Annotated in this window: 77 protein-coding genes and 1 riboswitch (1 of these 78 running past the window's edge); of the genes, 41 read left to right on the top strand and 36 right to left on the bottom strand. The window is 67.9% G+C overall.

The annotated features are described in order from the left end of the window. Window positions 1–212 precede the first annotated feature (212 nt). Both D0C15_RS09010 and D0C15_RS09005 read left to right on the top strand, forming a co-directional pair. Window positions 213–755: a polymorphic toxin type 44 domain-containing protein gene (locus tag D0C15_RS09010; RefSeq protein ID WP_211323127.1), complete on the top strand. Its 543-nt coding sequence runs from the start codon at window positions 213–215 to the stop codon at window positions 753–755. 10 nt (window positions 756–765) lie between these two features. After that, window positions 766–1425: a hypothetical protein gene (locus D0C15_RS09005; protein ID WP_116042744.1), complete on the top strand. Its 660-nt coding sequence runs from the start codon at window positions 766–768 to the stop codon at window positions 1423–1425. 369 nt (window positions 1426–1794) lie between these two features. On the opposite strand, the gene D0C15_RS09000 is transcribed toward D0C15_RS09005, so the two are convergent. Then, window positions 1795–2451 carry a hypothetical protein gene (locus tag D0C15_RS09000; RefSeq protein WP_116042742.1) on the bottom strand — a complete coding sequence of 219 codons (657 nt, stop codon included), beginning with the start codon at window positions 2449–2451 and terminating at the stop codon, window positions 1795–1797. A 59-nt stretch (window positions 2452–2510) separates the two neighbouring features. On the opposite strand from D0C15_RS09000, the gene D0C15_RS08995 reads away from it, so the two are divergent. After that, window positions 2511–3209 (top strand): hypothetical protein, encoded by a 699-nt coding sequence (locus D0C15_RS08995; protein ID WP_116042739.1) that lies wholly within the window; start codon window positions 2511–2513, stop codon window positions 3207–3209. A gap of 635 nt (window positions 3210–3844) precedes the next feature. Continuing rightward, window positions 3845–4114: a DUF6959 family protein gene (locus D0C15_RS35660; protein ID WP_425455370.1), complete on the top strand. Its 270-nt coding sequence runs from the start codon at window positions 3845–3847 to the stop codon at window positions 4112–4114. A gap of 402 nt (window positions 4115–4516) precedes the next feature. On the opposite strand, the gene D0C15_RS08990 is transcribed toward D0C15_RS35660, so the two are convergent. From D0C15_RS08990 to D0C15_RS08965, 6 genes are all read right to left on the bottom strand, one after another. After that, window positions 4517–6370: a PhoX family protein gene (locus tag D0C15_RS08990; RefSeq protein WP_116042737.1), complete on the bottom strand. Its 1854-nt coding sequence runs from the start codon at window positions 6368–6370 to the stop codon at window positions 4517–4519. A gap of 243 nt (window positions 6371–6613) precedes the next feature. After that, entirely contained in the window at window positions 6614–7627 is a 1014-nt protein-coding gene (locus D0C15_RS08985; RefSeq protein WP_116042735.1) for an ABC transporter substrate-binding protein, read from the bottom strand. Window positions 7628–7635: 8 nt separating this feature from the next. Beyond that, a complete protein-coding gene (locus D0C15_RS08980; RefSeq protein WP_116042733.1) occupies window positions 7636–8424 on the bottom strand; it encodes an ABC transporter ATP-binding protein in 789 nt (262 codons plus the stop codon). Beyond that, window positions 8424–9515: a FecCD family ABC transporter permease gene (locus D0C15_RS08975; protein ID WP_116042731.1), complete on the bottom strand. Its 1092-nt coding sequence runs from the start codon at window positions 9513–9515 to the stop codon at window positions 8424–8426. Before D0C15_RS08975 ends, D0C15_RS08980 begins: the two co-directional genes overlap by 1 nt. 109 nt (window positions 9516–9624) lie before the next feature. Next, a riboswitch (cobalamin riboswitch) is annotated at window positions 9625–9739 on the bottom strand. A 58-nt stretch (window positions 9740–9797) separates the two neighbouring features. Continuing rightward, the gene (locus D0C15_RS08970) at window positions 9798–11294 is read right to left on the bottom strand and encodes an FGGY-family carbohydrate kinase (protein ID WP_116042728.1); all 1497 of its coding nucleotides are present in this window, start codon (window positions 11292–11294) and stop codon (window positions 9798–9800) included. Window positions 11295–11733: 439 nt separating this feature from the next. After that, entirely contained in the window at window positions 11734–12510 is a 777-nt protein-coding gene (locus tag D0C15_RS08965; protein WP_116042726.1) for a TetR/AcrR family transcriptional regulator, read from the bottom strand. Window positions 12511–12624: 114 nt separating this feature from the next. Between D0C15_RS08965 and D0C15_RS08960 the strand changes: the two genes are divergently transcribed. Together D0C15_RS08960 and D0C15_RS08955 are read left to right on the top strand one after the other, a co-directional pair. Next, on the top strand, window positions 12625–13461 hold the full coding sequence (locus D0C15_RS08960; RefSeq protein WP_116042722.1) for an NAD(P)H-binding protein: 837 nt from the start codon (window positions 12625–12627) through the stop codon (window positions 13459–13461). A 78-nt stretch (window positions 13462–13539) separates the two neighbouring features. Then, window positions 13540–14517, top strand: a complete 978-nt coding sequence (locus D0C15_RS08955; protein WP_162829965.1) for a glycoside hydrolase family 43 protein — start codon at window positions 13540–13542, stop codon at window positions 14515–14517. Between the two features lie 210 nt (window positions 14518–14727). Here the strand turns inward: D0C15_RS08955 and D0C15_RS08950 are convergent, their stop codons facing one another. After that, a complete protein-coding gene (locus tag D0C15_RS08950) occupies window positions 14728–16320 on the bottom strand; it encodes an alanine/glycine:cation symporter family protein (RefSeq protein ID WP_116042717.1) in 1593 nt (530 codons plus the stop codon). A 316-nt stretch (window positions 16321–16636) separates the two neighbouring features. Continuing rightward, on the bottom strand, window positions 16637–17830 hold the full coding sequence (locus D0C15_RS08945) for a hypothetical protein (protein ID WP_116042715.1): 1194 nt from the start codon (window positions 17828–17830) through the stop codon (window positions 16637–16639). A 230-nt stretch (window positions 17831–18060) separates the two neighbouring features. On the opposite strand from D0C15_RS08945, the gene D0C15_RS08940 reads away from it, so the two are divergent. Further along, window positions 18061–19653, top strand: coding sequence for a cellulose binding domain-containing protein (locus D0C15_RS08940; RefSeq protein WP_116042712.1), 1593 nt, complete (start codon window positions 18061–18063; stop codon window positions 19651–19653). 47 nt (window positions 19654–19700) lie between these two features. Here the strand turns inward: D0C15_RS08940 and D0C15_RS08935 are convergent, their stop codons facing one another. Beyond that, window positions 19701–19883 (bottom strand): hypothetical protein, encoded by a 183-nt coding sequence (locus tag D0C15_RS08935; RefSeq protein WP_116042710.1) that lies wholly within the window; start codon window positions 19881–19883, stop codon window positions 19701–19703. 49 nt (window positions 19884–19932) lie between these two features. Further along, entirely contained in the window at window positions 19933–20304 is a 372-nt protein-coding gene (locus D0C15_RS08930; protein WP_116042708.1) for a VOC family protein, read from the bottom strand. A gap of 209 nt (window positions 20305–20513) precedes the next feature. Here D0C15_RS08930 and D0C15_RS08925 point away from each other — a divergent pair, with 209 nt between their 5' ends. From D0C15_RS08925 to D0C15_RS08915, 3 genes are all read left to right on the top strand, one after another. After that, complete coding sequence (locus tag D0C15_RS08925; RefSeq protein WP_245975658.1) at window positions 20514–21341, top strand: arginase family protein; 828 nt, start codon at window positions 20514–20516, stop codon at window positions 21339–21341. Between the two features lie 474 nt (window positions 21342–21815). Next, window positions 21816–22172, top strand: coding sequence for a MerR family transcriptional regulator (locus tag D0C15_RS08920; RefSeq protein WP_116042704.1), 357 nt, complete (start codon window positions 21816–21818; stop codon window positions 22170–22172). A gap of 52 nt (window positions 22173–22224) precedes the next feature. Beyond that, a complete protein-coding gene (locus D0C15_RS08915) occupies window positions 22225–22866 on the top strand; it encodes a dienelactone hydrolase family protein (RefSeq protein WP_116042702.1) in 642 nt (213 codons plus the stop codon). Window positions 22867–22929: 63 nt separating this feature from the next. On the opposite strand, the gene D0C15_RS08910 is transcribed toward D0C15_RS08915, so the two are convergent. Further along, a complete protein-coding gene (locus D0C15_RS08910) occupies window positions 22930–23268 on the bottom strand; it encodes a DUF8129 domain-containing protein (protein WP_116042822.1) in 339 nt (112 codons plus the stop codon). Window positions 23269–23470: 202 nt separating this feature from the next. Between D0C15_RS08910 and D0C15_RS08905 the strand changes: the two genes are divergently transcribed. From D0C15_RS08905 to phoU, 8 genes are all read left to right on the top strand, one after another. Then, entirely contained in the window at window positions 23471–24232 is a 762-nt protein-coding gene (locus tag D0C15_RS08905) for an ANTAR domain-containing protein (protein ID WP_116042699.1), read from the top strand. Window positions 24233–24361: 129 nt separating this feature from the next. Next, window positions 24362–26218: a transketolase gene (locus tag D0C15_RS08900; protein WP_116042696.1), complete on the top strand. Its 1857-nt coding sequence runs from the start codon at window positions 24362–24364 to the stop codon at window positions 26216–26218. A 279-nt stretch (window positions 26219–26497) separates the two neighbouring features. Further along, complete coding sequence (locus D0C15_RS08895) at window positions 26498–26755, top strand: WhiB family transcriptional regulator (protein ID WP_116042693.1); 258 nt, start codon at window positions 26498–26500, stop codon at window positions 26753–26755. 333 nt (window positions 26756–27088) lie between these two features. Continuing rightward, window positions 27089–27403 carry a hypothetical protein gene (locus D0C15_RS08890; protein WP_116042690.1) on the top strand — a complete coding sequence of 105 codons (315 nt, stop codon included), beginning with the start codon at window positions 27089–27091 and terminating at the stop codon, window positions 27401–27403. Between the two features lie 220 nt (window positions 27404–27623). After that, the gene (locus D0C15_RS08885; RefSeq protein ID WP_162829964.1) at window positions 27624–28115 is read left to right on the top strand and encodes an STAS domain-containing protein; all 492 of its coding nucleotides are present in this window, start codon (window positions 27624–27626) and stop codon (window positions 28113–28115) included. A gap of 3 nt (window positions 28116–28118) precedes the next feature. Continuing rightward, window positions 28119–28544, top strand: a complete 426-nt coding sequence (locus D0C15_RS08880) for a DUF6292 family protein (protein WP_116042685.1) — start codon at window positions 28119–28121, stop codon at window positions 28542–28544. A 112-nt stretch (window positions 28545–28656) separates the two neighbouring features. Next, the gene (locus tag D0C15_RS34010) at window positions 28657–28818 is read left to right on the top strand and encodes a hypothetical protein (protein ID WP_162829963.1); all 162 of its coding nucleotides are present in this window, start codon (window positions 28657–28659) and stop codon (window positions 28816–28818) included. A gap of 174 nt (window positions 28819–28992) precedes the next feature. Continuing rightward, window positions 28993–29673 (top strand): phosphate signaling complex protein PhoU, encoded by a 681-nt coding sequence (gene phoU, locus D0C15_RS08875; RefSeq protein ID WP_116042683.1) that lies wholly within the window; start codon window positions 28993–28995, stop codon window positions 29671–29673. A gap of 9 nt (window positions 29674–29682) precedes the next feature. Here phoU and D0C15_RS08870 read toward each other — a convergent pair whose 3' ends face one another. Further along, the gene (locus D0C15_RS08870) at window positions 29683–30510 is read right to left on the bottom strand and encodes an SDR family oxidoreductase (RefSeq protein ID WP_116042680.1); all 828 of its coding nucleotides are present in this window, start codon (window positions 30508–30510) and stop codon (window positions 29683–29685) included. A gap of 75 nt (window positions 30511–30585) precedes the next feature. On the opposite strand from D0C15_RS08870, the gene D0C15_RS08865 reads away from it, so the two are divergent. Genes D0C15_RS08865 through D0C15_RS08855 form a run of 3 tightly spaced genes read left to right on the top strand, consistent with a single transcriptional unit; the run spans window position 30586 to window position 32185 of the window. Next, window positions 30586–31182, top strand: coding sequence for a nucleotidyltransferase (locus tag D0C15_RS08865; RefSeq protein WP_245975657.1), 597 nt, complete (start codon window positions 30586–30588; stop codon window positions 31180–31182). After that, window positions 31179–31466, top strand: coding sequence for a BON domain-containing protein (locus D0C15_RS08860; RefSeq protein ID WP_116042678.1), 288 nt, complete (start codon window positions 31179–31181; stop codon window positions 31464–31466). The genes D0C15_RS08865 and D0C15_RS08860 overlap by 4 nt, the downstream gene beginning before the upstream one ends. Continuing rightward, entirely contained in the window at window positions 31463–32185 is a 723-nt protein-coding gene (locus D0C15_RS08855) for a metallophosphoesterase family protein (protein ID WP_211323126.1), read from the top strand. Before D0C15_RS08860 ends, D0C15_RS08855 begins: the two co-directional genes overlap by 4 nt. A 47-nt stretch (window positions 32186–32232) precedes the next feature. Here D0C15_RS08855 and D0C15_RS08850 read toward each other — a convergent pair whose 3' ends face one another. Beyond that, window positions 32233–33795 carry an APC family permease gene (locus D0C15_RS08850; protein ID WP_116042675.1) on the bottom strand — a complete coding sequence of 521 codons (1563 nt, stop codon included), beginning with the start codon at window positions 33793–33795 and terminating at the stop codon, window positions 32233–32235. Window positions 33796–34119: 324 nt separating this feature from the next. Next, window positions 34120–35937, bottom strand: coding sequence for a sulfoacetaldehyde acetyltransferase (gene xsc, locus D0C15_RS08845; RefSeq protein WP_116042672.1), 1818 nt, complete (start codon window positions 35935–35937; stop codon window positions 34120–34122). 188 nt (window positions 35938–36125) lie between these two features. On the opposite strand from xsc, the gene D0C15_RS08840 reads away from it, so the two are divergent. The 5 genes from D0C15_RS08840 to D0C15_RS08820 all read left to right on the top strand — a co-directional run bounded on the left by D0C15_RS08840 (window position 36126) and on the right by D0C15_RS08820 (window position 40636). After that, entirely contained in the window at window positions 36126–36923 is a 798-nt protein-coding gene (locus D0C15_RS08840; protein WP_116042667.1) for an IclR family transcriptional regulator, read from the top strand. Then, a complete protein-coding gene (locus tag D0C15_RS08835) occupies window positions 36920–37888 on the top strand; it encodes an AAA family ATPase (RefSeq protein ID WP_116042664.1) in 969 nt (322 codons plus the stop codon). Before D0C15_RS08840 ends, D0C15_RS08835 begins: the two co-directional genes overlap by 4 nt. Continuing rightward, complete coding sequence (locus D0C15_RS08830) at window positions 37885–39588, top strand: cobaltochelatase CobT-related protein (protein WP_116042662.1); 1704 nt, start codon at window positions 37885–37887, stop codon at window positions 39586–39588. Before D0C15_RS08835 ends, D0C15_RS08830 begins: the two co-directional genes overlap by 4 nt. A 161-nt stretch (window positions 39589–39749) precedes the next feature. Next, window positions 39750–40325: a dihydrofolate reductase family protein gene (locus tag D0C15_RS08825; protein ID WP_116042659.1), complete on the top strand. Its 576-nt coding sequence runs from the start codon at window positions 39750–39752 to the stop codon at window positions 40323–40325. A 77-nt stretch (window positions 40326–40402) separates the two neighbouring features. Beyond that, window positions 40403–40636: a PspA/IM30 family protein gene (locus D0C15_RS08820; RefSeq protein ID WP_116042656.1), complete on the top strand. Its 234-nt coding sequence runs from the start codon at window positions 40403–40405 to the stop codon at window positions 40634–40636. A gap of 27 nt (window positions 40637–40663) precedes the next feature. Here the strand turns inward: D0C15_RS08820 and D0C15_RS08815 are convergent, their stop codons facing one another. Genes D0C15_RS08815 through D0C15_RS08805 form a run of 3 tightly spaced genes read right to left on the bottom strand, consistent with a single transcriptional unit; the run spans window position 40664 to window position 44243 of the window. Beyond that, window positions 40664–41698: a phosphotransacetylase gene (locus D0C15_RS08815; RefSeq protein ID WP_116042654.1), complete on the bottom strand. Its 1035-nt coding sequence runs from the start codon at window positions 41696–41698 to the stop codon at window positions 40664–40666. Between the two features lie 13 nt (window positions 41699–41711). Continuing rightward, on the bottom strand, window positions 41712–42827 hold the full coding sequence (ald, locus tag D0C15_RS08810; protein WP_116042651.1) for an alanine dehydrogenase: 1116 nt from the start codon (window positions 42825–42827) through the stop codon (window positions 41712–41714). A 45-nt stretch (window positions 42828–42872) separates the two neighbouring features. Then, window positions 42873–44243 (bottom strand): aspartate aminotransferase family protein, encoded by a 1371-nt coding sequence (locus tag D0C15_RS08805; RefSeq protein WP_116042648.1) that lies wholly within the window; start codon window positions 44241–44243, stop codon window positions 42873–42875. Between the two features lie 372 nt (window positions 44244–44615). Here D0C15_RS08805 and D0C15_RS08800 point away from each other — a divergent pair, with 372 nt between their 5' ends. Together D0C15_RS08800 and D0C15_RS08795 are read left to right on the top strand one after the other, a co-directional pair. After that, window positions 44616–46343, top strand: a complete 1728-nt coding sequence (locus tag D0C15_RS08800; protein ID WP_116042646.1) for an amidohydrolase — start codon at window positions 44616–44618, stop codon at window positions 46341–46343. After that, window positions 46340–47866: a sodium:solute symporter family protein gene (locus D0C15_RS08795; protein ID WP_116042643.1), complete on the top strand. Its 1527-nt coding sequence runs from the start codon at window positions 46340–46342 to the stop codon at window positions 47864–47866. The genes D0C15_RS08800 and D0C15_RS08795 overlap by 4 nt, the downstream gene beginning before the upstream one ends. 32 nt (window positions 47867–47898) lie before the next feature. Here D0C15_RS08795 and pdxR read toward each other — a convergent pair whose 3' ends face one another. Both pdxR and D0C15_RS08785 read right to left on the bottom strand, forming a co-directional pair. Continuing rightward, window positions 47899–49359, bottom strand: a complete 1461-nt coding sequence (pdxR, locus tag D0C15_RS08790) for a MocR-like pyridoxine biosynthesis transcription factor PdxR (protein WP_116042641.1) — start codon at window positions 49357–49359, stop codon at window positions 47899–47901. A gap of 79 nt (window positions 49360–49438) precedes the next feature. Further along, window positions 49439–50470: a YeiH family protein gene (locus D0C15_RS08785; RefSeq protein WP_116042638.1), complete on the bottom strand. Its 1032-nt coding sequence runs from the start codon at window positions 50468–50470 to the stop codon at window positions 49439–49441. A 71-nt stretch (window positions 50471–50541) separates the two neighbouring features. Here D0C15_RS08785 and D0C15_RS08780 point away from each other — a divergent pair, with 71 nt between their 5' ends. Beyond that, window positions 50542–51441, top strand: a complete 900-nt coding sequence (locus D0C15_RS08780) for a LysR family transcriptional regulator (RefSeq protein ID WP_116042635.1) — start codon at window positions 50542–50544, stop codon at window positions 51439–51441. Between the two features lie 16 nt (window positions 51442–51457). Here D0C15_RS08780 and D0C15_RS08775 read toward each other — a convergent pair whose 3' ends face one another. After that, window positions 51458–52297, bottom strand: a complete 840-nt coding sequence (locus D0C15_RS08775) for a helix-turn-helix domain-containing GNAT family N-acetyltransferase (RefSeq protein ID WP_116042632.1) — start codon at window positions 52295–52297, stop codon at window positions 51458–51460. Window positions 52298–52397: 100 nt separating this feature from the next. Between D0C15_RS08775 and D0C15_RS08770 the strand changes: the two genes are divergently transcribed. The 3 genes from D0C15_RS08770 to D0C15_RS08760 are packed head-to-tail and all read left to right on the top strand — an operon-like array spanning window position 52398 to window position 56043. Further along, window positions 52398–53762 (top strand): FAD-dependent oxidoreductase, encoded by a 1365-nt coding sequence (locus D0C15_RS08770; protein ID WP_116042630.1) that lies wholly within the window; start codon window positions 52398–52400, stop codon window positions 53760–53762. A 53-nt stretch (window positions 53763–53815) separates the two neighbouring features. Next, window positions 53816–54997: an MFS transporter gene (locus tag D0C15_RS08765; RefSeq protein ID WP_116042628.1), complete on the top strand. Its 1182-nt coding sequence runs from the start codon at window positions 53816–53818 to the stop codon at window positions 54995–54997. Next, the gene (locus D0C15_RS08760) at window positions 54979–56043 is read left to right on the top strand and encodes a flavin-containing monooxygenase (RefSeq protein WP_116042625.1); all 1065 of its coding nucleotides are present in this window, start codon (window positions 54979–54981) and stop codon (window positions 56041–56043) included. Before D0C15_RS08765 ends, D0C15_RS08760 begins: the two co-directional genes overlap by 19 nt. An 11-nt stretch (window positions 56044–56054) precedes the next feature. Here D0C15_RS08760 and D0C15_RS08755 read toward each other — a convergent pair whose 3' ends face one another. After that, entirely contained in the window at window positions 56055–57545 is a 1491-nt protein-coding gene (locus tag D0C15_RS08755; protein ID WP_116042816.1) for a SulP family inorganic anion transporter, read from the bottom strand. Between the two features lie 199 nt (window positions 57546–57744). On the opposite strand from D0C15_RS08755, the gene D0C15_RS08750 reads away from it, so the two are divergent. Both D0C15_RS08750 and D0C15_RS08745 read left to right on the top strand, forming a co-directional pair. Further along, a complete protein-coding gene (locus D0C15_RS08750; RefSeq protein WP_116042623.1) occupies window positions 57745–58077 on the top strand; it encodes a YnfA family protein in 333 nt (110 codons plus the stop codon). A gap of 33 nt (window positions 58078–58110) precedes the next feature. Continuing rightward, on the top strand, window positions 58111–58998 hold the full coding sequence (locus tag D0C15_RS08745) for an arginase family protein (protein ID WP_116042621.1): 888 nt from the start codon (window positions 58111–58113) through the stop codon (window positions 58996–58998). A 21-nt stretch (window positions 58999–59019) separates the two neighbouring features. Here the strand turns inward: D0C15_RS08745 and D0C15_RS08740 are convergent, their stop codons facing one another. The 3 genes from D0C15_RS08740 to D0C15_RS08730 form a co-directional block, all read right to left on the bottom strand. Beyond that, window positions 59020–60318, bottom strand: coding sequence for an HNH endonuclease signature motif containing protein (locus D0C15_RS08740; protein ID WP_245975655.1), 1299 nt, complete (start codon window positions 60316–60318; stop codon window positions 59020–59022). Window positions 60319–60468: 150 nt separating this feature from the next. Beyond that, complete coding sequence (locus D0C15_RS08735; RefSeq protein WP_116042619.1) at window positions 60469–62493, bottom strand: CocE/NonD family hydrolase; 2025 nt, start codon at window positions 62491–62493, stop codon at window positions 60469–60471. Then, on the bottom strand, window positions 62494–63780 hold the full coding sequence (locus tag D0C15_RS08730) for an ATP-grasp domain-containing protein (protein ID WP_425455369.1): 1287 nt from the start codon (window positions 63778–63780) through the stop codon (window positions 62494–62496). Window positions 63781–63886: 106 nt separating this feature from the next. On the opposite strand from D0C15_RS08730, the gene D0C15_RS08725 reads away from it, so the two are divergent. The 3 genes from D0C15_RS08725 to D0C15_RS08715 are packed head-to-tail and all read left to right on the top strand — an operon-like array spanning window position 63887 to window position 67646. After that, on the top strand, window positions 63887–65455 hold the full coding sequence (locus tag D0C15_RS08725) for an FAD-dependent oxidoreductase (protein WP_116042615.1): 1569 nt from the start codon (window positions 63887–63889) through the stop codon (window positions 65453–65455). Next, window positions 65452–66612 carry a carboxylate-amine ligase gene (locus D0C15_RS08720; protein WP_116042613.1) on the top strand — a complete coding sequence of 387 codons (1161 nt, stop codon included), beginning with the start codon at window positions 65452–65454 and terminating at the stop codon, window positions 66610–66612. The genes D0C15_RS08725 and D0C15_RS08720 overlap by 4 nt, the downstream gene beginning before the upstream one ends. Window positions 66613–66623: 11 nt before the next feature. Then, complete coding sequence (locus tag D0C15_RS08715; protein WP_116042611.1) at window positions 66624–67646, top strand: iron-containing redox enzyme family protein; 1023 nt, start codon at window positions 66624–66626, stop codon at window positions 67644–67646. Window positions 67647–67768: 122 nt separating this feature from the next. Here the strand turns inward: D0C15_RS08715 and D0C15_RS08705 are convergent, their stop codons facing one another. Together D0C15_RS08705 and D0C15_RS08700 are read right to left on the bottom strand one after the other, a co-directional pair. After that, on the bottom strand, window positions 67769–68029 hold the full coding sequence (locus D0C15_RS08705) for a CDGSH iron-sulfur domain-containing protein (protein ID WP_116042609.1): 261 nt from the start codon (window positions 68027–68029) through the stop codon (window positions 67769–67771). Next, on the bottom strand, window positions 68001–68666 hold the full coding sequence (locus D0C15_RS08700) for a HemK2/MTQ2 family protein methyltransferase (protein ID WP_116042607.1): 666 nt from the start codon (window positions 68664–68666) through the stop codon (window positions 68001–68003). The genes D0C15_RS08705 and D0C15_RS08700 overlap by 29 nt, the downstream gene beginning before the upstream one ends. 108 nt (window positions 68667–68774) lie before the next feature. Between D0C15_RS08700 and D0C15_RS08695 the strand changes: the two genes are divergently transcribed. Further along, window positions 68775–70112 carry a cytochrome P450 gene (locus tag D0C15_RS08695; protein ID WP_116042605.1) on the top strand — a complete coding sequence of 446 codons (1338 nt, stop codon included), beginning with the start codon at window positions 68775–68777 and terminating at the stop codon, window positions 70110–70112. Here D0C15_RS08695 and D0C15_RS08690 read toward each other — a convergent pair. After that, window positions 70099–70407 (bottom strand): DUF3040 domain-containing protein, encoded by a 309-nt coding sequence (locus tag D0C15_RS08690; RefSeq protein WP_116042602.1) that lies wholly within the window; start codon window positions 70405–70407, stop codon window positions 70099–70101. The genes D0C15_RS08695 and D0C15_RS08690 overlap by 14 nt on opposite strands. Before the next feature lie 252 nt (window positions 70408–70659). On the opposite strand from D0C15_RS08690, the gene D0C15_RS08685 reads away from it, so the two are divergent. Further along, entirely contained in the window at window positions 70660–72717 is a 2058-nt protein-coding gene (locus tag D0C15_RS08685; protein WP_116042810.1) for a DNA gyrase/topoisomerase IV subunit B, read from the top strand. Window positions 72718–72764: 47 nt separating this feature from the next. Further along, complete coding sequence (locus tag D0C15_RS08680) at window positions 72765–75251, top strand: DNA gyrase/topoisomerase IV subunit A (protein ID WP_116042600.1); 2487 nt, start codon at window positions 72765–72767, stop codon at window positions 75249–75251. 226 nt (window positions 75252–75477) lie between these two features. Here D0C15_RS08680 and D0C15_RS08675 read toward each other — a convergent pair whose 3' ends face one another. The 3 genes from D0C15_RS08675 to D0C15_RS08665 are packed head-to-tail and all read right to left on the bottom strand — an operon-like array spanning window position 75478 to window position 78842. Continuing rightward, a complete protein-coding gene (locus D0C15_RS08675) occupies window positions 75478–76329 on the bottom strand; it encodes an SAM-dependent methyltransferase (RefSeq protein WP_116042598.1) in 852 nt (283 codons plus the stop codon). A 52-nt stretch (window positions 76330–76381) separates the two neighbouring features. After that, window positions 76382–77326, bottom strand: a complete 945-nt coding sequence (locus D0C15_RS08670) for an RluA family pseudouridine synthase (protein ID WP_116042808.1) — start codon at window positions 77324–77326, stop codon at window positions 76382–76384. 4 nt (window positions 77327–77330) lie between these two features. Beyond that, entirely contained in the window at window positions 77331–78842 is a 1512-nt protein-coding gene (locus tag D0C15_RS08665; RefSeq protein ID WP_245975653.1) for a dihydrolipoyl dehydrogenase family protein, read from the bottom strand. A gap of 258 nt (window positions 78843–79100) precedes the next feature. Between D0C15_RS08665 and D0C15_RS08660 the strand changes: the two genes are divergently transcribed. Next, a complete protein-coding gene (locus D0C15_RS08660; RefSeq protein WP_116042596.1) occupies window positions 79101–79907 on the top strand; it encodes an SAM-dependent methyltransferase in 807 nt (268 codons plus the stop codon). A gap of 79 nt (window positions 79908–79986) precedes the next feature. Here D0C15_RS08660 and D0C15_RS08655 read toward each other — a convergent pair whose 3' ends face one another. The 5 genes from D0C15_RS08655 to D0C15_RS08635 form a co-directional block, all read right to left on the bottom strand. After that, window positions 79987–80916 (bottom strand): UbiA family prenyltransferase, encoded by a 930-nt coding sequence (locus tag D0C15_RS08655; protein WP_116042594.1) that lies wholly within the window; start codon window positions 80914–80916, stop codon window positions 79987–79989. After that, window positions 80904–82148, bottom strand: coding sequence for a cytochrome P450 (locus tag D0C15_RS08650; protein ID WP_211323129.1), 1245 nt, complete (start codon window positions 82146–82148; stop codon window positions 80904–80906). The genes D0C15_RS08655 and D0C15_RS08650 overlap by 13 nt, the downstream gene beginning before the upstream one ends. Next, on the bottom strand, window positions 82145–83806 hold the full coding sequence (locus D0C15_RS08645; protein WP_342768560.1) for a prenyltransferase/squalene oxidase repeat-containing protein: 1662 nt from the start codon (window positions 83804–83806) through the stop codon (window positions 82145–82147). The genes D0C15_RS08650 and D0C15_RS08645 overlap by 4 nt, the downstream gene beginning before the upstream one ends. 191 nt (window positions 83807–83997) lie before the next feature. Further along, on the bottom strand, window positions 83998–84831 hold the full coding sequence (locus tag D0C15_RS08640) for an alpha/beta fold hydrolase (RefSeq protein WP_116042799.1): 834 nt from the start codon (window positions 84829–84831) through the stop codon (window positions 83998–84000). A gap of 38 nt (window positions 84832–84869) precedes the next feature. Next, window positions 84870–84945, bottom strand: the 3' portion of a protein-coding gene (locus D0C15_RS08635; protein ID WP_116042795.1) for an SDR family oxidoreductase. 791 nt of this gene lie beyond the right edge of the window; the window shows 76 of its 867 coding nt (coding positions 792–867); its start codon lies beyond the right edge, outside the window — the gene reads right to left on this strand; the stop codon is at window positions 84870–84872.

The raw sequence follows: 84945 nt of genomic DNA, 5'->3' as shown, positions 1-84945 counted from the left end.
GCGGCACGATGGATGATGCGTTGGAAGCCAGTGATCAACGCGTTCTCCATCACCTTCGGTGACCGCTGGCCGGTGACCGAGACCTACTAATCGACACCGCCGGAAACACCGTTCGCGTTACGGACCCTACAGGCGGCTCTGCAGATGGTGGAAAAGCAACAGGTGACAGCACCGACTACGGGAAAGCGCTGGCTTACACCTACAGTGAGATGGTGACCAACGCGCAGAGCGACACCGTCGGCGCGATCGGCGCCATGGTCGAAACTTATCGCGGTTGTACAGAGGAGCCCAGCCTCATGGATTCTGTCCGTTGCGGCTTCGTCGGCGTCGACGATCTTGCGCGGAATGCGCTCACTACTTGGTTTTCCAAAGTTTGCGAAAACGTATGCGAGTGGGACCATAAGCCCAAGATCGAAGCGATGCTCGACCTGGAAATGAAGGGCGACTACTTCCTGCCGGTGAAGGGTAAGGAGGACAAGTACGAACTTTATTACGACATCTGGTCCAATATTCACTACGGTTATGTGGGTCGCGCGGCCGGATTCAGTGGGGGTACCTTGCAATCAGCTGCCGGGTCTGGTGTTCCAGGGGTTGGTGCGAATTATGTTGGTGACGAGGTAACCGTGCAAATCGGGATCGACCTGTACGCCCGATACAAGCCGAATGAGTTAACGGCGGAACGTCTTCAACAAGCTGTGTTGGCGGCTATTCCGAGGTTGAGACGAGCTGGCGCATCACAGTTGATTGTGAAGTAGGGTCGCGATAATGGACGTGGACAGCGTGGTGCGTGGGGCGAATCGATGGTCTAAGGGCAGGATTGTTCGGCTGGCTATCCTGGCTGTCGTTGCCGGCGTGCTGGGTGGATATGTGGTGTCGGTGGAGGTCCAGGGATATCCGGATGTGCGGTTGCCGGTTCTGCTCGCTCCGTGGCCGGAGCCGTTGGCGGCTGAGGGTAGGTGGACTGTGGATTCCGATATGGGTGAGCCGCGGATACGCATCGCGTGGTCGACGGGCAGCGTGGAGCGGGTGTGGTCGCGGGATCCGAGCATTGGTGACGCGAGAACCGGCACCGTGTTCAACTCCGATCCGCAGATCGCCCAGGCGGTGTATCGTTTTAGCAGTTCGCTGGTCGCCGATATACGGTATTGGTTGGCGCAGCCTTCCCATCGCACTGACTATCCGGCCTTCGCCTACCCGGACGAGGCGTATCAGAGCGCGGTGGCGGATAGAAGTCAAACCGTGTGCGCCACCGGATCTCTTGAGAAATGCCAAATATGGTTCTACTGGGCTCGGTACGGGCAGTTCATTGTCCAGCTCCATTATATAAACACCGACTGGGCGAGTACTGCAGAGTTTCGCCAGTATGTGGAGCATATTGATCAGTACGTCGGTGCGAGACTGGTCGCCCTGAGCGACAACACATGAGGTGAGTCGATGTAAGCCGACTGCAGGCCGTACCGATGAAAAATAGCAAGGGATGTTCTCGTCGCTTTGTAGGCTCAATTGTCAACGGACAGAGTTGGACTTGTGTGTGACAAGTATCCGGATCATGGATCCAGTGACCACGGAGTTAGCCTTGATCGTTCACGGGGTGCCAGGTTCGGCTCCCTGTTCTGGGATGTTGATCTTCGCCTTGTCTGTTGATTTGTTTGTCGAGGTGCGGGTCGTGCTCGGGGCCCGACTGTCGCGTCGGGTGGGCGCTGGGCTTGGGCAGGAGAGGGGGCTTCCTTCCGGTCGGGGCTACGGCTGCCGTGCAGCGTGGACATGCGGGCTGACGGGGACGGTGGGCTCTGGTCAGCCTGGCCAGGGTAGGGCGAAGATCGCCTGGTAGCAGGCGTGTAGCTGGGTGGCCCAGGGCCAGGTTTCGGGGGCGGCGGATCTTGCGTTTGCGTTGGCCGAGAACGATGCGGGCGGCGGTATGCAGCGCAGGGTGTTGGGTTCTGCCTTGGCTAGCGGCCCGTCCAGGCAGAGCAGCCGCAGCCAGCACAGCAGGTCGTCGGCGATGGTCGCGGTCAGGCACCACGCCCGGTTTGATGTCGGTCGAGGTCGAGGACAAGTGACCAAGACCGGTCTGCTTGCCCGTACGCACGGTGTCCTCGACACGGGCGTGCGGGCGGTGGCGGGCATCGAGGAACTGCACGGTGCTGCCCGGGGGGTGTTGGTGGCCACGAGCGGGTAGCGCCATCCGTCACGCTCTTCGAACAGTGACAGCTGGGCACCGGGGTGGGGCTTCTCCCGCCGGCAGATGATCCGCAGGTCGGGCGGCCAGCCCGACAGGTGGTCGCCGTCGGGGTGCTCACGTAGCACGGCGGTGAGCTCGACCACGCCGGCTTCCGTGGTGGGGCGAGGATGTCCCTCAGTGTCGAGGACGACGCCCCACGCACCCACGGGTACGTGGCCGATGGCGCGGCGTTCGCGTTCGCCCAGGTCCCAGCCGATGCTGTAGTGCACTCGATAGCCGGGCCGAGAGACCTACAACCCCCTAGATTGGACGACCTCGAAGATCGGGGATGGCGGAGGCCGAGACGACCGAGTTCGATTATCTCGGGTTGTCGGACAAGGTCATCACCGAGGAGATCGGCGGGCAGATCCAACGCTCCTACGCCTACTCCGCGTGGGGTCAGCAGTTGTCGCAGTTGAAGCACGATACGGATGGCGGCGGGCCGGAGGTGGGCGAGGATTCGTTCTACGGCTACAACCCGCACACCGATGTGGAGACGTTGACCAGCGAGTCCGGGGATACGAGGGCGACGTATGGTTACACCGCCTACGGCTCCAACGACACTGAGGCGTTCACCGGTATTGACAAGCCGGGCGCGCAGAATTCTGGGCAGGAGTCCTACAACCTGTACCGGTTCAACGGTAAGCGGTGGGACGCGGCGTCGGGCTCGTATGACATGGGTTCCGGGACTACGACCCCGCAAGACCTCGACGGCGCCAGCCTGGACATCGCGATCGGTGCCTTGCTGGCCGGCCGGATCCGAGGCGATGGCGATGGTGCCGTGCCGACGATCGCGGTGGATGGAAAGACCGTGGGCGCCACCTGCGATGGCACCGGTCAAGGTGGTGCGCACATGCTGTCCGCGATGACCCACTGCGTCGGCATTGTGCTGTACCATCAGCATGTTGACGGCAAGTCCAACGAGACCACCCAGTTCGCACCGTTGCTATCCACTGTGGGCCTCGCCCGGTGTCGTGATCAGTGTTGATGCCGGGCACATTCAACGCAAGCACGCCCACTACCTACTGTTTGTTTGGACGTCCTGCAATGATGTGGCCCGGGGGCTCGTCTCGGTAGATGGGGTCGGGCACATCCGCTGACGCTTGATCGAAATCCGCAGAACTCGATTTTCGATCACGACTGTCGAGATTATGAGGTTCACTTCAACAAGAAGCGTTAGGCTAATGAGAGTTGTCTGTACAAAGACACGGAACCCAACGAGCGGCCTGGAAGAGGATTCTAATCCATGGCTATCAGTTGGAAAAGAGTATGTAGTAATCGGTGTTCGTTGTGTTCCAGGCCAGCGTGTGTCGTTCCAAATCGTCGACGACAGCGGTTCCCAAGTCTTTGGCCTGCGGAAATGTTTCTAACCGTTGACCAGTGCATTCCGAGGAACTGGGAATCGCGAGTAACTGAGGGTGGTGTTTTTGAGGTTGGGCCGCACCCATGGACGCTTCCCGGTGTCTGGGAGTCGTACTACGATGGTGATCCGATCTCTTACGGAATCTTCAGACACGAACTACGTATTATCTTAGAAACCTAAAGACGGCGAAAGCGACCAGGTCGCTAAGTCCTGTTAGTGTTTGCCCGCGAGCTGCTATGTAAAGATCCTGGAGGAATAGATTGAGTGACATTGCTGCGGACGTACTCTCGGACGCGACGAACTGTGCTGTAGTCAGGTTGCAGAGTCGCAGGTTTCCCGGAATATTGTTGCAGGGAGACACCGTCAGCATGCTGGAAGGCATGTTGGGCGAGGTTGCTCAAGCTCCGAGTCTGGAGGCGGCGAAGGAGGTCATTCAAGAAGTGAAGGCCCTGGTAGCCGACTACCTTGATACATACGAAAGAACCCTTGGTGCCGCTCGGATCCCCTTGCCTTACGAACGCAATCGATAGCATGGCGGGACTCTCGGACGCGATGTGAAGTGTGCAGTCAGGCGCAAAACGGCGAGAGGCCGTCTTAGATGGTTCCGGACAGCGCCCGTGGGGAAGGACTCGAGTGGTGACTGAAGTCCATCCGGCGCACTTGACACAGCTGATCCGTGCGCTTGCGGTGCTCGCACTGCCCTTCGAGGATCAGTCGGTGTGGTTGTCCTCTCTGGGGCTTCCCGAGCCTCTCCGAATCGTCGACGAGCTGGCGCTCGAGTTCGACGATGTGGTCCGCCTGTCCGGCTCTGGGAGGTCGGCTCGCTGCGCGCCGCTGAAGAGTGGCTCCGTGTACGTGTTTTGGCTAGAACCGCCCTGTATTCGCTGTAGTTGCGGCCAGGGGCAGCCGTCAGCCGCCCCAGGGGTAGCCCGTCAGCCGCCGACCACTCCGCCGTCCTCCCTGGTGATGACGATCGTCGCCGAACGGGGGCGGCCGGTGGCGCTGTAGTCGGGCCAGTTCGAGCTCGCGCGGGGGTTGTCCGGGGTGCCGGAGTCGCCGGGGTGCTGGATGTTCACGAACAACGAGCGGCCGTCCGGGGTGGCGGTGATGCCGGTGATCTCGCAGCGCGGGGGACCGACCAGGAACCGGCGGATGTCGCCCCTGCGCGTGTCGGACACCAGCATCTGGTTGTTCTGCTCCGCGCCGTCGACCTTCGGCTGCGCGCCGTCGGTCTGGATCCACAGCCGCCCGTCCTTGTCGAACCACAGCCCGTCCGGCGAGCCGAATGCCTGGTCCGGCGGCACCGTCGCGCCACTGGCCTCGTCGCCCGCGAGCAGGAAGACATCCCAGTCGAACGTCTCCGCGCTGGGGTTGCCGCACTCGTCGATCTTCATGATGTGCCCGAACCGGTTCTCCAGCCTCGGGTTGGCCGCGTTCACCGACTCTGTCCGGGCCGTGTTGTTCGTGCAGGTGAAGAACACCGCCCCGGTGCGCGGTTGCACCGTGCACCATTCCGGCCGGTCCATCGGCGTCGCGCCCAGCGCGTCCGCCGCGAGGCGCGTGTGGATCAGCACCTCGGCCTGGTCGGCGAAGCCGTCCGCCTCGGTCAGGCCCGGCCCGCCGTGTACCAGCGGCAGCCACCTGCCGGAACCGTCCTCCTCGAACCTCGCGACGTACAGGGTGCCCGTGTCGAGCGGACTGCGCCCGCGCCTGAGCGCCTTGTTGATCGGCTCCGCGCCGACGAACTTGTAGAAGTAGTCGAACTGCGTGTCGTCGCCCATATAGACGACGGCCTCACCACGCCTGCCGCGCACCACGACCGCGTTCTCGTGCTCCATACGCCCCAGCGCCGTGCGCTTCTTCGGCGTCGACGCCGGGTCGAAGGGGTCGACCTCCACCACCCAGCCGAACCGGTTGTACTCGTTCGGTTCCACCCGCATGTCGAACCGGTCCTCCGTGGTGTACCACGGGTACGGGCTCTCCGAGCCGATCCCGTAGCGCTCCTCCACCGATCCGGCCTCCGGCGGCTGCTCGCCGAAGTAGAAGTACTTGTTGATCGTCTCTTCACACGTCAGGTACGTGTCCCACGGCGTCGGCCCGCTGGCGCAGTTGTTCAGGGTCCCCAGCACCCGCACGCCCTCGGGGTCCGCCCCCGTGCGCAGCAGCGGGTGTCCCGCGGCCGGGCCGGTGATCTCGGCCGGCGTCGTCATGGTGATGCGGCGGGCGAACCTCGACTCGGCCAGCTGCCACCGGCCCTTGCGGTCCTGCTCGACCTCGATGACCGACACCCCGTGCGCCGCCATCGACTTGGCCGTCTTCTCCGGCGACCAGCCGGCCCTGCCGTCGGTGTGCAGCAACTGCTCGGTCGTGGCCTCGTGGTTCACACAGAGCAGACCGGACCGGCTGCCCTTGAGCGGGAAGAACCACATGCCGTCATGGTGATCGCCCGCCTGCACTGCCTGTTCGGCCGCACTGTTGCTGGCGTTCTCGGCGAACTTCGGTCCAGAAGGGACGGTCGGGTGGCCCCACGGGAAGAGCACGTGGTACCGGTACCCGGGCGGCAGCACCACCTCGTCGGCGACGCTCGGTGTGATCGCCGGGAACCCGAGCAGCCGCCTGCCCCCGTTGCGGCTCACGTCCTTCGTCGTGCTCGCACCGACCGGCGCCGAGGCGCCGAAGAACGCGACGGTGGCGGTGGCCAGGCCACCGGCCAGTGCCGTCCTGCGGGACAGACGGCGCTCGGCGAGTTCGGAAATCGACGGTGAATCTGGCGTGTCTGCGTGCACGGGGAACTCCAAGCGTTGGACGCGGGCGCGCAGTTGGGCACGGCCGGGTGCAGGCAACGCTAGGTAGCCGAGGTGGCCGGGTCGCCACACGAACGTGAACGACTGCGGAAGTGTGCTCCCGCCTTCCCTCTCGCACTTTCCCGGGAAAGTGCGAGGGCCTGGCGATCTCCCGGCACCTGCGGTTCTCCGCGACGGCGGCAATGCCGCCGAGTCGGAGGCCGGCTTCGAGTAGCTGTGCGAGTTCTACCGTGCGGGTAGCGAGTTCAGGTAGTCGGCCATCGTGCGCACGGCGGCCGGGTTCCTGGGACCCTGCACGAGCGCCGCGTACGGCAGCACCAGGAACCGCTTGTGCCGCACCGCGGACACCTCGGCCAGCGGCGGGTAGCTCTCCAGGAACGCCCGCTTGTCCGCCGCACTCGGCGGGCTGTAGTCGTTGATGACGATGACGTCCGGGTCCGCCTCGATCACGGCCTCCCAGCCGACCGTCGTCCAGCTGTCGTTCAGCCCGCCCATGATGTGCTCGCCGCCGCCGCGCGTGATGATCTCGTGCGCGGCGGCACCGCGGCCCGCGGTGAACGGCTTGTCGGTACCGGAGTCGTAGAGGAACACCTTCGGCCGCTCCCGGTCGGCGGGCACGGATTCCTCTGCCGCGCGCACCGTTTCCCGGTACTCGGCGATCAGCTGCTCCGCGCGCTCGCTCACCCCGAAGATCCGGCCGAGGTTGCGTAGGTCGGTGTACAGCGCCTCCAGCGGCGGCATGATTCCGCGCGAGGATCCGGTGTGGCCGTTACGGCATGACTCCGTGAGTACATAGGACGAAATGCCGAGATCCTCGAGCTTGGCCGGTGTCAGTCCGGTGTCCTCGCGAAATCCGTAGTTCCAGCCTGCGTAGACGAAGTCCGCGCCCGCGTCGAGGATCAGCTCCTTGCTGATCGTGTCGGCGCCGAGCCGGTGTGCTCGCTCGAAGTCCGCCTGCCACGGCGAGGTCGCGATGTCTTCGTCCTGTCCGCTGGAGACCACATACCCGGCAAGACGATCACTCAGCCCGAGCGCGAACATCGTCTCCACGATGCCGCTGTCGTAGGCGACGACCCGCTCCGGCGCCGACTCGAACGTGAGGTCCTGGCCGCAGTTCCGCACGGTCACGGGGTAGCCGTCGGCGGTGCTGCCCTCGGCTGTGGGCCGCACCTGCGCCCCGCATGCGGTCAGCAGGATGGAGGCGGCGGCCAGCGCAAGCCAGCGGGAAGGTCGGGACATCTCTTCAGCTACTCCTTCAAGGGGTCCGCGGCGATCGCGTGGGCGTAAATCAGTTGTGGCGCGCCGGAATCGGGATGCGTGACCACATGCGCGTGCACCCCGAACACCTCGGCCACCAGCTCCGGGGTGAGCACCTCGGCCGGGCTGCCACTGGCCACGACGCGCCCCTCATCGAGTACGTAGATGCGGTCGCAGGTCGCCGCCGCGAGGTTGAGATCGTGCAGCGCGATCAGCGTGGTCACGCCGGTCTCCCGCACGAGTGCGAGAAGTTCCAGCTGGTAGCGGATGTCCAGATGGTTGGTCGGCTCGTCGAGCACGAGCACCTTCGGCTGCTGGGCCAGCGCCCGCGCGGCGAGTACTCGCTGTCGTTCCCCGCCGGAGAGGGTGAGGAAGCTGCGTTTCGCCAGGTGCGTCGCGCCGACCTGCCGCAGCGCGCCCGCGCAGATCTCCCGATCCGCCTCGGTGTCGCGGTCCAGCATGCTCTTGTGCGGAGACCTGCCCATCGCGACCACCTCGGCGGCGGTGAAGTCGAACTCGACGTGGTGATCCTGGGTCAGCGCGGCCAGACTGCGCGCACTGTCCTTCGCCGAGAGCCGCCAGAGGTCCTCGCCGCCGAGCAGCACCGAACCCACCGACGGCCGAAGCACCCGGTACACACACCGCAACGTCGTGGACTTGCCACTGCCGTTAGGGCCGACCAGACCCACCACCGTGCCCGCTGGCACCTCCACGCGCAGATCGGTGACCAGCCTGCGCCCTGCCGCCGTGACGGTCAGGTTCGCCACACGCACGTCCATCAGCTACCCCCGAACACGTAGCCGCGGCGACGCATCAGCCAGACGAACACCGGAACACCCACCGCCGCGGTGATCACGCCGAGTGGAAGCTCCTGTGGCGCCACGAGCGTTCTGGCGAGCAGATCGACCCACACCACCAGGACGCCCCCGGCCAGCGGGGCGATCGCGAGCACCCGGCGGTGGTCCGCTCCCACGAGCATGCGGACCAGGTGCGGCACCATCAGTCCGACGAACCCCACCGCACCGCTGACCGCGACAAGACAGCCCGTCACCGCCGCACTCACCACGAACAGCCTGCGCCGCAGCCGTGCCGGATCGATCCCGAGGGTGGACGCCGTCTCGTCGCCCATCGCCAGCCCGTTGAGCTGCCTTGCCGACAGCATCAGGTACGCGATCCCCAGTACAACGGCAACCGCCGCCACCGGCAGCGACTGCCAGGTGACTCCGCCGAGACTGCCGAGCAGCCAGAACAGCGCCGCACGCGCGGCGTCACCGCGCGGTGCGAGGAACACGAGAACCGTGGTGATCGCGGAGAACCCGTACGCCATCGCGGTGCCGGTCAGCACAAGGCGCAGGGGAGTGATGCCCAGCGGGGAGCGCGCCGCGAGGTAGACGATCACGGTGGCGGCCAGCGCTCCGGCGAAGGCGGCGATCGACAGTGCGTAGATCCCCAGTACCGCGAACCCGCCGAACACGATCACCGCCGTCGCGCCGACCGAAGCGCCGGACGACACTCCCAGCACGTACGGGTCGGCCAGTGCGTTACGGACCAGGGCCTGGCTCGCCACGCCGACGGTGCTCAGACCGGCGCCGACCACGACGGCCAGCAGCACCCTGGGCAGGCGGACCTCCCAGACGATCTGGTAGGTCGACAGCTCCGCCGAGTCGATCGAGCCGCCCGAGATTCCCGCCGCGATCAGCCGAATCGCGTCGCCGAGGCCGACCTGGGCCGCGCCGAGCGCGATCCCACCGACGACGGAGGCGAGCAGCACGACGCACAGCACCGCGATCAGTGGCGCGAGGGGCCGCCTGCGGTCGCCGCCCAGCGATGACGGTTGCGTCCGTGCTCTCGGTAGGGCGGGTGCGGCCATGTCGTTCGCCTTCGGTCACGGCCCACGACCCAAGCCAGGGTTACGGAGATGACTACCGCCACTCGCGGCATCCGTTCCGGGCTCCGGCCCGCAGACCTCGACGGGTACCAGGAGTGACTCGCGCTCGCCGGGTGTTCGGGCTCGCCGTCGCAGGGACGGCCTACCGTTGCGGGTCAGCGCCGGAGTTCGACCGGCTTCCCCCGAGTGGGCGCGGATGGAGTTGTGCTGCCCGGTGATCGTTGAGCACCGAGTGGGTGGGTGTCAAACCCGCGCACGTGCGACCTAGCCGGCAGCGGCGTCGCGTTGATGCCGGGCAAGCGCATGGGCGATGTCCAGGGTCGCGGGGTACAACCGCAGGTACAGCTCGTACAGCTGCGCGTAGAAGCCCGCGATTCCGGGATCCGGCGCGATGCGTTCCCGCACCGGGTTCCAGGTGGCGATCGACACGTCCGAGACGGCGGAGGCGGCGAGGAACGCCGCACCGTAACTCGCCCCGATGGTGACGCTCGGAACCTCCTGCTCCAGCCCTGTCACGTCGGAGACGATCCGAGTCCACAGCCCGCCCTTGGTGCCACCACCGACGGCGACGACCCGCCGGACGTCCCCACCTTCGGCCCGCATGGTGTCGAGGTTGTGCCGGACTCCCATCGCGGTCGCCTCGAGTGCGGCTCGGTAGAGGTCACCGCGGGTGTGCTCCAAGGTCAGTCCCGCGATCATTCCCCGTGCGTCCGGATCCGCGATAGGCGTCCGCTCGCCGGCGAAGTACGGGAGCATCAGCAGTCCCCGCGCGCCGGGTCCGGCGGCTTCGGCCTCGGCGAGTAAGGCCGGGTAGTCCGGCGAGCCGACCAGCGTGCGCAGCCACTGCGTGACGGCTCCCGACGTCGCCATTCCGCCCGCGAGGTTGCGGGTACCGGGCAGCGCTCCGATCGTGCTCCACAGCTGCGGCACCAGCATCCGCTCGGCCACCGTGTTGATCAGGAACATGGTGGTTCCGTACATCAGCATCAGGTCGCCGGTGTTCTGGGCGCCGACACTGACCGCCTCCGACCACGCGTCCACCGTCCCGGCGATGACCGGAACCCCGGCGCGCAGCCCGGTGGCCGCGGCCGCGGCGGACGTCACCCGGCCTGCGATGTCGCCCGGCCAGCGCAGTGGCGGCAGCTCGATCCCCGGCGCGACGTGCTCCGCCCACGGGGCGTACCAGTCCTGGGCGAGCGAGTCGTAGAGCGGCACGGCCTGGCTCGCCGTGTGCTGGTCGAGCACGTACTCGCCGGTGAGCCGATGGACCAGGAAGGAGCTTGCGGTGAACAGGTGTGTCGCCCGCGCCGCCACCTCGGGCTCGTGTTCGGCGACCCAGGCGATCTTCGGGCCGACGGCCTGGGTGGACAGCACACTCCCGCAACGGTGCAGGATCTCCTCGCGGCCAAGCTCCGTGTCGATCTTGGCGATCTGCGCGGTGGCGCGGGTGTCGACGCCGTAGAGGATCGCCGGGCGCAGCGGGGTGCCTGCTGCGTCGGCCAGCAGGACACACGGGCCCATGCCGCTGACCCCGACGGCGTCGACGCTGGCAGCCGTGCCGCCGGAGTCCGTCTTTTGGAGCAGCTCTCTGGTGATGGCGACGAACCGCGCCCACCAGATCTCGGCGTCCATCTCGACGTGGCCGGGCTCAGGCCGGTCCACCGTGTGATCACGCACCGCGGTGGCGAGCACCGCCCCGTCCTGGCCGACGAGCACGCCCTTGCTGCTCGACGTCCCGATGTCCACCCCGAGAACCGTCACCGGACTTCCTCCCACACCCCGGCGACCGTACACAGGTGTGGCGCGCGGCGCGGTCAGCGATCATGCAGCGGTGTCCGTGCGGAGGTGCCGACCATGCGACTTTCCAGCCACTGCATGATCAGCATCGTCCCCATCAGGATCACCGGAAGCATCAACGCGGCCCACATGATCTGGGTGTACCTCGCGCAGGCGGGGCACAAACCTGTTCTCTCAGGCGGAAACGCGGGCGAACGCGCGCGCCTGGATGGCGCCGGAGCCTGGCTCCGGTCGGGGAAGTTGGCCGAGGCCGGTCAGGCCAGGACTCCGGGAGGCCCCCGCCGGAGCGGCACGGTCGAACGGAAAGGAGGTGAACTGCAAACTCGGCCACGGAAACTGCCAACTCGGGCACTGAAACTGCAAACTCGGGCGTCGAAACTGCAAACTCGGGGTCGGGCGGGGGTCAGTGCTTGGCTGCGGCTGCTTCGATGCCGTCGAGTAGGCGGTTCAGGCCGAACTCGTAGGCCTCCGCTGCCTGGTCGACGGCGCTGGCCTCGAAGCCACCCCCGTTCCAGACCTCGACCATGGTGGGGTGACGTTCGGTGTCGAAGTAGTTCTCCCAGAACGACATCCGTTGTTGCCACCACGTGTCCTCTGTCTCGCCCGTGACGCGCACGAGGTACGCGTTGTCGGCCTCGATCGCGGCGTGTGCGTCGACGAAGGTGCCGATACTGCTCGCCGCGGCGGCGAGCTGTCGCGGGGGCAGCCCCAAACCGGACACAGTGGACAGTAAGTACTCGTCGCCGGCCATCACCCCGGGCCCCAGGGCGGGCCGGACGGTGGATACCTGCCGCAACCAGGGGTGGCGGCGGTACATCGCACGGGTCCGTTCGGAGTAGAGCTGCACCTGGGCCCGCCAGCTCGAGGGCCGAGGCTCGTTCGGTGCGGGGAACTGCCGCTCGCTGAGTACCGCGTCGACCATCAGGTCGAGCAACTCGTTCTTCGCGGGAACGTAGGTGTAGAGCGTCATCGTTCCGGCCCCGAGTTCCTTCGCGACGCGATGCATCGAGGCCGCCGTGAGTCCTTCGCTGTCGGCCACCGCGATGGCCGAGGCCACGATCCGGTCGACGGTCAGGGTCGGTCGCCGGCCGCGAACCGGTTCGGGCTGGGTACTCCGATCGCGCCAGAGCAGCGCGAGACTGCGATCCGGGTCGCCCCCGCCGCTGTGCTCGATCGTCATCGTCGCCTTCCGCCCTGCGCTTGGTCACTGTTCGTCACAAAACTGGATCCTACATTCCCGTATGCTGTACGATTTTAATCTCGTACGGCATACGACAAGGGGTGGGTGACAACTGTGCCGGTTCTGGTCACGGGAGCGACAGGAAACGTCGGCAGGCTGGTGGTCGACGAGTTGGTGGAACTGGGGACACCGGTACGCGCGCTGACCGTCAGTCCACGGAAGGCGGCCCTGCCAGAGGAGGCCGAGGTGGTGAAGGGGTATCTCGGCAGGCCGGAAACGCTGCCCGCGGCGCTCGCCGGCGTCGAAAGCGTCTACCTCGCGCCGTTGGCCGCGACCGTGCACGAGTTCACCGAACTCGCCAGGCAGGCCGGTGTGCGCAGGGTGGTGGTGCTCTCCGGCAGCAACGCCGACGAAGAACCGCGGCCGGGTTCCAGCGGGGTTGACTTCGCGATCGTGGAGCGTGCGGTCGAGGCAGCGGGCTTCGAGTGGACGCATCTGCGGCCCGGCGTGTTCATGAACAACACACTCGGCTGGGCGGAGGCCATTCGAACCGAGGGCGTCGTTCGTGCTGCCTACGGCGATGCCACCCAGACGCCGATCGATCTGAGCGATATCGCGGCGGTGGCGGCGCGCGTCCTCGTCGAGGACGGGCATGTCGGAGCCAAGTACACCTTGAGTGGCCCAGAGGCGATCACCCAGATCGAACAGGTTGAGGCCATCGGCGCGGCACTGGGCAGGCCGGTGCGGTTCCACGAGCTCAGCCGGGCGCAGGCAGTGCGGGAGTGGGTGTCCGCTGGTGTGCCCGCGGACATCGCCGATTGGCTGCACGACGGGTTCGCCGAGACGGCAGCCCATCCGCAGGTGCCCACCGGAGTCGTCGAGAAGCTGATCGGGCGGCCGGGGAAGACCTACGCGAAGTGGGCAAAGGACAACGTCGAGGCGTTTCGTTAGTCCAGGGGGATATCACCGGAGTGGGTGTTGATCCCGAAACGAAGTGTGCACGACGCGTAGCAGGGGTATCGCAGCGTGATGACGCAGAGACTGTATGCGGTGCTGGTTGGTGTCCTGCTGGCGCCGTTCCTGACGGTCCCGGGCGCACACGGGGCTGCGCTCGCACCGAAGCTGCTGTTGGAGAGGGACTTTCCCGACCCAGAGGTCAACCAGTTCGACGGTCGGTACTACGCCTACGCCACCGGTTCGCACGCCACCAGGGCGCCGATTGCCACCTCGTTGTCCGCGACGGGCGAATGGGCGTTCATCGGTGAGGCTCTGCCCGAGCGTCCAGCGTGGATGGACGAACGGGCCGGGGTATGGGCACCCGATGTCTTTCGCCGATCCGACGGGAAGTACCTGATGTACTTCACCGGACGGCGCGCTTCGGACAAGACGATGTGTATCGGAGCAGCCCTGGCGGACAACCCCATCGGCCCGTTCACCTCGGTGGGTAAGGAACCGTTGGTGTGCAAGCCGGAGGAGGGCGGCGACATCGACCCCGCGAGCTTCGTCGATGACGACGACCGGCGGTATCTGCTGTACAAGAGCAACGGGCCCGGTGACCAGCCATCCATCGTGTGGTTGCAGGAGGTCGCGGACGACGGCGTCACTCTCGTCGGTGAGCGCAAGGAACTTCTGCGAAGTGACCGGCCCGAGGAGAACGACGTGGTCGAAGCGCCGGTACTCATCCGGCGGCCCTCGCAGTACGTGCTGTTCTACTCGATCAAGAGCTACACCAATTCCGAGTACCAGACGACCTACGCCACCGCGTCCGCGCTGACCGGTCCATACAGCAAGAGTGGCGTGAAGTTGATCGCCCGCAAGACGTTCGACAAGCCCCTGGACGGGCCCGGGGGAGCCGACATGACCGCCGGAACCGATGGTGAGCACGCGTTCTTCCATGCCTGGCTCGGTCGCGCGCAAGCGTTGCGGGCGTTTTATGTGGTGGGACTGGACTGGAAGGACGATCTTCCGGTACTGGCTCCACCCGCTGGTCACACGCGGCTGGGCTGATCCCGGGCCGAGGTGCCATGGTTCCTCTGCCGGTGCCGGCCGGAGTGTTCCAGCCGGCACCGACGATCAGGTAGCTGGTTCGGGACCGATGCCGCGATGACCGGTCCCGAACCGCCAACTCGTCCCCCGGATCTGCAAACTCGCGCCCGGGATCTGCAAACTCGCGCCCGGGATCTGCAAAGTCGCGCCCGGGATGTGCGAAGTGGGGTGTTAGACCACTTCTTCGACTGGCTCGCGGGTGTCTTGCTCGTCGTCGGAACGCAGCGCCTTGCGGAACCGGGCGAGTTCCTTCTTGACCATGGGGGCAAGCAGGTACAGCCCGATGATGTTGATCAGCGCGAGCAGGAACAGCACGGCGTCGGTGAAGTCCAGCACGCTGCCGAACGTCAGGACCGAGCCGATCACGATGAAGGTGCAGAACATCAGCTGGTAAGAGCGCTCACTGAGCTTGCTCTTGCCGAACAGGTAGGTCCACGCCTTCTGCCCGTAGTACGCCCAGGTGATCATCGTCGAGATGGCGAAGAGCACCACGGCCAGAGTCAGTACGACCGGGAACCAGGGGAGTGCGGTCTCGAAGGCCGAAGAGGTGACGGTGACCCCGTCGATGGTCTCCCCGGTGGCGAAGTACTCGGCCTTCGCGTCGTTCCAGACCTGGCTGTTGGCGATGACGATGGTCAGCGCTGTCATGGTGCAGACGACGACCGTGTCGATGAACGGCTCGAGCAGGGCGACGTGCCCCTCACTGGCCGGATGCCGTGTCTTCACCGCGGAGTGGGCGATCGGAGCCGAGCCGAGGCCCGCCTCGTTGGAGAACGCGGCGCGGGTGAATCCGACGATCAGCGCACCGATCACGCCACCGACGACACCCTCACCGGTGAAGGCGCCTGCGAAGATCTCACCGAACGCTGCGGGAACCTCGGTGATGTTGAACAGGATGACGATCATGCACGCGGTGATGTAGACGAGCGCCATGGCCGGAACCAGCCTGCTGGTCACCTTGCCGATGGACTTGATGCCGCCGATGATCACGGCTCCGACGGCAACGGCGAGCACGATACCCAGGATCAGTGCCGATCCGTCGCCCGCGAGCGGTCCTTCGTCGCCACCGGTGACGTTGCGGATCTGCGACACCGTCTGGTTGGCCTGGAACATGTTGCCGCCGCCGATCCCGAAGAGCAGGATCATGACGGCCGCGAGTACGGCCAGTACCCGGCCGAAGAGCTTGCCGCCCGCCCCGGGAAGGCGCTCGGCGACACCCTTGCTGAGGTACTGCATCGGGCCACCGGAGACGGTCCCGTCCGGGTGGTGGTCCCGATAGCGCACCCCGAGCGTGCACTCGACGAATTTGGACGCCATGCCGAGGAGTCCACACAGGACCATCCAGAACGTGGCGCCCGCACCACCGATGGTGACAGCGACACCGACACCGGCGATGTTTCCGAGGCCCACTGTCCCCGAGACGGCTGAGCTCAGCGCCTGGAAGTGGGTGATCTCGCCGGGGTCGCTGTCCTTACTGTGCTTCCCACGGACGACCTCGAGGGCCAGCTTCATGCCGCGCACCTGGATGAAGCCCAGGTAGACCGTGAAGATCGCCCCCGCGAGCACCAGCCAGGCCACGATCCAGGGGAAGCTGGTCCCGAAGATCGAGACCTCCGCGAAAACGAAGTCACCGAGCCCGGTGGCGATCGGTTCGAATGCCGCGTTGATCTTGGCTTCGATCTGGCCGAGGATGCCTTCCTCGGCCGCTTGCGCTGCGAGTGTTTCGCTCCCGGGTAACGGCGGAATCGTTGCTGGCTGGTCCATCGCGCTCTCCTCTGTCCTCGCCGGCACCACAGTGACCTGTGACCTGACAAGGACCTGGTGATTCGTGTTCGGCACACCGTATGTGGCGCAGGACACGGACGTTTTGTGCGATTGGACAGAGAAGGCGCGGAAGTTGTGGCCGAACGGACCACAACCGTGCGTTCGTCACGAACCGACGTGAAGCCCGGGCAATGGTTCACCGGCGACTCGGGGACAGACTCGGGACATCGGAACGGGGCGGTCGAGGTGGTGCTACGAACGTGGTTCCAGCGAACCCGCCGGCTCTCGAAGCGCAGCGCACTGCGGTCGCTGCCCCTCAGTCGTTCGTTTCTCCGGGGTGACCGGATTCGGAGCGACCGTCGCGGCTCACCTCGCGCCAGCGTTCCTGCTCGCGGTAGCCGTAGGTGGCCCTGCGCACCGTCTGGTCATCCTCCAGTCCGGACCCCACCGCACCCGCGACCGTGCCGAGCACACTGGCCATCGTCGCCACCGCGAGATAGTCAGTCCAGTCCACCGGCGTGCCGAGGGTTTTGGCGAGGAAGTCCGGCGGGATGATCAGCGCGGCCGCCGCGCCTGCCAGAAGTACCAGGGACAGGAAGAACGCCACTGTCCCGATGGTCACGGTCAGCACGGTTCCGGCGTTGCGCAGGCCGGTGCCGGACGAGCGTCTGCCGGAGGCAAGGGCGCGACGTTCCCACAGGCTGTGCCCGGCGATGATCCAGGTGGTCAGCGCGGCGATGGCCACCAGGATGAGCCCGGTCATGCGGAGCGGATGTAGTGCGGTGGCGAGTTTCCAGATGCTGGAGTACAACAGGCCGAACGCGACGCCGGCCAGCGAACCGGCCAGCGCCGTGGACAGCCCGAGCAGCAGTTGCCATGGCCGGTTGGCCCGGACCATTCCCGCGAGCAGTTGGGGCAACCCGGTGTGGGCCTTCCTGACGATTTCGACGGTGACGTCACCGCTGTCCGGTTTGATCACTCTGGTGGAATTCGCCGTTCCGCGCAGTCCCCGGGGCAGGCGGGGCCGGTCCGGGGATGAGCCCCCGTCCGGCCGGGAAATCTCGCTGGAGAGGAAATCGACGATCGAGACCACGATCTCCTGGGTCCGTCGCCGCAACCCGAGGCCGCCGAGGGCGGGCAGGGAGATCATGGCGACGTCGTCGCTGGCACTCAGATCGGCTACGACGAAGCCGTTGTCACCGCGCACTGGTACGTCGGTGATGCACACCGCGAAGTTCCAGTTCGTCCTGCGCACCCGCTCCCGCGCCTTGTCGATCAGCCGGTCGAAGTCCGGCGCCATCGCCTCGAACGGGTCGGCGGTCAGTTCGACCTGCCAGCGCACCTGGTCACTTACGCGGTTCGAGAGAATGTCCGGAAGATCGTCCGCCAGCCTGCGCGCGATAGTCTCGGGCAGGTCGGGGTCGGCGACCAGGCCGATCACCACGCTTTTCCGCGACCGCTCGGACTGTGCGTCGTGGATCCCGCCGTCGGCTTCCTCTCCCGTCGTCACTCGGGCAGCGGTACCCGCTCGCGCTACTTCGCAAACGCCCTGTCGCGGTGGCCGGTTCCCGCATCGCCGCACCGAGCACTGAGCACTGTGGACGAAGGCATGGATGCTTCCGGTCGTCACGACACCCGGAAACGATGCTCCAGCCGAAAGGAGGGTGGACTCCAATCGGCAATTGGTCTAGACAATAGTCAGCGGCGTCCCCGGCTCGCCGCGGTCAGGAGGTCGTCCCCATGAAACACGCCCTCGCTCGCAGGCTGGCCCTGCTCGCGGCCGCCGTGCTGCTCCCGCTGGCCGCCGTGGCCGTGCCGGGGCGGATCGCGCACGCGGACGACGCGGTCGCCAGCTTCGCCAAAGTGTCGGACTGGGGGTCCGGCTGGGAAGGCAAGTACACCATCAGCAACGGCGGGCAAAGCACGATCACGAACTGGCGGGTGGAGTTCGGCCTCCCCGCGGGTAGCGAGATCGGCAGCCATTGGGACGCCCTGCGTGAGTCGGACGGCGATCACCACAGCTTCAGCAACCGCGAGTACAACGGCACCATCGCACCCGGTGCCTCGGTCACTTTCGGCTTCCTCGGCAGCGGCACGGGTAGCCCTGTGGGCTGCCGCTTCAACGGTGAGAGCTGTTCCGGCGGCGGCGATCCGGGAACGCCCGGTGCGCCGAGCGCGCCGCAGAGCCCGAAGGTCACCGGTACGACGTCGTCCACCATCGCCATTTCCTGGTCGGCTCCAGCCGGTTCGGTGACCGGCTACCGCGTCTACGAAGGCGACACCCTGCACACGACGGTCACCGGCACGTCGGCGACCGTGTCCGGGCTCGAGGCTTGCTCGACCCACACGTTCTCGGTGGCCGCCTACAACGATGCCGGGCAGTCGCCTCGTAGTGCCTCGGTCACCGCGTCCACACCCGGATGTCAGCAGGACAGCCTTCCACGGCACTTCCTCACCGGTTACTGGCACAACTTCGTCAATCCGGCCGTGGAACTGCGCCTGCGCGACGTGCCCGCCGAGTACGACCTCGTCGCGGCCGCCTTCGCCGAGGCGACCGGCACACCCGGCGCGGTCACGTTCGCCGTGGACCCTGGTCTGTCCACCGCGCTCGGTGGCTACACCGACGCCGACTTCCAAGCCGACGTGCGAACCCTCAAAGCCCGTGGCACCAAAGTGATCCTGTCGGTCGGCGGGGAGGCAGGGCGAGTCAGTGTCGGCGATTCCGCGTCCGCGGAGAACTTCGCCCGAAGCGTCCACGCGATCATGCGGGAGTTCGGTTTCGACGGCGTCGACATCGACCTGGAGAACGGGCTGAATCCGATCTACATGGCACAAGCCCTGCGGTCGTTGCGGTCCATGGCGGGTTCCGGCCTCATCATCACGATGGCGCCGCAGACCATCGACATGCAGTCGCCAGGGGCGTCCTACTTCCGGCTCGCGCTGGACATCAAGGACATCCTCACCGTCGTGCACACCCAGTTCTACAACTCGGGTTCGATGCTCGGCTGCGACCAGTCCCAGGCCTACGGTCAGGGCACGGTGAACTTCCTGACGGCGCTGACCTGTCTGCAGTTGGAGAACGGGCTCCGGCCGGATCAGGTGGCGCTGGGCCTGCCCGCCGGTCCTGGTGCGGCGGGTGGCGGAGTCGTCGCTCCGTCGGTGGTCACCGATGCCCTCGACTGCTTTGCCAAGGGCACTCGGTGTGGCAGCTTCCAGCCGCCGAGGACCTACCCGGACATCCGCGGCGCCATGACCTGGTCGATCAACTGGGACGTGAGCAACGGCAACGACTTCGCCCGGACCGTCGGGCCACACCTCGACACACTGCCGTAGGCAAGCAGAGCAGGCACCGCCAGGCCCGGGAGTCCGTCGGCGACCGCTCAGGCCTCGCCGATGTCCGGACCCTCCGGTCCCGGGTCGGGGTGCTGCTGCCTGAGTTCCTCGGCCTCGCTCACGCTGGGCCCGAAGCCCTCCGCGGGCTCAGGTGCGCCCCGACCGGGGTCGGCGGCGGCGATACGTTCCTCGCCGGGATCTGAGTTCGGTTCGAACGGTGCGGTAGTCATGCCCACCGCCTACCCGTTCGCCGGTCGATCCATGCCTCTGCCAGGGCCGCTACTGATCCTGCCGGGGAGCGCAGAGGCAGAAGGGGTGACCTGCGGGATCGAGCAGCACCCGCCAGTGACCGCCCGGCTGGAACTCCGGTTTGATCGCTCCGAGTGCCAAGCATCGAGCCTCGGCGGCTTCGAGGTCAGCGACGGAAAGGTCCAGGTGGAAACGTTTGGCCGACGCGTGGTCCGGCCAGGAGGGTGGTTGGTAGGCCTCGACTCGGCCGAAACCGATGGGCGCTCCCGGACCGCTGATCATGGCGTACTCGTCGGCGGCATGGGTGATCTCCCAGCCGAGAACCTGATGGTAGAACTCCGCGAGGGCGCGGGGGTCGGCACAGTCGAGGTTCATCATCGCCAAGGTGGCTGTCTTCGTCATCGGGTCGCATCGCCTTTCGTACGTAGCCGGGCCGGATCATCCGGCCGTGAATCCATCGTTACGGCAATACCTGACATCCCCGGTCAGTGTTCGGTACCCGCGATGAAACGAACTCCAGCGCGGTCCACGCCTTCTGATGCCGTGGGCACCGCGGCCGGTGCGCGAAAATGACTCCGTCGCAGGCCACCCCGGCACCTAGGCTTGGCTGGGTGACGGAACCCGTAACCAGGAATCAAGCCGTGCTGGTGTTTCGTGGGCGCGCCGGTGATCGCAACGAACTGGCCATGCGCGGCGCCGAACTGGTCGGCACCGAACTCGCGCTGCGTCTCGGTCTCGACCCGGTACGGCTCGGCCTGCCGGAGCCACCACTGCGGGCGGAGTGGGAGGCCGAGTTGTCGGCCGCACTGCCCGCACTCGGCGAAATGTCCGCTGCTTTCGAACAGGTGCTGGGCGAGGGTCTTGCGCCGGTGGCCGCACTGCCCCGTTGTGCGGGCGCGATCGCGACACTTCCCGTGCTCGCCCGATATCGCCCTGACGCCTGCGTCGTGTGGTTCGACGCGCACGCGGACTGCAACACACCGCAGACCTCACCCACCGGCTACCTGGGTGGGCTCGTGCTGACCGGGGCGTGCGGACTGTGGGACTCCGGTCTCGGCGGGGACCTCGACCCAGGCAATATCGTCCTCGGTGGCGTCCGCGACACCGACCCCGCGGAACAACGGCTGATCGACGAAGGGGTCGTGCGAGCCGTTCCCTGCGGCCCCGATCTCGCCGCACGTGTGCGGGAGGCCGTCGCGGGCAGGTCCGTCTACTTCCACCTCGACTGCGACGTACTCGAACCCGGCATCGTCCCGACGGAGTACCGCGTACCCGGCGGGCTGAGTCTGGCCGAGCTGCATGGGGTGGCCGCGGTGCTGGCCGAACACGAGGTGGTCGGACTCGAGATCGCGGAGTTTCAGAGTGCGTGGGCGGAAGGCGGGCCGCCCGCGTCGCCTGGTGACCTGCTGGACGCACTGCGCCCGCTGCTCGACCGATGACCCGGACTGGCTTCTGCCGGTCCCAGTCTGGTCCCCCGCCGGTACGGAGCCCGGCTGGAGCATCCGACTGGCGGGGGACTGTTGATGTTCGGTTCGAATTGAGAGATGACTTCGAGGCTGTTGGCGATCACCTGCCTTCCGTTCACCGTGCCTGTGTGTCGCAGCCGGTCAGTGGAGACTGGGAGGCGCCGGAGGCGAACGTTGCGTGGCCCGCGGCGGCGTGGTGACGCTGCCGTTGTCGAGACCGGTGACGGCAGCGAGATCCGGGACGGCAGAGGTGGGTCCAGCCCGGTGCGGAGGTTGCGCCGCCCCGCTGATCGGCAACCGCATCGCGATCACTCCCCGGCAGTTTCGCTTCGCATCAGGTCACTCACGCTGCAATTTTTTATAGTCGCGCCTGTAAATTGTGTCAAGCCGTGGTTATGGATAACGTCTGCCTTCGACTGTTGGCAGCTGGTGGCGAGGAGTGCCGCGATGACCGATCTGGGGAAACTGGACGACGCCGACTACCCGGCGTTCGCCACCGGGCAGGCCGCCGAGCTCCTTGGCGTGCAGCAGGCATTCCTACGCAGCCTGGATGCGGCCGGTGTCGTGTCCCCGGACCGATCCGGGGGAGGGCACCGGCGTTACTCCCGCCGCCAGCTCGAACTGGTGGTGCGGCTGCGAGCGGAACTGGACCAGGGGCACACCTTGGCCGCCGCTGCCCGCATCGTCGGCCTGCAGGACGAACTGGCCACGGCACACGAGGAGATAAGCGACCTGCGCGAGCGGCTCAATGCCGAGGACGAGGGGCTCATGACCGGTGGGTCGCAGGTGTCGGACTCGACCTGACCGGGTAGCCGGATCCGGCGAAGGTGAGCGGCGTTGAGCGGAGGCGAGGGCGATGACCGAATCGGTGGTCATCGACGGTCCGGCCGGCCGGTTGTGCGGGGACCTCGGTGTACCCGAGCGGCCGCAGGGCGTCGTCGTGTTCGCCCACGGATCGGGCAGTTCCCGCCACAGCCGCCGGAACCGAGGCGTGGCCAAAGCGCTACGCAGGAGCGGGTTCGCGACCCTGCTGATCGATCTGCTGACAGCGGACGAGGAACAGGTGGACATCCGTACTCGGCAGTTGCGGTTCGACATCGAGTTGCTCGCCGAACGTGTCGGCCAGGCCGTCGAAGGGATCAGGGAACGCGCCGACATCGGGAGTCTCGGAATGGGACTGTTCGGCGCGAGCACCGGTGCAGCGGCTGCGCTGGTCACCGCCGCACAGGATCGGTCCCTTCGCGCTGTCGTGTCTCGCGGCGGTCGCCCCGACCTCGCCGGGCAGGCGCTGGTGGAGGTCACCGCGCCGACCTTGCTGATCGTGGGTGGTCTCGACGAGGAGGTGCTGCACCTCAATCGCCAGGCGGCCACGCGGTTGTCCGCACCGCACCACCTCGAGGTCGTGGCAGGGGCGAGTCATCTGTTCGAGGAGTCCGGCGCACTGGACGAAGTGGCTCGGCTGGCCGCCAGTTGGTTTCAGCGATACCTGCCTGGCTGACCGGCCGGATCCCGGCCGGGTCAGCCAGCTCATGGGGTCGATCGGGTCGTAAGTGCCCGCCGGTCAGGGCCGCTGCCGGTTCGGTGACTCGTGGTACACGCCGTGCCGGGGCGGGGCGGACGGTGTCGCCGCCGAGTCCTGACTCACCTGAGAACCGCCCGCGGGCGGACCGGGGTTCTCCGGCTGAACGCTCTGTTCTCCGCCGGACGGCGTCGCTCCGTCAGCCAGCTCCGCGCGCCGCGCCTGGAGTATCTCGACCACGGCGACCCGGTTCGCGTGGGCCTCCTCGTACTCCAGCAACGCCTCCAGCTGGTCGTCGCTGAGCGATCGGATGCGGTGCATCAGGCTGGACTGTGGCAGATGGTCGTAGTCCGGCAGGGGCAGGTCGTCGTGTTCGAGCACGTCAGCCTCCTTTCGTCCGCCGGTCGGGTACCCGAGCCGCCGTTCGGTATTCGTGGCATCCGCTCCGGCCATTGTGGCTAGTGCGGTGGCTACTGGAATCGCGCTGGTCGCGGGCGCGGAGACCAGCGAAGGAAGATCAGCTCATCGTGGCCGGTTCGCGTACGCTGGTGACTCGACCGCGAATGCATCCGGGGGGAGCAGAATGACCGGTTACGATTTTGGTGATTCACGCCGGTGGCGTGGTCAGCTCGATGAGGTGACGACTGCCCTCGAATCGCTCGCCGTCGCGCTGGACAGTGAGGACGAACTCGATACCGTGCTGGACGCGGTGTGTCACCAGGTCACCCATGTGATCGGTGGTGCGGACATGGCGAGCATCACCGTGGTGCGTGACGGTGCCGCGGTGACCGTCGCCAGTACCGATCAGCGGGCGGTCGACCTCGACGCGGGGCAGTACCGCGCGGGGGAAGGGCCGTGCCTGCGAGCCGCGGCCACCGGCGAGACCGTCCGGGTACACGTGCAACAGGCAGCCGCCCTGTGGCCGGGCTTCACCGAGTCGGCGGTTCGCTTCGGGGTCGAGAGCTACCTCGCCGCTCCGCTCGCGGTCGACCAGGGTTCCAGGGGAGCACTGAATCTGTTCGGTTTCCAGCCGCACGGTTTCGACGAGGTCGAGGAGAAGCTGCTCGAGCTGTACGCCACTGCGGTGGAATCGGCCCTGCGCAGCAACGCTCGCTACCTGTTGTTCCGGAACTTGGCCGAGCAGCTGCAGGACGCGCTCTCCAGCAGGGCGGTCATCGATCAGGCGAAGGGCATCATCATGGCGTCCCGCGGGGTGACCGCGGACGTGGCCTTCGAAGAACTGGTCCGGCAGTCCCAGTCCGAGAACGTCAAGCTGCACGACGTAGCCGAGCGGTTCGTGACCGGTGCGATAGCCAAGGCTCGTAGCGCCGAAGCGGCCAACTGAGCCTCCCGCAGGACGGGCACCGACGCCTCCGCCAGACGACAGGGCTCGTCCTGGACGGCGCACTCGTCAGGTGTTTGTCCGCGCCCCGGTGAGGGCAACCCGAAGGGTGACCGGGAGCGAGGAGTGCAGATGTCAGACACCCAATTTCGCCATGAGCTGGCCCAGCAGTTGCGTGTGGACTCCGTGCGAGCGAGTACCGAGGGTGGTTCGGGCCACCCCACGTCCTCGATGTCCGCCGCCGATCTGATGGCCGTCCTGCTGGACGGCCACCTCCGGTTGGACTATGCGCAGCCGGACGATCCGCACAACGACCACCTGGTCTTCTCCAAGGGGCATGCCTCGCCGCTGTACTACGCGATGCTCAAGGCCGCTGGCGCGATCACCGACGAGGAGCTGCTGAGCTTCCGCAAGTTCGGCAGCAGGCTCGAGGGCCACCCGACACCGCGGATTCCGCCGACCGACGTGGCGACAGGTTCGTTGGGCCAAGGCCTGCCGGTGGCCGTGGGCCTCGCACTGGCCGGGCAGCGGCTCGACCGGCTGCCCTACCGTGTCTGGGCGCTGTGCGGCGATTCGGAAATGGCCGAGGGCTCGATCTGGGAGGCGTTCCAGCACGCTGGCTGGGCCGGGCTGGACAACCTGACCGCGATCGTGGACGTCAATCGCCTCGGGCAGACCCGCGAGACCATGCTCGGCTGGGACCTCGAGGGTTACGCGGATCGCGCTCGGGCCTTCGGCTGGCATGCCATTGTCCTGGACGGACACGATCTCGACGCGATCGAGTCCGCGTTCGCGCAGGCACGAGCCACCACGGGCCGTCCCACCGTGCTCTTCGCCCGCACCCTGAAGGGCAGTGGGGTCGACGCGGTCGAGGACAAGCCGGGCAAACACGGCAAGCCGCTGGAGGACCCCGAGGCGGCGATCGCCGAACTCGGGGGCGAACGGGACCTGCGCGTGGAGGTCGCCGCACCGGAGAAGTCGGCGGGGCCGCACCAGTTCACCGCGTCCGATGGCGACCTGCCGACCTGGGACCTGGGGGAGAAGGAGGCGACCCGCAAGGCCTACGGCGAGGCGCTGACCGCGCTCGGAGGCAGCCGGGGTGACGTGGTCGCCCTCGACGGCGAGGTCTCCAACTCCACGAATTCCGGATTGTTCGCGGACGCGCATCCGCAGCGTTATTTCGAAATGTTCATCGCGGAGCAGCAGATGGTCGCGGCCGCGGTGGGGATGGCCGCCCGGGGCTGGGTGCCGTTCGCCTCCACCTTCGGCGCGTTTCTCAGCAGGGCCTACGACTTCATCCGCATGGCCGCCGTCTCGCGCGCGGATCTCCGGCTGTGCGGTTCGCATGCCGGGGTGGCGATCGGCGAGGACGGGCCTTCGCAGATGGCGCTCGAGGACATCGCGGCACTGCGGGCCGTGCACGGCAGCGCTGTGCTGCATCCCTCGGACGCGAACCAGACCGCCCGGCTGGTAGCGGAGATGGCCGACCGGCCGGGGATCTCGTATCTGCGGACACTGCGGGGCAAGACCGAGGTCCGGACACCGCCGGAGGAGGACGTGCACATCGGCGGTAGCCGGGTCCTGTGCTCGTCCGAGCAAGACGACCTCACCATCGTCGCCTGCGGGGCAACCGTCGAGGAGGCGATGAAGGCCGCGCAGACCCTGGAAGCGGACGGTATTCACGTCCGGGTGCTCGACTGCTACTCGATCAAGCCGATCGACACCGAGACGCTGATCAGTGCGGCAGGCCACACGCAGGCGATTCTCACCGTCGAGGACCACTGGCCGGAGGGCGGGCTGGGCGACGCGGTGCTCAGCGCGCTCGCGGAGCAGCCGGACCGGCCGGTGGTACGTAAGCTCGCCGTCCGGGAGATGCCGGTTTCCGGGACACCGGAGGAGTTGCTGCACGCGGCGGGCATCGACGCCGAGGGGATCACCGACGCGTCGCGTGAACTGCTCGCTCGCCGAGTGGCGGTCGCCTCCGGGTGACACGTTCGGGGAGCCGGACGTGAGCGCGACCATATCCGCGCAGCGGTGGAATAACGGGCGAGAGCACCGGGTTGTGCCCCCTGGATCCGTCCGGTCGCCGTCGTCGCTTCGCGGCGCGGCCAGGAGACCGGCGATCAGGCGAAAGCCCTCAGACCGCGTCGGCCGGGTATCGATCCCGGCCGGGCAGCCCGACCAACCGCACCGGCCATCCCCGACGTTCACCGCGTTCGGGCGTAGCGCCACGTGCACCACGCACACCGTGAAAGGAGGTGGCACGCAATGGAGATCACCGATTGGCAGAGTCGTGCCGCCTGCCGGGACGAGGACCCCGAACTGTTCTTCCCCGTGTCCGATATGGGCCCGGGTGCCCGGCAGGCCGCACAGGCGAAGTCCGTATGCGCCCGCTGCCCTGTCCGCGCCGAATGTCTTGGTTACGCATTGGACAACGGACTCGACCACGGCGTCTTCGGTGGGACCACCGAACGAGAGCGCCGGGAACTGACGCGCAGGCAGCGCAGCCGCCCACAGGCAGCCTGAGCGGTGGCGGAGGTTGCGGCTGGGAAAGTACCGGTTGTCGTCCCGGGACACCATCAGGACAACCCGGACTACGTCAACCGGCTGCTACTGCGGTTTCTGTCCACTGCGGACTCGGTGCGATGAACACTCAGGTGCTTCAACAGTCAACCGAGGATTGCCGGAGCCTGCTCGCCGCGCCGGGGACGCCGTAGCCGATGCCTGAAAGACCGCAGGCGGCACAGCCGGATGCGGGTGCGAGCCAGGTCCGCCCGAACCGGGCATCCCGCGTCGGTTTCCTTGTCGTCATTTTGGTCAACTCGCCACTATGGATCGACATGGGAAGGGGAGAGGACGATGCGCAAGACCGAGACCGAAAGCCATGAAGCCGGGTTGGGCGGCAGGCGGACGATGATCTTCATCGGGGAGTCCGACGCCCTGGTGGAGGCGTTCACCCTGGCCCGCAAGGCAGGGGTGATCCCGGTGGAGCAGCCGGATCCCGACCTGATGTGTGTGGTCGCCGACGAGGACGTGCTCGAGGGCGCGTGCATGCCGCTGGAAGCGGACGTCCTGCGCCAGGCCCGGGCGCTCGGGGTGCCCTGTCTGGACCCCAGTCAGGCGCATGCTCTGATGGCGTCCGCCGTGTACCGCGCCCCGCTCGGGACCAGGTGAGCAGGCATATGTTTGCGATCAAGATGTGATCGCGGTTACCCTGATTGGCGGTTGAGTCACCAGCCCCAGTGGATTATGCAATCGCAGATGTGGTCGCGCTGGTCCGCCCCCGGTGCTGCCTCGGATGGAGAGCTGGCCGGCTCCCGCCGTCCCGGTCCCACCGTCGCGGCATCTGGTGACGGCTGCCGGTGTACACCGCGTCTCGTACATCGGAGCACCCATGGCCGCGCCTGTGGAACACCGCACCAACATTGACTCCGTCTTCTCGCCCGTCGGTGGTCGGGGTGCCGACACCTCGTCCGCCGTTCCGCCGCAGCGGCAGCCCGATCGGACCACTCGACGGCTGGTCCGGGGACTCAGTACCGCCGGTCTGCGGATCAGCGTCACCTACCCTCGTCGCGACGTCGTGCTCATCGCCCTGGTCGGAGAGCTCGATCTGAGCACGCTGACCAGGGTGCAGGCCATCCTCGATCCGCGACTTCGATCCACAGTGGACAAGGTCGTGCTCGACCTCTCCCAACTGACCTTTCTCGCGGTCGCGGGCCTTGGCCTGCTCAGTCGCGCACGATCCCGCGCGGTAGCCGCGGGAACCGACCTGCGAGTGGTGGTGGCCACGAGGGAAGTGGCAAGGCCCTTACGGATGACCGGACTCGACGAGGTGCTCACCTGCTATCCCACTGTCGCGGCCGCGATGGACTGCCCGGAGGGCTGAGAAATGGACGCCGACGAAACCGAGCCGCAGTGGCGCCGGATATGTCACTACGTCTCCGAGGTGGCGGTCGCGGTCGGCGTGGGACCAGAGGCGTGCTGCTGTAGCCCGGACGCGCTGGCCAACGCCTATATCGCGGTGGAACACCGGCTGCCGAGGTACCCGGAACGAGATGTCGCGCTGCTGTGGGACGAGGAGCGGGGCTGGGCGGTCGCGGTCGAAACCGGATGCGGGGAGGACCTGCTCGTACTGCACTACCTCGGTGGCGACGTCCTGCCCGCGCCGCATGTGGTGGCGAGTTTCCTGGCGTCGGTAGTGCGCGGTAAGCCGGAAGGAGCGGAGCGGGCCGCGCAGGGCGGTGCCTCCGCCGTGTTGCCCGCGGGGTTGGACCGATACGGGCTGCACACCGCTGCGACTAACCCGGTCGGGTGAGATCGGCGGCTTATTCGGCCGGTCGGGTTTCGGTGCGCGACAGAACGGTTAGTGCCCCGACGAAAGATCCGGACGCCGAGGTGACCGATACCTCCGCCTCGTGGGAGTGCCGATGACCGCAGACACCGAGAACACGCCGATCTTCACCGAACTGCTGGCAGAGCATGGCGATGAGACCGGCACCCTGCCCGACGCCGGTCTCACGTCGTCCGCGGGCAAGTCCGCGGGCAACGAGAGCGGAAAGGCACAGGAGGACACCGAGCGGAAGGCCTGACGGCGTCACGCCTGGCGTCGGCGGACCCTCGCGGGACTGCCCCCTCTCCCGCGTCGAGGATGCCGGCGTCGACATGGGGCGGACCGGTCCCCGCGCCGGTCCGCCCTTCATCCTCTCCGGTGGTGCCGCGGTCCCCGAGATGTGCGACTCGCGGGCGGGAGGTATGACGGTCTGATGCGCGAGCAGTTTCACGAGAAGCTCAGGGCCCTCGGGGCGCAGCTGGGCGACATGTGCTCGATGGCTGCCGAAGAGTTGCGACTGGCGACCAGGGCTCTGCTGGAGGAGGACCTCACGGCGGCGACCGAGGTGCTTTCGGCCGACGAGCGGCTGGACCGAGCGCGGGATCGATGTGAGCAGTTCGCCCTGGAGCTGCTGGCGCTGCAGGCGCCGGTCGCCAAGGACCTGCGAACCGTGTTGGCCGCCGTGTACTGCGCCGACCGGATCGAGCGGATGGGCGACCTCGCCCGCCACGTCGCCGAACTTGTGCGGCGGGAGCATCCCGGCCCCGTGGTCCCGCCGCCGCTGGTGCCCCTGTACACCGAACTCGGCAGGCTCACCGGAGCGATGGCCGAGGACCTGCGAGGTCTGATCGAGAACACCTCCGGCCGCGGCGTCGCCGAGTTGCGCAAGACCGACGACCGGGTCGACGAACTGCACGAACAGCTGATGACCGAGGCGACCAGTCCGGAATGGACCTATGGCGTCCGTCATGCGGTGAATGTCGCGCATCTCGCGCGGTACTACGAACGATTCGCCGACCAGGCCGTCTCGGTGGCGCGCAGAGTGGATTTCGTCCGTACCGGTGTCCCCCATGGTCAGCGCACCCCGGATCTCGCACATCCACGGGGCCGGTGAGGCGGCAGACTATGGCGTCCGCCAGTCGTGGGTGCCCAGCGCGGAACTCGCCTGCGGGCCCATGAGCAGCATTCCGCCGTCGACCACAAGGGACGCGCCGGTGATGTAACCGGCAGCGGGGGTCGCGAGGAAGGCCACTGCCGCGGCGACCTCCTGGGCGTGGCCCGGCCTGCCGAGCGGGACCCCAGGACGCTTTTCGGATCGTGGATCGACATCGGCCTGACCGGTCATCGGGGTGGAGATCTCGCCGGGCGCGACCGAGTTGACCGTGATGCCGTGTTCGGCGAGTTCCAGCGCGAGTACCTTCGTGAGCGCTCCCGCGCCCGCCTTGGCCGCGCAGTACGGAGCGGCGCCCACGCGTGGGGCGTGCTCGTGCACGCTGGTGATCGTGATGATCCGGCCGCCCCTGCCAGCGTCGACCATCCGTTTGGCGGCACGTTGCGAACAGAGGAACGCGCCGTCGAGATCGACGGAGAGCACCTCCCGCCAGGTGTCGAAGTCCATTTCCAGCGCCCGCTGTGAACTGCCGGTGCCCGCGCAGTTCACCAGGACGTCGACCCCGCCGAGTTCGGCGGCGAGTTCGTCGATCGCCGCAGTCGAGGCCGGCAGGTCGGTCAGGTCGAGCCTGCGCACCGGGGCGTACGCACCCTGTTCGGCCGCTTCCCGCGCGGTGCCGTGGGCGCCCTCCTCGTCCCGGTGATAGGTGATACCGACGTTGAGGCCGCCACCGGCGAGTGCGACGGCGGTGGCCCTGCCGATACCGGAATCCGACCCGGTCACGATGGCGGTGCGCGGGCGGTCGCTTTCCTCCTGGTTTCCAGACGCGCTGTCGCTCATGCCGTTCGGTTACCCCGGGCCCCGGTGTGTACACGAGCGAGTTTGTCCAGGCGGCACTCGGGTATCCGCTGCCCTGTGACGACCCTGAGCAGCACGGGTGGGGTGCGGGAGGAGGACCTTCTGCACACCATCACCCGGGTGGTGAACACACTGCGGCACAACGGCATCCGCTTCGCCATCGGCGGCGGATGCGCGGCGTACGCGCGGGGTGGACCGCCTTCGGAGCACGATGTGGACGTATTTCTCAGGGAGAGCGACGTCGCGGCGGCGCGGACCGCGCTGGTCGAGGCGGGCATGGTGCCGATGGATCCGCCGGAGGACTGGCTGACCAAGGTCTACGACGGGGAGCTGCTGGTCGACCTGATCTTCAGCCCGAACGGCCGTCCGGTCGACGACGAATTGCTCGATCGCGCCGAGACGATGCGCATCGGCCCAGCGGTGGCACCGGTCGTCACCGGCACCGATCTGCTGGTGGACAAGGTCTTGGTACTCGGACCGCATCGCTGCGACTTCACGCCCCTGCTGCCGATCGCCAGGGAACTGCGCGAGCAGGTCGACTGGGCAGAGGTCGCGGAGCGGACCGCGGAGTCCCCGTACGCGCGCGCCTTTCTGAACCTGGTGCGGGAGCTCGGGGTAGCGGAATCCGGGACACGGAAGGGAGGACCGGCATGAACTCCGCCGATGACCCGCGGGATGTGGACGCCGCTGAGGAAGCACCGCAGTACTGGGTGGCCCACGTGCGCAGGGTGCTGGCCGAGGACGAGCGAACCGCCGAACTCGGTGTTCGCGTCAACATCCGGGGCAGCCATATCCACCTCAGTGGTGAGGTCGCGACCGAGGCGCGCAAGAGCGAGCTCGATCACGTGCTCGGGGAACTCGCCCCGCGGATGCGCGTACACAACGACGTGCGGATCGTGGACGCGCGCGAACCGACCCGGAGGGAGGAGCTTCGGTGATCCGGATTGCCGCCGTGGGAGACGTGCACCTTGGCGAGGACGCTCGCGGACGCCTGCGGCCCGCCCTCGAGCACGTCGGCGACCATGCCGACGTGCTGCTGCTCGCCGGCGATCTCACCCGGCACGGCAGCATGGACGAGGCCGAGGTGGTGGCGGACGAGTTCGCCGGGCTCGACGTGCCGGTCATCGCGGTCCTCGGTAACCACGACCACCACAGCGACAGTGCGGGCAAAATGACCGATCTGTTGCAGGAGCACGGCATTCGGGTGCTCGAAGGCGAGGGACTCACACTCGACACCGGCAGGCGCAAGCTGGGGGTGGCCGGAGTGAAGGGCTTTGGCGGCGGGTTCGCGGGCAAGTGCGCGAGCGCCTTCGGGGAGCGCGAGATGAAGGACTTCGTCGAACACACCATCGAGATCTCCGGCAGGCTGCACACCGCGCTCGATGCACTCGACGCCGATGTCCGGGTCGCGCTGACGCACTATGCGCCGATTCCGGAGACCCTGCGCGGCGAACCGCCGGAGATCTATCCGTTCCTCGGCTCGTATCTGCTCGGGGAGGCCATCGATGAGGCAGGTGCCGACCTCGCGGTGCACGGGCACGCGCACTTCGGCTGTGAACAGGGCGTGACGCCGGGCGGTGTCCGGGTGCGTAACGTGGCGCAGCCGGTCATCCAGTCCGCGTACTCGGTGTACTGCCTCGAACCCGACACCGCATAGCACGCACTCCGCGGTCCGGTGTGCGACCCGGACCGCGGAGCGGAGCGCTATTCGCTGCCGACCGGTTCGGCGGCGGCGTGCCGGGCGTCGCGCTCCGTCGCCGCCGGTGCGGCTGGGAGGGGCGATCGCTTGCCCAGGATCAGGTAGTCGAGTTCGGCATCACTCAATGCTGCGTTCTCCTTGCGCCGCACCAGGTAGAAGATCAGGCCGAGTGCCGCCCACACCAGTAGTGCGGTCAACGACTCCGGGCCGAGCGCGGCGGGTGAGACCGGTATGAGCAGCAGGCCGAGGAATGATGCGCCGGTGACCGCGCCGAGCAGGCTGAGCACCTTCTTGCCGGACGACTCACAACCTTCGGCGTCGCCGACCCTTGCCGCGCTACCCGACCACCGGAACTGCTTGAACGCGACGAGGCAGGTGTAGGTGTAGGCGATGGTGACGCCGATCGCGGACATGTCCACGACCCACAACAGGGCCTGCCTGCCGAACCAGGGCGCGACCAGGCAGAGCGCACAGACGAACACGATGCCCAGGTACGGGGTCTTGCGGCGCGGGTGCAGCACGCCGAAGGCGGCGGGGATCATCCGGCCCCGTCCCATCGCGAACAGCAACCGGCTCGCCGCGACGTAGAAACCGTTCAGTCCCGTGCAGATGCCCATGGAGACCGACAGCGCGAGCAACATGATCCCGATGCCGCCGAACAGCCCGGACATGGCGTCTCCCGTGCCCCACAACGGTTCTCCGGCGATCAGCCGCTGCCACGGGGTCGCCGACGCGGTCGCCAGGATCATCGCCGAGTACAGCAGGGCGGCCGCGAGGATCGCCAGCACGATCAGCCGGAACGCCTTCCGCGGGGCGAAGTCGAACTCCTCGGCCGCCTGCGGCACGTTGTCGAAGCCGACATAGGCCCAGGGGGCGATCGCCACGATCGCCAGCACTGCCGTCCACGGCGGGACGCCGGTCGGGAACAGCGGTGCAACATTGCTCAGCTGACCACCGGGATGAATCAGCACGCTGATCAGGATCGCCCCGACACCGGCCAGCATGACCAGGCAGAAGATGAACTGCAGCCGCCCCGACGCGGTGGCGCCGCGGATGTTGAGCACCGCGAAGACGATCAGTGCGGTACTGGCGATGAGGACCTCGCCGAGGTACACCTTCCAGCCGGCGATCTCGTAGAGCAGTCCGCGTTCGGCCACCTGCGGCAGTACGTACCTGCTGAGCAGCGCGAGCGCGGAGGCGTTGAGCGCCACGATGCAGGTGTAGCCCAGCGTCAGGAACCAGCCACAGAGGAATGCGTGCCGCCTGCCGAATCCGGCGTGGGCATAGGCGAACTCACCGCCGGACACCGGGAAGGTGCGGATCAGGAAGCCGTAGCTGACGGCGATCAGGATCATCAGCAGGCCACCGATCAGGAACCCCAGGATCGCTCCGAGAGGCCCCGCTGTGGCTATCCAGTCGGTGGGCAGCACGAAGGCTCCCCAGCCAACGGCCGACCCGAGTGCGATCGCCCAAACCCAGCTCGGTTTCAGGGTTTTGGACAGTTCTGCGCGTTGCTCCCCCTGTTTCGGTGCCCCGGCTGCGTCGCCGGTGCCGGTCACTGTTTCCATCGTCTGCCTCGTTCTCCGGGGACCACCATTGGTCCACTTCCATGGTGCGACGCCGCCGGGTTTCGTGCCCGGCGATCGGCCGTACTGGGCTGAACTTGCTCACAGGCGCCGTTGTGGTGGACACCACTGTGCGGGTGCGGCAGGACCCCTGACAGATCCAGTGCGCGACGAATTTTTGGGTACCAGTCCACCGGTGGTGACTGTCCGCCCTTGAAGCGCGCAGAGGCTCCTGACCAGGAAGAATTCCTGGTCAGGAGCCTCTGTTTGTTATTCACGATCGATCGGAAGGAATGGCCCGGAACCGCTGCCGGGGCAGCCGACGTGTCAGACGTAGTCGGCGTACTTCTCCAGGAGACGAACGGGCTTGGACAGGGCGTCCCGCCGGAACGGGTCGCCGAGCTCGCGGGTGCACATCACCTCGATGACGGTCGTGATGCCCTGCGTCATCTGCTTCTCGATGGCGGTCTCCAGGGCGGGGCCCACCTGGTCCAGCTTGTCCACCACGACGCCTTCGGCGCCCATCGCGGCCGCGATGCCCGCGAAGCTCTCGCTCTCGAGCTCGCCCGCCACGAAGCGGCGGTTGTAGAAGTCCACCTGGTTCTTCTTCTCCGCACCCCACTGGCGGTTGTGGAACACCACCGCGGTGACCGGGATGTCGTGCCGCACGGAGGTCATGATCTCGCCCATGCTCATTCCCCACGCCCCGTCGCCCGCATAGGCCACCGCGGGCCGGTCGGGCGCCGCGGCCTTGGCGCCGATGATCGTGGGCAACGCGTACCCGCAGTTGCCGAAGCTCATCGGGGCGAGGAAGCTGCGCGGCTTCTCGAACCGCAGGTAGCTGTTGGCGACCGAGTTGATGTTGCCGATGTCGGTGGACACCATCACATCGTCCGGCATGGCCTTCTCCAGCTCCCGCAGCACCTGCCGGGGGTGCAGCCAGTTTCCGTCCTCCTGCTCGGCCTCCGCGATCACGTCGAGGCTGTACGGGTCCTTCTCGTGGGTCCACTCGTCGAGTTCGGCCTCCCACGCCTCCTTCTCGGCCGAAGTCGTGGCCGCCCGCGACTCCCGGGTCGCATCGCAGGCCAGTGTCCTGTTCGCGAGGCGTTCGGTCAGCGCCACCGCCGCGTCCTTGGCGTCGCCACAGATACCGACGCTGATCTTCTTGACCAACCCGAGCATCTTGTGGTCGGCGTCGATCTGGATGATCTTGGCGTTCTTCGGCCAGTAGTCCATTCCGTGCTGCGGCAGCGTGCCGAACGGGCCGAGGCGGGACCCGAGCGCCACCACGACGTCGGCCTGCGAGATCAGCTTCATCGCGGCCTTCGAGCCCTGGTACCCCAGCGGCCCGCACCACTGCGGGTGGCTGGCGGGAAACGAGTCGTTGTGCAGGTAGCTGTTGACGACCGGGGCACCGAGTCGTTCGGCGAGGGCCACGCATTCGTCGACGCCGTCGGCCATCACGACCCCGCCGCCGGAGATGATCACCGGGAACTCGGCCTGCGCCAGCAGTTCCGCGGCCTCGTTGAGGCTCCGCTCCCCGCCGGGGCCCCGGTCCAGGCGGTTCGGCCTGGGGATCTCGGCCTCGATCTCGCCGTAGAAGAAGTCGCGCGGGATGTTGAGCTGTGTCGGCCCGATCTCCGAATGCGCCCTGTCGAAGCAGCGGCCGGTGAACTCCGCCATCCGCTTCGGGTTGTTCACGTGTCCCTGGTACTTGGTGAACTCCTGGAACATGGGCAGCTGGTTGGCCTCCTGGAAGCCGCCGAGTCCAGTGCCCATCGTCCCGGCCTCGGGCGTCACGATCACGACCGGGCTGTGCGCCCAGTAGGCGGCGGCGATCGCGGTGACGCAGTTGCTGATACCGGGCCCGTTCTGGCCGATCACCACACCGTGGCGGCCGCTCACGCGCGCGTAGCCGTCCGCCATGTGTCCTGCGCCCTGCTCGTGTACGACGGGTACCAGCCGGATGCCTGCCGGCGCGAAGATGTCCATGGCGTCCATGAACGCCGAACCCATGATCCCGAAGATGTCGGTGACCCCGTTGGCCACCATCGTCTCCACGAACGCTTCCGAGGGCGTCATCTTCTGCGGCCCGGTGACCACTGCCCGCTCGGCCCGCCCGGCCCCTTCGGTCTGCTCACTCATCCTGGTTCCTCCTTGCGAGAGTCGGCGATCCCTGCGACGACGCCAAAAATGGAAAAATCTGTACGTCACGTTCCTGAAATCGAGACGTTGCCTCGGACTATAGGCTTCCGTGGAGGGCCTGGTCAACGAAAGTTCCGGAAACCGGTACGGCTTGTGTTGTTTTCCGGGATACATCTACAGTGAGTGTTATGGAGCAGACGCACCTCATGGAGGCGGGCGAGCGCAACGGGGACACACCGACCATGCGGCTGTTCGCGTTGCTCGAGTTGATCGCCGCCAAGGACCAGTTCGTGTCGTTGCAGGGGCTGGTCGAGGAGACCGGCATGCCCAAGCCGACGCTGCACCGCATGCTGCAGCAGCTCGAGGCCGCGGGCCTGCTGGTCAGGCAGGGGGACGGCAGGCACTACGGCACGGGTGCCCGGCTGCGCAGGCTGGCCGAGAACCTGCTGCTCAACGCCACCCAGCACGGCGCACGACACGCGGTGCTGCGCCATCTCGTCGAGGAGATCGGCGAGAGTTGCAACGTCACGGCGCTGTCCGGCAACGAGGTGGTCTACCTCGACCGGGTGGAGACCCCCGAGCCACTGCGCTTCTACCTGCGTCCTGGATCGCGGGTGCCCGCACACTGTTCCGCGAGCGGGAAGATGATCCTCTCGCAGCTGAGCCCGGCCCAGCGGCGCAAGCTGCTGGCCCACGCCCCGCTGACCCGTAACACGCCCAACACGGTCACCGACCTGGACGCGATCGAGGAGGAACTCCTCCGGGTACGCCGCGACGGGTTCGCCGTGGACGACGAGGAGTTCCTGCCGGGGCTGGTCTGCGTTGCGGTGCCGGTGCCGACCGGGGCGGCCAGATCCAATCTCTGCGTCGCCGTACAGGCACCTGCCATGCGGCTGAGCGCCGCGGAGGCGCCGCGGATGTTGCCCGCGTTGCGCCGCGCCGCGGAGGCGGTCAGCCGGATCGAGACGGAAGGAGCGGACACGTGAGCAGCAGCTTTCCCAGCCACGAGGTCAAGGTGCGCGAGGTGTTCGGTATCGACTCCGACCTCGTGGTGCCCGCGTTCGCCGAACGCGACGAGCACGTGCCGGAGATCGACGAGGCGTACCGGTTCAATCCCGACGTCACGCTCGCGTTGCTCGCCGGATTCACCCGCAACCGCAGGGTGCTGGTGCAGGGGCTGCACGGCACCGGCAAGTCGACCCACATCGAGCAGGTCGCCGCGCGGCTGAACTGGCCGTGTGTGCGGGTCAACCTCGACGGGCACCTCAGCAGGCTGGACCTGATGGGCCGCGACGCCGTCGTGCTGCGGGACGGGCAGCAGGTGACCGAATTCCAGGAGGGCATCCTGCCGTGGGCGCTGCAGCGCCCGGTCGCACTCATCTTCGACGAGTACGACGCGGGTCGCCCGGACGTCATGTTCGTCATCCAGCGCATCCTGGAGCGTGACGGGAAACTGACGCTGCTCGATCAGCACAGGGTGTTGCGCGCGCATCCGTACTTCCGGCTTTTCGCGACCGCCAACACTGTCGGCCTCGGCAATCTCAACGGTCTCTACCACGGCTCGCAACGGCTCAACCACGCCCAGATCGACCGCTGGAACATCGTCGCGTCGCTGAACTACCTCGCACCCGAGGAGGAGACCGCGATCGTGCTGTCCCGTGTGCCGGAGCTGGCGGGGGAGCAGGGCAGGGAGCTGGTGGCCACGATGGTTCGGGTCGCGGAGCTCACGCGGCACGGCTTTCGCGCAGGCGACCTCTCCACCCTGATGTCACCGCGAACGGTCATTTCCTGGGCGGAGAACATGGAGGTCTTCGGTGACGTCTCGGTCGCGTTCAGACTGTCCTTCCTGAACAAGTGCGACGAGGCCGAGCGGCAGACGGTGGCCGAGTACTTCCAGCGCTGCTTCGGCCGTGAACTGGCGGAGTCCTACCAGCAGGCCGTACCGGCGTGACCGGGTCGCGCGACAGGGACAGGCGGCAGCACCGGGTCGAGGAGCTGTGCGCGGCAACCGTTCGCGCGCTCGCCGGTGAGCCGGAGTTCCAGCTGCGTGCGGGCAGGCCCTACCGTGCGGACGCTCCGCTGCAGCTACACGCTCCGCACCTGCGGCCCTCGCAGTCGGAGGACGACTTCGGTTCGTTCCGCGGCGCCGCTGACGGCACCGCACTGCGGCTGTTGCACTCCGATACCACCTTGCACCGCGATCATCGTCCGGCAGAGCCGGTGCAACGCCTGGTGTTCGACATGCTCGAGCAGTTCCGGGTGGAGTCGATGGTTCCCGCCGGGCTGCCCGGGCTGCTGCACAACCTGCGGCACCGGCACGAGCGGTGGTCCACCACTTGCGTCCACAGTGGACTCACCGAGACCGCGCACGGCCTCCTTCTCTACTCGGTGGCGCAGATCTGCCGCTCCCGCGTCACCGGGGAGCCGGTGCCGTCCGTGGCCGAGGACGTCATCGAGGCGCCGAGGTTCGCGCTGGCGCCGTTGCTCGGGCACGAACTGGCGGGGTTGCGCCGTCATCGCCTCGACCAGCGGGCGTACGCGGCGAACGCCCTCGCTCTCGCGCGGGTCATCGACGGTCTGCTGAGCGGGTCGGAATCGGCAGGTGCCGAGCAGGAAGATTCCGGAGCGGACCGGCGCTCCCGCCAGTGGGCGTTGTTTCTCGACCCGGCCGACGGCGACGACCAGGCGAGCGCCCCGGCTCCCCGCGCACGCGGCGGGGCGGAACAGGCCGAGCACGGCTATCGCGTGTTCACCAAGGAGTACGACACCCAGCGGCGAATCTCCGCACTGGTGCGCAGACAGCAACGCGGGGAGTTCCGCGAGCGGCTGGATGCCAGGATCGCCGCCCGTGGGGTGAACGTGGCCCGACTGGCCCGTCAGTTCGGGTTCCTGCTGGCCGATCCCGCGCGCACCGGTTGGGAGGGGGATCTGGAGGAGGGCCATCTCGACGGCCGCAACCTCACCCGGCTGATCACCTCACCTGCCGAGCGGAGGCTCTTTCGCGCGGAGCGGGTCGAGCCGGTCGCCCAGAGCCTGGTGACGCTGCTGCTCGATTGTTCGGGGTCGATGAAGGCCCATGCGGAACAGATGGCGTTGGTCGTCGACGTGCTGGCCCGTGCTCTGGAACTCGCCGGGGTGAGCACCGAGATCCTGGGTTTCACCACCGGCGCGTGGAACGGTGGCCGGTCGATGCGGGCCTGGCGGCGCGCGGGCAGGCCACCTCGTCCTGGGCGGCTCAACGAGGTCTGCCATCTCGTGATCAAGGATGCCGACACCACCTACCGGCGTGCACGGCCGGATATCGCGGCCCTGCTCAAACCGGATCTGTACCGGGAGGGGGCGGACGGGGAAGCGGTCCGGTGGGCTTGCCACAGGATGGCCGGGCGGCCGGAGCAGCGCCGCTTCCTGCTCGTGTTCTCCGACGGCAGCCCGATGGACAGTGCGACCGCTCTGGTCAATGACGACGACTACCTCGGTAACCACCTCGCGGAGGTGGTGCGTGAGCAGGAACGGGCGGGCTCGGCGCGGATCTACGGGCTGGGCGTCGGCCTTGACCTCGGGAACTACTACAGCCGGTCGCAGGTACTCGATCTCTCGCCGGAAACAGGAAACGAGCCGTTCCGCGACATCCTGGCCATGCTCGCCCACTGACCCGAGCCCCGCACTTTCCCGAGGTGGGAAGTGCTGGTTCCGGCGTGCCGCGCACGGCAGGATCAGCTCAGCCGAATTTTTCCGGCGCGAAGTGTCGAATTCGGCCCCTACCGTTCGACGCACTGATGAGAGCACGTCAGACGGACCACCAAGGAGCAAGTATGCGCACCCTGATCACAACCGCCTTCGTCTCACTCGACGGCGCCATCGAGGCGCCCGGTGGAGAACCGGGCTACCGCAACTCCGGCTGGACGTTCAAGGACATCGAGTTCGACGAGGCCGCCTACGAGATCAAGGGCCGTGAGCAGGACGAATCCGCGGCGATGATGCTGGGCAGGGTCAGCTACCAGGCGTTCTCGACCGTGTGGCCGGACATGACCGAGGAGTTCGCCGGCTACAACGCGATGCCGAAATACGTCGTGTCGACCACGCTGAAGGACGAGGACCTGGTGTCCAACTGGGGCGAGACCACCATCCTCCGCTCACTTGACGACGTCGCCGCGCTCAAGGAGACCGAAGGCGGCCCGATCATCATCCACGGCAGCGGCGGCCTGAACCGCAACCTGGCCGACGCCAGCCTGATCGACCGCTACCACCTGCTGGTCTTCCCGGTCCTGCTCGGCGCGGGCAAGCGGCTGTTCAGTGAGACCGACAAGGACAAGCAGAACCTCAAGCTCACCGAAAGCGAGACCTACGGCAACGGAATCCAGAAACTGGTCTACGACGTCGTCCGCTGACCGGTTCCGGCGGGCCGGCCGGGTGCACCGGCCGGCCCACCGGAGCGCGCATACTGGAGGCAGGAGAGGGGGCGCATATGCCTGAGGACAGCACGCCACCACCTTCGGACGGCGACTACACCGAGTCCGGAGTGCCGAACTTCGACTACGTCCGTGATCGGATCGAGAACCGGTTCGGCACGGCACAGGGCTCGACCGAACTGGCCGGTGAGACTCCGGAGGCTGCATCGTTCGACGACAAGCTCGCCGAACGAGACAAGGCCGCCCAGGACAAGCTGGCGGAGATCCGTCGCTCCATGAGGGACGACTGACCGGAACCGCCCGCACGAATGCGGCCGTCAGACCGGACCGCGAGTGCTCACCAATCCGTGTCCCGGCGCGCCCTGTTCGGTCATCGGCGGACGTGCCAAGGCCTGCAGGGCGCTGATTCGGGCCACGGTGATGACGTCCTGGGCGGAGCAGCCGCGGGACAGATCGTTCATCGGCGCGTTCAGCCCCTGCAGGATCGGGCCGAGTGCCTGTGCCCCGCCAAGCCGCTCGGCGATCTTGTAGCCGATGTTGCCCGCGGCGAGGTTGGGAAAGACGAAGACGTTGGCCTGCCCGGCCACCCGGGATCCCGCGGCCTTGCGCTGACCGACCGAGGCAACCAGCGCCGCGTCGAACTGCATCTCACCGTCCACCGCGAGTTCGGGTGCTCTGCCGCGGACGAGTTCGGTCGCGGAACGCACCCGCCGCACCGACTCGTGCTCAGCGCTGCCCTTGGTACTGAAGGACAGCATGGCGACCGAGGCCGTCAGGCCGGTGAGGCTCTCGAACGTTGCCGCCGTGGAGATGGCGATGTCGGCGAGCTGACTCTCGTCGGGCTCGGGCACCACCGCACAGTCGGCGAACGCCATTGGTGAGCCGTCGGGCGGGAGCATGAGGAAACTGCTGGACAGAACGCGGGTGTCCGGTCCGAGGCCCAGTACGTGAATCCCGGCGCGGATCACGTCTCCCGTGGTCCGTGTGCTGCCGGCCACCCCCGCGTCCGCCGCACCGATGTCCACCAGCGCGGCGGCGAGATACACCGGATCCTGCATCCGCGTGCCGGTGACCGAAGCGTCCCATCCGCGCTGGGCCGCCACCTCCCGCACCCGTGCACCGGCCGGTCCCATGGACAGCGCGGCAGGGGTGTTCACCTCCGCGGCGGACGGCAGGTCAGTCGCGTCCGGTTGTTCGCTCACCAGGATCGGGGTGATGCCGTGCCCGGCCAGTTCGGTGGCCGCTTGCCGGATCCGGGGGTCGTCGCCCTCGGCGAAGACGATGCGCGGCGAGGAAGCGGACCCGTCGGCGGTGAGCCGACGGGTCCACTCCTCGAACAGGGAGATGGTCACGTCTCAGCTGTCCTCAGCCGAGGACTTCGGCCAGTGCTCGCACGGGCAGCTGGTGTGCGCGCGCGACGGGCGGGCTGGTGACCTCGCCGCCGACCGTGTTGAGCCCGCCGGCCAGCACCGGGTCCTCGCGCAGCGCCTGCTGCCAGCCCTTGTCGGCGATGGCCGTGGCGTAGGGCAGCGTGACGTTGGTGAGCGCGTAGGTCGAGGTGTTCGGCACCGCACCCGGCATGTTGGCGACGCAGTAGAAGACGCTGTCGTGCACCGGGTAGGTCGGCTCGGCGTGCGTGGTCGGCCGGGAGTCCTCGAAGCAACCACCCTGGTCGATCGAGATGTCGACGAGCACGCTGCCCGGCTTCATCCGGCTGACCTGCTCGTTGGTCACCAGGCGCGGGGCGAGCGCCCCCGGCAGCAGCACCGCGCCGATCACCAGGTCGGCCTCGAGGACCGCCTTCTCGATCTCGAAGCTGTTCGCCACGATGGTTTTGACCCTGCCGTCGTAGCGCCGGTCCAGCGCGCGCAGCTTGTCGACGTTGGTGTCGAGCACGGTGACATCCGCCCACATCCCGACCGCCATGGCGATCGCGTTCGTGCCCGCGACACCAGCGCCGAGCACGACGACCTTGGCCGGGCTTACCCCGGTGACTCCACCGAGCAGTAGCCCCCTGCCACCTCCGGTGCGTCGCAGGGACTCCGCGCCCACCTGCGGCGCGAGACAGCCCGCCACCTCACTCATCGGGTACAGCAGTGGCAGCGCACCGTTCGGTAGCTGCACGGTCTCGTAGGCGATCGCGGTGGTGCCCGCGCGCAGCAACGCGTCGGTGCACTCGCGGGACGCGGCAAGGTGCAGGTAGGTGAAAAGGGTCAGGTCCGGACGCAGCCGGTGGTATTCCGACTCGATGGGCTCCTTCACCTTGAGGACCAGTTCGGACTGGCCCCACACCTCGTCGGCGGATTCCAGGATCTTCGCGCCCGCGGCGACGTACTCGTCGTCACGGATCGAGGATCCGGTGCCCGCCCCGCTCTCGATGACCACATCGTGGCCCCGGCCGGTCAACTCGTGGACGCCTGGGGGCGTGATGGCCACTCGGTACTCGTGGTTCTTCACTTCTCGGGGCACGCCGACACGCATGGCGATACCTCACTTTCTTGGCTCGTAAGAGAATCTGGGGAAGCTTCAGCGGTTGATATGTGTGTCCACCGCGGACAGGACCGCGTCGACCTTGTGCAGCAGGTCGTCGAGCACCGGCTCGTCGGCCACCAGCGGCGGGGAGAGCATGAGCATGGTGGCGCCCCGGTCGTCGGGGCGGGTGATGAGGCCGACGTCGGACATGGCCTTCGGCATGACCTCGCGGACCAGTTCCACCGACTGCGTCTCCGTCAGCGGCCTGCCGCTTTGCCGGTCACCGGTGAACTCGAGCGCGTAGAAGAAGCCGGTACCCCGCCATTCGGCCACGCACCCGTGCGCGTCGCGCAGCCGGTCGAGACCACGCTGGAAGTGCGGCTCGAGCCTGCGGACGTTGCCGAGCACGTCCTCGTCCCGCAGTGCGGTGAGATTGGCGGCGGCCACCGCGGTGGACACCGGATGCCCGCCCCAGGTCGCACCGTGGGTGAACGCCCCGGCCAGGGGGGACTCCAGCAGACCGCTCGCGAGCTCACTGCGCAGCAGCACGCCGCCGAGCGGTGCGTAGCCGGAGGTGGAGCCCTTGGCGAAGGTGATCAGGTCGGGTACGACGCCGTACTTGGCGCTGCCGAACCACTCACCGAGCCTGCCGTAGGCGCAGATCACCTCGTCGGCGACGAGGAGAATGCCGTAGCGGTCGCAGATCTCCCGCAACTGCTGCCAGTAACCCTCCGGCGGGACGAGCGCGCCGCGGGAGTTCTGCACGGGTTCGGCGAACAGCGCCGCGATCGTTTCCGGACCCTCCTCCTCGATGGCCGCGACGAGCGCTTCCACAGAGGGCAGTTCGGCGGCGCTGCCCCCCTCCGGCACGGATTCGCCGAGAGTGTGCGGTACGTGCCGGACACCGGGCATCAGCGGGCCGAACGGTTCCTTGTACTTCGGGATCCCGGTCACCGCGAGCGCGCCGAGCGTGGTGCCGTGGTAGGCCATGTCCCTGGCGATGATCTTGGTGCGCTGCGGCTCGCCCTGACTGCGGTGGTACTGCCGGGCGAACTTGATCGCGGATTCCACCGCCTCGGAACCGGAATTGACGAAGAACACCACGTCGAGGTCACCGGGGGCGAGGTCGGCGATCATGCCCGCCGCCTCCGCCGACGCCGGGTGCGTTGCCGACCAGTTGGTCCAGTACGCCAGCGTCTCCATCTGCTTGGCCGCGGCGGCGGGAATGTCCGACCTGCCGTGGCCGATGTTCACACAGAACAGGCCGGCGAGACCGTCGAGGAAGCGCTTGCCGCGGTCGTCGTAGAGGTAGCACCCCTCGCCGCGGGTGATGACCGGCAGTTCGGCGTCGCGCCAGACCTGCCCTCGGGTGAAGTGGGGAAACAGGTGGCGCTGGGCCAGCGCCCTGATGTCCGACTGGGTCACGAGGATCCCTCCAACAGTGGTGGCCGTCGCGGTAAGTGATTTCGCGGCGCCTTATTCGATGTTCGGGTTATGCGCGGTCGCTGGTAGGACTTCTGTTCTCGGCTCCCGTGCATGCAGCCGCCGCGAGCCGGTCTCCGCACGCTCCGTCCGGCCCCCGTCGGCCGCATCGTGCATAACCCTCACTGTGGGGGAGTGCCAGGACCCATTCCAGATCCAGATTGCGACCGCTTTTTGGGTGCCAGCCGAGCGTCGGCGGCGCGATCGGATGGGGTTCTGGTACCGAAAATCCGGTGCGAAACTGGACCTGTGCTTGGTGCCACACCGAAATTACCTTGACCGGAACGCGATCAACCGGCAAAGGCTGGAGGCCCGATGTCATACGCCTCGCACGACCTGAACCGCGGTGCGGACCTGATTCTCTTCGGTGGGCGGGTGCTGACGCTCGACAAGGTGGGAACCAGGGCCAGCGCCATCGCCGTTCGCGATGGAAAGGTGCTGGCAGCCGGCTCTGATCGCGACATGTTGATGCTCGCGGGGCCGGAGACCCTGCGGCACGACCTACGGGGCAGGACTGCCATCCCCGGTTTTGTGGAAACGCATACGCATCCGTACTTCTACGGCCTGACCCTGGACGCGGAGATCGACGCGGGGTCACCGCCGAACGACTCCGTGGGCGATATCGTCGAGCGGGTCGCGGAGGCCGCGCGAAACACCCCCGGCGGCGACTGGATCGTCGGCTATCGCTACGACGACACCCTCCTGCGCGAGTCCCGGCACCCGACGCGACACGACCTCGATCCGGTGTCCGGTGATCACCCGGTGCTGCTGGTGCACATCTCGGGGCACTTCGTCACCGCCAACTCACTCGCGTTGCGGCAGGCCGGGATCAGCAGGGCCACACCGGACCCCGTCGGCGGCACCATCGGCAGGGACGAATCTGGTGCCCCGAGCGGCGTGCTGGCGGAGACGGCCGCCTTTCCGGTGTACGCGTTGTTGCCCAAGCGATCCGAGCGGGAGATGGCCGAGGTCCTCCGGCTCGCGAGCGACGCCTACCTCGCCGCGGGAGTGACGACGGTGCACGACACCGGGATCGGCCTCCTCAATGGACCGGCTGAGCTCGACGCGTATCGCACGGCTGTCCACTCGGGATGGATGGGCCCGCGCGTGCGGGGCTACCTGCTGGACGACGTTCTGCGCCAGCTGGGCTCCGGCGTGCCGGGGCCACGGTCCGCCGCTGTTCGAGGGCTCGACCCCGACCGGTTCAGCCTGGACGGGGTGAAGATCATCTCCGACGGTTCGATCCAGGGGCTCACCGGCTGCCTTTCCGAGCCGTACACCTGCTCGCCAGGGGAGAGCGGGATGATGCTGCTCCCACCACGCGAACTCGCCGATCGAGTCGCCAACCTGCACGACTCTGGCTGGCAGGTGGCGGTACACGGCAACGGTGACGCGGCGATCCAGGCGATTCTCGACGCGTACAGCAGTCTTGGTGTGGCACAGGGGGATCAAGGACGGCGGCACCGGGTCGAGCACTGCCAGACCGTCCGAGCGGACCAGCTCGACCGGATGGCCGCCCACGGCGTGCTGGCCTCGTTCTTCGTCAAGCACGTGTACTACTGGGGTGACCGGCATCGTGACCGGTTCCTCGGCCCGCAACGGGCCCGGCGGATAAATCCCCTTGCCTCCGCCCGCACCCGAGGTGTCACGTTCGGCCTGCACGCCGACAGCCCGGTCACCCCGGTCCCGCCACTGGAGGGGATCTGGTGCGCGGTACAGCGCCGGACCAGGGACGGCGAGGAACTCGGGCCCGAGGAGCGGGTCGACGTCGAGACCGCGCTGCGTGCCTATACCTCCGATGCCGCTTTCCTCGGTTTCGCCGAGAACAACCGGGGTTCCCTGGAACCGGGGAAGTTCGCCGACATCGCGATCCTGTCCGGCGACCCCACCGCCATAGCCGGGGAGAACATTCGCGACCTGACCGTCGACGCGACCATCGTCGGCGGTGACGTCGTCCGAGTCCGGCACGGCGCGGTGTGGTCCCGGGGCGCAGCCGAACAGGATCGTGTCGCGACATCCACGACGGGAAGGACAGACCCGTGATCTGGTATGCCCTCTACATCGCCGCGTTCGTCGTGCTCATGTTCGGCGTTGGTCTCTACCACTTCCGTAAGACCAAGGGTGCGGACGACTACCTGATCGCTGGTTGGGACGTCGGCCCGATCAAGATCGTCCTCACCGTGATCGCCACCTGGGCCGGGGCGTCGATCTTCATCGGCAGTGTCGGGCTCGGTTACCAGTTCGGCCTGTCCGGCTATGTCCGGTTCGCGCTTCCGGCAACGGTGTTCTCGCTGATCCTGGCCGTGGTGTTCGCCAGGAAGCTGCGCAGGACACGGCTCTACACCGTGCCCGACATCTTCGACGAACGGCTGGGCAAGCCCGCCGGGGTCATCCCGGCACTGCTCTCGGCCGGCCTCTACGCCGCACCGGTGACCGCGATGCAGATCGTGGCGCTGGGCGCGATGTTCAACATTCTGTTCGGTATGCCCCTCGGCTGGGGGCTGATTCTCGGCTGGGCGATCATCTACGGCTACACCATGCTCGGCGGGCTGCCCAGCGTCATCGTGACCGACAGCATCCAGACGGTCGTGCTCGTCGTCGGTCTGGTGATCATGGGTGTGGCGACGTGGAACTACGCGGGCGGGATGAGCGACATCGCACCGTCGGTGCCCGACGGGCATTTGAGCCTGGTCGGAGACAATCCGATGGGCACCCTCGTCTTCGCCATGACGATCGGGCCGTTCTACCTCATCTGGCAGTCCAGCTGGCAACGCATCTACGCCGCGCGCACCGAGCGCATCGCCCTGTGGGGAAACGTCGCGGGCATGGCGGTCGCGGGCACCGTGATCGCCATCATCCCGGTGTTCATCGGAATGGCGGCTCGCTCCTTCGTGCCAGCCGAAGGGCTACGGCCCGACTCGGTGTTCTACATCGTGTTGCAGGACATCCTGCCGCCATACCTGGGCGGCATCCTGGCGATGGCCCTGATGGCGGCGCTGGTGTCGGGCGGCGACTCGTTCCTGCTGCAGGGAACGGCGAACCTGACCCGCGACCTGTACCAGCGCTACCGCCGGCCGGACGCGAGTCAGGAGCAACTGCTGCGCACGTCGCGCTGGGGTGTGACGCTTATCGGCCTGGTGGCGCTGCTGATCGCCTTCTTCATCACCGACATCGTCGGCATCTACACCTACACTCTGAAGTGGACGGCCGCCGCGCTCGTGCTCCCGTTCCTCGCGGTGATGTTCTGGCGGCGCACGACCCGCTTCGGTGTCATCGCGAGCATGGTGGCCGGCCTCGGCGTCACCATCGGCTGGGAGGTCGTCGGCAATCCGTTCGGGCTCACCGAGATCCTTCCTGGCTACCTGGCCGGCGCCGCCGCTCTCGTGCTCGGCAGCCTGTGCACCGACCATGCTCCTGGCGAGCAGGTCAGGGCCATCTGGTTCGACGGTCTGGAGCGCAAGGTGCGCCAGCCCGCACCGGAGGAGGTGCGCGCCACGGAGGAGGTGCACGACAAGGAGCAGATCGTGCCTCGCAGGCCGGGGACCGAACCGGTGGAACCGGTGTGACGGGAGGCTTGAAGGTGTGCCGGCCGCGGGCCTCAGTCCAACTCGTCGATCGCTTGGCCGAGCTGGACGACTCCCGGTCGGATGGCCGCGCGCGGGATCGCGGCGAAGCCGAGGCGGAAGTGGTTGCGGTTGGCCGCGCGGTCGGCGAAGTAGATGTCCCCGCGCTCGATCACCACACCCCGCCGCAACGCCAGCTCGGCGAGTTCCGCACAGTCCAGATCGGACGGAGCCGTCACCCAGATGCTCACCCCGCCCGGCGGCGGATCGACAGGCCACGGCAACGTCTCGTTGAGGGCCTCGCGCAGGGTCTGCCACTTGCGCTGCAGCTGGGTTCGCCTGCGCCGGACGGTGCGGTGATACTGCCCGCTCTCGATGAGCAGTGCCATGGCCCGCTGGACGTGCCCGGACGCGTGCCGCACCCGGTACCTTCGCTGGTTGCGCAACTCGCGGATCAGTTCCGGTGCCGCGACCAGGTAGCCGAGCCGGAGTCCTGGCGCGAGGAACTTGGAGAACGTCCCGAGGTAGATGACGCGGTCGCTGTCCGGCAACGCCTTCAGCGCGGGAGTGGGACTTCCCTGGTAGCGGAACTCGCTGTCGTAGTCATCCTCGATGATCAGCGTGCCGTGGCGGCGGGCCAGCGAGAGGAGTTGCTGGCGTCGGCCGATGGAGAGGGTGACGTTGGTCGGGCTGTGGTGGCTCGGGGTCAGGTGCAGCAGATGCACGTCGGCCAGGTCGGGCGGCGGGATCAGGCCCGCACCGTCGACCGGCATCGGCGCGACCGTCGCCCCCGCCCTGGCGAAGATGTGGCGGGCATCCAGGTAGCCGGGGTCCTCCACGCCGACGGTGTCGCCGGGACGCAGCAACGTGGAGGCCAGCAGGTCGAGTCCCTGCTGCGAGCCGAGGGTGATCAGGACCTGGTCCGGGTTCACCTCGATACCGCGCGCGGGCAGCACGGCCCGGCACAGGGCCTCCACGAGCAGGGGGTCGTCCTCGTCGATTCCGTCGCGCACGCTGTAGTGCAGGTGCGGGGGATCCAGGGCGTCGCGCAACGCACGCGACCAGGCAAGGCGGGGGAACGACTCGGCCTCGATCTGGCCTGCGACGAACGGAAACGGGTAGCGGTCCCAGTCCCGTACCTTCGCGATCTCCGGCATGCCGGCATCCGGTGTGGGCCGGATCAATCGTGACCAGTCGACGGAGTCCGTGTTCGTGGACCGCTCCTCGTGCTGGTCGAGGTGGGTGAGCATCTCGGGATTGATGAACAGGCCCCGCCGGGGACGGGATTCGATGAACCCCTGCGCGTGCAGCTCCTGGTATGCGGTGTTCACCGTATTGCGCGAGACACCCAGTTCGCGGGCGAGTTCCCGGGAGGACGGCAGGGGCAGGCGCGGATTCAGCGCACCGGAGGCGATCGCGTGCTCCAGCGCCTTGCGCAGCTGTTGGTAGATCGGCTCTCCAGTGCCGCGCTCGATGGAGATGAGAGTCCGTCCCATTAGGTCATTCTGACCGATTGGGCGCCCGCTTGGGAAACACTCCGGGCGTCATAGCGGTTGGGAATGACTTCTCGGCTGCTCATGCCAGCACCTGCAGCGTCGTGAACGCCACGCCGGCGACGAGCAGGGTCGAGAACAGGCCGAGCAGCAACGCACGGGGGCCGGTACGGATCAACGCGCGCACCCGAACCGCGCAGCCGAGTCCGAACAGCGCGCCCGCCAGTAGCAGGGTGGTCAGTACCTTCGCGACGTCCAGTGCGCCTGTGGGGAGTACATCGACGGTGCGGAGCGCGACCATCGCCAGGAACCCGAGCACGAACAGCGGCACCAACGGTGGCCTGCTACCCGATTCGGCAGGGGTTCCCCTGCGCTGCACCATGCTCACCGTGGCGACCATCGGTGCCAGTAGAACCACCCTGCTGAGCTTGACGACGGTGGCGGTGGCGACGGCGGCGGCGCCTGCGGGCGAGGCGGCCGCCACGACCTGTGCGACCTCGTGCACGCTCAGTCCAGCCCACTCACCGAGGCCGACGCCGGTGAAGCCCAGCATCGGGCCGAGCAGTGGCACCGCCACGATGGCGAGGCTGCCGTAGAGGGTGACCAGCGCGACGGCGGTCGCGACGTCGGAGTCCTTGCGCTTGACGACGCCCTCCATGGCAGCGATCGCCGATGCGCCGCAGATGGAGAAACCCGTTGCCACCAGCACGGAAAGGCCGTGCGGGACGTGGAGCAGCCTGCCGAGGCCGAGGGTGCCGAGGAAGCTGATCGCGACCGTGAGCACCACGGCCAGAATCGTGCCCGCGCCGAGTTGGAGGACCTGCGGAACCGCGAGTTGCAGGCCGAGAAGTACCACGCCTCCGCGCAGTAATCGGCGGGTCGCCCAGCGCACCCCCGCGCTGGTCGCGTCGGGCACACGTGGCAGGTTCCCCGCGACGACACCGAGAACGACGGCGATCGTCAGCGCACTGAGCGCGGGCACGGCGAGATTGACCAGGAAGGCGACGGCGACACCGACGGCCACAAGTGTCAGCCCCGGCAGCAGGTTCCGCGGCGCCGCGGCTCGGGCGCTCGTCGCCGGAACCGTCGCTGTTTTGTTCTCCGCTGTCGCCATGACTACTACGGTGGGAGAAAAGACCGTTCGGCGGTAGCCGGATACTGAGCATGTTGTCATACCCTTGGGCTATGACGTCGACGCCTGATCTCGAATCGTTGCGGTTGCTCGTGCTGATCGGCGAGCGTGGAAGCCTTGGCAAGGCGGCCACGGAGCTCGGCGTGGCCCAGCCGTCCGCGAGCAAACGTCTGTCTATTCTGGAACGCCAGCTCGGGCTGGTTCTGGTGGATCGGACGCGAAGGGGGTCGGCGCTGACGCCTGCGGGCAAGGTCGTCTGGGGCTGGGCGGGACGCGTGCTCGACGAGGTGGACGGGCTGCTGACCGGCGTGGAGGCCTTGCGTTCCAAACGCGACGCCGAGCTCAGGGTGGCGGCCAGCATGACGATCGCCGAACACCTGGCCCCGATCTGGATCGGGGAACTACGGCGCGCGAAACCCGAACTGTATGTGGGCCTGCAAGTGACGAACTCGGAGACGGTGGGCGAGCTGGTCCGTGCGGGTCAGGTCGACCTCGGTTTCGTCGAGTCGCCTTCGGCTCCGACGGGCTTGTCCACCCGCAGGGTCGCGGCCGACCGGTTGCTGGTGGTGGTGACGCCGACCCACCCGTGGGCGCGCAGGCGCAGGGCGTTGACCACCCAGGAGCTGGTCACCGTTCCGCTCGTGGTCCGCGAACGAGGGTCGGGCACCCGGGAAACCCTTGACCGGGCGCTGCGGCGTGCGGGCGCGGGCGAGATCGCCCCACTGGTCGAGCTCGGTTCGGCCGCGTCGGTACGAGCGGCGGTCATCAACGGCACCGGACCCGCCGTGATGAGTGAGCTGGCGATCGCCTCGGATCTCGCCGAGGGCCGGTTGATCGAGGTTGTCGTCGAAGGACTGGACCTGCGCCGCACCCTCCGAGCCGTATGGCCTGCCGGCCGCAGACTCGTCGGCCCGGCGGCGGCGCTGCTGGCCTCGGCGACCGGTGGTCGCTGAACAGGGCAGGTCTTCGTCAGGTCGTGGTACCCGCCCTGCGTTCGAGTAGCACCGTGTCGTGCCAGGTGTCGCCGACACGGCCGATGCGCTCGCGGATCCCCACCGTGCGGTAGCCGGCCGAGTGGTGCAGCGCGATACTGGCGCGGTTCTCGGTCAGCACCGAGGTCTGCAGCGTCCACAGCCCGGCCGTGTCGGCCGCCATGACCTGGGTGCGCAGCAGTGCCTTGCCGACTCCGCGGCCCCGCTGTGCCGCGTCGACGTACACCGACGTCTCGCCCACTCCGGAATAGCACTCCCTGTCGGACACCGTCCGCACCGCCGTCCAGCCCACGACGGCGCCGTCCCGCTCCGCGACCCAGCGGTGTCCCGGCAACCAGGTGGCTTCGAGGTGCTGGCGGCTGGGGACCGTCGTCTCGAACGTCGCGATCCCGGTTTCGATGCCTTCGCCGTAGATGCGCAGCACTTCGGGCCAGTCACGCTCCTGCAGGGCGCGCACGGTGACGTCGTCCGGTACGTCGGCGGGGCAGCACGGGCGCGGGGCGAGCATGCCCATCACGGCGTCGGCGGCGTGCGGCAGTCCACTGCAGCAGGCCTGGTTGATCGAAACCCGGGTCGCGGTGCCCACCTTGGCCAGGTGGAGGAAGCCGACCTCGGAGAGTTTGCGAATGTGGTGCGAGCAGGTCGACTGACTGATGCCGAGGGTCTCGGTGAGCGCGCCGACCGAGATGCTCCCGCCAGGTGCCGTCGCCACCGCGTGCAGCAGCCGCACCCTGGTCGGTTCCGCCAGGCAGCCGAACCATTCCGCGTAGGTGGCGGCTTCGGGCGCGGGCAGGAGTTCCGCGGTGCTGATGCTCATGCCGCCAAGTATCGTCCCCGATCGATGGTTGCGTCAATCGATGCCGATCGATACATTCTCCCTTGAATGATCGAGCGGCATCGATGAAAAGGTGGAGACGATGAGCGCACTGCCGGTGGTAGTGATCGGCGCTGGTCCTGTGGGGCTGGCCGCGGCGGCACAACTGGTCGAGCGGGGGCTCGAACCGCTGGTGCTGGAACGCGAGAGTGCGGCAGGTGCGGCGGTCGCGCAGTGGAACCACGTGCGGCTGTTCTCCCGGTGGCCGGAGCTGGTGGACCCCGCCGCGGACCGGCTGCTGGCCGCCACGGGTTGGCAGCGTCCCTCGTCCGGATATCCGACCGGGCAGGAGTGGGTCAGCGAGTACCTGCGGCCGCTGGCGGCGGCGCTCGGGGAGCGGGTGCGGTTCGGCGCCGAGGTCGTCGGCGTGGCTCGTCGTGGTCGCGACAGGGTGGTCGACGCGGGCCGGGACACCGAGCCGCTGACCGTCCATGTGCGCTGTCAGGACGGCAGCGAGGAACTGATCTCCGCGAACGGTCTCATCGACGCCTCGGGAACGTGGGGCAATCCGGGTCCGCTCGGTGGAGACGGCCTGCCCGCGCTCGGTGAGGCTGCGGCCGCCGACCGGATCGGCTACCGGGTGCCGAACCTGGGCGACGATGGGGAGCGGGCGCGGTACGCGGGCCGGCACGTCGTTGTCGCGGGCAGCGGGCACTCCGCGCTGACCGCACTCGTGGCCCTGGCCGCGCTCGCCGATGACGCCCCGGAGACACGGATCAGCTGGGTGCTGCGCCGGGGGGCGGTGGGCAACGCCTTCGGCGGCGGGAAGGCGGATCAGCTTCCGGCCAGGGGAGCGCTGGGGCTCAAGGCACAGGAGGCGGTGCGGTCCGGGCGGATCACCGTGGTGCCGGGATTCCGCACGGAGATCGTGGAACGCGACCACGACGGGACGCTCACGCTGGTCTCCGGGGAGGGCAACCGGATTCGGCAGGTGGACGAGGTCGTCGTCCTGGCCGGTTTCCGTCCCGATCTCTCCCTGCTCTCGGAGCTGCGCCTCGAACTGGACAGCACGCTGCAGGCGCCGGTCGCCCTCGCGCCGCTGATCGACCCGAACGTCCACTCCTGCGGCACGGTCTATCCGCACGGGGTCACCGAGCTGTCCCATCCCGAGCCGGGGGTGTTCCTGGCGGGGATGAAGAGCTACGGGCGGGCGCCCACCTTCCTCGCCATGACCGGTTACGAGCAGGTCCGCAGCATCGCCGCCGCACTCGCGGGAGACAGGGAGTCGGCCGAGCGGGTCGAGCTGACCTTGCCGGAGACGGGAGTCTGCGGGGGAGCGGGACTGTTCGACGAGGCCGAGCCGGAATCCGCAGGCGGCTGCTGCGCCCCGGCACCCGCCGCCGCTGTCGCTGTCGCCAGGGAACCAGAGCTGGTGTCCTTGCAGGCGCCGTCCTCCGCGAGTCGGTGACGACGCGGGCGGCGACACAACGGTCCACTCTGGACGAATCAGGGCTACGGCGAGTGCTCGTTACGTTGTGCGTCACCGAGATCACCAGCTGGGGCGTGTTGTACTACGCCTTTCCGGTGCTGGCGACCGAGATCAACGCGGATACCGGCTGGTCGGTGGTCTCGGTGACGGCAGCGTTCTCCGGCAGCCTGCTCATGGCGGCGCTCGTGGGGATCTGGGTTGGGCGCGTACTCGACCGCCGCGGCCCGCGCGCGGTGATGACGGCCGGGGCAGTACTGGCGGTACCCGCGGTGCTGTTGATCGCCGCCGCACAGAATCTGGTCTGGTTCTGTGCGGCGTGGCTGCTCGCCGGGGTCGCCATGGGCGCCGTGCTCTATCCGCCTGCGTTCGCGGCGCTGACGCGTTGGTACGGGCCCCGGCGGGTCCGCGCGCTGACGGTACTGACCCTGGTGGCAGGCCTGGCGAGCGCGGTGTTCGCTCCGCTGACAGCCGTGCTCGCCGAACAGCTGAACTGGCGGGGCGTCTACGTGGTCCTGGCCATCATCCTGGCGCTGGTCACCGTTCCGGGGCATGCCTTGGGCCTGCGCGGGCCGTGGCCGGAACCGGTGGACGAAGGACCGGTGACTGCCGCGCGTGCTCCGGCCAGGGTGCTGCGCAGCCGTGCCTTCATCGCGCTGGTGGCGGCGCTGGCGCTGAGTGGGTTCGTCGCGTCCGCTGTGGTGATCAACCTGGTGCCACTGCTGGTCGATCGGGGCATCGACCCGGCAACGGCGGCTCTCGCCCTCGGCCTCGACGGCGCCGGTCAGGTGCTGGGACGGCTCGGCTACAGCTCATTGGCGCGGCGACTGGGAGTGCGCGCTCGCCTGGTGCTGGTCCTGCTGGGGGTCGCGGGCACCACCGCACTGCTCGGCGTCCTGACCTCGGCTGCCGCACTGATCGTCGCGGCGACGGTGGCGGGAACGGCGCGCGGGATCCTCACCCTGTTGAACGCGACGGCCGTGACCGACCGGTGGGGCGCGGCGCACTACGGCCGGCTCAGCGGAGTGTTGTCCGCGCCGTTGACCGTCACCACCGCTCTCGCGCCATGGGCGGGGGCGAGCCTCGCCGCCGTGGTCGGCGGCTACTCCCCGATGTTCCTCGTGCTCGCGGCCTCGACGCTGGGGGCCACCGCGTTGGCACTGGCGAGCACGCCACCACAACTGTCCGAGAGGAAACCATGCACGACGTCATTGTGATCGGTGGGGGACAGTCAGGTCTCGCGGCGGCACGCGCAGCCCAGAACCAGGGCCTGACTCCGATGATCCTGGAGGCGGGGCCCGAACCGGTCGGTTCCTGGCCGCACTACTACGACAGCCTCACGCTGTTCTCACCCGCGGAGTACAGCGGAATTTCCGGCGCACCGTTTCCCGGGGAGGCCGACCGATATCCGGAGCGGGACGAGGTGGCCGAGTACCTGCGGCTGTACGCCGCCGCGCTGGGCGTCGACATCCGGACCGAAACCCGGGTCCGCTCGGTGAAACCGTCGGCCGACGGCTTCGGGGTCCGGGCGGATGGCGGCGAGACCTACCGCGCCGCTGGTGTGGTCGCTGCCAGTGGGTCGTTCGGCAACCCGCACATCCCGGTCCTGTCGGGACAGGAGAACTTCGGCGGCAACCTGCTGCACGTGTCGGACTACCGCGACCCGAAATCGTTCGCCGGGCAGCGCATCGTGGTCGTCGGCGGAGGGAACTCGGCGGTGCAGGTCGGCTACGAGCTCGCCGAGGTCGCCGAGGTCACGCTGGCCACCCGGCAGCCGATCAGCTTCGCGCCACAACGCAAGGACGGCCACGATCTGCACTACTGGTTGTGGCGGACCGGGTTCGACCAGCTGCCGCCGGAATGGCTCGCGAAGATCGTCACGGCCACGCTCGTGCTGGACACGGGGGAGTACCGCAACGCCCTCGACACCGGGCGGATGAATCGGCGACCGATGTTCGAGGGCTTCGACGGGGATCGGGTTCGCTGGCCGGACGGCACCAGGGAAAAGGTGGACACCGTGCTGTTCGCCACCGGTTACCGGCCCCACCTCGGCTATCTGGAGCCGCTCGGGGCGCTCGCTGGTGGCCTGCCGCTGCATTCCGGCGGAATCTCGGCGACGCACCCGGGCCTGGTGTACGTGGGACTGGAGTTCCAGCGTTCGTTCTCCTCCAACACCCTGCGCGGAGTGCACCGCGACGCCGAGTACGTCCTGCCGGCACTCGCCGCCCACCTGACCGGAGCCGGAGCCCTGGTCGGTGGATGACGCGAACGTGACTAGTGGCTGGCGGTGAAGGTGCCGGCGAGGGCGGTGTGGCGTTGTTCGGTGTCGTTGTTCATGCCGGTGATGGTGACGGTGGTGCCGCGGTTCTCGTATTTGGTGGTGATGGCGTCGAGTGAGGCGACGGTGGAGGCGTCCCAGATGTGGGCTTCGGAGAGGTCGATGACCACGGTGGAGGGGTCGTTCGCGTAGTCGAACTGGAAGACGAGGTCGTTGCTGGAGGCGAAGAACAGCTGGCCGGTGACGGTGTAGATCTTGGTGGTGCCGTCGGGGTCGAGCACGCTGTCGACGTTGACCAGGTGGGCGACGCGGCGGGCGAAGAGAACCATCGCGACCAGGACGCCGACGACGACGCCGATGGCGAGGTTGTGGGTGATGACGGTGACCGCGACGGTGGCGAGCATGACGGTGGTTTCGCTCTTGGGCATCCGGCGCAGGGTCTTGGGCTGGATGCTGTGCCAGTCGAAGGTGCCGACGGCGACCATGATCATGACGCCGACGAGGGCGGCCATGGGGATCAGCGCGACGATGTTGCCGAGGGCGACGACGAGGATGAGCAGGAAGACGCCGGAGAGGAAGGTGGAGGCGCGGGTGCGGGCCCCGGACTTCACGTTGATCATGGTCTGGCCGATCATGGCGCAGCCGCCCATGCCGCCGAAGAAGCCGGTGACGATGTTGGCGACGCCCTGGCCCCAGGATTCGCGGGTTTTGTCGGAGTGGGTGTCGGTGATGTCGTCGACCAGTTTGGCGGTCATGAGTGATTCCATGAGTCCGACCAGGGCCATGGCGATCGCGAACGGCGCGATGATGGTGAGGGTTTCGAGGGTGAACGGCACGGTGGGGATGCCGAGTACGGGCAGGCTGTTGGGTAGTTCGCCTTCGTCGCCGACGGTGGGCACGGCGATGCTCGCGGCGATGGTGATGGTGGTCAGGGCGACGATCGCGACCAGGGGTGCGGGCACGGCCTTGGTCAGCCGGGGCAGGCCGATCATGATGGCCAGGCCGGCGGCGAGCAGGACGTAGACGGTCCAGGGCACGTTCATCAGGTAGGGCACCTGGGCGAGGAAGATCAGGATGGCCAGGGCGTTGACGAAGCCGACCATGACGCTGCGGGGCAGAAATCGCATCAACCGCGCCACTCCGGAGACCGCGAGCAGGACCTGGATCATTCCGCCGAGGACGACGGTGGCCAGCAGGTACTCGACGCCGTGTTCACGCACCAGTGGGGCGAGGACCAGGGCGATCGCGCCGGTCGCGGCGGAGATCATCGCCGGGCGGCCACCGGTGAAGGCGATCGTCACCGCCATCGTGAACGACGCGAACAGTCCGATTCGGGGGTCGACGCCCGCGATGATCGAGAACGACACCGCCTCCGGAATCAGCGCCAGCGCGACAACGAGCCCGGACAGGGCCTCGGTCCGCAGCACGCGCGGGGACAGCCAGGCAGGGGTGGACATGCGCGAGCGCAGGACGGCAGGAAGCGACATCATCTTCTTTCACGGACAGCGGTAGATCACCGTGAGACGGTGCAACCGGTGACGAACAGCGAGACAGTAGGAGCCGCACCAGTGGGGCTCACTCGATTCAGGTGAACCATACCCTCACGTAAGGGAAGACATAGGCGAAGTGTGATCTACGTCCGTCTGTGACAGCGAGCACTGGCGGCGGAACCGATGGAGATGTGTCGTGCTCGTTCTGCGTTCGATTGTCCTGTTCGTCCTGGCAGCGGTTGCGGAGATCGGCGGTGCCTGGCTGGTCTGGCAAGGCGTCCGGGAGCACCGCGGCTGGATCTGGATCGGCGGTGGGGTGATCGCGCTCGGTCTGTACGGGTTCGTCGCGACGCTGCAACCGGATGCGCACTTCGGCCGGATCCTGGCCGCGTACGGAGGTGTCTTCGTCGCCGGATCACTGGCCTGGGGCATGGTCGTGGACGGCTTCCGGCCGGATCGCTTCGATGTGACCGGCGCCTTGATCTGCCTGGCCGGAGTCGCGGTGATCATGTATGGCCCGCGTGGGTGAATCCGAGGAGTACGAGAGAGAGAAGGGCTGGGGATGAGCTTCGGGGACAAGCCGTTGACGCTGCTGGACGCACCATCGAACCTCGGGTTGCGGCCACCGGAGGAAGGTGCGGTACCGGGTTGCTACAAGGCGCCCGGCGTGTTTCGCGACGCGGGTCTGCTGGCCCGGCTGAACGCGCACGACGCCGGGGTGGTGACGCCACCGCGGTACCTCTCACGGTGGACACCGGGGACGGTCCGCAACGAGGAGGCCATCGCGGACTACTCGCGCACGCTGGCGTCGCGGATCGCGCCGCTTCTCGAGCACGCGCGACTGCCCGTCGTGCTGGGCGGTGACTGCAGCATCCTTGTCGGTATAGGCCTCGCCCTGCACCGTGCCGGCCGGTACGGACTTGTGTCACTGGACGGGCTGGACTACCGCCACCCCGGAAACAGCGATGCGGTGGGCGCGGCAGGCGGGGAAAGCCTCGCGATGGTCACCGGCCTCGGCGGTGCGCTCGCGACCCTCGACGGCACTCGGCCGTACATCAGGTCGGGGGACACAGCGGCCATCGGCTTCCGTAGCGATGATGAGTACGCGGACGAGGCCGCCGCCGCAGGCCTTCGCCTGGTGGACGCCCCCGCCGCAGGACACGACCCGATCGCTGCGGCAGAAGCGGCGCTGGCAGTGGTCGATAGTCCCGGGTTGGACGGGTTCTGGATCCACGTCGATGCCGACGTGATCGATTCGAGCCTGCTGCCAGCCGTGGACAGCCCGGAGCCCGACGGCCTGACCTTCGAGCAACTCACGGCGATTCTGCGGCGCCTACTGGAATCGCCGCGGGTGGTCGGGCTGGACCTGACCATCTACGACCCCGACCGGGATCCCGGACTGCACGGCGGAAAGCGCCTCACGGAGGTCCTGGTCGACGCGCTGTCCTAAGACACTTTCGCGGGAAGTGCCCTAGGACCACGGTCGGTGTGAGGTCGTTGCGTACGGTGCGGTCCGTCTGGGTGCTTGGCGTTGGGTTGGCAGGACCGGTTCCTGGTGTCGGACCGTCGGCGGGTCGTGTGCGGTGTTGCGGATGGGTTTCTGTTCCGGATCCAGCCATTCCGGCGGGATGAACTCCGGTGTTCCGTGGCGGATGCGGACCGACCATTCGGTGTGGTGCAGTTCGCGGTGGTGCCGGGCGCAGACGAGGATCATGTTGTCCAGATCGGACGGTCCGTGGTCGATCCACGTCAGCACGTGATGAACGTGGCACCACTTTGGACCGCGTGTGCAGCCGGGGCGGGTGCAGCCGCGGTCGCGGATGGCGAGGGCTCGGCGTTGGGCTGGGGTGGCCAGGCGGGTGGCGCGGCCGAGGTCGAGGACCTCCCCCTGAGAACCGAGCACGGCGGGTAGGACTTTCGCCTCGCAGCACCAGCGGCGGAGTTGGCTGATGGAGGTGTAGCCACGGGCGTCGAGCATGGCGGTGTCCGCGCGTTGTTCCAGCTCGGCCAGCGACACGGTCACGGTCACCACGGCCCGTTCCCCGCCGGTGGTGGGCAGGTCGTCGGCGCGGGCGGCCAGCCCGATGATCTCGGCCAGAGCGTCACCCTGGCGCTGCACCGGGGTCCGCGGGTCCGGCAGCCCGTCGGCATCAACGGGGTCGGGTTTGGCCAGCGGATGCATCGCGCCTTCGAGTTCGGCCGCGGTCTCGGGATCGAGTTCGCCGGTGAACACGTACTGTCCGTCGTAGCGGTAGCGACCCCGGAACTCCCGATGCGGCCCGGCGTGGCGGCGCTCCCGATCCTCCGGTGGGGTGCCTTCGATGTTCCAGTGCCCCAGGATCTGTTGCCCAGCCTTCGCCACATCCACCGGACGAGCCTGCCGCGCCAACTCCACCAACGTCCGCTCCGACGCCAAGCGGTCGGTGTCCGGCAGAGCAGCGGGGGCCTGGGCGAGGACTTTCTGGATCTGGGTGACGTGCTCCGGCCCGATCTCTCCCGCCGCCAGAGCGTCCTTCGTGAGCGGCATCGAGGCAGTCGCCTGGGCGACGCGGGTTTTGGCTTCGCCGCGGGACAGCCGCAACGCCATCACCAGCATGGTCACCATGCTCGGATACCCCTGTTCTCCGGCCAGACCCCGCTTGCCGGCCTCCGCGACCAACTCCAGCATCCGCCCGTACTGCCGACGCAGAGCCTTCTCGGACTCGAGCAACCCACCGAGCAGCTCCCCCTCGGAGAGCTGCCACACCGGAAGTACCTGCTCGTTGTCCACGTCACCGACGCTACTCGAACACACGTTCTACCGGCAGCGCCCGTCGGCAAGCGGTCAACCAACCCCGCCCAACGGCACCCCGCGACCACCCCCACTGCGCACACCCCACCCCGCCCGTCGCACTTTCCCGGGAAAGTGCGAACGGGGGTGTCAGACAAAACGGCGGGGGATGACCCGCGACCAGTTGTTCGAGTAGGTCCGCTGATCGCCCTCGTAACCGTCGATCTGCGCATGCAGGACGAAGTCGGCGTCCGTGCAACTCAGCCGGGTCCGGGTCACCGTGGTGGCCGACCATCCACCTCGAGAGAACGTGACCGTCCAGTTCGTCTCACCGGTCGGTGACTCGAAATCGTCGGCCACCCAGCTGTACTTCTCGTACGCACGTTTCGCCACATCGAGATCGATGTCGTCGAAGTGCACGGTGCCGTTGTCCTTCACGATCTCCAGCGCCGAGCTGTAGTCCGTCAGTTCACGACAGACGGTCCACTTGTGCTCGCTGGGCCGTACCTGGGTCATCGAAATGGGTTCGGCGCCCTCGGGTTCACCGAAGGGTCGCGTCGGGACCTCGTCGGATTCGCTGATCGGCCGCCTCGGCAGCGTCAGCGAACTCGACCCAGTGTACACCGAGAGCAGCACCGGCTCGGGTGGTGGCCACGCCAGCGGCCAGTACGACGTGGACAGCGACAGCCGGATCCGGTGGCCGGGCGGGAACGACTGGGCCACCCCGTTCAGCTCGAACGACACCCGGTAGCGTCGCCCCGGCTCCAGCGGTTCCGGCGCCTCGTTACTGTCCCGGTGGGTCAGGTTCAGCATCCCGTAGGTGACTCGCGTGGCACGCCCGTCCTCGGCGACGTCGGAGAGGCGAGCGGCCACCATCGCGACCGGCTTGTCCACCGAGAGTTCCAAGGTGACCTCGGGCGCGCCCAGTATCTCGTAGGGCTCGGTGAGCGCCTCGGTGTCGAAGACCAGGGAACCGCCGTCCTCCTCGCGCTGGTCGTAGGGCAGGTCGGGCGGAGCGTTGTAGGACGCCCACTTCCCGGCGAACTGGCCGACCGACAGTGGCGATTCGACGGTCAGTGTCTCCTCGGGGATGGGGTTCTCCGGCAGCGCGATCCGGTGGCGCGCGAGCGAGTACTGCGTGGGTTCGATGTGCGGCGAGGGCAGTTCCGGTTCGCCGACCCACCGTCCCGGCCGGTCCTCGTACGAGGTCGAGGGTGGCACGCTGTCCTGCATCCATGCGTGCAGCATCGGACCGTCCAGCGCCCCGTTGTCCGCGTCCTTGAGCCAGTGGTCCCACCAGCGCACCACTTCCTGCAGATACCCGATGGCAGGGCCGGGCACCCCGAGGTGCGGGTACTTGTGCGACCAGGGCCCGATCAGGCCCTTGCGCGGCACATCGAGATTCTCCAGCAGGCGGGTGACCGCATTGGAATAACCGTCCGCCCAGCCGCTCGAGGCGAGCACCGGCACCGAAACCGAGTCGTAGCTCTCGCACACCGAAGCGTGCTGCCAGTACTCGTCCCGGTGCTGGTGTTCGAGCCACTCGTCGATCCATGGGCCCGCGTTGCTCATGCGCTCCAGCCACATGTCCCGCCAGCGCCCGCCGACGAGCATCGGGTCGGGTGGAAGGGTGCTGTGCGCGAACATCGTTCCCGCCTCGGCGAGGTTGTCCGACAGCAGGCAGCCGCCTTCGTAGTGCATGTCGTCGGAGTACCGGTCGTCGGTGAACGACGAGATCACGATCGCCCCGAGGCTCTCCGGCTTGCGGGCGGCGAGTTGCAGCGCGGCGAACCCGCCCCAGGAGATCCCCATCATGCCGGTTCGCCCCGTGCACCAGGGCTGCGCCGCGATCCACGCCAGGACGTCCTCCGCGTCGAGCTGTTCCTGCTCCAGGTACTCGTCGCGCAGAACGCCTTCCGAATCGCCGCTACCACGCAGGTCCACCCGGACACAGGCGTACCCATGGCCCGCGATGTACGGATGGTGGATCGAGTCGCGCCATGCGGTCAGGTCCCGTTTGCGATAAGGGATGTACTCCAGGATCGCCGGGACAGGTTCGTCCTCGGAGGACAACGGCCGCCACACCCGTGCGGCGAGCCTGGTGCCGTCCGCGGTGGGGATCCAGACGTGCTCGTCCTCCTTGATCTCGTATGGCAGCGAGCTGACCGTCCGCATCTACCTGGTCTCCTCCTGTTCGTCCGCAAACTCGAAGTGCAGTTGCTCGACCGCGTGGTCGTACTTCTGTTCCAGCTCCTCCTGGTTGTCCGCACCGAGATAGATGTGCGCGAGTTCGAAGCTGTAGCTGTCCTGGCCGGGCAGGCTCGACAGCCGCTGACCCTCGATGGCCTGGAGGTCGACGTGGAGCCCGGGGATCTCCTCCCGCAGCGCCTCGATCTCCTCCTCCGTTGGCAGCTTCGTCACCAGCGCGTCGTTGAACTTGCGGTGGTACCACTTCGCCGCGATCTCGTACGGTCCCTTGCGGTGCGGCAGGTTGGGATCACGGCCAAGGCCGACGCTGAGCATGCAGAAGTGGTTGGGCACGCTGTCCACGAACTCGAACAACTCCGCGTGCGACTGCGAATGCCGGGGGTTGACCTCCAACAGGCAGACGTCGTCGGACTCCGGCTTACAGAAGAACTCGATGCTGAACGTGCAGTTGTTCATCCCGAGTTGCTTGATCACCTTTTCGGAGATCTCGCGGATCCGCCGCACCATCGGCGTCGGCAGCTGCGATGGATACTGGTGGCGCAGGAAGGACGAGGTGCCGGAGTAGTTCAGCGAGTCGAGCACCCCGTAGACCACCACCTCGCCGTCGTGCACATAGCCCTCCGACGCGGCCTGCTGCCCGGACATCGCCTCCTCAGCGAGGCAGGCGGCCCCGCCGACCTCCGCGATCTCCGGCGGCAGGTCGATCTGCTCCATGATGTACTCGAACGGCTTGCCGATGCGGTCGATGCCCTCGGCCATCTCCCGTGTCGCGTACTCGAAGTCCGCGTCATCCTTGACCTTGAAGGCCAGTTCCGAGGAGAAGGACTTCACCGGCTTGAGCCACATCGGGTAGCTCATGCCCTCGGGCACCCGTGGGTTCTGCAGGTCGACGATCCCGAACCGGGGATGCTCCTCGATCACCTTCTGCTGCTCGAGCCTGCTCCAGTACTTGTGCTCACACTTGACGATCGCCTCCAGATCGGAACTCGGCAGACCGTACCGCTTGCACAGGATCGGCACGAGCGTGCTCACAGGGAAGTCCCAGTAACCGACGATGGCCCCGATCTCGCCCTCGAAGTCGTCCAGCGTCTTCTCCGCCTTCTGGATCAGATCCGCGATCGGGATCTCTCCGTGCTGGACCTCCTCGATGCTCAGCAAACCGTGAAAGCGGTACTGCACGGCGTCGGGCACGTCGTTGAGCGTCCGCATGTTGGCTTCGTCCAGACCCACCACGAACACGTCAATCTGACTCACTGCTGCTCCTTCACTCTGTCCGCCCCCAGCAATCAGGTCCCCCAATCGGTCCCTGCTAAACCCCCTCGGACGTTTTGCCAGCGCAAGGACGGGGCACTTAACCGGCATGAGCGGCGGCGAATTCGGCGACGACCAGGTCACTCCGGGCAATGCGGACAATGACGGCCTTCCGGTGCCGCGGTCACTGTGGGTGGAGACCGCAGCGGCACCGGACCGGCGAGGCCGCGCGCTGCCCACCGAGGTCGAAGTGGCCGTGCTCGGAGCCGGTATCGCGGGCCTGACCACGGCGTATCTACTGGCTCGAGCCGGCAGGTCGGTGCTGGTGATCGAGGCAGGCGAGGTCGCGGCAGGTGTCTCCGGGCACACGACGGCGAAGCTCAGTGCGCAGCACGGGCTCAAGTACCACTCACTGACCGAACGCAAGGGGGCCGAGGCGGCTGCCCACTACGCCAGGACGCAGTCGGCGGCGATCGACTGGGTCGAGCGCACCGCGGCCGAGTTGAAGATCGACTGCGGTTTCAGCCGCAGGGACAGCTTTGTGTACACCACCCGGAGTGACCAGCTGGGCCAGTTGCGTAAGGAGGTCGACGACGCCTGTGCGGCCGGGCTGCCCGCCGCGTTCGTCGACGACGCGGAGGACATCGAGCTGTCCGTATCGTCTGTCGGTGCTGTCCGGTTCGCAGACCAGGCCCAGTTCCACCCACGCAGGTGGCTGCTCGGTCTTGCCGACGCGGTGGAGCGGGCAGGCGGAGCGATCGCCGAGGGTGTGCGGGCACAGGGCGTGGACGAACGGGGCACCCAGCAGGTGCGCACGACACACGGCACCGTGCGGGCCCGGGACGTCGTGGTCGCGACGCACTACCCGATCCTGGACCGTGGCCTGTTCTTCGCCAGGCTGGAACCCACCCACGATCTCGTCGTGGCCGGCCCTGTCCGGTCCGAAAAGGACCAGATCACCGGTATGTACCTGGACGCGTCCACCAAGCATTCGGTGCGTGGATACGACTCGGAGGCCGGCCCGATGGCAATCGTCCTCGGGGAGCACTACCGGACGGGCGAGCGGGTGGACGTCCAGGCACGCTACCGGTCCCTGGCCGAGTGGGCCGCCGAGCACGTGTCGATGCGGACCGTCACTCACAGATGGTCCGCGCACGACATGTCCACCGTGGATTCGGTGCCCTACATCGGCAAGTACCACCCGACGGCACAGCATCTCTGGGTGGCGACCGGCTTCGGCCAGTGGGGAATGAGTGGAGGCACGGCCGCGGGCTTGCTGCTGAGCGACCTGATACTCGGCAACGAGAACACGGCCGCCTCGCTGTACGACCCGAATCGGATGGACGCGCGCGGTGCGGTGGAACTCGCCCGCGCCAACGCCAAGGTGGGCAAGCACTTCGTCGGGGACCACTTGCGCGCCGCCATCGACCGGTCCGGCCTCGACGACCTGCCCGCAGGGTCGGCCAGGGTGAGTACCTCGGGCGTACGTCCCGTCGCGGCGTACCGCGATGAACAGGGCACGTTGCACGCGGTCGGGGCGAACTGTACCCATCTGGGCTGTGTCGTCGCGTTCAACAACGCGGAAAAGACCTGGGACTGCCCTTGCCACGCATCCCGGTTCGGCATCGACGGGTCCGTGGTCTGCGGACCCGCCACCAGCCCGCTGCCACGGCTGTGACGGCCGGGCACACCCTGGGAGTCGAGGAGGAGTTCCTCCTGCTGGACCCCGGCTCCGGGCACACCGTCGGGTTGGCGCCGAAGGTACTCGCGCAGTCGCCGGTCGGACTGCCCGAGGGTGTCGCACTGCATGCGGAGCTGCGCGACACGCAGGTGGAGGCGGCCACCGGGATCTGCGCGGGCGAGCAGGATCTGCGAGCGCACCTGCTGGCGGCCCGTACCTGGCTCGCGGAGCGAGCCCGCTCCGCCGACGCGTTCCTGGTGGCCTCGGGTACGCCACCCTTCTCCGCTCCATCCATTGTGGACGACAGGTCCGAGCGGTTCGCCAGGATCGACAGCGTTTACGCGGGGATGGTCGCCGACTACGAGGCCTGCGGATGTCACATACACGTCGGCGTGACCGATCCGGAGCTCGCGGTCGCCGTCGTCAACCGGCTGAGGCCATGGCTGCCGACCCTGCTCGCGCTCTCGGTGAACTCGCCGTTACACGACGGCCGCGACACCGGGTTCGGTAGCTGGCGCATGGTGCAGCAGTCGCGCTTTCCCGGTTCGGGCGTTCCGCCCTGGTTCGCCGATCGTGCCGGATACGATGCCGAGGTCGCCCGCCTCGTGGACTGTGGTGTGCTCGTGGACGAACGGATGTCGTTCTGGCTGGCCCGGCCATCGCCCACGCTGCCGACCATCGAGTTCCGAGTTGCCGACACGGCCACCACGATCGACGAGGCGGTCCTGTTCGCACTGCTGACGAGGGCGCTGGTGCGCACGACGGTGCTCGACGTGGAGCGCGGTGCTCCCGCTGCCCGGCCAGGGGAGCAGATCGCTGCCGCGGCGGTTTGGTCGGCCGCCCGTTACGGCCTGGACGGCGACGGCGTCGACATGTGGCGGGCACGCCGGATTCCGGCCGCAGGTTTGCTGCGCGACCTCGTCGACCGGTTACGGCCCGCGCTGGAGGAGGCCGGCGACCTGCCGAGTGTGCTGCGCCTGTTGTCTCTGGTGCGGGCGCGCGGGACCGGTGCGCAGCGGCAGCGCCGAGCCGCGCGGGACGGCACGCACGCCGTCATTCGCATGCTGGCACGAGAGACGCACACGACGCCTCGGCCTGGGGTAGGAGAACCCGCGACCGGGTACTCGGCGGACGACGACGGAGGTGATCGATGACTGCCCAGCCCATGGCGGCTACCGGTTCCGCCACTGGTGCGGCCTTACCGGCGGCGCGCGGACCGCTCTCGGCCGCCGTGCTCGAGGCGCTGCGACAGAACCGGCGCGGCGCCGTCGGCGACGGGCTCGACCTCACGGAGGCCGGGTCGTCCGACCCGCTTGGCGAGGACCTGCAACTCGCCCTTCAGGTGTGCTACGAGCTGCACTACCAGGGCTTCGCCGGTGTCGACCCGGACTGGGAATGGGATCCCGAACTGCTGCGCCTGCGCGCGGCGATGGAACGACCCTTCCTCGCCGCGCTGCGCGCTGGGGTCTCCGCCGACGGCGGTCCGGCCGACGTCGACGGAGTACTGGACGAGCTGCTGGTGGAGCCGGTCGACGGCAGCGGGGTGAGCGACCACCTGCGGGAGCACGGCAACTGGTGGCAGATGCGCGAGTACTTCGTCCACCGCTCGATCTATCACCTGAAGGAGGCCGACCCGCATGCCTGGGTGATCCCCCGCCTGCGGGGGACCGCGAAGGCCGCGCTCGTCGCCGTGGAGTACGACGAGTTCGGCGCTGGTCGCGGGGACCAGGTGCACGCCCAGCTGTTCGCCGACCTGCTCGCCGCGGCCGGGCTTTCGCCGGACTACCTGCACTACCTGGACCGGGTGCCCGCCGCAGGCCTCGCGCCGGTCAACATGATGTCGCTGTTCGGACTGCATCGGCGGTTGCGTGGCGCACTGGTTGGGCACTTCGCCGCCGCCGAGATCACCACGGCTCCGAGCGCGCGGCGGATGGATGCCGCACTGGACCGGCTCGGCGCCGCACCAGCCTGCCGGTACTTCTTCACCGAGCACATAGAGGCCGATGCGGTGCATGAGCAGGTGCTCCGCCACGAAGTGCTCGGTGACCTCCTTGCCAGGGAACCGGAACTGGACGCCGACGTCGTGTTCGGCGTGCGCGCCACCGGGTTCCTCGAGGACCGGCTGGAGTCACACCTGCTCAGCTGCTGGAGGCAGGGCCGCACATCGCTGCGGGACACGGTGTTCTGAGGCGCGGTGCCGCGAGGTGGGCTCCTTCCGCGGCGCTGATGCGGGTGTCGGGGACCACGTCAGCCGGGCGAAGACCACGAACTGCACGCTCGTGACCGCGCCCAGCTCGTGGTCTTCGCCTATCAGTCCGGGCTGGTCGCCGCGCGCACGGGCTGATCGGCCTCACCCGCGGAACGCACCTTCCTGCGATGGCTGGTGTCGCAGAAGGGGAAACGTTTGCTACGCCTGCAGGCGCAGACCGCGACCAGGAAGCGGTCGGAGGTCACCGTCTCCCCGTCCGGGGTCACCAGCTCCACCGGACCCTCCACGAGGACCGGTCCGCCGGGAACCACGCGCACCCTGCGTGGTTCCCGGTCACGAGCGCCGTTCTGTCCGGTCGGCACGGATCACCACCAGCTCCTCATGTCGTTGTCCGGGTTCGATCAGCGCCGTGTCCTCGAGGTAATCGGTCCGGTTCGAGAGCACCGGCCCGAAGGGTTCGGCGGAACGGGCCACAGTGGACGCTTTGAGTTCGGCATCGCGCAGGGCAGCGAGCGTGCTCTCCACCCCGCACAGGGAGGAGTGCACCAGCAACATCGTGCCGCCCTTGGCCAGCAACGCCGGCGCCGTGCCGCAGAGCAGATCCACGAAACGACGTCCGTCGGGACCGGCGTCCCATGCGCGCGCCGCGCGGGAGCGGGCCCGCGTCCCCGGCCGGCACGGAACGTAGGGCGGGTTGGCGAGCACGAGGTCGAAACCCGTCAACGGAGGTTTCCCAAGGACATCGCGCCGCTGAGCGTGGACTGGAAGACCTCGCAGGCCCGCGTTCAGGCGGGCACACCACACCGCCCTCCTGCTGGTGTCCATGGCGGTGACCTCGCGCGCTCCGAGCCGGGCGGCGGCCAGTGCCACCGCACCGGTTCCGGTGCACAGATCGAGCACTCGTGCACCGGGGCCGACGTGGGCCTCTTCGAGCGCCCTGGTGAGTAGCCAGGTGTCGGCCTGCGGCCGGTACACACCGGGAAGTCGCAGTAACCACATGCGCAGGGAGTACCTCTGCTTCTCTCGATCAAACCGCGAGCGGCCGCGGTCGTTTCCGCCTGCCCCGGATCGGGTAACCGGCCTGGCAGCCGGCAGCGAGGGGACCGCATGACAGAGAACTTCGCGAGTGGGCGAATCGTGCGGGCGAGCGCGGCCGACACGGCGCGACTCGCGAGTTCGGTGTTGCTGCCCGCGCTGACGATCGGCGTGATCAAACGCAGGCCGATCATGTTGCGGATGGCCGAACGGATGCAGGCCGACCGACGGCCGGTGGCGCTGTTGCGGCGGTTGCGCGACAGGTACGGGGAAGGCCTGCTGACGCTGCCGGTCCCCGGCCGGTCGATCGCCCTGCCGCTCGGCTCCGCCGCGGTCGGCCGGATACTGCGGGATGCCGCCGAGCCCTTCAGCCCGGCGAGCATCGAGAAGGTGGCCGCGCTGCGGCACTTCCAGCCACACGGTGTGTTGATCTCCACCGGCGCCGAGCGAACCGCCCGGCGCTCGCTCAATGAGACGGTCCTGCAGCCCGAACGCGCGCTGCACGAGCTGGCAGACCAGGTGACGCAGATCGTCCGCGAGGAGGCAGGCGAACTGGTGGGGGACGGTACGCGGCAGGTGCGGCTGGATTGGGATCGGTTCAACCGCATGTGGTGGCGTATCGTCCGGCGCTTCGTCCTCGGCGCGCAGGCCCGCGAGGACGATGAGGTCACCGACGTACTCACGAAGCTGCGCAGGGACGCCAACTGGGCCTATCTACGGCCACGGCGGCAGCGGACGCGCGAGCGTTTCGGCCTGCTGCTCCGTCGTCACCTCGACCGCGCCGAGTCCGGCAGCCTCGCCGCCGTGCTCGACGCGCGGCACGTAGCCGGCGGAAGCGCGGGTGACCAGGTCGCGCACTGGCTGTTCGCGTTCGACGCAGCTGGAATGGTCACGATGCGGGCGCTGGCCCTGCTGGCCGCGCATCCAGGCGAGGCGGAACGGGCGCGGTCGGAGCTCTCCCCGCGCGAGCACGACGCCGCACAGGAACTGCCGTTCCTTCGTGCGTGCGCACTCGAGACGGTCCGGCTGTGGCCGACGACACCACTGCTGCTGCGCCGCAGTACGGAGGAATCCGGCTGGGGGACCGCCAGGCTACCCGGCGGCACCACCATGCTCATCTACTGTCCGTACTTCCACCGTGACAGTGAGCAGCTGCCCTTCGCTGACAAGTTCGCTCCCGGCATCTGGCTCGACGGGAGCGCGAAGCGGTATCCGGCGCTGGTTCCGTTCAGTGACGGGCCTGCCCGGTGTCCGGGGCGCAACCTCGTGCTGCTGGTGGTCAGCACGTTGCTCGGGGAGTTACTGCGCAACCACGACATCGGCGTCGAGTCGGGGCCGAGCCTGGTACCGGGGCGGCTGCCGGCCACCATCGACAACTTCGCGCTGCGGTTCTCGCTCATTCCGGCCTGAGGCCGCCCCCGTCCCCGCGACGCTCCTGCTCGGCCTGCTGGCTGCGGGAGACGAACCGGACGGCCAGCGCGACCGCGGATCCCATGGCGCCGAGTGCCGCGAGCATGGGGATCGCCGCGATCATGCCCACGACGAACAGCGGCAGGAATACCGCCAGCGCGGTGATCCAGGGCCATCGGCGCGAGCTGCGGCGCTCGATCTTCTCGAAGGACCGCGCCAGCTTCGGGTCGTCGTCGCACAGCTGCCGGTCGATCGTCTCCAGCATCCTGCGTTCTTGCTCACTCAGGTGTGACATGGCTGCCTCCCGGCCTTACTCGTGTTGCCGGGGGATACCCTGTGTCCGTTTTGCCAATCACGTCGCGCCGCCCGGCATGCGATTCTCGCCTGACGCGATCGGCGGGCAGGTCCGGCGCACTCGCCGAGGCGTAGTCCGACGATCTGTCGGTGGCCTCGGATACCCTCCAGTACGGTGAGGCGCCGGTTCGACGCCACCGGTGGGCCTGTCGGCGCGGCCCGCCCGCACGCCACGATCTGGGAGAGCGACCCTGTGACTGCTTCTGCTGAGACCCTCTACGGGGCTGACGACCTGACTCATCTCGAGGGGTTGGAAGCAGTCCGTAAGCGGCCCGGCATGTACATCGGGTCCACCGCGAGCCGGGGCATCAACCACCTCTTCGCCGAGGTGGTGGACAACTCCACCGACGAAGGAGTCGCCGGGTACGCCAGCCGCATCGTGGTGACCCTGCACGCCGACGGCAGCGTGCAGGTGGACGACGACGGCCGCGGTATCCCGACCGGGGTGCACGCGAAGTCCGGCCTTTCCGGCGTCGAGCTGGTGCTGACGCGCCTGCACGCCGGGGGCAAGTTCGGCGGCTCGGGCTACAAGACCTCCGGTGGCCTGCACGGTGTCGGCGCTTCCGCGGTCAACGCGCTGTCCCACAGGTTCGACGTGACCGTCAAGCGCGACGGCAAGGTGCACGAGATGTCCTTCGCGCACGGTGTCCCCGGCGTGTTCGACGGACCCGGGGCGAAGGCGAAGTTCACCCGGCAGTCCGGGCTGCGTGTGGTCCGCAAGATGAAGCGGGGCGAGTCGACCGGCACCTCGATCCGGTACTGGTACGACTCCCGCTACTTCGAGGCGGGCGCCGCACTCGGCGTCGACGAGGTGCGGTCGAAGCTGCGGCACACGGCTTTCCTCGTGCCCGGCGTCACCTACGTACTGCGCCACGCGGTGGAGAGCGAGATCGGGGAGGAGACGTTCCACTTCCCGAACGGCCTCGCCGACATGGTCGACTTCCTCACGCCCGCGTCGGACAAGCCGGTCTCCGGAATTCTCTTCGCCACCGGTGAAGGTACCTACCGGGAGAACGCCGCGGACGAGAACGGCGTGATGCGGTCCAAAGTGGAGCGAAGGGCCGAGGTCGAGGTCGCGCTCCGCTGGGGCACCGGATACGAGCGCACCGTGGAATCCTTCACCAACACCATCCACAACGTGCACGGCGGCACGCATCGCAAGGGGTTCGATCGGGCGGTGCTCAAGGCGGTTCAGGACGCCGTCGCCAAGACCAGGGGACTGCTCAAGCCGAAGGAGGACCCGCCCACCCTCGAGGACGTTCTCGAGGGCATGACCGCCGTCGTCCACGTACGGATCCCGGAACCGCAGTTCACCTCGCAGACCAAGGACGAGCTGTCTACGGCCGGGATCACCAAGGTCGTGCAGACCGTCGTGGAGCGCCACATCAAGGAGTGGACCGAGAACCGCAGGTCCAAGACCGAAGCCAAAACCGTTCTGCAGAAGGTCGTGGACGCGGGGCGGGTGCGCCTCGTGCAGAAACAGCAGAAGGATGCCGCACGCCGTAAGACCGCGCTCGAGGGCGCGGCCATGCCGCCGAAGCTCGTCGACTGCCGCACCACCGGGGTGTCGCGTAGTGAACTGTTCCTCGTCGAGGGCGACAGCGCGCTGGGCTCGGCCAGGATGGCGAGGGTGTCGGAGTACCAGGCGTTGCTGCCCCTGCGCGGCAAGATCCTGAACGTGCAGAAGGCAAGCCTCGGCGACACGCTGAAGAATGCCGAGATCGCTTCGATCGTGCAGGTGCTCGGTGCGGGTTCGGGGCGCACCTTCGACACCTCGACGTTGCGCTACGGCCGGGTGATCCTGATGGCCGACGCCGACGTCGACGGATCACACATCCGGACCCTGCTGATCACCCTGTTCGCCAAGTACATGCGGCCGGTGATCGAGGAGGGCAGGTTGTACGCCGCCATGCCGCCGCTGCACAAGGTCGTGACCAAGGGCCGTAATCCGGAGACCAGGTTCACCTTCTCCCAGCGGGAGATGGAGGACACGGTCGCCGAGTTCGAGAAGGCGGGCAAGCAGATCGTGACGCCGGTGCCCCGGTTCAAGGGGCTCGGTGAAATGGACGCCGACGAGTTGTGGGACACCACGATGAATCCGGCGACCCGTTCGGTGCGCCGGATCACCCTGGACGACGCCGAGGCCGCGGAGCAGGCGCTCGAACTGCTGATGGGGGAGAAGGTCGAGCCGAGGCGCAACTGGCTCGTCGAATCCGCGGCCAGGGTCGACCGGAACGCGATCGACGCCTGATCTTCGCACCCGACTTTTGAATAGGACACAGAGGAGAGTGCGCAGCAGTGGCACGCCGTAAGAACACCCAGACCAAGGTCGATCCGGCCGCCTTCGACCAGGCGGGGGCGCACGTTTTCGACAATCCGGTGAAGACCGAGATCGAGGACTCCTACCTGGAGTACGCGTATTCGGTCATCCACTCCAGGGCGCTGCCCGACGCGCGCGACGGCCTCAAGCCCGTGCATCGCCGGATCCTGTTCTCGATGAACGAGAACGGTTACCGGCCAACGCACGCGTACGTGAAGTCGTCCAGGGTGGTCGGCGACGTGATGGGTAAGTACCACCCGCACGGCGACTCCGCGATCTACGACGCGATGGTCCGGCTGGCCCAGGACTTCTCGATGAACGTGCCATTGGTGGACGGGCACGGGAACTTCGGTTCACCGGACGACGGGCCTGCGGCGAGCCGGTACACCGAGGCGAAGATGTCGCCGGAGGCGATGCTGCTGGTCGGTGAGCTCGGTGAGGACACGGTCGATTTCCGGCCCAACTACGACGGTTCGCTCGAGGAGCCGTCGGTGCTGCCCGCGTCCTTCCCGAACCTGCTCGTCAACGGAACGTCCGGGATCGCCGTCGGTATGGCGACCAACATGATTCCGCACAACCTGGGCGAGATCATCGGTGCGGCCCGCTGGCTGATCAACCATCCGGGCGCCTCGCTGGATAAGCTGATGGAGTTCGTGCCGGGGCCCGACCTGCCCACCGGTGGCATGCTGCTCGGACTCGACGAGGTGCGCAGGGCTTACGAGACCGGCCGTGGTGTCGTCCGGATGCGCGCGAAGGTCGAGACCGGGCCGTTGGAGGGCAGCCGAGGCAGGCAGGCGATCACGGTGACCGAGCTGCCGTACGGCGTCGGGCCGGAGAAGATCATCGAGAAGATCACCGACGAGGTCAACAAGTCCAAGCGCCTCACCGGGATCGCGGATGTGAAGGACCTGACGGACCGGGAGAACGGCACCCGGCTCGTCATCGAGTGCAAGGTCGGGGTGAACCCGCAGGCGTTGCTGGCCGACCTGTACCGCCTCACGCCGTTGGAGCAGTCTTTCGGCATCAACAACCTCGTGCTGGTGGACGGTCAGCCGCAGACGCTCGGACTCAAGGCGCTGCTGGAGGTGTTCCTCGCCCACCGGTACGAGGTGGTCACACGCAGGACGAAGTATCGGCGTCGCAAGCGCGAGGAGCGTCTGCACCTGGTCGAGGGACTGCTCACGGCACTGCTGGACATCGACAAGGTGATCAAGCTGATCCGGGAGAGCGAGAACGCGCAGGCCGCGAAGGACGGGCTGATGAAGCGGTTCAAGCTCTCGGAGATCCAAGCCACCTACATTCTCGACACCCCGCTGCGGCGGCTCACCAAGTACGACCGGATCGAACTCGAGGCCGAGCAGGAGCGGCTGCGCGCGGAGATCGAGGAGCTGTCGAAGATCCTCGACGACGAGTCGGTGCTGAAGAAGGTGGTCTCCGGTGAACTCGCCAGGATCGCCAAGGACTTTCCGACCGAGCGCCGGACCTCGCTGATCGACGGCGACCTCAAGGAGGTACTGGCGGCGTCGAAACCGTCCGGGCCGCTGGAGATTTCCGACGACCCGTGTCAGGTGATCCTCTCCGCGACCGGACTCGTCGCCAGGACGGCGGCGGAGTCGGAGGAGGCCTCCGAGGCGCGCAGGCGCAACGGCAGGGTCAAGCACGACGCCGTCGCGGCGGTGGTGCACTCGACGGCGCGCGGGCAGATCCTGCTGGTGACCAACCGGGGGCGCGCGTTCAAGACCGATGTGCTGCCGCTGCCCGTGTTGCCGGAACAGGCGGGCACCGTATCGCTGCGCGGCGGGATGGCGGCACGGGAGTTGGTGCCGCTGGACAAGGGGGAGCGGGTCGTTGGCATCGCGCCCCTCGGCGAGCGCGGAGCGGGTTCCCCGGGGCTCGCGCTGGGCACGCGCCACGGTGTGGTGAAGATCTGCTCGCCGGAATGGCCGGTCAGGTCCGACGAGTTCGAGGTGATCGGCCTCAAGGACGACGACGAGGTCGTGGGTGCGACCTGGCTGACCGACGGTTCGGAGTCGCTGACTTTCGTGTCCTCCGGCGCGACGTTGTTGCGCTACGCGGCCTCCCTGGTGCGGCCGCAGGGGTTGAAGAGCGGCGGAATGGCGGGAATCAATCTCGGGGCGGAGACCGAGGTGGTGTTCTTCGGTGCGGTCGGCACGGACGACGACGAGCACGGCGAACCGATGGTGGTGACCTCCACCGGGCAGAGCGTGAAGGTGACACCGTTCGCCGAGTACCCGGCCAAGGGCCGCAACACCGGCGGCGTACGGGCGCACCGTTTCCTCAAGGGCGAGCAGCGGCTTTCCGTCGCATGGGTCGGCCCGCGGCCCGCGGGTTCCTCGGACAACGGTTCGCCGGTCGAGCTGCCCGAACTCGATCAGCGTCGCGACGGCTCCGGCGCCGCCCACCCAGGCCCGGACGTTGTAGGGCATCTGATCGAACGAGACTGACCAGTTCCCGACTTTGCACTTCCAGGGCGCGAGTTCGCACTTCCGGCGGCCGAGTTGGCACTTCCGGTGGCCGAGTTTGCAGTTCGGGTGGGTGAGTTAGCCCCGGATCTGCCAACTCAGCCCCTGGATCTGCCAAGTCGGGCCCCGGATCTGCCAACTCAGCCCCCGGATCTGCCAACTCAGCCCCTGGATCTGCCAGGTCGGGCCCTGGATCTGCCAAGTCGGGTTAGGGCTTTCGGGCTAGGGCGCCTATTGAGCTGCTTTCCTGCGGGTTGCCGGCGTATTTGCGGCTCGCTTTGGACTCGCGTTCGTCGATGTGCCATTCCGGTAGCCAGACGACGCCGGGTTCCACGAGTTCGAATCCGTCGAAGAAGGCGGTGAACTCGTCGCGGCCGCGCATGTACAGCTCCGAACTGGAGCGCTGGTACTGCTGGCGGACCGCTTCGCGTTCGGTGCCGCCCTCGTCGGGCACCTGGTCCTCGGTGAGGTGGGAGGACAGCAGGTATGAGCCGGAGGGCAGCAGGTCGCGGTAGCGGGCCAGAACGCCGTGCGGGTCGTCGTCCGGGCCGAGGAAGTACAGCACGCCGACGACGATCAGTCCGATGGGCTGTTCGGGGTCGAGGACCCCGGTCGCCAGCGCGCGTCGCCAGATGTCGTCGGGCTGGCGGAGGTCACCGTGCAGTACGGCGTGCCTCGCGGGGTCGCCGTGGCGCTCCAGCAGGACCCGGGAGTGTGCGACCGCGACGGGTTCGTTGTCGACGTAGACGCAGCGGCTGTCGGGGTGGACCGACTCGGCGATCTCGTGCACGTTGCCGACGGTTGGTACGCCGGACCCGAGATCGAGGAACTGGGTGACGCCCTGCCGGGCCAGGTAGTGCACGCCTCGCCCGAGGAAGTCCCGCCCTGTTCTGGCGATCGTGCGCACCTGCGGGAAGGTTTCCAGCACCTTCTCCCCGAAAGCGCGGTCGATCGCCCAGTTCGCGGAGCCGCCGAGGAACCAGTCGTAGATTCGCGCCGGGTTCGGCCGCTCGAGGTCGACGCCCTCTGGAATGAACTCTGGGTCCTTCGGCTCGGGCATCGGTGCTCCTCGTGGGACAAATGATGAATAATTTTCAGCGGTGTACCGCACCCTATCGAGGGTCGTGTGCGCCCGACCACCCCGCCAGGTCGGTCCACGCCAGCAGATCCGCCTTCGACTCGAACCGGCGTGCCTCGCCGGTGAGGGGATCGGTGAACTCCAGTGACCTGGCCAGCAGTTGCAGCGGTCTGCTGAAGTCGTCGAGCGGGGTCTCGGTGAGCACCGGATAGAAATCGTCGCCGAGGATCGGCACGCCGAGATTGCTCATATGCAGCCGGAGCTGATGCGTCCGGCCGGTCGCGGGGGTCAGTCGATACAGCCCGAGCCCGCCTGCCTGCTCGATCAGCTCCACGGTGGTCTCGCTGTTCGGTGGTCCCGGCACCTCCTGCGCCGTGATCACGCCACGTTCCTTCACGATCCTGCTCCGGATCGTGCGGGGCAGGTCCAAAGCCGGGTCGAACGGCGCGACCGCCTCGTACTCCTTGCGTACCAGCCGATCACGGAACAGGTTCTGGTAAGCCCCTCGGTGCTCCGGCCGGATCACCCACATCACGAGTCCCGCCGTCACCCTGTCCAGGCGGTGCGCCGGGCTGAGCTGCGGCAGGTCCAGATCGCGCCGCAGCCGGACGAGCGCGGTCTCGACGATGTGCTGCCCACGCGGGATCGTCGCCAGGAAATGCGGCTTGTGCACCACGAGCAGGTTCTCGTCCCGGTGCACGATGTCGATCTCGAACGGCACGGGGACCTCGTCGGGCAGGTCGCGGTGGAACCAGATCACCGAACCGGGGACGAAAGCCGCATCCGCGTCGAGCGGTCCGTGTTCGCCGAAGAACCTGCGTTCGGCGAACATCTCGTCGATTCGCGAGGGTGCCAGTTTCGGTATCCGGTCCACCAGGTGATCCCGGATCGTCGTCCAGTCACCCTCGACCGGCATCCGCATCCGAGCGGGATCGAGACCGTCGCGCTGCGGCAGCGGCGCGGGCTGTCTGCGTCTCATGGGTTCACGCCGAGCCACCGCGACGGTCGGCATGGAGGGTTTCCAGTAGCCGGAGCCAGACCTCACTCGGGGTCGGGTAGCTGGGCACCGCGTGCCACAGCGCGGCGACGGGCACCTTGCCGACGATGGCGACCGTCGCGGAGTGAACCAGGTCGGCGATGCCGGTGCCGACGAACGTGGCGCCGACGATCGTGTCCGTCGCACGGTCGAGCACCAGCTTCGCGCGTCCCTTGTAGTCCTCGCGAAGCAGGAACGTTCCCGCGAGGGCGGCGAGGTCGTACTCCACGGTCTCGACGTCGATACCGCGCTCCCGAGCCTGCTGCTCGGTCGGCCCTGCCGAGCCCACCTCGGGATCGGTGAAGGTCACCTGGGGCACGGTCTCGTGTCCGACAGCCGAGGTGTGCCTGCCGTATCCGCCCACGTCGAGCTGTTCGCCCCTGGCCCGCGCCGCGATCACCTCGCCGACGACCCTGGCCTGGTACTTGCCCATGTGGGTCAGCTGCGCCTTACCGCAGAGATCACCGATCGCGTACAACCACTGCCCCTCGACTCCGCGCACCGTCTGCTGGTCGTCGACCTCGACGTAACCGCCGGGTGCGAGCCCGACCGTGTCGAGGCCGATGTCGGTGCTGTTCGGGGCGCGCCCGGCCGCCACGACGACCTCGTCGGCGGTGATCGTGGTGCCATCGTCCAGGGTCACCCGCAGCTCACCGCCGTGAATCCTGCCGACACCGGTGTCGCGTGCGTCCTGGCGCCGGATCTCGGACATCGTGCGTTCCGTACGTACTGTCACTCCCGCAGCGCGCAGGCGATCGGCCACGAACTCTCCGGCGAACGGCTCGTTGCCCGCGAGTAGCCGCGCGCCCCGGTTGACGATGGTCAACTCGCCGACCCCGAGACCGCGTAACCAGGTGGCCGCCTCGCAGGCGACCACTCCACCGCCGAGGATCACCACCCGGCCGGGCACCTCGTGCAGGTTGGTCACGTCGCGTGAGGTCCAGGGCAGCGCCTCGGACAAACCGTTGACCGGCGGAATCGAGGCGGCGGAACCGGTGTCGAGCACTACGGCGTGCCGGGCGGTGAGGGTACGTACGTTCCCGTCCTCACCGGTCACCTCGATACCGCGTGCACCGGTCAGCCTGCCGTACCCGCGCACGACGTCGATGCCCGCGCCGAGCGCCCAGCGCACCTGGCCCTTGTCGTCGAGATTGCTGACGATCTTGTCCCGGCGTGCGAGTACCGCGTCGACGTCGAGGCTCAGCTCGTCGACCACGGAGGACAGGCCCGGCAGGTGTCGTGCGTTGTCGAGGACCTCGACCGGGCGCAGCAGCGCCTTGCTGGGCATACAGGCCCAGTACGAGCACTCGCCACCCACCAGCGCGTTCTCGACCAGCACGGCGTCCAGTCCGGAGAACTGCGTCGCGTACTGGGCGGCGTTCTCCCCCGCTGCCGCTCCGCCGAGCACGATGACGTCCCACTCCGATCGATCCGGATCCACCGAGGCCATCCGATCCATCCCCTCTCCGTCGTACATGTGGTCGCGTTCTCAGTGTCACAGCATTCGGCGGGGGACGCGGTGCCGGCGCGTGACCAGGACGGGTTCGCGGCCAACACGCTGATCAACTCGTTCACCAGAACCGCTGGTTCCACGATAGTGTGACGTCCTCGTCAGGCTTGTCCCCGGTGAAATCGAACTGCAGTAGGATCTTGTGCCCTGGCCGGCTGAAGATCGTTTCGGTAGGTCGGGCAGCAGCGTTGGAGGGAGCGGCGGAACGTGGCACTTCCCGGTCCTGGCGCGGGGCAACTGGACACTTCCCGGCCGAGTATCGCCCGTATTCGTGACTACTGGCTCGGCGGTACCCATCACGACGAGGCCGACCGGGGCTTCGCCGAGCAGATCGTGGTCTGCGCCCCGCACCTGCCTTACCTGGTACGGGCGCAGAACGCGTTCGTCCGCAGGCTGGTCCGGTACCTGATCGAACGCGGTGTGCGGCAGTTCCTCGACCTGGGCTCGGGCATTCCCGACGTGGGCGCCGTCCATCGTGTGGCACACGAGGTCGATCCCGGCGCCAAGGTCGTCTACGTCGATCTCGACCCGGCGATCGAACAGGACAGCGCCGAGCTGCTCGCGGGGGTGGACAACGTAACGTTGCTGCGCGCCGATGTACGCAGGACAGACGATGTGCTCGGCGCGCCGGCGGTCAACGAGCTGATCGACTTCGCCCAGCCGGTCGCCGTGCTGATGATCGAGTTCCTGCTGCACCTGCAGGACTCGGAGGATCCAGCGGATCTGGTCGCGAGTTACTCCAGCGCGCTGGCTTCCGGTAGCTACCTCGGGATCGCCCACTTCAGCCAGGACGAACAACTGCAGGAGGGACTCACCCTCTTCAGCCGGATGTTCGGTGCACCACCCGCGGTGACGTTGCGCGAGCCTGGTGAGCTGGTCCGTTTCTTCACCGGGCTGGAACTCGTCGAGCCCGGCATTGTCCCTGTGCCCCTGTGGAAACCGGGCCCGTCCGACGAGCACGTTCGCAATCCGGAGCTGGTCCAGGTGCACGCGGGTCTCGGCCGCAAGAGCTGACTCCCGGCCCCTGACAGGGCCCTCCCGCCGCTCCACCCCGCATCGCACTTTCCCGGGAAAGTGCGATGCGGGATGGAGCTCAGGCGGCCACCAGCGGGATCAGCGTGATCGTCAGTTCACCCGCCAGCACCAGTGGCAGAGCTCGTCTGCGCATCCCGGAAGCGCTCGGTGCGAGTCCCCGCGTGGTTCGCCACAGCTGGAGTGCCGCGGCACCGGTGAACACCCCGTGCGCGAGGGTGCCCGCCGCGGCGACGACGATCCCGAAATGCGCCCACAGCCCCGCGCCGAGCAACACCAGACCGGCCAGCAGCAGCACACAGGACAGGGCGAGCGTGCGCGTCACGCCGTAGCGGACGGCCGGAGTGGCGTCCCCACTGCCGAGATCCGCGGCGCGGTCCGGGGCCGACCACCACACCGTCCTGCCCACCGCGAGGACGCTCGCTCCGGCGAAGACCGCCAGGATCCAGCCCGGCACACTCTGACTCACCGCGGTGTGGGACAGCAGGGACGGCGCGGTGACCACGGCCAGCCCGAACGCGACCGAGCCAAGCAGGCCGCGGCCCTTGAGGCGTGCGGGCCGCAGGTTGTAGAGGGCGTGCAGCAGCGTGATCATCAGCGCCGATACGGTCACCACCCATCGACCGGTGATCGTTGAGACCACAATGGACAGTGTCAGTCCCGTGATCGTCTCGGCCAGTGCGAGCAGCAGTGCCCTTCGCCCGCCGATGCGCAGCACCGCGGCCGAGATGTAGGACTTCTCCTGGTGCCGTCGGTCGGTCGGGATGTCCACGGCGTTGTTGAGCGCGAGTCCGCCGATCAGCAACAGCAGGTTCGCCGGAATCGCGAGCTGTACCGGCAGGTGCAGCAGCCCACGTACACCGCCCGCGGCGTAGCAGGCGCCCCAGGACGCGTAGCAGAGGTACATGATCGGCAGAGGGTGTTCGAGCCGGTGCAGGACGACGAGGCTCCGCCACAGCCCGGGCGCGGGCGTCGCGGTCAGACTCGGCATGCCGTCACCCGCATTCGCAACTTCGCCGAGGGGGCCATGGCATGTCCGCGCAGTTCGGGAACCCCGGCCCGCGGATTGACACACTCCCAGTCCAGCCGCGCGAGCACCGCCGCTGTGATCATCCGGATCTCCAGCAGGGCGAGGCCGCTGCCGAGACAGTGCCGGCTCCCGCCACCGAAGGGCAGGTAGTGCTGCGGACTCGATTTCGCGCCGAGGAAACGTTCCGGATCGAACCGGCGCGGATCGGCGAAGCTGTCCCTTCGCCTGTGTGCGAGATAGATGCTGGGAGTCAACGTGGTGCCCGCCCGAAGCCGCCTGCCGAGCAGTTCCGTGTCCTCGGTGAGGGTGCGGTTCTCCGCGACGGTGACCGGCGGTGCCAGCCGCAGCGCCTCCTGGATCACGGACTGCAGCAACGGAACCCGGCTCGCGTCGACACCGCCGTCGCCTGCCGCCTCGAGTTCGCCACGAACGTCGGCTGTGAGGCCACGATCGCGTGCGAGGTGGTACAGCGTCCAGGCCGTCGCCGACGCGGTCGTCTCGTGGCCGGCGAACAGGAGCGACACCAGTTGATCGCGCAACTCACCGTCGTCGATCGCGCCGAGTGGCTCATCGCCGGAGAGCATCAGTGCGGCGAGCGTCGGCGGTGTGTTGTTGCCGTGCGCCTTCGCCTGCCGGACCAGTGCCCGGTCGAGTCGCGCCGGAGAGCGAGGAAGGCCGCCTCGGAGATAGCGATAGGCGAGGGTCCTGCGGCGGGACCCGAGAGCCAGGTCGATCCAGCGAGTGAACGGGACGAGTGCGGCTTCGTCCGCCGCGCCGAGAATGATGGCCGAGACGATGCGAAGCGCGATTCGCCTCGACCACGAAGGCAGTGCGACCATCGAACCTGCCTGCAGCGTGTCAAGGGACTCTCGCGTCATCCGCTCGATGAGTTCTGTGTAGACCGTGAGCTGCCTGCCGCGCAGCGGCGGCCCGAGCACCCTCCGGTAGGCGGCATGCCGCTCGCCCTCGGCCCATAGGAGCGATCTTGCGCCGAACAGGGGCAGGAGACTGTTGCTACCTGGATGCAGCAGCCGGCGATCCGAGCGGAAGATCCACTCCAACGCTTCGGGGTGCCAGACGAGCAGTTTGCGGCGGGGTCCCGTGCGCAGGTCGAGCATTCCCTCCGGCAGATCGGATCTGGCGTCCAGGAACGGTAGCGTGCGCAGCGCCATGTGGAGTTCGACCGTGTTCAGCACACCGCGTTCCCGGCCGATCGCGTGCTCTCGCGGCCACTGTGATCGCCGATCTCGTGCAGCAGTGCGGCCGTGCGCGGGTCCGAACGGGCGGCGTGCAACGCCGCGAGTCCTTCCGTGCGCACGATTCGTGTGGGTACGTACAGGTCTTTGTCGTGCCACAGCGGCGGATGCGCCGTCAGGTCGCCGTTCTCCGCGAGGTATCGGCACCCGCGCGCCGCGGCCTCCGCGGTCACGTCGTCAACCGGACTGCCTGCGCACAGGAGGATCTGCACGGCGTAAGCGGTTTCCTCGTACGTTCCCGACCAGCGGCCCCAAGATCCCTCTGGCCGCTGCGTCGCGAGTGCCCAGCGCGCGGCCGCGGCGACCGGCGCCTTCGCCTCTGTCCCGCCGTATTTCGCCAGTGCCACAGTGCAACACGCCGTGGCGTAGTACGGCGAGGCGTGCCACTTGTCCGTCCAGTACCCATCCGGTGTCTGCTGCTCACGCAGCCAGTGCGCGATGGACCGGATCGCACTGGCCCGCCGCCGCGCGTCGCCGGTGTCCGGATCTGCGGCGGTGGCGAAGGCCTGCAGTGCGTGTGCGTTCGTGCTTGTCGACGGCGTTCGCTCGCCTGGAAAGCAGCTGACGTGCCCGCCTTTCTCCTCGGTCCAGTAAGTCCACAACGGACCAGCGTGTCGCGGCTGGCCGTGTAGCGCCAGCGCATACAGCGCGGCCGCCGTGTCGTCGGCGTCCGGCGGGAGTCCGTCCCCGCCGGCGGCCCCGTCGTCGCCGAGCCCTTCTCGCAGACTGTCCAGCAGTACGTGCGGCGCCAGGGTGGTGATCCCGGTGCTGCCGAGCGTGCCGAGAATCCACGCGCGTTCGAAGAGGCCGAGTGGGGCCGCCACCGGAACGGCGCCAGTGTGTGGTTCCTGCACCTGCTCCAGGTATCGAACGGAGGGATGTCCGCGACGTACCCGATCGTCACCGAGCCAGGCAGCGGTGGCGGCTGGGGAGCAGCCGATACTGCCTGAGCTCGCGACGGGCACGGCCGCGCCACACGTATCCGATCCGAGAACTTCCAGCGAGTGCAGCAGTTTGACCGGTAGGTGTCGTCCATCGAGGACGGCCTCGCGGATCCTGTCCAGTAACGCTGAACTGGATTCGGGCGGAGGACTCAGGCGACCCGGGGTCCATTCGCGATCGAGGTGGGCCGGTGGCAGCGCCGTCAACCTGTCCAGCCGCAGATTGATCGCCGAGACCAGGCCGGGGGCGAGGATCTCCACCGCCACGGTGTCCGGAAGGACCGCCACCGTGCCGGGCCCGAGTGCCTGCCTGAGCCAGGACAGCCCACGTTCTGCCGCTCGGACGACCTCACCAGCGCCGATGCCACCGTTCGTCCCCGCATGTTGCGAGGTGGCAAGGAGTGCGTCGGTCGCGCTCAGCGTGGGAATGAGGGAGTAGCTGTCCGGCCCGCCCCAACTGCCGTCGGCACGCTGCTGATCCAGCAGGAAGCGGATCCGCTTCTGGTGCCCGCTCAGCGATGGTGTGAGTGCGACCAGGCGCGCGGTTTCGTAGATCGAGGGCGAGAAGTCGCCGGAGGGATCAGACCTCATGTCTGCCAACAACTTCGCTGCGGTGGCGGCCAGTTCGTCGTAGTGCAGATTGCGCGAGGTCACGACATTCCCCCGTTCGGCACCAGCATTGGGAGTAACCGGAGCAGTACCGAAAGTAGCATCGAGATCGCACGCGCAACACCGTCGTAGTCCGTTCGGCGCAGTGTGGAGGGTGCGCGATACTGGTGTCAGTAGCGCGGAAAGCGCTGTGCGGCAGTGCGTCCGGTGACCGGGGCAGGGGAGGTCGTGCCTGCTCAGTGCGCGTTCAGCTGTTCCAGTAGTAGTGCGCTCAGCGTGTCGGCGGCTTCCTCGGGCACCCAGTGGGACACGTCCTCCAGCATGTGGAAGTGATACGGGCCGGTGAGCCAGTTGCCGGTGTCGAGGGCCGCCGTCGAACCGAACGCGACGTCATCGGTGCTCCAGACGTAGAGCGTCGGAACGGACACCGTGCCAATACGCGCACCTGGACGGTTGGCGCGATACCAGTTCAACGCCGCGGTCAACGCGCCCGGCTCGGACAGCCGCTGCACGTACTCCTCGACCCGGCTCGGCGGAATCCGCCATTCGAACATCCGCCGCAGTGCCTCCGCGTCGTTGTCGAGCATTCGCCGCTCGGTCGTCCTGGTCTGCCGCCACTCCGTGAGGTAGCCCGAGCGCAGCGCCTGATCCTCGTCGGTCTGCTGGGCGTCCGCGAGCGCGGCCGGGTGGGGCATCGAGACCGCCGTGAGGGAACGCAGTCGTTGCGGGTACTGCTCGGCGACCGACCAGGCGACGCCCGCGCCACAGTCGTGGCCAACGAGGTCCATCCGGTTCCAGTCGAGCGCGTCCGCGATGGCCAGCACGTCGGCGACCAGTTCGTCCATGTCGTAGTCCGCGGTCCGCTCCGGCCGGACACCGGGGGAGTATCCCCGCTGGTCGGGTGCGACGGCGCGGTATCCGTGCCCGCCGAGGGCGGCCACCTGGTGTTCCCAGGCGACCGCTGCCTCGGGAAATCCGTGTAGGAGCAGTACTGGCCTGCCCTCGGCGGGGCCGGACGCGATCGCGTCGAAGTGTCCTGCGGCGGTGGGGATGCTCAGCTGCTCGATCATCACCGCTGACACTAGCGCCGCGTCCCGCAGCCAGGAGATCAGCCCGCGCGTTCGAGGAGGAACTCGTCCGCGTGATCCGTGGCCCACTGCTGGAACGTCCGCGCGGGCCTGCCC

Origin of the sequence: Amycolatopsis palatopharyngis (assembly GCF_003385185.1) — a bacterium.
GTDB classification, from domain to species: domain Bacteria; phylum Actinomycetota; class Actinomycetes; order Mycobacteriales; family Pseudonocardiaceae; genus Amycolatopsis; species Amycolatopsis palatopharyngis.
Note: the sequence above shows the minus strand (reverse complement) of the source record. Positions and strands in the feature narration are given on the sequence as shown.

Bases quoted from the DNA above. Each gene is read 5' to 3' on its own strand.
- D0C15_RS09005 (WP_116042744.1), top strand. From the start codon at position 766: ATGGACGTGGACAGCGTGGTGCGTGGGGCGAATCGATGGTCTAAGGGC.
- D0C15_RS08995 (WP_116042739.1), top strand. From the start codon at position 2,511: ATGGCGGAGGCCGAGACGACCGAGTTCGATTATCTCGGGTTGTCGGAC.
- D0C15_RS08985 (WP_116042735.1), bottom strand. From the start codon at position 7,627: ATGTCCCGACCTTCCCGCTGGCTTGCGCTGGCCGCCGCCTCCATCCTG.
- D0C15_RS08980 (WP_116042733.1), bottom strand. From the start codon at position 8,424: ATGGACGTGCGTGTGGCGAACCTGACCGTCACGGCGGCAGGGCGCAGG.
- D0C15_RS08975 (WP_116042731.1), bottom strand. From the start codon at position 9,515: ATGGCCGCACCCGCCCTACCGAGAGCACGGACGCAACCGTCATCGCTG.
- D0C15_RS08965 (WP_116042726.1), bottom strand. From the start codon at position 12,510: ATGACGATCGAGCACAGCGGCGGGGGCGACCCGGATCGCAGTCTCGCG.
- D0C15_RS08955 (WP_162829965.1), top strand. From the start codon at position 13,540: ATGACGCAGAGACTGTATGCGGTGCTGGTTGGTGTCCTGCTGGCGCCG.
- D0C15_RS08950 (WP_116042717.1), bottom strand. From the start codon at position 16,320: ATGGACCAGCCAGCAACGATTCCGCCGTTACCCGGGAGCGAAACACTC.
- D0C15_RS08940 (WP_116042712.1), top strand. From the start codon at position 18,061: ATGAAACACGCCCTCGCTCGCAGGCTGGCCCTGCTCGCGGCCGCCGTG.
- D0C15_RS08935 (WP_116042710.1), bottom strand. From the start codon at position 19,883: ATGACTACCGCACCGTTCGAACCGAACTCAGATCCCGGCGAGGAACGT.
- D0C15_RS08930 (WP_116042708.1), bottom strand. From the start codon at position 20,304: ATGACGAAGACAGCCACCTTGGCGATGATGAACCTCGACTGTGCCGAC.
- D0C15_RS08920 (WP_116042704.1), top strand. From the start codon at position 21,816: ATGACCGATCTGGGGAAACTGGACGACGCCGACTACCCGGCGTTCGCC.
- D0C15_RS08915 (WP_116042702.1), top strand. From the start codon at position 22,225: ATGACCGAATCGGTGGTCATCGACGGTCCGGCCGGCCGGTTGTGCGGG.
- D0C15_RS08905 (WP_116042699.1), top strand. From the start codon at position 23,471: ATGACCGGTTACGATTTTGGTGATTCACGCCGGTGGCGTGGTCAGCTC.
- D0C15_RS08900 (WP_116042696.1), top strand. From the start codon at position 24,362: ATGTCAGACACCCAATTTCGCCATGAGCTGGCCCAGCAGTTGCGTGTG.
- D0C15_RS08895 (WP_116042693.1), top strand. From the start codon at position 26,498: ATGGAGATCACCGATTGGCAGAGTCGTGCCGCCTGCCGGGACGAGGAC.
- D0C15_RS08890 (WP_116042690.1), top strand. From the start codon at position 27,089: ATGCGCAAGACCGAGACCGAAAGCCATGAAGCCGGGTTGGGCGGCAGG.
- D0C15_RS08885 (WP_162829964.1), top strand. From the start codon at position 27,624: ATGGCCGCGCCTGTGGAACACCGCACCAACATTGACTCCGTCTTCTCG.
- D0C15_RS08880 (WP_116042685.1), top strand. From the start codon at position 28,119: ATGGACGCCGACGAAACCGAGCCGCAGTGGCGCCGGATATGTCACTAC.
- D0C15_RS34010 (WP_162829963.1), top strand. From the start codon at position 28,657: ATGACCGCAGACACCGAGAACACGCCGATCTTCACCGAACTGCTGGCA.
- phoU (WP_116042683.1), top strand. From the start codon at position 28,993: ATGCGCGAGCAGTTTCACGAGAAGCTCAGGGCCCTCGGGGCGCAGCTG.
- D0C15_RS08870 (WP_116042680.1), bottom strand. From the start codon at position 30,510: ATGAGCGACAGCGCGTCTGGAAACCAGGAGGAAAGCGACCGCCCGCGC.
- D0C15_RS08860 (WP_116042678.1), top strand. From the start codon at position 31,179: ATGAACTCCGCCGATGACCCGCGGGATGTGGACGCCGCTGAGGAAGCA.
- D0C15_RS08850 (WP_116042675.1), bottom strand. From the start codon at position 33,795: ATGGAAACAGTGACCGGCACCGGCGACGCAGCCGGGGCACCGAAACAG.
- xsc (WP_116042672.1), bottom strand. From the start codon at position 35,937: ATGAGTGAGCAGACCGAAGGGGCCGGGCGGGCCGAGCGGGCAGTGGTC.
- D0C15_RS08840 (WP_116042667.1), top strand. From the start codon at position 36,126: ATGGAGCAGACGCACCTCATGGAGGCGGGCGAGCGCAACGGGGACACA.
- D0C15_RS08825 (WP_116042659.1), top strand. From the start codon at position 39,750: ATGCGCACCCTGATCACAACCGCCTTCGTCTCACTCGACGGCGCCATC.
- D0C15_RS08820 (WP_116042656.1), top strand. From the start codon at position 40,403: ATGCCTGAGGACAGCACGCCACCACCTTCGGACGGCGACTACACCGAG.
- ald (WP_116042651.1), bottom strand. From the start codon at position 42,827: ATGCGTGTCGGCGTGCCCCGAGAAGTGAAGAACCACGAGTACCGAGTG.
- D0C15_RS08800 (WP_116042646.1), top strand. From the start codon at position 44,616: ATGTCATACGCCTCGCACGACCTGAACCGCGGTGCGGACCTGATTCTC.
- pdxR (WP_116042641.1), bottom strand. From the start codon at position 49,359: ATGGGACGGACTCTCATCTCCATCGAGCGCGGCACTGGAGAGCCGATC.
- D0C15_RS08785 (WP_116042638.1), bottom strand. From the start codon at position 50,470: ATGGCGACAGCGGAGAACAAAACAGCGACGGTTCCGGCGACGAGCGCC.
- D0C15_RS08780 (WP_116042635.1), top strand. From the start codon at position 50,542: ATGACGTCGACGCCTGATCTCGAATCGTTGCGGTTGCTCGTGCTGATC.
- D0C15_RS08775 (WP_116042632.1), bottom strand. From the start codon at position 52,297: ATGAGCATCAGCACCGCGGAACTCCTGCCCGCGCCCGAAGCCGCCACC.
- D0C15_RS08770 (WP_116042630.1), top strand. From the start codon at position 52,398: ATGAGCGCACTGCCGGTGGTAGTGATCGGCGCTGGTCCTGTGGGGCTG.
- D0C15_RS08760 (WP_116042625.1), top strand. From the start codon at position 54,979: ATGCACGACGTCATTGTGATCGGTGGGGGACAGTCAGGTCTCGCGGCG.
- D0C15_RS08755 (WP_116042816.1), bottom strand. From the start codon at position 57,545: ATGTCGCTTCCTGCCGTCCTGCGCTCGCGCATGTCCACCCCTGCCTGG.
- D0C15_RS08745 (WP_116042621.1), top strand. From the start codon at position 58,111: ATGAGCTTCGGGGACAAGCCGTTGACGCTGCTGGACGCACCATCGAAC.
- D0C15_RS08735 (WP_116042619.1), bottom strand. From the start codon at position 62,493: ATGCGGACGGTCAGCTCGCTGCCATACGAGATCAAGGAGGACGAGCAC.
- D0C15_RS08725 (WP_116042615.1), top strand. From the start codon at position 63,887: ATGAGCGGCGGCGAATTCGGCGACGACCAGGTCACTCCGGGCAATGCG.
- D0C15_RS08715 (WP_116042611.1), top strand. From the start codon at position 66,624: ATGGCGGCTACCGGTTCCGCCACTGGTGCGGCCTTACCGGCGGCGCGC.
- D0C15_RS08700 (WP_116042607.1), bottom strand. From the start codon at position 68,666: ATGTGGTTACTGCGACTTCCCGGTGTGTACCGGCCGCAGGCCGACACC.
- D0C15_RS08695 (WP_116042605.1), top strand. From the start codon at position 68,775: ATGACAGAGAACTTCGCGAGTGGGCGAATCGTGCGGGCGAGCGCGGCC.
- D0C15_RS08690 (WP_116042602.1), bottom strand. From the start codon at position 70,407: ATGTCACACCTGAGTGAGCAAGAACGCAGGATGCTGGAGACGATCGAC.
- D0C15_RS08675 (WP_116042598.1), bottom strand. From the start codon at position 76,329: ATGCCCGAGCCGAAGGACCCAGAGTTCATTCCAGAGGGCGTCGACCTC.
- D0C15_RS08670 (WP_116042808.1), bottom strand. From the start codon at position 77,326: ATGAGACGCAGACAGCCCGCGCCGCTGCCGCAGCGCGACGGTCTCGAT.
- D0C15_RS08665 (WP_245975653.1), bottom strand. From the start codon at position 78,842: ATGGATCGGATGGCCTCGGTGGATCCGGATCGATCGGAGTGGGACGTC.
- D0C15_RS08655 (WP_116042594.1), bottom strand. From the start codon at position 80,916: ATGCCGAGTCTGACCGCGACGCCCGCGCCCGGGCTGTGGCGGAGCCTC.
- D0C15_RS08640 (WP_116042799.1), bottom strand. From the start codon at position 84,831: ATGATCGAGCAGCTGAGCATCCCCACCGCCGCAGGACACTTCGACGCG.